Annotated in this window: 79 protein-coding genes and 2 tRNA genes; 35 read left to right on the top strand and 46 right to left on the bottom strand. The window is 62.5% G+C overall.

The features are described from left to right. Positions 1-397 precede the first annotated feature (397 nt). The 6 genes from cyoE to JF616_15010 form a co-directional block, all read right to left on the bottom strand. Entirely contained in the window at positions 398-1318 is a 921-nt protein-coding gene (gene cyoE, locus JF616_15035) for a protoheme IX farnesyltransferase (GenBank protein ID MBW8889066.1), read from the bottom strand. Continuing rightward, positions 1315-2310, bottom strand: a complete 996-nt coding sequence (locus JF616_15030) for a COX15/CtaA family protein (GenBank protein MBW8889065.1) — start codon at positions 2308-2310, stop codon at positions 1315-1317. The genes cyoE and JF616_15030 overlap by 4 nt, the downstream gene beginning before the upstream one ends. A gap of 98 nt (positions 2311-2408) precedes the next feature. Beyond that, complete coding sequence (locus JF616_15025; protein ID MBW8889064.1) at positions 2409-2930, bottom strand: DUF420 domain-containing protein; 522 nt, start codon at positions 2928-2930, stop codon at positions 2409-2411. Between the two features lie 1235 nt (positions 2931-4165). Next, positions 4166-5236, bottom strand: a complete 1071-nt coding sequence (nadA, locus tag JF616_15020; protein MBW8889063.1) for a quinolinate synthase NadA — start codon at positions 5234-5236, stop codon at positions 4166-4168. Positions 5237-5302: 66 nt separating this feature from the next. Further along, positions 5303-5812: a hypothetical protein gene (locus JF616_15015; protein ID MBW8889062.1), complete on the bottom strand. Its 510-nt coding sequence runs from the start codon at positions 5810-5812 to the stop codon at positions 5303-5305. Positions 5813-5916: 104 nt separating this feature from the next. Further along, positions 5917-7080 (bottom strand): hypothetical protein, encoded by a 1164-nt coding sequence (locus JF616_15010; GenBank protein MBW8889061.1) that lies wholly within the window; start codon positions 7078-7080, stop codon positions 5917-5919. 75 nt (positions 7081-7155) lie between these two features. Between JF616_15010 and JF616_15005 the strand changes: the two genes are divergently transcribed. After that, complete coding sequence (locus JF616_15005) at positions 7156-7980, top strand: aldo/keto reductase (GenBank protein ID MBW8889060.1); 825 nt, start codon at positions 7156-7158, stop codon at positions 7978-7980. A 38-nt stretch (positions 7981-8018) separates the two neighbouring features. Beyond that, a complete protein-coding gene (locus tag JF616_15000) occupies positions 8019-8393 on the top strand; it encodes a hypothetical protein (protein ID MBW8889059.1) in 375 nt (124 codons plus the stop codon). On the opposite strand, the gene JF616_14995 is transcribed toward JF616_15000, so the two are convergent. Next, a complete protein-coding gene (locus JF616_14995) occupies positions 8380-9120 on the bottom strand; it encodes a DUF2334 domain-containing protein (GenBank protein MBW8889058.1) in 741 nt (246 codons plus the stop codon). The genes JF616_15000 and JF616_14995 overlap by 14 nt on opposite strands. A 42-nt stretch (positions 9121-9162) precedes the next feature. Here JF616_14995 and JF616_14990 point away from each other — a divergent pair, with 42 nt between their 5' ends. The 4 genes from JF616_14990 to JF616_14975 are packed head-to-tail and all read left to right on the top strand — an operon-like array spanning position 9163 to position 12819. Continuing rightward, complete coding sequence (locus JF616_14990; protein MBW8889057.1) at positions 9163-9876, top strand: HAD-IA family hydrolase; 714 nt, start codon at positions 9163-9165, stop codon at positions 9874-9876. Next, positions 9873-11207 (top strand): tRNA (N6-isopentenyl adenosine(37)-C2)-methylthiotransferase MiaB, encoded by a 1335-nt coding sequence (miaB, locus tag JF616_14985; GenBank protein ID MBW8889056.1) that lies wholly within the window; start codon positions 9873-9875, stop codon positions 11205-11207. The genes JF616_14990 and miaB overlap by 4 nt, the downstream gene beginning before the upstream one ends. Positions 11208-11218: 11 nt before the next feature. After that, entirely contained in the window at positions 11219-11524 is a 306-nt protein-coding gene (locus JF616_14980) for a LapA family protein (GenBank protein ID MBW8889055.1), read from the top strand. Then, positions 11521-12819, top strand: a complete 1299-nt coding sequence (locus JF616_14975) for an SPOR domain-containing protein (protein ID MBW8889054.1) — start codon at positions 11521-11523, stop codon at positions 12817-12819. Before JF616_14980 ends, JF616_14975 begins: the two co-directional genes overlap by 4 nt. A gap of 32 nt (positions 12820-12851) precedes the next feature. Here the strand turns inward: JF616_14975 and JF616_14970 are convergent, their stop codons facing one another. Then, positions 12852-15020: an Rne/Rng family ribonuclease gene (locus JF616_14970; GenBank protein MBW8889053.1), complete on the bottom strand. Its 2169-nt coding sequence runs from the start codon at positions 15018-15020 to the stop codon at positions 12852-12854. Positions 15021-15145: 125 nt separating this feature from the next. Here JF616_14970 and JF616_14965 point away from each other — a divergent pair. From JF616_14965 to JF616_14930, 8 genes are all read left to right on the top strand, one after another. Next, positions 15146-15229 (top strand) — tRNA-Leu (locus JF616_14965). 84 nt (positions 15230-15313) lie between these two features. After that, entirely contained in the window at positions 15314-15937 is a 624-nt protein-coding gene (locus JF616_14960) for a hypothetical protein (GenBank protein MBW8889052.1), read from the top strand. Between the two features lie 14 nt (positions 15938-15951). Further along, positions 15952-16302, top strand: coding sequence for an aspartate 1-decarboxylase (locus JF616_14955; GenBank protein MBW8889051.1), 351 nt, complete (start codon positions 15952-15954; stop codon positions 16300-16302). A 45-nt stretch (positions 16303-16347) separates the two neighbouring features. Beyond that, positions 16348-16923 (top strand): hypothetical protein, encoded by a 576-nt coding sequence (locus tag JF616_14950; protein MBW8889050.1) that lies wholly within the window; start codon positions 16348-16350, stop codon positions 16921-16923. A gap of 7 nt (positions 16924-16930) precedes the next feature. Continuing rightward, entirely contained in the window at positions 16931-17446 is a 516-nt protein-coding gene (locus JF616_14945) for a LytR C-terminal domain-containing protein (GenBank protein ID MBW8889049.1), read from the top strand. Next, entirely contained in the window at positions 17425-17844 is a 420-nt protein-coding gene (gene rsfS, locus JF616_14940) for a ribosome silencing factor (protein MBW8889048.1), read from the top strand. The genes JF616_14945 and rsfS overlap by 22 nt, the downstream gene beginning before the upstream one ends. After that, positions 17831-19591 carry an arginine--tRNA ligase gene (gene argS / locus JF616_14935; protein ID MBW8889047.1) on the top strand — a complete coding sequence of 587 codons (1761 nt, stop codon included), beginning with the start codon at positions 17831-17833 and terminating at the stop codon, positions 19589-19591. The genes rsfS and argS overlap by 14 nt, the downstream gene beginning before the upstream one ends. Before the next feature lie 111 nt (positions 19592-19702). After that, entirely contained in the window at positions 19703-20005 is a 303-nt protein-coding gene (locus JF616_14930) for a hypothetical protein (GenBank protein ID MBW8889046.1), read from the top strand. Between the two features lie 280 nt (positions 20006-20285). On the opposite strand, the gene glnD is transcribed toward JF616_14930, so the two are convergent. The 15 genes from glnD to lptC all read right to left on the bottom strand — a co-directional run bounded on the left by glnD (position 20286) and on the right by lptC (position 43372). Then, a complete protein-coding gene (gene glnD / locus JF616_14925) occupies positions 20286-22958 on the bottom strand; it encodes a [protein-PII] uridylyltransferase (protein MBW8889045.1) in 2673 nt (890 codons plus the stop codon). A 175-nt stretch (positions 22959-23133) separates the two neighbouring features. Next, the gene (locus JF616_14920; protein MBW8889044.1) at positions 23134-23931 is read right to left on the bottom strand and encodes an ABC transporter permease; all 798 of its coding nucleotides are present in this window, start codon (positions 23929-23931) and stop codon (positions 23134-23136) included. Between the two features lie 5 nt (positions 23932-23936). Then, on the bottom strand, positions 23937-26735 hold the full coding sequence (locus JF616_14915; protein MBW8889043.1) for a hypothetical protein: 2799 nt from the start codon (positions 26733-26735) through the stop codon (positions 23937-23939). A gap of 1053 nt (positions 26736-27788) precedes the next feature. Further along, positions 27789-28418, bottom strand: a complete 630-nt coding sequence (locus JF616_14910) for a DUF4159 domain-containing protein (protein MBW8889042.1) — start codon at positions 28416-28418, stop codon at positions 27789-27791. A 325-nt stretch (positions 28419-28743) separates the two neighbouring features. Beyond that, on the bottom strand, positions 28744-31440 hold the full coding sequence (locus JF616_14905) for a transglycosylase SLT domain-containing protein (protein ID MBW8889041.1): 2697 nt from the start codon (positions 31438-31440) through the stop codon (positions 28744-28746). Positions 31441-31539: 99 nt separating this feature from the next. Beyond that, a complete protein-coding gene (gene ptsP, locus JF616_14900; GenBank protein MBW8889040.1) occupies positions 31540-33342 on the bottom strand; it encodes a phosphoenolpyruvate--protein phosphotransferase in 1803 nt (600 codons plus the stop codon). A gap of 15 nt (positions 33343-33357) precedes the next feature. Further along, complete coding sequence (locus JF616_14895; GenBank protein MBW8889039.1) at positions 33358-33624, bottom strand: HPr family phosphocarrier protein; 267 nt, start codon at positions 33622-33624, stop codon at positions 33358-33360. 4 nt (positions 33625-33628) lie between these two features. Beyond that, positions 33629-35743 carry a DUF1926 domain-containing protein gene (locus tag JF616_14890; protein MBW8889038.1) on the bottom strand — a complete coding sequence of 705 codons (2115 nt, stop codon included), beginning with the start codon at positions 35741-35743 and terminating at the stop codon, positions 33629-33631. Between the two features lie 40 nt (positions 35744-35783). Continuing rightward, positions 35784-36689 (bottom strand): MCE family protein, encoded by a 906-nt coding sequence (locus JF616_14885; GenBank protein ID MBW8889037.1) that lies wholly within the window; start codon positions 36687-36689, stop codon positions 35784-35786. Positions 36690-36824: 135 nt separating this feature from the next. After that, positions 36825-37841 carry an HPr(Ser) kinase/phosphatase gene (hprK, locus tag JF616_14880; protein MBW8889036.1) on the bottom strand — a complete coding sequence of 339 codons (1017 nt, stop codon included), beginning with the start codon at positions 37839-37841 and terminating at the stop codon, positions 36825-36827. Between the two features lie 11 nt (positions 37842-37852). After that, on the bottom strand, positions 37853-38173 hold the full coding sequence (gene raiA / locus JF616_14875) for a ribosome-associated translation inhibitor RaiA (protein MBW8889035.1): 321 nt from the start codon (positions 38171-38173) through the stop codon (positions 37853-37855). A gap of 349 nt (positions 38174-38522) precedes the next feature. After that, positions 38523-40268 carry an RNA polymerase factor sigma-54 gene (gene rpoN, locus JF616_14870; GenBank protein MBW8889034.1) on the bottom strand — a complete coding sequence of 582 codons (1746 nt, stop codon included), beginning with the start codon at positions 40266-40268 and terminating at the stop codon, positions 38523-38525. Positions 40269-40437: 169 nt separating this feature from the next. Next, positions 40438-41160, bottom strand: coding sequence for an LPS export ABC transporter ATP-binding protein (lptB, locus tag JF616_14865; protein ID MBW8889033.1), 723 nt, complete (start codon positions 41158-41160; stop codon positions 40438-40440). Next, a complete protein-coding gene (locus tag JF616_14860; protein ID MBW8889032.1) occupies positions 41160-42575 on the bottom strand; it encodes a hypothetical protein in 1416 nt (471 codons plus the stop codon). Before JF616_14860 ends, lptB begins: the two co-directional genes overlap by 1 nt. Further along, entirely contained in the window at positions 42572-43372 is an 801-nt protein-coding gene (lptC, locus tag JF616_14855; protein MBW8889031.1) for an LPS export ABC transporter periplasmic protein LptC, read from the bottom strand. The genes JF616_14860 and lptC overlap by 4 nt, the downstream gene beginning before the upstream one ends. Positions 43373-43444: 72 nt before the next feature. On the opposite strand from lptC, the gene JF616_14850 reads away from it, so the two are divergent. Together JF616_14850 and JF616_14845 are read left to right on the top strand one after the other, a co-directional pair. After that, positions 43445-44788: an MATE family efflux transporter gene (locus JF616_14850; GenBank protein MBW8889030.1), complete on the top strand. Its 1344-nt coding sequence runs from the start codon at positions 43445-43447 to the stop codon at positions 44786-44788. Next, positions 44785-45204, top strand: a complete 420-nt coding sequence (locus tag JF616_14845; GenBank protein MBW8889029.1) for an acyl-CoA thioesterase — start codon at positions 44785-44787, stop codon at positions 45202-45204. Before JF616_14850 ends, JF616_14845 begins: the two co-directional genes overlap by 4 nt. 39 nt (positions 45205-45243) lie before the next feature. Here JF616_14845 and pyrF read toward each other — a convergent pair whose 3' ends face one another. After that, positions 45244-46116 carry an orotidine-5'-phosphate decarboxylase gene (pyrF, locus tag JF616_14840; GenBank protein MBW8889028.1) on the bottom strand — a complete coding sequence of 291 codons (873 nt, stop codon included), beginning with the start codon at positions 46114-46116 and terminating at the stop codon, positions 45244-45246. A gap of 185 nt (positions 46117-46301) precedes the next feature. Here pyrF and JF616_14835 point away from each other — a divergent pair, with 185 nt between their 5' ends. Then, complete coding sequence (locus JF616_14835) at positions 46302-46496, top strand: hypothetical protein (GenBank protein ID MBW8889027.1); 195 nt, start codon at positions 46302-46304, stop codon at positions 46494-46496. A gap of 19 nt (positions 46497-46515) precedes the next feature. Here JF616_14835 and JF616_14830 read toward each other — a convergent pair whose 3' ends face one another. Continuing rightward, positions 46516-46869 carry a hypothetical protein gene (locus JF616_14830; protein MBW8889026.1) on the bottom strand — a complete coding sequence of 118 codons (354 nt, stop codon included), beginning with the start codon at positions 46867-46869 and terminating at the stop codon, positions 46516-46518. Positions 46870-46958: 89 nt separating this feature from the next. On the opposite strand from JF616_14830, the gene JF616_14825 reads away from it, so the two are divergent. Continuing rightward, positions 46959-47777, top strand: a complete 819-nt coding sequence (locus JF616_14825; protein MBW8889025.1) for a ferredoxin--NADP reductase — start codon at positions 46959-46961, stop codon at positions 47775-47777. A gap of 62 nt (positions 47778-47839) precedes the next feature. Here JF616_14825 and JF616_14820 read toward each other — a convergent pair whose 3' ends face one another. Continuing rightward, positions 47840-48886: a transglutaminase family protein gene (locus JF616_14820; GenBank protein ID MBW8889024.1), complete on the bottom strand. Its 1047-nt coding sequence runs from the start codon at positions 48884-48886 to the stop codon at positions 47840-47842. 58 nt (positions 48887-48944) lie between these two features. Here JF616_14820 and JF616_14815 point away from each other — a divergent pair, with 58 nt between their 5' ends. Beyond that, positions 48945-49619 (top strand): metallophosphoesterase, encoded by a 675-nt coding sequence (locus tag JF616_14815; protein ID MBW8889023.1) that lies wholly within the window; start codon positions 48945-48947, stop codon positions 49617-49619. A 34-nt stretch (positions 49620-49653) separates the two neighbouring features. Here the strand turns inward: JF616_14815 and pyk are convergent, their stop codons facing one another. After that, the gene (pyk, locus tag JF616_14810) at positions 49654-51075 is read right to left on the bottom strand and encodes a pyruvate kinase (GenBank protein MBW8889022.1); all 1422 of its coding nucleotides are present in this window, start codon (positions 51073-51075) and stop codon (positions 49654-49656) included. 99 nt (positions 51076-51174) lie between these two features. Between pyk and JF616_14805 the strand changes: the two genes are divergently transcribed. The 7 genes from JF616_14805 (at position 51175) to JF616_14775 (ending at position 59457) form a co-directional block, all read left to right on the top strand. Continuing rightward, positions 51175-52383 (top strand): glycosyltransferase, encoded by a 1209-nt coding sequence (locus JF616_14805; protein ID MBW8889021.1) that lies wholly within the window; start codon positions 51175-51177, stop codon positions 52381-52383. 43 nt (positions 52384-52426) lie between these two features. After that, positions 52427-52891, top strand: a complete 465-nt coding sequence (locus JF616_14800) for a hypothetical protein (protein ID MBW8889020.1) — start codon at positions 52427-52429, stop codon at positions 52889-52891. Then, the gene (locus JF616_14795) at positions 52892-54598 is read left to right on the top strand and encodes a hypothetical protein (protein ID MBW8889019.1); all 1707 of its coding nucleotides are present in this window, start codon (positions 52892-52894) and stop codon (positions 54596-54598) included. Between the two features lie 9 nt (positions 54599-54607). Beyond that, positions 54608-54853 (top strand): hypothetical protein, encoded by a 246-nt coding sequence (locus JF616_14790; GenBank protein ID MBW8889018.1) that lies wholly within the window; start codon positions 54608-54610, stop codon positions 54851-54853. Between the two features lie 62 nt (positions 54854-54915). After that, entirely contained in the window at positions 54916-57399 is a 2484-nt protein-coding gene (locus JF616_14785; protein ID MBW8889017.1) for a DUF3536 domain-containing protein, read from the top strand. Further along, on the top strand, positions 57396-57656 hold the full coding sequence (locus JF616_14780; GenBank protein ID MBW8889016.1) for a hypothetical protein: 261 nt from the start codon (positions 57396-57398) through the stop codon (positions 57654-57656). Before JF616_14785 ends, JF616_14780 begins: the two co-directional genes overlap by 4 nt. Before the next feature lie 121 nt (positions 57657-57777). After that, positions 57778-59457, top strand: coding sequence for an NAD(P)H-hydrate dehydratase (locus JF616_14775; protein ID MBW8889015.1), 1680 nt, complete (start codon positions 57778-57780; stop codon positions 59455-59457). A 10-nt stretch (positions 59458-59467) separates the two neighbouring features. On the opposite strand, the gene JF616_14770 is transcribed toward JF616_14775, so the two are convergent. Then, positions 59468-60250, bottom strand: coding sequence for an inositol monophosphatase family protein (locus tag JF616_14770; GenBank protein ID MBW8889014.1), 783 nt, complete (start codon positions 60248-60250; stop codon positions 59468-59470). A gap of 100 nt (positions 60251-60350) precedes the next feature. Here JF616_14770 and JF616_14765 point away from each other — a divergent pair, with 100 nt between their 5' ends. After that, on the top strand, positions 60351-60845 hold the full coding sequence (locus JF616_14765) for a phage holin family protein (GenBank protein MBW8889013.1): 495 nt from the start codon (positions 60351-60353) through the stop codon (positions 60843-60845). A 3-nt stretch (positions 60846-60848) separates the two neighbouring features. Further along, positions 60849-61208 carry a DUF3618 domain-containing protein gene (locus JF616_14760; GenBank protein ID MBW8889012.1) on the top strand — a complete coding sequence of 120 codons (360 nt, stop codon included), beginning with the start codon at positions 60849-60851 and terminating at the stop codon, positions 61206-61208. Between the two features lie 4 nt (positions 61209-61212). Here JF616_14760 and JF616_14755 read toward each other — a convergent pair whose 3' ends face one another. From JF616_14755 to dinB, 3 genes are all read right to left on the bottom strand, one after another. Next, positions 61213-63228, bottom strand: a complete 2016-nt coding sequence (locus JF616_14755; protein ID MBW8889011.1) for a hypothetical protein — start codon at positions 63226-63228, stop codon at positions 61213-61215. Between the two features lie 81 nt (positions 63229-63309). Then, positions 63310-64596, bottom strand: a complete 1287-nt coding sequence (locus tag JF616_14750; GenBank protein ID MBW8889010.1) for an MFS transporter — start codon at positions 64594-64596, stop codon at positions 63310-63312. A 223-nt stretch (positions 64597-64819) separates the two neighbouring features. Then, entirely contained in the window at positions 64820-66061 is a 1242-nt protein-coding gene (gene dinB, locus JF616_14745; protein ID MBW8889009.1) for a DNA polymerase IV, read from the bottom strand. 127 nt (positions 66062-66188) lie between these two features. Between dinB and JF616_14740 the strand changes: the two genes are divergently transcribed. After that, on the top strand, positions 66189-66953 hold the full coding sequence (locus JF616_14740; GenBank protein MBW8889008.1) for a metallophosphoesterase: 765 nt from the start codon (positions 66189-66191) through the stop codon (positions 66951-66953). A gap of 50 nt (positions 66954-67003) precedes the next feature. Here JF616_14740 and hemW read toward each other — a convergent pair whose 3' ends face one another. Further along, a complete protein-coding gene (gene hemW / locus JF616_14735; GenBank protein MBW8889007.1) occupies positions 67004-68140 on the bottom strand; it encodes a radical SAM family heme chaperone HemW in 1137 nt (378 codons plus the stop codon). 70 nt (positions 68141-68210) lie between these two features. Between hemW and JF616_14730 the strand changes: the two genes are divergently transcribed. Beyond that, entirely contained in the window at positions 68211-69311 is a 1101-nt protein-coding gene (locus JF616_14730) for a hypothetical protein (protein MBW8889006.1), read from the top strand. A gap of 201 nt (positions 69312-69512) precedes the next feature. Here the strand turns inward: JF616_14730 and ftsZ are convergent, their stop codons facing one another. The 13 genes from ftsZ to nadB all read right to left on the bottom strand — a co-directional run bounded on the left by ftsZ (position 69513) and on the right by nadB (position 86665). Continuing rightward, the gene (gene ftsZ, locus JF616_14725; GenBank protein MBW8889005.1) at positions 69513-71033 is read right to left on the bottom strand and encodes a cell division protein FtsZ; all 1521 of its coding nucleotides are present in this window, start codon (positions 71031-71033) and stop codon (positions 69513-69515) included. 63 nt (positions 71034-71096) lie between these two features. Next, positions 71097-72332 (bottom strand): cell division protein FtsA, encoded by a 1236-nt coding sequence (gene ftsA / locus JF616_14720; GenBank protein ID MBW8889004.1) that lies wholly within the window; start codon positions 72330-72332, stop codon positions 71097-71099. 160 nt (positions 72333-72492) lie between these two features. After that, positions 72493-73407 (bottom strand): FtsQ-type POTRA domain-containing protein, encoded by a 915-nt coding sequence (locus JF616_14715; GenBank protein ID MBW8889003.1) that lies wholly within the window; start codon positions 73405-73407, stop codon positions 72493-72495. After that, positions 73404-74798 carry a UDP-N-acetylmuramate--L-alanine ligase gene (locus tag JF616_14710; protein MBW8889002.1) on the bottom strand — a complete coding sequence of 465 codons (1395 nt, stop codon included), beginning with the start codon at positions 74796-74798 and terminating at the stop codon, positions 73404-73406. The genes JF616_14715 and JF616_14710 overlap by 4 nt, the downstream gene beginning before the upstream one ends. Then, positions 74795-76021: a putative lipid II flippase FtsW gene (gene ftsW / locus JF616_14705; protein ID MBW8889001.1), complete on the bottom strand. Its 1227-nt coding sequence runs from the start codon at positions 76019-76021 to the stop codon at positions 74795-74797. The genes JF616_14710 and ftsW overlap by 4 nt, the downstream gene beginning before the upstream one ends. A 36-nt stretch (positions 76022-76057) precedes the next feature. Then, positions 76058-77461, bottom strand: coding sequence for a UDP-N-acetylmuramoyl-tripeptide--D-alanyl-D-alanine ligase (locus JF616_14700; protein MBW8889000.1), 1404 nt, complete (start codon positions 77459-77461; stop codon positions 76058-76060). Continuing rightward, positions 77451-79052, bottom strand: a complete 1602-nt coding sequence (locus tag JF616_14695; protein ID MBW8888999.1) for a UDP-N-acetylmuramoyl-L-alanyl-D-glutamate--2,6-diaminopimelate ligase — start codon at positions 79050-79052, stop codon at positions 77451-77453. The genes JF616_14700 and JF616_14695 overlap by 11 nt, the downstream gene beginning before the upstream one ends. A gap of 24 nt (positions 79053-79076) precedes the next feature. Further along, the gene (locus JF616_14690; protein ID MBW8888998.1) at positions 79077-80855 is read right to left on the bottom strand and encodes a transpeptidase family protein; all 1779 of its coding nucleotides are present in this window, start codon (positions 80853-80855) and stop codon (positions 79077-79079) included. After that, positions 80834-81244, bottom strand: coding sequence for a hypothetical protein (locus JF616_14685; protein MBW8888997.1), 411 nt, complete (start codon positions 81242-81244; stop codon positions 80834-80836). Before JF616_14685 ends, JF616_14690 begins: the two co-directional genes overlap by 22 nt. Next, entirely contained in the window at positions 81241-82257 is a 1017-nt protein-coding gene (rsmH, locus tag JF616_14680) for a 16S rRNA (cytosine(1402)-N(4))-methyltransferase RsmH (GenBank protein ID MBW8888996.1), read from the bottom strand. Before rsmH ends, JF616_14685 begins: the two co-directional genes overlap by 4 nt. Beyond that, positions 82257-82736: a hypothetical protein gene (locus tag JF616_14675; GenBank protein ID MBW8888995.1), complete on the bottom strand. Its 480-nt coding sequence runs from the start codon at positions 82734-82736 to the stop codon at positions 82257-82259. The genes rsmH and JF616_14675 overlap by 1 nt, the downstream gene beginning before the upstream one ends. A 233-nt stretch (positions 82737-82969) precedes the next feature. Further along, positions 82970-85048, bottom strand: coding sequence for a hypothetical protein (locus JF616_14670; protein MBW8888994.1), 2079 nt, complete (start codon positions 85046-85048; stop codon positions 82970-82972). Between the two features lie 6 nt (positions 85049-85054). Continuing rightward, a complete protein-coding gene (gene nadB, locus JF616_14665; GenBank protein ID MBW8888993.1) occupies positions 85055-86665 on the bottom strand; it encodes an L-aspartate oxidase in 1611 nt (536 codons plus the stop codon). 127 nt (positions 86666-86792) lie between these two features. On the opposite strand from nadB, the gene JF616_14660 reads away from it, so the two are divergent. The 3 genes from JF616_14660 to JF616_14650 all read left to right on the top strand — a co-directional run bounded on the left by JF616_14660 (position 86793) and on the right by JF616_14650 (position 90189). Next, positions 86793-88646: a peptidylprolyl isomerase gene (locus JF616_14660; GenBank protein ID MBW8888992.1), complete on the top strand. Its 1854-nt coding sequence runs from the start codon at positions 86793-86795 to the stop codon at positions 88644-88646. Positions 88647-88768: 122 nt separating this feature from the next. After that, a complete protein-coding gene (locus JF616_14655) occupies positions 88769-88912 on the top strand; it encodes a hypothetical protein (GenBank protein ID MBW8888991.1) in 144 nt (47 codons plus the stop codon). A gap of 215 nt (positions 88913-89127) precedes the next feature. Then, positions 89128-90189, top strand: a complete 1062-nt coding sequence (locus tag JF616_14650) for a response regulator (GenBank protein ID MBW8888990.1) — start codon at positions 89128-89130, stop codon at positions 90187-90189. A gap of 19 nt (positions 90190-90208) precedes the next feature. Here JF616_14650 and JF616_14645 read toward each other — a convergent pair whose 3' ends face one another. Beyond that, the gene (locus JF616_14645) at positions 90209-95983 is read right to left on the bottom strand and encodes a hypothetical protein (protein MBW8888989.1); all 5775 of its coding nucleotides are present in this window, start codon (positions 95981-95983) and stop codon (positions 90209-90211) included. A gap of 195 nt (positions 95984-96178) precedes the next feature. Here JF616_14645 and JF616_14640 point away from each other — a divergent pair. Both JF616_14640 and glgC read left to right on the top strand, forming a co-directional pair. Then, positions 96179-96253: transfer RNA gene (locus JF616_14640), tRNA-Glu, on the top strand. A 218-nt stretch (positions 96254-96471) separates the two neighbouring features. Next, the coding region (gene glgC / locus JF616_14635) for a glucose-1-phosphate adenylyltransferase (GenBank protein MBW8888988.1) at positions 96472-96820 on the top strand (349 nt) is incomplete at its 3' end.

The following is a 96820-nucleotide window of genomic DNA, read 5'->3' as shown; positions in this document are numbered from 1 at the left end:
AAGCCCAGTCGCGGGCGCGCCTCGCAGGGACACGTAGCGTCGCTGCGACGGGGGCCTTGTGCTCGCGTTTAAGCGATTGACTTCGCTCCGGTTACGAACCGAATCGGTACCAAGCTTCGCTGGCGCCGCGCGCGATCGATTCGTTTAATTGGGAAGTGTTGTCAGGCCGCGCGCGGCGCCAGCGAAGCTTGGTACCGATTCGGTTCGTAACCGGAGCGAAGTCAATCGCTTAAACGCGAGCACAAGGCCCCCGTCGCAGCGACGCTACGTGTCCCTGCGAGGCGCGCCCGCGACTGGGCTTACCTTTCGCAGACCCGCGCGCGCGACGGATGCGGTCCGTCGAAGCTGTCGCGATGACCTCCGCTCTATGGACCAGGAGGTCCGCTAAGCGAAAGCGCTAGATGAAAACGATCGCTTTGTCCCAGGCCATCGCCAGCAAGAGCGCGGGCAGGTAAGCGAGCGAAGCGAAGAATAGCGTGCGCGCGGCCGCCCGATCGCGGCGGCGCCAAAGCGAAAAGGCGGCGAGGAGGAAATAACCCCCGCCGAGCAAGGCCACCATGAGATACCAGGTGCCGGAAAGATGGAACACGAAGGGGAAAAGCGATACCAGCACCAAGGTGAAGGTTTGGGAAAGGATGTGCCGGAAGCAAGCCTCGCCGGTGGGATCGGTGACGCTCAGCATCTTGAAGCCGCCCAGGCGGTAGTCATCCTTGTACATCAAGGCGAGCGCGAGGAAGTGGGGCAATTGCCAGAAGAAGAGGAATGCGAAAAGCAGGATACCGCCCAAGCCGATGGAACCCTGGGCAGCCGTCCATCCCATCAAGGGCGGCAAGGCACCAGGCACCGCGCCTACCAAGGTGTTCAGGCTGGAGAGCCGTTTCATTGGCGTATACACGGCAGCATACAGGATCACGGTCAGCGCGCCCAACACGGCCGTAAGCGGATTCACGGCCAGCCACAAATAAGCGGTTCCGCCCACGGTGCATAGGCCGCCGAAAATCAGGGCCGCGGTCTTCCCCACCCGTCCCGTGGGCAAAGGGCGCTCGCGCGTGCGCTCCATGAGCTTGTCGTATTCCTTCTCGATGGCCTGGTTGAGGGCGAAGGCGCCGATGGCCAGGATGCCCGTGCCGAGCAGGGTATGCCACATGCGCGGCAGATCCAAATCGAGTTTTCCCCCGAGGTAATAACCCGCGAAGGTGGTGATCAGGATGTGGAAGACCATCTTCAGCTTCATCAATTCGACGAAAGAGGAAACCGGTCCGGCATCGACCCGATGCTTGCGGCGCTTGGCGGGCGCGGTCGCCGAAAGGGTGCTCATGCGGTCGCGACTCCTTTGGCGGACATGGCGCGGGAGACGGGAACGGCCCTAGCCGATTCGCCTCGGGCCGGCAGGCGGCAGAGGGCCAGGAAAAGCAACCATCCGGTCGCGAACACCAGTGCGCCTCCGGAAAGATGCAAGGTGGCGGGCACCGGGGCCTTCCCGGACCAGATGGTGAAGATGCCCAGCATGATTTGCGCGGCCAACGCGAATACGAGGAAAACCGCGAGGCGGCGCGCCATGGCCGGGGCTTCACGGGAAGCGAGTACGCTCGCGATCAAGGAACTTGCGAGGATCACCAGCAACCCCGCTCCGACGCGCGAATGCAGGAAGTGGACGGCGATGGGGAAATTCCAGAAGGGCGGGATCCATTCCCCGTAGGCCCGCGGGAAGGTGGGAATGGCGAGGCCGGCATAGCTATGCCGCATGACGGCGCCGATGGCGATCTGCGCGAAGGCGGCGAGGCAGAAAGCCAAGGCCAGCATCGGTTCGCGCCGGGCCCACGGCCGCGCCGCCCCGGCCCGCATCCAGGAGCGCGAGGTCGCGAAGGCCATCAGCACGGTGAGCGCGAAGAACAGCTCGGCGGTACAAGCATGGGCCGCGGAAACCGCCATGGGCAACTTGAATTTCACGGTCAGCCCGCCCAACACCCCTTGTACGATCACCAGCAGCAAACCGAAGGTGCCCGTCCATTTCAACCAGGCGCGGTCTTCCTTGAACCAGAACGCGAGGCAATTGACCACGGCGAGCAATCCCACCAAGGAAGCGAAGAGGCGATGGCCATGCTCGTAGAAGATGCCGCCCTTCATCATGGAAGGCGGGAACAAGAACATGTTGCGGCCGAAAGTGGTGGGCCAATCGGGAACGGATAATCCGGAATTGGTGCTGGTAACCATGCCGCCCGCGAAGAGCAGGAGGAAGGTGCAGGCCGCCAAGGCGATTCCGTAAGAATGGAGCCAGGGCCGGTAGCGCGGACCATCGAAGGATTTCATAACACGCTTACTATGTCCATGGACGGGTGAAGACTAGGAAATTCGGGGGGCGATGGCTATGCCGCGAGACCGGGCCTAAGTGCCTAGGATTAGGGAATCTAGGCGCGCGCCAACTTCAAAAACGCGAAAACCAGGACCCCGGTCAGGGAAACGTAAAGCCAAATCGGAAAGGTGATGCGGGCCAGCTTGCGATGCGTCCCGAATTGCCGCGTGAGGGCGAAGAAGAAAGTCGCCAGGACCATAGGTAATGCCGCCATGGAGAGGAGGATGTGGGAGATGAGGATGAAGAAATAGACGCCGCGCAGTAAACCATGGCCCGGATAATGGCTGTCGCCGTGGACGCTATGGTAGAGGATATAGCAGACCAGGAAGAGCGAAGAAAAGACGAAGGCGGTTTTCTGGCAGAAGGCATGCAGTTCGCGATCGCCGGCCTTGATGGCGAACCAACCCCGGATGAGGAAAACGGAGGTGGTGGCGTTGAGCCCGGCATTTACGGCGGGAAGGAAGGATAATGCCGAGGCATCCCCCGCGCCCCGGCGCAGGTAAAGGAGCCAGAACAGGAAGGCGACCGCCAAAAAGCTGGTGATGGCGTTTATGATCATGAAGGCGCGCGTGGTCATGCAGGTCCTTTTCACCAAGGCCGGCCGGCCGGCGCGGCCTTGGGCTGGTAAGCGCGGATGCGGCTTAGGTTCTCCCCGAGCGCCGCTTCCAGGCGCAGGCCGCCCCTTTGCTGGCAGGCCAGTCCCCCGGCGATGCAGGCGATCGCCCGGGTTACGGGGATCCCGCGCCGCCGCGATCAGGTCCGGATGGGGCCGCGCCCATCCCCGGCATTCGCCGAAAGGGCCGCCCAAGGATCGGTAATAGACCGGCCCCTCGCCTTGTGTCACAACGGCCGCGCCCAAGCCCCGATCGAAGAGCGCTTGCACTGAAGCTTCTATGGAACCCGCGGCGGCGTTGGTAGCCGCGGCAGCTACGGAAGCCCCGCCATCAAAGGGCGCGGCAAGCAGTCCCGCCAGCCCGCGGATCTCTTCGGCATCGGCGACCAGAAGATCGATATGGTGCCAAGCCTCGAGCGCGCTTCCCAAGCCCCCGCTGCGTTCATCCCCGCTCTGGTCCCCCATCGGCCAAGGGCGGCCGGGCGCGGACTTCTCCGCGGCATGATCGTAAACCGCTCCCACCACGGTCAGCGCGCCGCGCCGCCGGCTCTTCTCGAGCAGCGACGGCAACTCGCGATGCAATGCGGGCACCTGCACCGTGCCCGCGTATACGTTGAACACGGCCTGGAAGAACGACTCCCCGTTGAAGACGTCCTCCATCGGCGCATCCGCGCCTTGGCAATGCACGAAAAAACGATCCCCCGCTCCCCCTCCCGCCTTCGGATCGGAAAAGACGTGGGCCGCCGTGGTGCGGCCCGGCCGTCGACGGAAGCATGTCATGTCCAAAGGCGTTTGCGCCAAGGCAAGCCGGATGCGCGCCCCTTCCGCATCGTCCCCGGATGCGCCATAGTAGGTGACCGGGACCCGGGCGGGCCGAAGCAGTTGGGCCGCCAAGGTCAAGGAAGCCAGGGCGGGGCCGCCCACGTTGAATGCGGGAGGAGGAGCCTCCGGTCCGAGTATGTCCGACAGGATATCTTCCCAGGCCAAGCGGGCCGGCTCGCCCTCCGCGCGACGTCGCGCGGCGAGCTCCAACAAGTCTTCCCGGAAAGTGACCTTGCCCATGGCCAAGCCGCCATCCCCGGGCGCGCGGGATCGGTAGGGGTTGAGCCGAGGCGAAGCGAAGTCGACAGGCCCATGGATCCAATCGGCGAGGCCGGAGCCGGCGCCATGGACGCGGAACGCGTGGCTGGGCATCGGGATCAGGCGCGCCGGGGGATGGCGCCGGTCGCCGAGGCAGCGCCGGACGCAAAAGCTGCGCCTTCGGTATACCGGAACATCGCCTCGATGGAGCCCAAGGCGCGCTTACGCAAGCCTTCTTCGAGGACGATGCGATCTTCGGGGCGGGGCTGGATCAGCACGCGCAGGATGTCCTGCAGGGTATTCGACTTCATGTATTTGCACATGGTGCAGGAGCCCACGAAGTTCTTATCAGGATGCTCCGCCTGTAAGCGCGAGACCAGGCCGCATTCGGTCAGCACCAGGAAATCCTTCTTCTTGGACTGCGCCACGTGCTTGAGCATCTGCGAGGTGCTGCCCACGTAGTCGGAAGACTTCACCACGCCCGAGCCGCATTCGGGATGCGTCACGACTTCCACGCCGGGGAATTTCATACGCAGGAAGGTCACCATTTCGGGATCGTATTCTTCGTGGACGTAGCAAGTGCCCTCGTAGAGGAGAACTTCTTTGCGTACGCCGCGGCGGGCCATTTCGTCCTGGATGTTCTTCCCCATCAGCTTGTCTGGCAGGAAATAGATCTTGTCGTTGGGGATGGCCTCGACGATGTCGTACACGTTGGACGAGGTCACGCAGACGTCGCACTCGGCTTTCACGTCCGCCGTGGTGTTGATGTAGCAGACGAAGCTATGCGCGGGGAATTTCGCGCGCAAGGCTCGCACGTCCGCGCCGGTCACCGCGTCCGCCAAGGTGCAGCCCGGATCGCGCCCGGGAATCAGAACTTCCTTGTCCGGATTCAATATCTTCGCGGTTTCCCCCATGAATTTCACCGCGGCGAACACGATGGTCTTGGCCGACGTCCCCATGGCGTCCTTGCTCAAGCCGTAGGAATCGCCCGTGAAATCGGCCACGCCGTAGACGATCTCCGGGGCCACGTAGGAATGGGCCAGGATGACCGCGTTCTTCTGCTTCTTGATCTCGTTGATGGCGTTGATCAAGGGGACCAGGGATTCGCATTTCTCGAGGGTATAGGTACAGGCGGCGCCGTTGATTTTGACGTTGGCGAGGCGGTCCTGGAGTTGTTCTGCGGTCATCATGGGCGATCTTCCCTGCCCCGGCGGCGTTCGCGCAACCGTCGGAAGCCGATGTAAACAATCTAGAAATTAGCGAAGGGAAGATAGCGCCAGGGTCAGCCGCGCGCCCATGGCGATGCCGCCCGCGCCGTCGGGCGCGCCCATCAACGCGGCATCCCATTGCGGTTCCGCTTCGGCCCGGGCCTTGGCCCGATGCACGTAATAGAAATAGGATCCGGCGGCGAGCAAGGCGCTGATTCCCGCGACCGAAACCACGGCCTTCAACTGCGACCGATCGGCCGACGCGTTGGCGGAGCGCGAACCATCGGCCCCATGCCCGATGGCGTAGAATGCGCCTCCGACGGCCAGCGAACCGAGAGAGAACAACGCCAAAGGCGCATGTTCCCGATAAGCCGCCGCGATCTTCTCGTTGATCTTCTCGTCCATGTCCACGCGATGGGCGGCAACCCGCTGGGAGTCCATCACCGCCGGAACGGGTTGCAGCAAAGCAGCTTCGCCCGCCGGGGAAGGCGCGGGATCGCACCAGGCGCGGCCCGGCGCTAGGAGCCCTAGTAAGATTAGGGAGAGGAAGGATCGCATGCCCATCGATCCGAAAACTACTCTAACCCCTACCCGCGTCAAGTTCCGCCGCGACCCCCGGAGCGCAGAGTCCCCAAAGTCCCCAAGGCCCGAAAGCGGCGCGGCTATCGGAGCGGCAGGATTAGCCGTTCCGCGGGTCCGGACTCGGGAAGCATGGACAGGATGCGTACGGGGGCATCGGGCATTTGGTTCCAGGCCAGCAAACCGCCATCGCGCCCGAATGCGCCCGCGGCGAGCCGTCTCCCGCGGGGATCCAGGATCTCCCAGCGCGCGGCCAGGCCGGAAGGAAAGCGGACGCCCTCCCCTTGCAGTAACATCCGGGTTACCGGACTGGTCCGTGCCAGGATCGGGGCCAGGATACGGGCCTTGATGTAATCGACCGAGCCAAGCGCCAAGGCAGTCCCGGTCGAATCGTATCCGCCCGCGTCCAGGCAATCGGATCCGGCCTGTGTCAGGGTATTCTTGTCCTCATAAGTGAGCGCGAGGACCTTATCGCCGTGGTTCACCCACCAGAACCCTTCCGGGTAATGGGTTACCGTGCCGGTGGCCCAGCTCTCCACGAAATCCCAATCCTTGAGCCCGCCCGGGTAATGGGCCTGTACCCCGGCGATATATGCCTTTTCCAAATCGGCATAGTGGGCGGAGGTCCCGGCGGCGTAATGGAAGAAGAAGAAACGCGCGCAATTGTACGAGTCCGCGTGCAGGTTCAGCGCGACTTCGATGGGTATGGGGCCATCCATGAAAGCCATGAAGGTCTTCTTCAGGGCGGTGGGTTCGGGCTCCATCGGATTCTCGTCCCAATTGCTTTCCAGATCCACGTCATGGGCGTTCTGGCGCGCCTTTCCAAGCTCCACGCCGTCGGGATTATACATGGGGATGACGTTGAATATGTAATCGCGGCGTAGCTCTTTGGCCTTCGCGTCGTCGGAAAGCAGGAAGCGGATGGATTCGCGGGCCACCCACAGGGCCTGGACCTCGGCAGGATGCGTCCGCGCATGGATGAATACGCGATGTTTGCGGTCCGTGAGTTCACCATGGCGATCCAGGCTGTCCCCGGGCGCGGTGATGGAGACCATCCACAGGGCGCGTCCCTGGACGCTGGCGCCGACGGAATCGATGCGGACATTGGAGTCCTGGCGCCAGACCCCGAGATCGTGCAGGAGCGAATCGTACCCGTAACCCCAACCATTGGTGCTGTCTTTCACCCCCGCATCGGCGTGCGCCGACGCGCATACCAAGGCAACCGCCAAGCCCATCCATTTAATCATATTTCTCCCGCGGTCCGCTCCGGGCGGCGGACCAGGCTGAAAATTATATTCTCCCACCTTAGCCGGGGGGATTTCATGACGTTACCGATCCGAACCCTCTCAAGCGGTGAATCCCTGCCCGTCTATGGAATGGGCAGTTGGAAAACCTTCGACGCGGCTCCCGGTCCCGAGCGAAACCGATTACAACCGATCCTGAACGCCTTTTTCGCCGGCGGCGGCCGGGTCATCGATACTTCGCCGATGTACGGGCAGGCCGAAGCCGCTTTGGGCCAATTACTGCCCGCCCCCGGCGCCGCCCCCGGCGCGATTCCCGCCTTCGTAGCCACCAAGGTTTGGACCCAAGGCCGGTCCCAAGGCATCGCGCAAATGGAAAATTCCTTCCGGTTGCTGCGGCGGACGACCTTGGATCTGATGCAAGTGCATAACCTGGTCGACTGGCGTTCCCACGTCCCGACTTTGAGGGAATGGAAGGCCGCGGGCCGTATCCGTTATTGGGGCCTGACCCATTACCAAGCGGGAGCCCATGCGGAACTGGAAAGGGTGGCTTCGGAGACCCGGCCCGACTTCATCCAGATCAATTACTCTTTGGAAGAGCCGGAAGCGGAAGACCGCTTATTGCCCTTCGCCCTGGACCAGAAGATCGCGGTATTGATCAACCGGCCCTTCGGGGAAGGCGCCCTCTTCCGCAAGGTCCGCGGCCGTAAAGTACCTGAAAGCGCCCGCGCCGCCGGCCTGGAAAGCTGGAGCGCGATCTTTCTGGATTTCGTCTTGGCCCATCCGGCCGTCACCTGCGTCATCCCCGCGACCGGGGATCCCGCCCATCTGGCCGAGAACATGGCGGCCGCGGCCCATGCTCCCGTCGCCGAGGAACTCCGCCGTGACTGGCGGAACTCGATTTGATAGATTCAGAAGGCGCTAAACCGGAAACTGGAGACTCTATGCGGAAACGCCATTCCCTCTTCGCCGCTTTCCTTCTCGGTGGTTTGACCGCTCTGGCGGGATGCGGAACCGAACCCCAAAAGGGCGATAGCCTCGACATCGAATCCTCGCCCCTTCCCGCACCCTTCCGCGTCGGCGACACCAGCTCATTCTGGATCGTCTCCAAGACCGTCATCCTCGCCAACGGAAAGACGAGTAAAACCGCGGATTATTCCGCCTACCGGCTGGTCAGCTCGGATACGACCGTGGTCGGGGTGTTCGAAGACAAGCGTTTGGTGGGACGGAAAGCGGGGACCGCGGAAGTGAAGGCCACGGATACCAAGAGCAACCTGGTATCGCAAACCTCGGTCAACGTCACCGTCACGGCGCCGTGACCTTGAAAACCTCACCATAGCCCGCGTTTTCGCCCGCGGCGAATACGCGCTCCAATACCGGCTCGGCGTTGCCCCCTTCCAGATCGCCGGGATGCAATGCCACCTTGATGAGCGGGACCCGCAAGAGGGCCGCGAGCCAAGCCGAACCGCCGGCCAACTTGGGGTTTCCCCCGGAACCGGATTTGCCCCAGGCCAGCGGCGGAACGAAGCGCGCCCGCGCCGTGGGCAGATGATGCAGACGAAAGCGCGTCTCCCAGAGCATGAGGCCTTCCGCGCGCATGCGGGATGCTTCGGGAGCGCCATGCCAGGTCGGCGCGACGAACCCGGCCAAGGGGAGGGCGGTGCGACGCCAGGAAGCCAACCCCTCCGAAAGAATGCCGGCCTGGGCCGTCCTCGGCAGCCCGGAAAACTCCGCTTCGCTTTCCACCATATGGCGGTTTACCCAGCGGCCCCAGGCGTTGCGCCGCGCCCCGAAGGCTCCCCGTCGCGCGAGCTCTCCCATCCAATGATGATAACCATGCAGGAACAATTCGGTGCCGCGGCCGCTCTCCTCGCGCAGCCAGGCGACGAACTCCGCGCTGGCGTCCATGGGCGGAGCGCCATGGTAGGCCGGAACCACGAGCAGGGCGATGCGCCGCGCGCCCAAGGATCGCAAGCGCTCCAAGTAGCCCGCCGCCAGGTGAAAGTTCCCGGGCCAAACATCGTGAAGGGCGAGGAGGAAGCGCATCGCGTCCTAGTCGGGAGAAAGGGGCGAAAGTATCTTTCTAGGGTGCTAAAACTACTCGTTTTCGATTTGGACGGCACCTTGGCGGACACGCGTCGCGATCTCGCGGCCTCGGTGAACGCGGCCTTGGCCGCGATCGGGCTCGCGCCCTTGCCCGTCGAGACCGTCGTCGGCTTCGTGGGGGACGGCGCCCGCAACCTGATCACCCGCAGCCTGGCTGCCGCGCGCGAAGCGGAAGGCGACCCGCCCGCGTCCGCAACCGCGCCTGCCACCATCGACGCGGCCCTTAACGCCTTCCTCGCGCATTACCGCGAGCATTGCCTGATAGAGACGCGGGCCTATCCAGGCATGGCTCAGGCCTTGGATCGTTTGTCCGGCTACCGCAAAGCGGTGCTGACCAATAAGCCCGGGGCGCCGGCGGCGCGCATCCTAAAAGGCTTAGGCATGTCGGGGCATTTCGGGCACGTGTTCGGCGGGGATAACCCCTTCGGGCAAAAGCCGGATCCCGCCGCCCTGCGCAAGTTGATGGAATTGGAAAGCGCGCGGCCCGAAGAGACCGTCATGATCGGGGACGGCGTGCAGGACCTGCGCGCGGCCCGCCGGGCGGGGGCCCGTTTCCTGGGCTATCTGGACGGCATGGGGCCGGCGGCAGCCCTATTGGCGGAAGGAGCCGACGCGACCTTTACCTCCATGGCCGATTTGCCCGCGGCGGTGGCGGCCATGGAAGCCAAGGGCCCAACGGCGGGAGGGCGGCCATGAGCGAACTGCCAAAACCGTCCGGAGCGGGGAAATATTTCCTGGCCACCTTCGGCTGCCAGATGAACGTGTACGATTCGAACCTGGTCGGCGGCATGCTGGAGAAGCGTGGCATGCTGCAGACGGGCGAAGCGGAAGAAGCCGACGTGCTCATCGTCAACACTTGCTCCATCCGCGGCGGCGCGGAGGATCGCGCCTACGCGCGCATCGCGGCCATGCGTCATTACAAGCGCCGCAACCCGGCGGTGCGCATCGCCGTCATCGGTTGCATGGCGCAGAACCACGGGGAAAAGATCCCGGTGGAATTGGACCACGTCGATTACGTCGTAGGCCCGGACAATTACCGCCAGCTGGAAGGCATGATCTTTTCCGGACGGCCCGCCGCTGCGGAGGTTCTGACCGAGCAGAACGCTTTCGAGAACTACGACGGCATCATGGCGAAGCTGGATTCGGCCGTAACCTGCCACATCACCATCATGCGGGGCTGCAACAAGCGTTGCACCTACTGCATCGTGCCTACGGTGCGCGGGGTGGAACGGAGCCGCGAAGCGGAATCGATCCTTTCGGAAGTGGAACGCGCGGTTTCCGAAGGCGTCAAGGAAGTCTGCCTGTTGGGCCAGACCGTCAATTCGTATCGCACCGAGTCCGACGATTTCGCCTCGCTCTTGCGCAAGCTTAATGAAATCGAAGGCCTGGAACGCATTCGTTTCACTTCCCCCCATCCCCGCCATTTCGATTCCGAAACCATCCGCGCCATGGCGGAATCCCCCAAGGTCTGCCGCCACGTGCATATGCCTTTGCAATCGGGCTCCAACGCCATGCTCAAGAAGATGCGGCGGCAATACACCCGCGAACGCTTCCTGGAAATCGTATGCGAACTGCGGGAAAATCTTCCCGGCGTCGCCCTCTCCACCGACATCATCGCGGGGTTCGTGGGCGAGACGGAGCGGGACTTCGAGGACACCCTTTCGATGGTGGAGGAAGTCGGCTTCGACAGCGCCTTCATGTTCGCCTACTCGCCGCGGGAGGGCACGCCCGCCTTCGACGAGCCCGAGACGCTTACTGCCGCGCAGAAGCAGGCGCGCCTGGAGCGCCTCATCGCCTTGCAGATGGGCATCACCGAGCGCAAGCTCGAGGCCATGGCCGGCCGGGTGGAGGAGATCTTGATCGAGGATCGGTCCTCGCGGGACAAGGGCGAATGGGTGGGGAAAACCAGTTGCTTCAAGAAGGTCATCGTTCCGGACGCGCCCGGCGTGGGCAAGGGGACCCTGGCCCGCGTACGCATCCTGGGCCGGAGCGGCATCGTGCTGCGCGGCGAAATCATACCGGCTTGAGAGGCGGTCGCATGGTCTACTTCAAACGCTTCGCCTTCCTGATCGTCCTGGTGATCATCGGCGTCTTCGTGGCCCTCAACCAAAGCGAATTGGGTCGCACCGTTCCCATTCATTTCTTCAAGCTGGAAGCCAGCCTCATCCTCGGTTTCTGGCTGGTGATCGCGTTCGCCGCGGGAGTGGCCTTGTTCCTGGCCATCGATTTGCCGCGCACCATCGCCTTGCAACGGGAGGTGCGCCGTAAGAACGGGGAGATCGCCCGTTTGCGGGCCGAACTCGATCGCGCCGCCACCCGTTCCGGGGAGCGTCCCGCTCCGTGATCCGCGCCTGGTTCCCCTTGCTCGCGGTCTGCGCCCTTCCATTGTCCGCGTCCCTCTCCGTACCCAAGGATCCTCCGCCCCAGGTCCGCTACGCCTCCTTGCCCGAGGGGTCTTCGCCCGGAGAAGCGCCTTCGGCCGTTGCCGCGGCCGCCGCTGCCAATCCCTCGGGACGCGAAGCCATCTTGGATTTGGCCCGCAAGGGCTTATTGGATTCGGCGCGCGCCATGGCGCTGAAGTCCCTGGCCGCGCACCCGGACGATGCCTTCCTGCTGCTTCTCATCGGGAAGCTGTCGCCCGCGGGACAGGAATCGGCGGACTACCTCCAGAAAGCCATCAAGGCGGGCGGGAGTTCCGCGGAGGCGGAAGAGGCGCTGTTCCGGTTGGGGCAATACACCTACGCCACCGGCAAATATTATCTGGCCATCCCCTACTTCCGCGATTACCTGCGCCGTTATCCCCAAGGGGGATGGAGGGACCCGGCGACCTATTGGATGGGCAATGCCTGCCTGGCGCTCGTGCGTTCGCGCGCGGATAAGGCGAGCTACCTGGATTCCGGCGAAACCTGGTTCGCGAAACTCTTGGAGGAGACCAAGCCGGGCGATTACTACCGCCCGCTGGCCCTCGAGGGCTTGGCCAAAGCCAAGGCCGGCAAAGGGGATCGGGAAGGGGCCTGGCAAGCGACGATGCAAGCCATGGACAAGGCGCCCGACGAGGAGAGGCCGTCCTTGCTGCTGTTGGGCGCGCAGACGCGGCAAGGCGTCGATCGCGGCGCGGAAAAATCCCTCTTGTCGCAATTGATCGCGAAATACCCCCAGTCGCCGGAAGCCCGTTATTTACGCAAGCTGAATGCGGGGGCCGATACCGCGCGCTGGAGATCCGGATCCGGATTCTCGCGCACGCCGGTTCCGACCTCGACTCGGGACAGCCTGGCCGCGGCCGGCGCGATCCCGGACAACGCCAAGGAAGCGCCGGCGCCCGTATCCGAGGCCGAGCATGCCACGGTCTCCCCCGCCCCTTCGGCCCCTCCCGCGCATCCTTCCGCTTCGGCACCATCAGGAAAGCCCTACACCTTGCAATGCGGGGCCTTCACGCAGGCCTCCAACGCCCAGGCCATGATGGCGACCTTATCCAAGTTGGGACTGACCCCGGAAACCTTGGAGCGGGAACGGGGAGGAAAACGGATCTACCAGGTTTGGGTCGGGCGATTCGCGACCCCGGAAGAGGCAGAGGCTTTCGCCCGCGATCATCTCAAGCCCGAACGGATCCTGTCCGAGGCGATACCCGTCAATCCTTGACCCGGCCCAACGGTCCGGCGACCGGCGCGGATTCAGGCCGCGGGTTTAGCCGATCGGGCTGGACCCGCCGACCCCGGGCCCCTGCGACGCGGCCGGGCGCCGCTCTTCACGGGCTTGGTTTTCCCTTCGCCTGCATTCCCTTCGATTGGTCGCGCTTGGCTCCGGCCCCGGGCCGGGGCCTTCGCGGTTCCCGCCCTGGGGAGATCCTCCGGTGGCGCATTCGGCATAGCAGGTAGAACCGGCCCCGACACGCCGCCTTCGCCCCGGCCCCTACCACGGCCCCTTCCGCCGCGCCGTCTCCGGTGTCCCTTGGCCGCCGGACCGGCGGAGGCTGCCTCTCCGAGGGTAACTTCGGTGTTAACGATCTCCGCGACACCGGCCGCCATGGTCCCGGGAGCGGCTTCGAGGTCGGCTTCTATTTCACCGTTCGGCCCAGGCATCGGTTCCCTTTGGTTATCGGGCTCGGAAGCTACCGCAGGGACCCTGCGGCCCGCTTGCGGTTGCCTATTCCCCTGACCCCGTCCGTCCCTTGGGATTGATCCGTTGGAGTTCCCCGGGCCGCGCTCTTCGACGCGCCCCTGGGCGCGTCCGGCGTTCCTGCCCTGGCCTCGCCCCTCGGCCCGCCGCTGCACGGGTTCCTCGGCGCGCCGTTGCGCGGGTTGGCTGTTCCGTACCGCCGTCCCGTCCCGTTCCGGCGGCCGGCCTTCGCGAACGCCCGCATCGCTCCCGCCCAATACGGCCACCACGGCCTCGCCCGAAGCCGCGGGCAGGGCCTGCAGCCGCACCGTGCCCCCGTAGCGCTTTTCCATCGCGATCACGTGATCGCGGAATTCGTTCATCAGTTTATTGGCGACCGGGTAAGGCACCGAAACCGCCAGGCTTTGCCCGGCTTTTTTCCCGTGCAGTCGTTCCTCGAGCTTACGCAAAGCCGCCAAGGCCCCCGCCGAGGGAGAAGCATGCCAGCCCCGGCCCTGGCAGGCATCGCAGGCCAGATGGGTGAACTGGTGCCCGGCCTTTCGCAAGCGCTGCCGGCTGATTTGCATGATGCCCAACGGGCTGATCTCGAACACCTTGACCTTGGCCTTGTCGCGGGACAGGGCCTTGCGCATCACTTCCTCGATCTGGCGCCGGTGCTTTTCCTCCTCCATGTCGATGAAGTCCACGATGATGATCCCGCCCAGGTCCCGCAAGCGCAATTGTCGCGCGATCTCCACGGCCGCGTCCCTGTTCACCGCGAAGACGGTTTCCTCCAAATCGCCGCCGCCCCGGTTGGACCGGCCCCTTCCCTTTGCCTTTCCCTTCGGTTCCTCGGCGCGGCCGCCGGCCTTGGCCGAATTCACGTCGATGGCCACCAGGGCCTCGGCCTGGTCGATCACGATGTTGGCGCCGGAAGGAAGGGTGACCTTGCGGGAAGACAGCATTTCGACTTCGGATTCCAGGCCTAGCCGATGGAAAAGCAAGGGGCCGTCCTGGGAGAGCACGACCTTGGAAGCCGATTTGGGCTCGTATAAGTAGAAGAACTGCCGGCACTGGTCCTGCACCTCTTCCTGGTTCACCCAGATGCGCTCCACGTCCTCGGTGTAATATTCGCGCAGGTAGCGCAGGGCCGGAGGGGCTTCGCGGAAAAGCAACCCGGGATCCTTGCCCTTGCCGAACTTGTCCACGATATCCCGATGGCTTTCGATCAAGCGGTCGAGATCGGCCTGGAGTTCGGCGACGCTCTTGTCCGTGGCGGCGGTACGCAAGATGACCGAGGCGCCGTCAGGAAAGCGTAACTCTTCGAGGACCTTTTTCAGGGCGGCGCGCTCCTCGTCGGTGATCTTGCTGGAAATGCCGCCCTCCCCGTCGCGCTCGGGGATATAGACCAGATAGCGTCCGGAAAGGGACAGCTTGGCGGTGAGGGCCGCGCCTTTATCCCCCACTTCGTCCTTCACCACTTGCACCAGCACCGCATCTCCCGGCTTGGGGGCCTTGCCCGCGGAGGCGTCCCGTAAGGGCAGGAAACCGTCCCGGCCCCCCGCGAATTTCACGAAGGCGGCTTGGATGGGGGCATCCACTTTCTTGACCACCCCCCGGTAAATGTTCCCTTTGTTGCGGCCCTGTTCGGGCGACTCCTCGTAATAGTCCACGAGTTCGTTGTCTTCGGCGATGGCGGTCCGGACCATCCCGAAATAGGAGTCGATAAGAATCTGCTTCGCCATTTAGCGCATCCGTTTCATTTTTTGAAGCCTTTAAGTTATATTCTTGGCGCTCGAGCGGGGGCGATGCGCGGATCCGGCCAACCGGACCGGCGCATCGCCTTTGTTTTGAACGGGCAAAATCCATCGCCGAGGTGGTGAAATTGGTAGACGCGCCGGACTCAAAATCCGGTAGGGGCAACTCTGTGGGGGTTCGATTCCCCCCCTCGGCATCGGAATCCTCTTCGACGAGGCCATGCATTTTCGGACTGATGGCCTTATTTTAGTCCAGCACCTTTTCGACGGGACCCTCGCCTATGCCCTTGCTTAAGAAAATCTTTCTGCTGGCCCTGTTCCTGAATCTCATGGCCTTGAAGGTCTACGCGGATGAATGGGAAAACACATCCGCCGAGGACATGGGCATCAGCCAAGAAGAGTTCCAGAAGGTGAAGGAAAGCGGCATGTCCAAGGCCAAGTTCCTGAAACTGCTCGAGGTGGGCATTTCCCCCAACGAGTATTTTTCCGAACCCTGGAAAAAGCTGGGCGTGACCGAAGAGCATTGGCTGACCGAAAAGAAAGCGGGCATGGCCGATGATGACATCGACCGCAGCTACCGCAAGCAGGACGCCAATAACCTGACTCCGTTCGTCTCCTTCATCCTTCCCGGCTTTTACGAGTATAAGACGAAGAAAACCTATTTGGGATTGGGCCTTACCTCCGCCGCGGTCGCCGGCATCGCCCTGACCTTCCTTGTCCAGAACCAGGAAACCCATTCCATCTATCCGGTCTTCCCTATCATCACCCTCCTTGCCATGGTCACCAGCGCCGGGGATGCGTACTTAGGCACCCGCTACGTGGACAACCAGGAGGCGGGCCGCTTCAGCTGGAACCTCGGGCTATTGCCTGGGGGCGCCGCGGCCGTAGTGGCCGTCGGTTTTTAGTAGTTTAGGGGCAAATGCTCCGAGAAATCCTCAAGTCCAAGATCCATCGCGCCACCGTCACCGATGCGAACCTGAATTACACCGGATCGATTACCATCGATCCGGTTCTGATGCGCTTGGCGGACATCCGGGAATACGAAAAAGTCCACGTCGTCAACATCAACAACGGGGCCCGTTTCGAAACCTATGCCATCCTGGGGAAACCCGAATCCGGCGAAGTTTGCGTGAATGGGGCCGCGGCCCGATTGGTGCACATAGGGGACATCGTCATCATCATGACCTTCGCGCACCTGGATGAGAAGGAACTGGAGTCCCACAGCCCAAAGGTCCTCAAGGTGGACGGCAAAAACGTTCCCGCCGGCTGACCGCCTATTTATATTATAATGGGATTCGTCCAAACAGAACCTTCCATGCGGAAATCTTCGAAATCGACCGGAATCAAGGGCTTTTCCCGAGCCCTTCTGGCGGTCTGCGGATTGGCTGCGACGGTTCCGGTCTTTTCCGCGGAGCCACCGAAAGCGTTCGGAAACGGGACCCATGAAACCGTTCTCACCCAGCCCGGGGAGTTCGATCGGGGTACCCTGATGGCGCCCCAATGGCGAGAGGGCGGCGGATCGGTCTCCGGTTTTTCGCTTCTCAATCCCAATCGCTTTTCCATGCACCAGAGTTATGCGGTCAACTTCGCTTCGGGCTCCTTCGGCTCTTCCTCGGCGGGGCTCTACCTCAACACCTTGACTTATCGTTTGGCCGATCCGCTCACTCTTTCCGCGGACGTAGGATTCTACACCCCCCTCTACGCAAGCTCGTCGGTCGGTTTATCCAAAGGCGGTTTCCAAGATCCGCGGCTCGGCTCTTCCCTGGTCTTCCCGCACGTAAGCCTGGAGTACAAGCCCACCGACAATTCGAGCATCTCCCTCCATCTCTTCAACGGCCGGGACGCCTACAAGGCGTATGGGGGCGATCCCTTCATGAGCCCGTTCCGCTAGTTGCCTATTGCGCCTCGCCGCCCCCCGCAACGAATCCCGACAGCATCGCTTCCGAGTCCGGTCCTGGAACGGCCCGAGTCGCCGGCTGCCGGCCCTAAGGACCCCGAACGGAACGGCCGCTCGGCTGCGATCGGCCGCCTGGGGAAGCCTCGCCCTCTCTACGGTTCTGCTCTTCCCCGCATGCAGGCAAGAGGAGAAACCCGTTCCCTTCATCCCGAACACCGGTCAGATCCAAATCCTGAACGGATGCGGCAAACCGGGAGCGGCCGAACAATTCCGCAACTACCTGACCGAGCGCGGATTCGACATCATCGAGTTCGGCAACGCGGGCAGTTGGAACTACGCGCATACCCTGGTCATCGCCCGCACCGGCAACGAACCGGTGGCGCGCGATCTCGCCAAGGTGCTGGAGACCGATAACCTGATCCATCTTTCCGATCCCCTGGCCCTCGTGGACGCCACGGTCATCATCGGGAAGGATTACGAGGAGCTGAGCAAGCGATGGCAAAGAGTAAAACCGTAGTAGAAGCCCAGGCCCTGGCCGGCAAGGCCGCAGCGCTTCTTTTCGCCAAGAAGGCGGACGAGCTGGTGATGCTGGACCTGCGAGGCCTGAGCTCGCTGACCGACTTCTACCTGATCTGCACCTGCCAGAACGAGGCGCAGATGCGCGTCGCCATGCACAACACCTCGAAGGCGCTTTCCAAGGAAGGCATCAAGCCCTTACGGTCCGAATACCATAGCGGCGTGCGCTGGGCCGTGCTCGATTACGGGGACCTGATCATCCACCTGTTCGAGAAGGATACCCGTAGCTATTATTCCCTGGAACGCCTGTGGGCGGACGCCAAGGCCACCAAGCTGAAGGCCGAAGACTACATCACCCAAGACGAAAAAGCCGCCGAAGACGAGGATGAAGACTTATAAAGAGGAGATCGCCGAGCTCCTCGCGCCCCTGACCGGACTTCCCGCCCAGGACATCGTTCACGCCATCACCCTGCCGCAACATCTGGGGCAGGGCGATTTCGCGTTCCCCTGCTTCCCCCTGGCCAAGAAACTGCGCAAGGCCCCGCCGGCGATCGCCATCGAGTTGGCCGGGCAGATCAAACCCACGGCCTCCATCGTGAAGGTCGAGGCCCTCAACGGGTACCTGAATTTCTTCGTCGACGCCGCCGAGTTCGCGCGCCGCACCTTGGGACCCATCGCCGAGGAGGGCGCCGCCTATGGGACATCGCGCCGCGGCGATGGCGAAACCGTTTGCATCGATTTCTCCTCGCCCAACATGGGGAAGGAATTGGTCTTCCATCATCTACGCGGGACCATGATCGGAAATTCCCTTTCCAAGCTTTACGCGCGGGCGGGATATCGGGTGGTGCGCATCAACCACTTGGGGGACTGGGGCACGTCCTACGGCAAGTTGATCGTGATGTTCCTGCGCGAGGGGCTTCACGAAAGCGACCTGGCGGGCATGACCATAGAGCGGCTGAACGCGCTGTATACCGCATTCGCGAAGGCCGCCGAGGCCGATCCTTCCATGGAGGACCAGGCCCGGGCGGCTTTCCAGAAATTGGAAAGCGGCGATGCGATGTATCGCCGGCTGTGGCAGTCCTTCAAGGACATCACCCTGGCGGAGCTCCGGCGGATTTACGGTTTCCTGGAAGTCGGTTTCGATAGCTATATCGGCGAAGCCTACTTCATCGATCACATGCCCAAGACGCTGGACTTGCTGGCCGCGAAGGGGCTGGTACAGAGGAGCCAAGGCGCCGACATCGTGGATCTCTCCGCGCATAACCTTCCTCCCGCGCTTTTGCGGAAGTCGGATGGGGCCACCCTTTACGTTACGCGTGACATCGCCGCCGCCATCTACCGCTCCGAGACCTACGGCTTTTCCAAGTGCCTCTACGTGGTGGACAACGGCCAAAGCCTGCATTTCCAGCAACTGATAAAGGTGCTGGAATTGGCGGGCTACCCTTGGGCGAAGGGCATGGAGCATGTTCCCTTCGGCCTGGTGCTGATCAAGAGCGAAGAAGGCGGGTGGGAGAAGGGCAAGACGCGTTCGGGCCAAGCCAGCTTGTTGAAGGACGTGATCGAGGCGGCCCAAGAGAAGATCCTGGGCATCATCAAGGAAAAGAATCCCGATGCCGAGGGCAAGGAAGAGCTGGCGCTGCGCATCGGAGTGGGCGCCCTCGTCTTCAGCGAATTGAAGAACCGGCGCCTCAACGATATCCGCTTCGAGTGGGATCAGGCCTTGAGCTTCGAAGGCGACTCGGGTCCTTACGTGCAGAACGCGCATGTGCGCCTATGCAGCATCTTGCGGAAAAGCATCGAGCGATCAGGGGTCGCCTCGGATGAACGCGCCGGCCTCAAGGGCCCGGCCGAAAACGGAACCGACGGTCTCGATTTCACGCGTTACCCCGAGCCTCAGGCCCAAGCCCTCATCCGGGCCTTAAGCCTATTACCCGATAAGATCCGGGTCGCGCTCGACGCCAACGATCCCTGTCCCATGGCGCAATACGCTCTGGAGATAGCCGAAACCTCCCATAGCTTCATCCATAGCTGCCGCGTGCTCGGCTCGCCCGAAGAGAAGGAACGCCTGTTCCTCATCGACTGCGCCCGCATCGTCCTGGGGTCGACCTTGGACCTGATCGGCGTTCCCCCCATCGAATACATGTAGCCTTACGAGTCCCTAGCGGACCGGGGGCTCGGCTGCGACCGTCTGCGCGGCCCGGACCGGGCCCTGATCCGGTCGATCCGCTTCGAGCCCATTTGGGGATAAGAAGCCGCCATGCGAGAGCGCACGTCCATCGGCTGCGCGGCTTTTCCTATGCAAATCAACGACTTAGGGATATATGCGGGGCGGAAAAAAATCCGGGAAAAGAAAAAGGAGGTCAAGGAAACCCTGACCTCCCTTAAAGCTCTGACGCCTATCCGTGAAGAGAGGCATCATCCAGAGGAAGTAGTACTACTTCTTCTTGGATGCTTTCTTAGCTGCCTTCTTGGTAGCCTTCTTGGCTACTTTCTTCGTCGCTTTCTTCTTGGCGGCCATTTGATCACCTCCCTTCGTGCTTTAGATTTTTATTGGTTCTGACGTTGTAAAGCTTGTAACGGGATTCTGCAGGATCTCGTTTCAGGCCGATGATTATTGACCGAGAAGCGAGGCGGGATCCGGAGAGGATCTCGCGTTGTCCATTTTGCTGCTTGCTATTTGGAATCAATCTATCCTGCATCTGCTTGACTGATGATCAAATGATAAAGTTGTTGACTTGATTAGTCAAGCAGTTATTAAGCGAATTGAAAAAAAAATTTCGAGTCGCATCGCTCGCATGATCGATCGCGCGCTCGATCATGCGCGCGATCTTCGACTCATCTTATGCGGCGCTGATCTCTTTGATCAACGTAGCCACAATGAGATCAATGAGTTCCGCGTCCTCCACCTTCTTGTCATCGCGGGTCGTGATGAAGAAAGCGTCCATCGCCTTGTCGGCTTCGGTGGTGAGGATGGCTCCGTGCACGTCGAGCTTGAGGTCGCTGAAGACCTTGGTAACCTGGAACAACAGCCCGATGCGGTCGTTGCAGGTGAGGTCCACGGTGCTGAAGTTCTCCGAGATGGCGTTGGAGAAGGCCACTTCGGGCTTCATGGGCAGATCGCGAACCCTTCCGAAGGCGATCTTGGGCTGGATGCGGGCCTGCAATTCGTGCAGCTCTTCCTTCGAGAGCCGGTAATTCTTGCCTAGTTCCTTGATGAGGCGCTGCTCCAAGGACGCGCTGCTGGGCCCGTTCTCGGGCACGCTGACCCAGAACTTATCGATGGCCTTTCCGTCCACCCGCGTAAAGATGCGGGCGCTCAGGATGGACAGCTCCAGATGGGCTAGCGTGCCCGCGATGCGGCTGAGCAAGGCGTCGTCATCGTTAGCGACCACGGTGACCTCCCAATGGGTCTGGCGCTCCACGATGCGGGCGCTGAAGGGTTGGGACTGCAAGGCGGCGATCATCTGGATATGGCTCGCCACGTCTTCGGCGGAGGTTGAGGAGGCGTATTGCCGCGGAAGGAGTTCCAGATGGCGGCGTACTTCGGCCTCGGACACGCGCTTGGAGACGATCTCGATGAGTTGATCCTCCAGGTTGCGGGATTCCAAGGTGGCCTGGAAGGGCCGCTGCATCTCCTCCAGGGCCAGCTCATAGAGGCGCCGGAGCAAGGAGGCCTTCCAGCTGGACCAGGCGTCGGGATGCACGGAAGAGACGTCGCAATAGGTAAGTACGTAGAGCTTGTGGAGGGTGGCGGGCGTCTCCACCTTGGTGATGAAATCCCGTATGGTCTTGGGATCGTCCAGGTCGCGCCGCTGGATGACCTCGTTCATCAGGAGATGGTAGAGCACCAGGCTGGAAGCCTCCTTGCAACGGGAGTCGGACATGCCCATGCGCCGCATATACTCGAGGATCATCTTGGCGCCGCTGACGCTATGGCCCGAGCCCACGCCCTTGCCGATGTCGTGGTAGAAGCAGGCCAGGATCAGCACGTCCATATCGTTGACCTGGGACAGGGCGGCCTGGAGGGAGACCAGATCCTTGTCCTGCTGCTTGGCCAGGTAGGCCAGCTGGCGGATGACGGTGATGGTATGCTCGTCCGTCGTATAGATGTGGTAGATGTCGTGCTGGCTGTGGCAGTAGATGTAGTTGAAGTCCGGGATCAACAGCCCGATGAGGCGCACGTCGTTCATGGTGCGCAGCATCCGCCCGACCCGATCCTTGGATCGGCATAATTTGAGGAATTCGGGCAGATGGCTCTTGAGATCGATTTCCGGGTTGGTGGATAAGATGCTGATGGCTTGCTTCATGCGCAAAATGGCATGGTGCGCATGCGAGAGATCGCGCCGGTTGGCGATCTCGAAGTATTCCAGCATGAGCCCCACGTTGTCCAGGAAGGGGTTCCCCACCCGCGCCTTGAGATCCAAGGCCCCATCGATGGTCTGGAAATGCGGATGGTCCTTCACCACGGCCGGCTTGGCCGTCTTCTCCTTCGTCTTCACCCACCGGGAGATGACGCCTTCGGTGACGCGCAGGATGGTCTTGGTGTGGTGGTAGAAGATCTTCAGGAAGATCTCCACAGCCTTTTGGTTCTCGTCGTCGATGAAGCCCAGCTCGCCCGCCACCTCGGGTTGGATCCCGAAGCCGAGGCGATCGTCCTTCTGATTGGTCATGAAATGGAGGCAGCAGCGGACCTGGAGGAGGAAATCGTACCCGACCCGGATATCCTCCAGCTCCTGGGGGGTGATCAGGCCTTCGCGCACCAGGTCCTGGAAGTTATCGCAATCATGCTTCACCTTGGCGATCCACATCATGGAATGGACGTCCCGCAGGCAGCCCAAGCCCTCCTTGAGGTTAGGCTCCAGCATCTGGACCAGCACGCCCACCTGGGTCTTACGCTGTTCGCGCTCCTGGATCTTGGCCTCGATAAGGGCCGTGGTGCGCCAGGGGAACAGGCGTTTCTTCATCAGGCGGACGAACTTGCGGTACAGCTCGTGGTTCCCGGACACGAAGCGTTCGTTCAAGAAGGAGGTCCAGGTCTCCGGGTCCTTGGTGGAGGCCTCTTCGCATTGCGACAGGCTGCGGACCGACTGCCCGAGCACGAATCCGAAATCCCATAGGTTGCGCACCAGGGCCTCGGCCTGCTCCCGCTCGTGCTTGGTGGGCTTCTCCGAGGTGAGGATAAGCAAATCGATGTCCGACTGCGGACAGAGTTCCTGGCGCCCATAGCCGCCCACGGCGACCACCGCCACCAGGTTGGCATCGTCGGGCTGGGCCATCTCGATCTGGTCCCACATGACGCGCAGGAGGGTATCCACCATCTCGCTGATGAAGCGCACGGTGTCGGTCCCCGAGGCGCCGCTGCGGTTGATTGAGCGGATGCGCTCCCGGTGCCTGGCCAATACCGCTTTCACCGACGAAATGCGATCGCCGGGATCGCGGCGGTTGTAGCACTCGCGGAGGGAGTCGACGAAATCGCCTTGCATGCCGAGGTTGGTGAGATAGCGCTGGATCATATGACTCCCTGCGGTCTTGGCTGAGTGAGGGTCTAAGGACTGGGTTAAGGGTACAGGGTAAAGGGTAAAGGGTTAGGTGACGCTACGCGCCGGTGGGTCTATCGTCGGGTGGTCCGAAATACCACCCTCTCTTATCTCTACCCTGTACCCTTAACCCTGTACCCTGTACCCTTTTCTATCGAAGCAAAAAGTTAGATATCAAAAACCCCGAAATCAGGACGGAAACGTTACTGGCTACCACCGACGCCATGGTATTCCGGCCCACCCCCTCGGCGCCCCGGGTGCTGGTATAGCCGTAATAGCAGCCGAACAGGGAGATGATGATCCCGAAGACGAAGGACTTCAGGATCCCGACGAACATGTCCCAATTCGTATAGAACAGGCGCACGCCGTACCAGAAGGATTCGGGAGACAGGTCCTTGAAGAGGGTGACCACGGCCAAGGCCCCCAGGATGGCGACGAAGGACGAGAAGATGGTCAGCATGGGCAGCATGATCATGCCCGCCACCAGGCGCGGGGCCATAAGGAAGCGGAAAGGATTGAGGTCCAGGACCTTCATGGCGTCGAGTTGCTCGGTCACCGCCATGGTCCCGAGTTCGGCCGTCATGGCCGCCCCCACGCGCCCGGCCACCACCAAGGCGGTGAGCACCGGTCCCACCTCGAGCATCACCGACTTGCCCACCGCCGTGCCCACGTACCTTAAGGGCACGTAGTCGGCGAAGTTATAGGCGGCCTGCCAGGCGGCCACCGCGCCCGTGAAGATGGACGTGAGGCCCACCAGCGGGATGCTGGTGATGCCAATCTGGTACATCTGCTCGATGGTGAAATGGAAGTTCGTGAATATCGAAGGGATGGCCAGGAACATATCCACGCAAAAGCGGAGGAAGGCGGCCACTCCCGCGAACATGTTGAGGGTAGCCATGCCCAGCCGTACGACCCGCGCGTCGACCCATGCCCAAAGCCTAATCGCCATGCATCCTACCGCGTTAACAAGGTTTCGTAGTACTCGTCCAAGCGCTTACGCTGGCCTTCGGACAATTTCAGGGATTTGGATTCGCGGCGGGCCTCGCGCAGCAGTTCCAGGAGACGCGCCTCGGCGGCGGCCTTCTCGGCCGGCGGGGGCGGGCCCCCGTTGCCCCGGCTGGTCTCGGCCTGGCGTTCCTGGCTCTGGCCCCGCTCCTGCATGGCGTTCGAGGCTTCCAGAAGGCGCGATTGGAACCGGTCCTGCCGGCGTTTGATTTCCTCCGGGTTGACGCGGCCCATGCGCAGGTCTTCTTCCAGGCGGCGGGCCTCATCCGCGAGGGCGCGTAGCTTTTGCGCCGCACCTCCGCCTTCCTTGTCGGACTCGGCCATGGACTCCAGTTTCTCCCCCAACTCGCCTTGCTGGTTGGCCATGCTGCCCATGGTCCCGCCCTCCCCATTCTGTCCTTGGCCTTGGCCCTCTTGCCCCTGACCTCCTTGGCCTTGCCCTTCCTGACCCTGTCCTTGGCCTTCCTGCCCTTGGCCTTGCTGGCCACCCCCTTGGGCGCCCGGGGCGGGCGCGCGGCTTTCCATCATCGCCTTCAGCAATTGGTAGGTCGCCTGATTGATGGCCATCTGCTTGCCGCTCATCCCCTTCAGGGCCGAGGACAGGTCACCGCCCCCTTGGCCTCCGCCTTGGCCTTCCCCCTGCCCCTCGCCTTGGCCCTGCCCTTGCCCTTGTCCCGATCCGGATCCACTTTGGGCCATCTTCATCAGCTTGAGGAGTTCGCGCGACAAGTTCTGGTTGGCGCGCAGAGCCTTCTCGGAGCTTTCCCAGGTGTACAGGCTCGCGGCTTCGCGCGCGCTTAGCGCGAGGGCCCGCGCCTGGGAGTTGAGTCCGTCGCCCAGGAAGGGCACTTGCGCGGAGAGGGCCTTCACGCGCTCTTGGATCCAGGCGCCGGTCTGGGCCACGCTGGCGTAAAGAGAGGTTTCATCGGACTGCCAGCCCTCGGACTGGCGGCGGGCCGCGCCGCTGCGGATCAGGAGCTGGAGGCGCGAGAGCGCGAGGGACTCTTGCAGGATCTCGGAGACCTCGCCCAGGTCGACGGAATTCCCGCCCATGGAGGCCATGGCCTGTCCGAGCATCTGGCCCATCTGCCCCAGCTTGGAGGCCGCCGCCGCGGCCGATTGCGAAGCTTGGGCGGCGGAGGAAGCCTTGGCCGCGCCGGATTTCCCCTTCGCATCGGCCAGGGAGCGGCGCACCTCTCGCATATCCTTCTGGGCGGCCTCGGGGTTGAGGGACTTGTTCACGTCCCGCAAACCCTTGCGGGCCGCGGCCTGGGCGGAGAAATCGGAAAGGGCCTTCTGGGTTTCCTGCGCGATGGCCTTTTGTTCCGAGTCCTGGGCTTCGCCCGCCTTCCCGGAATCCAATTGCTGCTTCAGGCCCTGCTCGCGCGCCTGCAAATCGCCTATGGCCTGGCGCAACTCCTGCAAGCGCTTGCGATCCTTCATCTGCTCCAGCATGGCCAAGGCGCGGTTCAGGTTCTCCGCCAGCTCGGCCTGCTTCGCCAACATCTCCTGCAAGCGTTGCTTGAGCTCCTTCTCGTCCACCTCCTGGCCTTTCAACTTGCTCTCCATCATGTTCCGCAAGCTATCCGGCAAAACCTCGCGCAGCAGGTCCTGGACCTGCTTCATCTTCTCAATCAGCTCGGGGGAAAGCAACCCGTTCTTGGCCTGGGATTCGGCCGCCTGCTTCAGGTTATCCCCCGCCGACTTCATATCCTCCGCCATCTTCATCTGTTCCTGGATGGCTTGGTCCATCAGATCGCTCTTGGCTTTGGCCTCGTCCTGCTGTTCCTGGAGCAGCTTGGCCAGATCGGCTTGGTTCTGCCGGTTCTTCTCCAACTCCTTGGCCAGCTCGGCGATTTGCATCTTGGCCATGTCCCGGCGGGCCTGGGCCTGGTCGGGTTTCCCGGCGGGGGCCTTCTCCAGCTTGTCCCGGAGGCCGGCCAATTTGGCGGCCTCCTCCTTCTGCGCCGCCATCAAACGATCCAGGTTCTTGCGCCGCTCATCGATGGGCAGCATGCCCTGGTTCCCCTTGGGAAGGACGGGCTCGTTCCGCTGCAAGAACTCCTGCGCCTCGCGGACGGCGGACTGGACCTGGGCCATGTCCCGGCCGGCCTGTTGGGAGCCTTCGCCGCCGGAGGCGCGCGCTTGCGCCCCCAAGGATTGCTGCAATTGCCCCAGCGTGGCCGCGGCGCGCTGGTGGTGGTCATGCGGATCTTCCACCATGATGCGATTGATTTCGTATTCGGCCAGCATGGGCGGCCCCTCTTCCCTGGGGGTTTCCTTCTCGCGTTCCAGCTTCCGCTCTAATTGCTTCTCGCGCTCCAATGCGCTCTTCAGGCTGGATTCGGCGCTCCGCTCCTGTTGATGGGCCGCTGCCGCCACCTCTTGCAAGGTGGGCATGCGCGCGATGCGCTTCGCCGAGCGCCCGAGCTTGGGGCCGTTCACGGTATCGTTATCCGCCGCCACCAGTTGGAACTCCAAGGCTTCTTCCGGCCGCAGATGCAGGCCGGAGGCATCCCATACCGCCTGGGCGATGCCGGCGCTGGCACCCTTCAACCAATCGCGGATGTCCCGCTTCCCTTCCGCGCGGGCCTTACCATTCGCGATCACCTTCCAATGCAACTGGAAGGAAGAGATGCCGAAGTCGTCCTTGGCGCGGAAGGAAAGCGCCAGCCGTCCATCCCGATCGAGGACCGTATCGGCGGCAGGCGATATCAGGTCGACTTCGGGCGGGAGATCGGGAGCCATTTCGATCCGGAACGGCACGGATGGACGCGAGCGGATACCGGCTTCGTCTTCCAGCCAATAGGCGTAATCGACGGCCTGGCGGATTTCGCGGGTGAGGACGTAAGACCGTCCGGGGCCTAGCGTGTCGATGACAGAGGGGGAACGCGCGCTTTGTCCGGCATGATTGGCGACGCAAGGTATCGTCGCGCAGGCGCGTGTATCCGGGAGGATGGAGGATGGCCTGGATGCGGGCCAGGAAGGGCGGGGCCACCACGCGGAAAGGCAGGGCCGCGCTACGGCCGTTCTCGCCCGCCAGGGTCAGGACGAAATCGGAATCGACCGGGCCGTGCCTGAAAGCGAAGCGGCCATCGGGCCCGGGCGTAACCGGATAACGTGTCTCGCCTAAGGCGGTGCGTAGATAGGCGAAGAGGGATTGGCCGGGAAGCAAGTTGCGGACCGAGCCCGTCACCAGGGCGGTATCCCCCGCGGCCAGGGTCTGGTTGGCCGGATCGAAGGCGAAGCGCAAGGTGGGCAAGCGCGCGAGCGCGCGCCAAGGCGAGGCCGCGCGGGCGAAGTATTCGGCGGGGCGCTTGGAACCCAAGGCGCATCCCGCGAAGACGATGACCGCCGCCAGGAATGCCAAACGTAATGCCTTCGGAAAGGCCGACGGCCGCGGGAGGACCATCCGCCCCAAATGCGGGGCGATGAGAAGGTCGAGTTGGCTTAAGGTTTCGCCTTCATGGTTGGCCAGGGACAGCGCGGTCCGGAAAGGATCGGGGGCGGCGGGATTGGCATGATCCAGATCGCGGGCGACCGCTTCCAGGCGGTTGCGGGGAGATGCCATGGCGAGGATGAAGGCGGCGGGAACGCCCAGGTAAATCAGAAAGGTCCAGCCCATGGCCAGGAGCCATGCGGGAGCGAGCGGGTTGCGGACGGAGAGCGATGCGAGAACGGCCAGAAGTATGAGATGGATGGATAGCAGGAGAAAGAAAGCGCTCATCGCGGCGGCCAAAGCGCGGCGGCGGCGTTGCGCGGCCAAAAGGCGCGGCAGCCGATCCAGGTTCGGGAAGGCGGTCATGAACCGGTCTGGGCCCGATCCCCGCGGGGCGGGACGCCGCCGGGAGCCCCTTGCAGGAACCAGGCCACCACGTTCACGCCCATGCGCAGGGCCGCTTCATGCAGTTCCAGGGGATCGTTATAAACCTCATGATCCTCCCAACCGTTCCCCAGATCGCTCTCATGGCTGTAGAATACCACCGCCCTGCCTTCTATCGCCACGACGTAGGCCGTGGCGCGCTTGCCGTCATGCTCATGGATCTTGGGCAGGCCTTGGGGGAATTTCCAATGGGATGAGAAGACGGGATGACGATTGTCCAAGGCGACGAGCGGATGGTTGGGGAATAGGATCTTCATTTCACGGCGGAAGGAAGTATCCAAGCCGTAATTGTCGTCCGCGAAAAGCAGGCCTCCGCGCAAGAGGTATTCGCGCAGCACTTTCCGTTCCTCTTCCGAAAAGGCCACATTGCCGTGCCCGGTCATGAACAGGATGGGGTAATCGTAGAGGTTGCCGTCCAGCAAGCCCACCTGGCGCTCATCGGGACAGGCGGGAAGGCCCAAATCCGATTTCAACCGCTTGGAAAGATTGACCAACATGGTTGGTCCCGCGTACCAATCGCCCCCGCCCCCGTACTTGAGGCGGGCCACCGCCCAGCATTTTCCGGTCGATGCTACGGCCGATCCGTTTCCCGGTTCCTCCGCCCTGCCGGTCGCAGGCAGGCTTGCCGCAGCGGCGCTTAGAACCCCTAACAGAATAAGGGCTAAGAGCGAGGCCGGCGATCCCTTGCGGGGGCCGGCGCCAGCGGCCCGCGGCCCGATTGGTTTCGGGGCCCGAATCGACGCGCGCCGTGCGCGCGGGAGGCCAATGCGGAACATGCGGGATAAACTAGAAATTAGGGGGTAGGCGCGCCCTTAAAGCCCTGGCGCGATACGGGCGAAGAGCGGGGCCGAGCCACGGCCGATCGGACGGCTTTTAAGGCGCGGCGGAAGCGTGGGCGCGGTTATTCCAAAGGACGCGGTAAGTCCAATAATTCCCCATGACCTTCTTCACGTAATCGCGGGTCTCCCAATAGGAAATGTCTTCCAGCACCGCATCCAGCGGGCGTTCGCCCCCGGTGGCCCAAGTCCCGGGAGTGGGAGCGATGGAGGGTCCCAGGCCGAAGCCCGGCGCGGTCATCCCGAGGGCGGCCACCGCCGGTCCCGAAGGCGCGGGCAAAGCCGCGGCGGCGATCCAACGGCGGGTGGCTTCCGGTCCCGCATTGTAATTGGCGAGCACCCAATGGATCCCTCCCCGGTATTCCTTTTTAAGATCGCGCAGGTAAGCGGTGCCCAGGCCGATGTTGACCTCCGGTTCCACGAGGCTGTAGGGATCGAACCGGGGCCATTTCTCCTTCTTCGCGACCGCCTTGCCGGTGGCCGGCATCAATTGCATGAGCCCGATGGCCCCCGCGCCGGACTTGATCTCGTGATCGAATCCCGATTCCTGGCGCATGAGCGCGTACACGAAGGCGGGATCGAGACCGCGCTTGGCCGAATACTTTTGCACCAACCCCTCGAAGGGCCGGGGATAGATCAGGCGCAGCACCTCCTTGGGCGCGCTGCCCCATCGATCGGGCGGGATCTTGTAGCTCAACTGGAGGCCGATGCGGTAGGCCTCCCGCCAAAGGTCGCGCTCCTGGAACCTGCGCGCGTGCACGTAAAGGAACCAAGGATTGTTCTTGGTCTTGGCCGGGATGGTGCGCCAGGTGAGGATGGCCAGGGTATCCAGCTTGAACTGAAGCAACTTGCCCAGGGGCAGATACTCGCTCTCGTACCCGTCCTCCAGCCGTTCCTTGAACCCCGACATTTCCGTCTTCATCCATCCCTTGATGGACTGCGGGGTCGAGGCGGCGAAGCGCTTCCAAGGTTCGAGGCTATCCGGCCAGGCATGACGGGCTTGCAGGCTCTGGCGCGCCAGGTGCCCGTAGAAGGTGAACGGGTATTTCCTCGCCAGCTCGATCAGCGAGTTGGTTGAGCCCGCTGAGTCGCGCAAGGAATCCAGGGCGCGGGACTCCCAGAATAAGCCGGCGGGATACGCGTTGGAATTGACCTGCTCGCGGATGGCCTTGAAAGCCTGCAGGGAGGCGGCGGCATTGCCGGCCTTGTATTGGCAGAGCCCTACCCGGAAGTTGGCCCAATCGCCCCGCTTATTGGCGCTGAAGTCGGCCAATTGCCGGTAATAGAATTCGATGGCTTCCTCATAGTCCCCGGCCGCTTCCAGATCCCAGGCGCGCATCCAGTAGATCTCCGAAGTCTTCTCATGCTTGGGATATTTCTCCAGCAATTTGTCGTACCAGAAAATGGCCTTCTTGGGATCCTGCTGGCGATCGTAGCAACGCGCCACCTGCATGATTGCCTCGGGAGTTTCGCCGTAACGTTCCATCCATTTCGAATAGGCGGTGACCGCCTTGGGGTATTCCTTCGCCTTATAGAACAGGCTGGCGTAGTCCCAATGCAATTGCTTCTTCTCCGGCACCCCCGGCACCAGCTTGAGGTCCGCCTCGCTGCGGGCGATGGCGGCCGGATAGAACGCCAGCTTGGTTTCCAGATCCAACATCAGATTCTGCCGTTCCCAAGTGCCCGTTCCCGGCGGCAGGTAGGGCGAAAGCATCTGGTATAGCGTATCGAGGCGCCGGTCCGCCGGGGCGGAGACGGTGATGCGCTTCAACAACATATCGAAGCCTTCCGGATTCCCGGTGAAGCCCTGGAGCTTGAGCAGATCGTACAGGAAGTTGATTTTCACGGACGAGGACACGGGAGCCTGGATGACCTTCGCCGAGAACTGCAGGCGCGCGGAATCGTCCGGATGCGTCAAGGGGAAGGCCTGGATGCGCCGGTTGAGCAAATAGCTCTGCCAGGTCGAACCGCCCACCCAATCGAGGGCCGTGCGCAAAACGCTGTCCTCGCGGGGGTAATCCTGGAGACCATGGTAGATGGTGGACATCAGGATGGTCTTATAGACCTGAGCCAGCCGCTCGCTCGGCTGGGTCTTCCCGAGGACCTTGAGGGCCTTGTGGTAATCCTTTCTATCGATGGCGGTTATGGCATTGAGTACCGCCATCTGGAAGGCGGCGACTTCCTTGCGGCCGGGCTTCTTCATCGGAAAAGGCAATCCCGGTTTTCCTCCCGGCAGGGCGGGCGCGGGGCCGGCCTCGGCTTCGGCCATATCGGCGCTGTCTTCGTCCCGGGCATTGATGGTCCCCGTCTTCAGTAGGGAATCCATCCGGTTTTTCTCGGCGGCGGTCGCCGGGGCGGCCGGCGACAAGGCCGGCATAGAAGGAGCGGAAACAGTCGGCGCCGGGGCGGCGGGGATCTGCGGAGGCGGAACGGCGGCCGGGGCCGGCTCAGGGGGCATGGCCCCGTTGGTGGCCGGGGGAGGCAAAGGCGGGAGATCGGAAGATTTGGAAGCCGCTGGAGGGGTTCCAGTCGCGGCTATCGGCTGGACCGGGCCGGTCTTGGATGGGGACGCGATGGCCCCCAAATCGGGAGCGGCGGCCGCTTTTACCGCGCGCGCGCTGTCTTGCTTGGCCTGCGCGGCGTGGAGATGCTTTTGCGAAGGCCGTATCGCTAGGGATGGAATGGCGAAAGCGGCGCATGCCAAAAGCCAAAAGCGTCCGCGCTTGCCGGCCATGGATGGAAAACTAGCAATCGGATGCGATCGGAAACCACTTGCGATCCGGGCGAAGACCGCTCGATAAAGTTCCGGCCGCCTTCGCCTCGGGATAGGCACCTAAAAAGGCGCCGGCCGCTTGGAAGCCGGGAACCGGCCCACGCCCAGATCCTCCAGCTTGGTGGCATAGCGCTCCCGGAGGAAGGCGGAAATCTCGTCGGCGGTGGTCAGGCGGGTCACGTGCTCGGCGCAGAGGCGCGCCTCTTCGAAGGAAATGGAACGAACCAGCTTTTTCATTTCCAAGAGCGCGCCCGGCCCCATGGACAGCTCGTCCAGGCCCATACCGATGAGGACGATGGCCGCCAGGGGATCGCCCGCCATCTCGCCGCATACGCAGACCTGGATCCCGTGGCGCCGCGCCGTTTCGATCACGGATTTGATCTGGCGCCAGACGGCCGGGCTGTTGGGCTCGAAAAGTTCGGCGATGCGTTCATTGGCCCGGTCCACGGCCAGGGTGAACTGGATGAGATCGTTGGTGCCGATGCTGAAGAAATCCACCTCGCGGGCCAGTTCGTCGGCCATCACCACCGCCGATGGCACTTCCACCATGCAACCCACCTCGAGCTGGGGATTGTAGGCGATACCCGCCTGGTCCAGCTCCTTGCGCACCTCGTCGAGCAATTTCCTCGACTCTCGGATTTCCCATAGGTTCGAGATCATGGGGAACATCACGCGGATATTGCTGAAGGCGGTGGCCCTCAGGATGGCCCGCAGCTGGGTCTTGAAGATCTCGCGGTTGTCCAGGCATACGCGGATGGAACGCCAGCCCATATAGGGATTGAGTTCGCCCGCCATGCGCAGGGCCGGCACCAGCTTGTCCCCGCCGGCATCCATGGTGCGGATGGTGACCGCCCTGGGCGACATCCGCTCCCCCATGTACTTGTAGGCCTGGTATTGCTCCTCCTCGCTGGGCATATCCTCGCGGGTGAGGAAGAGGAATTCGGAGCGGTACAGGCCCACCGAATCGCCGCCGTATTGCAATACGCTCTCGACTTCGATGGGCAGTTCTATGTTGGCCGAAATCTCGATGTACTTCCCGTCGGTCGTCACCGGCTCGAGATCCCGCAAGGTGGACAGCTCGCGCTCGTTGGCGAAGAAGGCCGCCTTCTTGATCTCGTATTCCTTGATGTCCCGCAAGGATGGGTTGATGATGACCTGGCCGGCCGTGCCGTCCACGATCACCGTCTGGCCCGGCTCGATTTCGATGCCCGACCAGGAAACCCCCGAGACCGCCGGGATCTCCAGGGAGCGCGCCAGGATGGCGACGTGCGAGGTCTTGCCCCCCACCTCGATGGTCAGCCCCAGGGTGTTCTTCCGGTTGAACTGCGACAGCACCGAAGGCGTCAGGTTGCGGCTCATGACGATGACGGGTTCGGGCACGTCCAGGTACGACTGGCTGTTCTCGCTCAGCATGAGGATGTCGATGACGCGGGTGGCCACGTCCCGCAGGTCGCTCATATGGTCCTTGAGGAAGCCTCCGGACATGCTTTCGAAGCGCTCGGCGAGCGAGTTCACGCGGGCGCTATAGGCGTACTCGGCGTTGTGCAGGTTGTCGCGGATGTCCTTGATGACGGTGTCCACGATTTCGCTGTCCTGCAGCATCATCATGTGGCTGTCGAAGATGCGGGCCTCGTACTCGCCCACGTCCCCGCTGATGCGGGTCTTGATGCCCTGGATTTCCTTATAGGCCTTGTCCAGCGCGCGCTTCAAGCGGGCGACCTCCTGGTCCACCTTTTCCGGGGGGATGATGCGCTTCTTGACCACCCGCTCTTCGGGGTGGAGCAGGTAAGCCGGGCCTATGGCGAAGCCGGGCGAGGCGGGAACGCCTTGCAACAGCACTCGCTTGGGCTTGGGACCGGCCACGCTAGCGCCTCCTGCTCAGTCGTATTTGAATTTGGTCATGAACAGGTTCTCGATGGCCGCCAGGGCCTCGCCCTCGTCCGGGCCGTCCGTCTCGACGCGGATGAGCGCGCCGGGTTCGGCGGCCAAAAGCATGATGTTCATGATGCTCTTGGCGTTGGCGCGCATCCCGTCCTTGATGAAAATCACCGCGCACCTGAACTTGGTGGCGGTCTCCACGATCAACGCGGCCGGCCGGGCATGGATGCCGGAATCGTTGATCACGGTGAGTTCTTTGCTGACCATCTGATCAGGCTCCTTCCCGGAAATGAATGGAAACGGATACCGACTTCTCGTCGCCGGCGGCCAGCCGGATATCCCACAAAGGCAAGAGGACCGTTCCCTGGTAGACGCGCTCGTAGCCGCCTTCGCTCTGGCTCACGGTCTCGATGGCGTCCCGCCAAACTCGCGCGGCCCCGGGAAAACGCGCCTCGCAGCGCAGTTTCAGCCACTCGTCGGCGACGACGACCTTATCGACTTTTCCCATCTCGCCCCGCGAAGCCAGGATATCCCTTCCGGATCCCCAATCCACGTAGCGATCATGGGCATTGCCGGCCAGCAGGCAAAACAGGGCTTCGCTGCCGAAATGGAAGGCCACCGGCGGCTTCCCGGCATTGGTCACCGGATTGGCGAACTTCCATTCCACCCGTAAATCCGCCGACCCCTTGGCCAAGTAAACGGCCTTCTCGACGGAGATCACGATGCCATCGGAAGAACGGGCCAGCCCTAAGAACCGGAGGGCGGTCTCCTTCGCCCGGTTTTCCAGCACGACTTCCCGGGCCGAGAATTCCAGGCTGCGGGGATATCCTTGGGCGGCGTACTCGGCGATCGTGGTATCGGGCCGCAGGTATACGTCCGATAGCGAACGCCTCAGCTTATGATCGTAAACGAGGTAGCCGCGCAAGCCGGCTTCCTTCTCCCCCAAGGTATTCTCGAGCTTGGTCCCGTCCTCGGCCTTGCCGCCCACCTGATCATGGTAGGCTTCGTAGCGGCGCGTCAGGGTGTCGACCAAGTTGATCCCGGTCTTCTTGAGCCAGAATTGATCGATCTCGCCTTGGGCGGTGAAGCTGATGTAGGCCTCGGGCGAGTTCAAGGTATGTTCGGGCTTGCCGTCGCAATTCCAATCCGCCACCTCGTAGACCGGTTTCTCCTGCCCTTTCAGGACGGCCGCATCGAGCCCGGCCTGGGCCTGGATGAGATTACGGTAAAGCCCGAAACGAAGATGCGGCAGATACAACCCGCCGAACACCCCGTGCCAGTAGGCGCAATTGCATTGGGCCTGCCAGATATGGTCCAAAGCCTTGCCCGCGGCTTCGGCAGGCAGCGACCCGTGCACGCGATCGTGCAATGCCGCCAAGCGGATGGCTTGCTTATGGATCTGGTTGCTCTCGGCGTATTTGTTGAAGAAGTTGCGCCAGAATGTGCCGCGCAGGAACTTCGCCGCGTCCGCCCCGTCGCGCTCGATCACGTGCCGCTGCGTCGCGCGGAACTTAGGGATGTCGCGGGCATCCTGGGCCCAGATCATCATCTCCTGGTAGCTGGCGGGCGGCAGGTAAACCAACCCCAAGTTCTTCTCGGGCTTCAGTCCTTCCGCCATCTGCGCGACGCGGATACGGTCCGGCATGGACTCCACCTTCTCGAAGAAGCGGTGCAGCCAGCGATCCTTGTAGACCGTATCGTGGGTGAAGGGCCAATCGCCGAACTTCTCCCCGTCGTCCCCGAACACCACTTGCACGTCGTGCACGTCCTTGGCCCGGGCCTCATCGTCCAAGCGCAACAGGGTATCGATCACCTCTTCCACGGGCCGGAAAGGGATGTAATCCCGCACCACGTCGTGGATGGGGAACAGCTTGAGGGTATGTCCCTGATCCTCGGAAAGGAAGTAGCCGTCCATGTCGGCGTCGGTCTTCCCCACCATCTTGAAATGGCTGCCGTCCAGCAGCACGAACTCCAGGCCCGCCTCGCTGATGGGTTTCACCAAGGTAGGTTCCCAAACGCGTTCGGCCAGCCAGATGCCCCGCGGGGCCTTGCCGAACAGGCGTTCCACCGTTTTGGACAGCTTGCGCAACTGCCCCACCTTATGGGCATCGGAAATGACCGGCAAGATGGGTTCGTAGAAGCCGCCGCCCAGGATCTCCAGTTGGCCCTTCTCGACCAGGGTCCGCAGGGAGGCCAGGTAGGCGGGGCGCTTGGCCTCCAGCCAATCCAACAGGATCCCGGAGAAGTGCATGCTCATGCGGATCTTGGGATGGGCCGCGAGCACTTCGGCGAAGGGCTGGTAGGCCTGCGCGCATGCGCGCTCGAAAATGAAACCGAAATTGCCCACCGGCTGATGGTTATGGATGGCCCAGTGCAGGCTGATCATGCTAGGACCTCGAAAGGGGCATGGTTGGAACGATCCCCCCTCAAAATAAGTTCACGTTGACGTCCAGGCCCTTTTTCTGGATGCGCTGGAAAAGGGAATCCGCGCTCTTGAGGGTTCCCCGCAATTCCAGATAGAACGCCGAATCGTTCAGCATGGCCCCCAAGGTGCTGTTGCTGGAATTCACCTTGATCAAGAGGCGGTTCATTTCGTCGGCGACGTGATCGGCCTTGTCGACCACGTCGCGCAGCTTGCTGGAAACCTCTTCCCCGTTCTGGATGATGGCCTTGACGGGCATCTCCTGATCCTTGAGCAGGATGTGCACCCGGTTGCTGGCGTCCTCGAGGTTGGAAAGGCTGTGCTTGACCTTGGGATCGATTTCGCGGATGAAGACGTTCAGGCGATTGCTCAGGTCCTCGGTCTGGCCGACCACGTTGTTGAAGCTGGCCACGAACTCGGGCTTCCCCACCGTGCTGTCGATGATATTGTGCAGGGAATGCACCAAGGTCTCGGACTCGACGAAAACTTCCCCCGCCACGCCCACCGCCTCGGCGATGCCGGCATCCAGGCGCCCTTCCAGTTCGGACCCGGGCGCCCATGCTTCGCCCGACCTGCCCAAGAGGATGCCCACCTGGCGCTCGCCCATCAGGCCGATGTTCTGGATGCGCACCTCGGTATCCTTGGGCAGCTTCACGCCCCGGTTCATCTTGAGGGTGACACGGACGTTACTCCCCTTCAATTCGATGCCCGACACCTTGCCCATCTTGACGCCGTTGACCTTGATGGGATCGCCGTCCTGCAGGGTGGAAACCTGCGGGAAGATGGCGTAATAGGTGTCGGTCTTTTGGCCGGGCGTGGCTTCTTTCAGGAAGTAGACGCCGAAGAGGAGGATCAAAAGGGAGAGGATGACGAACAGCCCCACCACGATGTTGTTTTTGCGGTTCGTCATGACGAAATACCGGGCGCTGGGGCGCGTCGGCGGAAATCCTCCGTTTTCCGGTAATTATCGCAAATATAGCTTATTGAGGCCATAACTAAGTCCGGCCGCGGCCCCATCCCGGGCCGGAACCGGCCCACGGGACGATTACTCGTAGACTTCGGTGCTTAGCCGCGTCAGCGAGTTGAGCCGGGATTTGTTCTTCATGGTCTCGATCAGCTTCTCGTTGAACAGTTTCGCCGCGTCTATGCCGTTCATTTTGAGCAGCATGTTCATCGCGATGACTTCGGAAATCACGGTGATGTTCTTCCCCGGCGAGATGGGGATAATGACCTTGGACACCGGCACGCCGATGACGTCGGTGGTGAGGGGATCCAGGCCGGTCCGCTCGTAGTTCTCGCCGTCCCGCCATTTCTGCAGCTCCACCACCACTTCCACCTTCTTGGTGTTGCGAATGGCGCGGATGCCGAAGAGCTTCCCGACGTCCACGATGCCGATGCCGCGGATTTCCATGTGGTGGCCGAGGATCTTGTTGCCCTTGCCGATGATGGAATGGCCCTTGCGGATCAGGTGCACGATGTCGTCGGCGACGAGGCGATGGCCGCGCTCCACCAGGTCGAGCACGCATTCCGACTTGCCCACGCCGCTTTCGCCCACGTAGAGCATGCCCACGCCGTATACGTCGACCAAGGATGCGTGCACGGAGCAATAAGGGGCGAACCAATCCTCCAGGATGTCCTGCACCTCGGTGCAGAAGTCCAACGTCTCGCGCGAAGTGGTGATGATGGGAACGTTCTGGCTGAGGCACATCTGCAAGAGCTCCTCGTGGAGCCCGGCGTTATGCGTGAGGACCCAGAGGGGCGAACGGTAATCCTGCAGGCGCGCGAAGATCTCACAGCGCTTTTCGGCGCCCACCGATTCCAGGTAAGACCATTCCGTGGTCCCGATGATCTGGACCCGCTGGTAGGAGTAGACGCCGGTGAAACCCGCCAGGGCCAGGCCCGGGCGGTGCAGATTGGCCTCGATGATCTCGGTGCAGAGGGACGATTCCGGGGTCTTAAGGGCTAATGACAGCTCGTCCCGAAACTGATAATAGAAATCCCTCACTGGGAGGGATCTCTTGCGGTTAATCTCGAGTCTGTTGAATTCGATGCTTTCTGGCATGGACCTCGTGTTCAGCCGGCCAGGGTCGAGGCCGGCACGGACTTATGGACCTTGAGTTTCTCGTTCTCTTTCTTCAACTGTCGTTCCACCTTTTCCAACATCGCGTCGATGGCCTTGTACATGTTGTCCTCTTCCGCGTGGGCGCAGATCGTCTTGTCCAAGACGCGCACGATGATTTCGGCCCGGCGTATGCCGCTTTTCTCGGCGTCCAAAATAACATGCGCTCCGGTTATGGAGTCGTTGAATTTCTCGATCTTGTCCAGGCTTTCCTTCAATCCGGCATGCAATTGGGGGGAGGCATGGAAGTGCCGCGCGGTGATCTGGATCTTCATGTTTTTCTCCTTTGGAAGAAGGGGCCCCATTCCGGTGGACGGAGGAGGGTTACCCACCCTTCAATCTACATAAATGGCTTTCCGTCAGGTGAGCACCCGGTCGCGTCAAGTTGTCCGATGGGGAATGGGTGGGGTGCTCGCATGCGCCTGGTCTTCCTCCTCCTTGTCCATCGAAGCGGGGGAAGGGTCGCCGGGCGCATAAACGTATCTTACGCGCCAGGTCCGAGGATTGTCAAGCCGTACTTCGGCCATCGCTTGGCATTTCCGAACAAGTCCCGCCCGATGGGGGAAAGCCCCGCCCGATTCCGCCGGATTCACGGAAATACGATTGGCAGGGCCTTTGCATCCATCAATATTGCTTGCGCAATCGCGCCGGCAGGATTTCCAATTGGTCCCGGTATTTGGCCACGGTCCGGCGGGCCACGTCCAAACCCTTGGCCTTAAGGATCTCGACGATTTTCTGATCGCTCAGGGGCCGTTTGGTATCCTCCGACTCGATGAGCTTTTTGATTTCATCCTTAGTGGTAACCGAGGAGATTTCCCGCCCGTCGGCTTGGGTTACGCCGGCGGTGAAGAAGTACTTCAGCTCGAAAATGCCGTGGCTGGTCTGGACGTATTTCCCGTTCGTCACCCGGCTGACCGTGGAGATGTGCATCCCGATCTTATCCGCCACGTCCTGCAAGATGAGCGGACGCAGATGCGTGGGCCCTTCCTTGAAGAAATCCGGCTGGCTCTCGATGATGGCTTGCATCACCTTAAGCATGGTGGACTTGCGCTGCTCGATGGCGCGGATGAGCCAGGTGGCGGAGTTGAGCTTCTCGCGTACGTATTTTTTCTCTTCCGTACTGGCCTTACTGCCCTTCTTGAGGAGTTCCGCGTAGGCGCGCGAAACCTTGAGCGAGGGAACCGTCCGATCGTTCAGCATCAGCACCAGTTCGCCATCCACTTCCTCGACGATAAGATCGGGGGTGATGGGATTGGCCATGCTCGCGCTCACCTGGCGGCCGGGATGCGGCTCGAGCCCGCCGATCTCCTTCATGGCGGCCTGGATCAATTCAGGAGGCTGATCGAACTTCTTGGCGATGGCGGCGACCTTCAGCTTCTCCAGGAGTTCGAACTCCTCCTCGACGATGCGCTTGGCCAGCGGGCTCACCCTTCCATAGCGGTAGATCTGGAGCAGAAGGCATTCCCGCAGGTTGCGCGCGCCGATGCCGGCGGGATCGAGGCTTTGCAGGACGTGGAGAGCCTCCCGTACCTCGGGGGAGGCGGCATCCAGATCGAGGGAACCGTCGATGATGGCCTGGATCTCCTTGACGATGGGTTCGGCGATCTCGGGCGCAACCGACTGGGGACGAAGCCTCACCGCTCCTTTCCGGTCGGAAGGGTCGGAGGCATGGTCCAAGGAAGCGGCTAAGGCACGCGCTTCGGAGGCTTTCCGCACCGGGTCGGGCGAAGCCGGATTCGCGGCGGCCGGCTTACCGATGATGTCATCGTCCTCCTCTTCCTCCGGCTCGGGCTCGATCTTGCTTTCGGGCACGAGGTAACCGCGCTCATCCAAGCTGTTGATCAGGTATTCCACCAGGGGCTCCACCTCGGCCGGGATGGTGCGATCCTGCAATTGCCCGAGCAGGTGGTCCTGCAGGGTCTTGGAATAGACGGGAACCTTCTCGAAGCGTTCATCCGGGCTTTCCAGCTCCTCGGTGCGCTTATCGCCCAGATCGAAACCGTCTTCGAGATAGGTCTCCCAATCGATTTCGTTCTTGTCCTTGGTATCCTCGGGGATGACCTTGTCGAGCTCCGCCTCCGCGGGGCTGGTTTGCGACTCCCGCTCCTCGGCGGTCTCGGGGCTCGGGGCCTCGACGATCGGTTCGGCCACGCGCTCTTCGGCCTGCGCCACTTCGTCGTCGGGCGCCGCCTCCTGCTGCGGCTCGTCGTCTTCCGTCGGCTCCAGCAGGGGATTAGTTTCCAGCTCTTGCTTGACCACCAGCTCCAGCTCCATGGAATTCATCTGCAAGAGCTTGAGAGATTGGATCATCTGGGGCGAGAGCTTCTGCTCCAGCCCTACGTTCATGTTCAGATCGAGTCCGAAATTCATGTATGGGTACCTCTAATCGTGGATTCCATAGCCGAGGCCGTGCGAGCGAGCCGCGGGCAAGGAAGGGGAAGGAGCGATATTCGGAGAATATCGCGACTGAGCATGACGCAGCCCCCGGCTCGCGCAGCCGGCCGCAGGCAGGAAGACACGATTAGAGGTACCCATTCGATCATCCCAGGGAAAAGGACTTGCCGAGGTATATGCGGCGCGCTTCTTCGTCGCGCGAGAGGTGTTCCGCCGTGCCTTCCACCAATACCTTGCCTTCGAACATGATGTAAGCCCGGTTGGTGGTGGCCAGGGTTTCCCGAACGCTATGGTCGGTGATAAGGATGCCCATGCCTTTGTCCCGGAGGTTAAATATAACCGATTGGATGTCCTCGACGGCGATGGGGTCGATGCCGGCGAAAGGCTCGTCGAGCAGGAGGAACTTCGGGTTGGTGGTCAGGGCGCGGGCGATCTCCAGGCGGCGGCGTTCGCCGCCCGAAAGGGTGTTGGCGCGGTGCTTCCGCAAATGCGCGATGTGGAATTCCTCCATCAGGCGATCGGTTTCCTGCCGGCATTGGGCCCGCGACAATTTCCGGGTCTGCAGGATGGCGAGGATGTTTTCCTCCACCGTGAGCTTGCGGAACACCGATGTTTCCTGGGCAAGGTAGCCTACGCCCAGGCGGGCGCGCTTGTACATCGGCATATGCGAAACGTCCGCATCGCCGATGCGGATGTTCCCCGCATTGGCGCGGATCATGCCGACGATCATGTAGAAGGAGGTGGTCTTCCCCGCCCCGTTGGGCCCGAGCAATCCCACCACCTCGCCCTGGTTCACGTGGAAACTCACGCCGTCCACTACGCGACGGCCGTTGTAAATCTTGACCAGGGACTCGGCCATGATCTGCATCAGTTCACCTTTCTCGGAGCGCCGTTGCCGGGCGGCTCGTTGCCTCCCGGCGTCGGGCGGATGGGCGCGTGTACGGGAGCCGTCGCCGGTAGGCGGGGGACCGCCCGCAAGCTATCGCGAGGCGGAGCGCTAGGCTTCGCTCCCGGAGAGGCGGTCGAATCCGCGGATCCGGATGCCGTGCCTTGCGCCTTCTGCTTTTCGCCGAAATAGGTTCCCTTGGCGGTACCCTTCACCAGCACCTCATCCACGCGGCCGTTCTTGAAGGCGAAATCGATGGTGTCGCCTTCGGCGTCATTCTTTCCTTTCAACGACTTCCGCTCGAAATGATAATAGGTGCTCTTGGCTGCCCCCGCCGTACCTCCCAGCACGTTGGCGCTGGCCACCTGCTTGCCCGCGAAGCGCAGCACCATGTAGTCGCCGCTCATCTTATTGACGTAATCGGGCTTGTCCACGTCGAAATAGGCCCCGTTGGCGTTCTTGAAAACCTGCACGCTGTCGATGGCCTTCTCCTTGAAGGCCAGGAAAAGGCTATCGCCCTTCACGTCCGATTGGCGGGCGACGCTGGAATCGGTGGCGGGCTCCAAGGAGTGGGCCTGGGCTTTCCCTTTCACGAGCAAGCTCTTGATCTCTTCGCCGTGCATCCCCAGCCGCATGATTTCGCCTTTCACCTGGTTGTCGTCCACGATCACCTGCGGATCGCCGATCAGGAAAAGGGAATCCGCCGTCTCATGGTATTCGGCCTTGCGGCAGGTGATGTGCATCTTGTCCCGATCGATGCGGACATGCCCGTCGGCGACGGCCATGCGCGCGGAATCGTTGTAAGTCATGACATCGCCCTTGATGGACAAGGTATCCGGGCCCTCCGAGTCCGCCGACGCCGGCTTGGCGGCGTCCTTCGTAGGAACGGCCGATCCTTTCGCGGGGGTGGCCGAGGCGGCCTTCGCCGAGTCCTTCTTCGGGTAGAAACGGCGCACTTCGGGATCGCCCGTCAAGGTGGCCAGATGCCGGAAGCGCATATAGACGATGCCCTGTCCGGTAGCGGTAACTTCGCCGCTACTGTCGCGCATGAACACCTTCCCTTGGGCGGTGGCCTGCCCCAGGCTCTTGTCGTAGGTCCCGCGTTCGGCGGTCAGCAAGGCCCCATTGCGCGTGATGCGCATCCCCGATTCGCATAGGACGATGTTTCGGTCCTTCTGCCAGACGGCGCGTTCGGTCTCCAGCCGCAATTCGCCATGCCGGAAACGGACCTTCCCGCTCAGCACGTATTCGCCGCGGCTGCGGTACCCCTCGAAGCGATCCGCGTTCTCCATGATTAAGGGCGCGTTGCGTTCCGGTTCCGGCGCGGTCGGAAGGGCTGAAGCCAGAGCCGTGGCCAGTACGCAAAAAGCCCCCAGGCCTTTAAACCCGGCCTTCATTTGGGAGCCTTCGGATGATCGTTTCCAGGCGAGGGCGAGGGCGCAGACGGGGCCGGGACGGAAGTCGGCGCGGGTGAAGGCGCGGGCGCTAGCGTCGGACTCGGTGAGGTTGATGCCCCTTGCGTCGGGGTCCCGGTGGCGGATGCCGGAAGCCCGGTTCCGATCGGAGTGGCGCCGGTCGCGGGTCCGCCTTTATGCGCCGTATCCGACGGAGCGGCTCGTTTGGCGCTGTCCGCGGGGGGGTTCCCAGTGGAGTCCGCATTTTGGAAACGTTCCTCCACTTTCTGGAAAACGCCTTTCACGTCGGAAAGGATCTGCCAATTGTCCAACTTGGCATCGGAGACGAAGCCTTTCCCGGTAAGGACGTCCCCTTCCTCCGAGACGACGCGTACTTTGGCCTCGGTGCTGATTTGGTTGATGGCCTTGTTCCAGCGCAGGGAATCGGATTGGATGTCCACGCCCTTCTCGGAATGGCCGTGTACGTGGCCGGAGGCGGCAAGGAAGCTGACCGCTTCGTCGACCGAACCCGAATCGGAGGTCACGTGCATCAAGGATTTCCCCAAGCTGTCGTAGAGCACCAAGTCCACCGGCTTCGCGCGCACCAGGTCGGTTCGGGGCCATTTCACCAAGTACTTGGTCTTGAGGATCCAGCTTAAGTGGGCGCCTTCGTACATGCTCAGGATGGTGGTGTCTTTGTACTCGGCGAGGGGCAGTTCCTTTTTCGGACCCTTGGCGGTCGGGGCTTCTTCGATATGCGAGCAAGCCGCTAGAACAAGACCGTCTTTTATCCAAGGCACCCTAAGTTGAGCAAAACCAAAGATTTGACCGAGGGTGCAATTTTCCCGCATATCCTCCGGATGGCGATTCCGATGCTGATCGGAACATCATCCCACATGCTCCTCAATATCATCGACGGGATTTACGTGAGCCGCCTCGGGATGGAATCGAGCCTGGCTGTCCTCAATTATGGCTTCCCCTTCTTCTACCTCATCTTCGCGGTGTTCAACGGTCTCACCAGCGGATCGAGCTCGGTGCTGGCCCGCTACCTGGGCGCGAAGGAAAACGCCAAAGCCGAGAACGCCCTTTCGCAGATCGTATGGGTGGGCCTGGCCCTCTTCGTCTTTTTCCTGGTCCTCTACCCCGTCCTGATTCCCTTTTATCTTGCGGCGCAAAAGGCATCTCCCGAAGCGGCGATCCTCACGCGGCATTACCTGAATAGCTTGTTCCTCGGCGTTCCGTTCCTGGTGCTCTTGCTGCTGTGGGGATCGGGCCTGCGCGCCGAAGGCAACACGCGCACCTTGATGTCGGGCATGATGCTCGGCACCTTGCTCAATATCGGCTTCGCCCCCTTCCTGATCTTCCGCGAATTCCATTTCGCCGGGATCGCATGGCACGGCCTGGGGCTAGGGGTAACCGGCGCGGGACTGGCGGCATCCATCAGCAACGGCCTCTCGCTGATCGTGGTGATCTCCATATTCTTGCGGAAAGCCACCGTGCTGCGGCTGCGCCTATGGCCCGATTGGTCCGATCGCGGCGGGCTCTACGAATCCTTCAAGGTCGGCTTGCCCTCCATCCTTTCGCAATCCCTGATCGGCATCAACGTCTTCATCATGACCAAGTTGGCATCGGACTTCGGCCCGGCGGCGGTATCCGCCATCGGCATCGGCGCGCGCCTGGAAACCTTCGCCGTGTTCCCGTCGCTTTCCATCATGGTGGCCGTGCTCTCCTTGGTGGGGCAGAATTTCGGCGCGGGCAAGTACGAGCGCGTCGCCCAGACGGTGCGGCAAGGGCTGACTTTGGCATTCTTCAGCCTGGCGACCATCGGCCTGATCGTCCACTTCTGCCGCGGTCCGCTGATCGCCAAGTTCCATCCGGATCCGGCGGCCTATCCATCGGCCTACCATTTCCTGGGCATCACGACCTTGGGCTACGCCTTCGCCGGCATGAGCATCGTGTCCAGCGGCGCATTCCAAGGCCTCGGCCGCGGACTCCCGTTCCTCTTCCTCAACACCTTGCGCCTGTTGGGCCTGGCCGCTCCTTTGGGTTGGCTGCTGGCCCGCAGCCACTACGGCGAGTATGGCCTGCATTACGCACCGCTCATCGCCAGCGGCTGCTCCGCCTTGATCGCGGTCTCCTGGATCCTCACGGTGACGGCGCGCCTGCGCCGGCGGGAAGCGCCAAGCCCGGTCCAGGTCGCGGCGGCGACGGCGTGAACGGATCGGAATCCAACCTGAGCGAAATCCGCGTCCAGGTCCGGTATTCCGAGACGGACGCCATGAAGTTCGTGTACTACGCCAACTATCTGGTGTATTTCGAAGTGGCGCGCACGTCCGCGCTGGCGGAACTCGGGCATCCGTATTGGGAGATGGAAAAGCGCGGGGTGCTGATCCCGGTTTTGGAAGCGCATTGCGAATACGTGAAGGCCGGGCGCTACGGGGACAACCTGCGCATCCGTACCTTGCGTTGGCGCAGCGGGGCGGCCCGCATCCGCTTCGAGTATGAGGTGCTGAGGGAAGATGTCCTGATCGCGCGCGGCCACACCGAGCACGCCTTCATGCATCCGGAAGGACGCGCCATCCGGCCCCCGAAGGAAATCCTGGGGTTGTTCCCGGATAAAGCCGCGGCTTAAGTCCCGTACGATCCCGGGGCGCCAATCGATTGGGGCCGCCTAACCTGCCCGGGCGATCTCCTCGCAAAGATCTTCCAGGGCCTGCATCGAAGCTTCCGCCGGCTTCAGGGCCGGGAACTTCTCGTAGGCATAGTTGATTCCCGATGAACTGTTGATGAGATGCAAGGCGGGATCGCTTTCGGCATCGCGGATGGCCTGGTACACTTCGGCTACGCTGCCGGTCTGGCCGCCGGTCACGCCTGCGACGGCGATGCCGGGTATCAGCACCGGCACTTCCCGGCCGCGTCCTTTCCAATAGGACAACAATTCCCGTAACTCCCGGGGCGCGGTCGCGCCTACCACCGCTCCCAGGTTGCCGTCGTTCCAGTCCGCCAGCTTGGCGGCCACGGCGCGGTAGAGCGGCTCCCCTTCTGGCCCGACCTTCAGCTCCTGGAAATCCTTGGCGCTGGGATTGGAGGTGCGAACGAGAACGTAGATGCCTTGTCCTTGGGATTCCTCCTGGAAGGGCTTGATGGTATCGATACCCATGTACGGGGCGGCGGTGACCGCGTCCGCGCCGAAAACCTTGAACGCCGAGCGGGCATAGGCGCCGGAAGTGCTGGCGATGTCCCCGCGCTTCGCGTCCAGGATGACCAGCGCTCCGGCGTCGCGGAAGGCCCGGATCAAATCCTGGAGCACCCGCAGGCAAGCCAGGCTCACGCCTTCGTAGTAGGCCATATTGGGTTTCACCGCCGCGGGCAGGAGATCCCGGGCCAGCATCGCATCCAGTAGATTGGAATAGAAGCGTTTGATGCGCTCCTCCAGGGGGCCATCCCCGGGGATTTTCTTGGCCACCGGATCCAAACCGACGCATACGGGATTTCCCGCTTCGCGCACCCGATCCGCGACCCTTTCCGCGTACGTCTTCACCATGTTTCCGGGCCCTCCGGCGCAGCAATTTAGTCATGCCCGGCCGGGGAGGACAGGCCCGGACCGCACAGCCTGGGCGGGACCGGCATCCCCGGGTTCCCGTGTCCCCCGGGAAAAACCTTGGCCTGGGTCCGAGAAGCGGTTATTTCAAGGATCACGGACTTACCCTTTTCCCCAAGGAGCCCGACATGAAGCCAACGCCGCCCGATCCGAACGCCTCGCGCCTGGAGGAAATCGAATTCAAACTCGCATTCTTGGAGAAAGAGCTGGAAGAGTACAAGGAAGCGAGCCGAGGCTTCTACAAGCGGCTGGCCGAGATGGATGAGGAGATCCAGACCTTGAAGCGGGACGTGCCCGAATCCTCCGTTGCCGAGGCCGGATAGGCGACCGCGGCGAGGCCGGCTAGGCGCCGGCTTCCTTGGCCTCCGCGTCGGCCCAGGCGATTTCCGGCACCCGTAACCGCGCGTAACGCAAGAAGTCGCCCCATTCCGATAGCGGGGCCGCGCCGGCGTCCGCGCACCAGGCGGCGAAATCCCCGGGCCGGGAATCTTCCATGGTCCGGTGCGCATCCCCCATCCAGACCGCGAAGTCGTATACCTGCGAACAGACCTTGCGGCGGGCCAGGTTGGAGATGAACCGTTCCTTAAGCCACACTTGGAAAGCATCCTCGAGGCGCTTCTGCAAGGATGGGAGATCCGGGTACGCGTTCCGGATCGGGAATCGTGGGATGCGGTTGTTGATGACGTAGGTGGACAAGGGCGGATCGGGACGGGGTTATTCCGTAAAAGTTACACGAATCGTGCCTGCCTGAACAGTTCGCCATGCTACATTTAGGGCTAGTAGCCATGGATGCCGTCGCCGAAAAGTACAATGCCGTAGTGGTGGCGCGCATGGCGCTGACCCCGGACCTTTTCATCATCAAGGTTAAGCCCGACAAGGCCCCCGCCGAGTTCATCTCGGGGCAGTACGTCCTTCTAGGGCTTAGCTCGAACGTCCCGCGCCGCGAAGGCAGCGAACCGGAGTTCAAGGAAAGCAAAGCCGATCGCATGGTCCTGCGGGCCTATTCCATCGCATCCGCCGGGCATGAGCCCGGCCTCCTGGAGTTCTACATCTCGGTGGTCGCCAACGGATCGCTCACTCCGCGGCTGGTCAACTTGAAGCCAGGCGATCGGATCATGGTCGGCGATAAGATCCGCGGGTTTTTTACCCTGGATACCGTCCCCAAGGAGCATACCACGGTGGTGCTCGCCGCTACAGGCACGGGCCTGGCTCCGTACGTTTCCATGATGCGGGCCCACGCCCTGCGGCCTTTCCCCTTCCGCTTCGTCATCCTGCACGGCGCTCCCAAGAGTTGGGAACTCGGTTATCTCGAAGAGCTGAGCATGCAAGCCCGTTACCTGCCGCGCGTGGTCTACGTTCCTTCCATCACCCGCACCAAGGAAGATCCCTGGTGGACGGGCGAATCCGGCCGCATCACCCAGTGGTTCCATTCCAATCTCCTTCGCGACAAGCTGGAGGTGGAATTGGATCCGGCCCGGACGTCGGTGTTCCTATGCGGCAATCCAGCGATGATCCATGAAGTGCAGGGCATCCTGGAACCGCTGGGCTATTCGGCCTATTCCACCCAAGCGCCGGGCAGCCTGCATATCGAAGAGTATTGGTGATTTCCGGCGCGCCCGCGAAGCGGGGCTGCCACGAAGTTGCGGACCGCTACGCTAGGCGCGGTCTACTCCAGATCGGGATTCGATCCGTCGGAGCCTTCGTCTTCTTCCTTGTCCGTGCCTTCGCCGAAGGGCCGTTCCGGCCCCGCTTCGTCTTGGGCCTCGCTGACGATATCCGCCACGGCCCCGGCCGCCGGGCGCCCCCCACGCAGATCCTCGGCCAAGGAGAACATGAATTGGCTGGCCTGCCGATCGCCCGCCAAGTGATAGGCGTTGATCAGGTTCCGCAGGACGCGCGCGACGATGGCATCCGGTTCCGCCGGGGTCCTAAGCAAGCGCGCGAAGGCCGGAGCGTATTTGAGCTCAAGTTGGGCGAGGCTTTCCGGGTCGAGGATCTTCCCGCCGTCGAAGCAATCGATGATGATATCGCGGCCCCCTTCGGACGCGCGGGTCAGGAAATGCTCCGGCACGTCGCAGCCGTGGATGGAAAGGCCGAGGCGATGGCCTACCAGGATGAAAACGCAGGCCAGGCTGATGGGGATGCCGCGACGGCGTTCGATGACCAGGACCAGATCGCTGTGCTCCGGATCGTAGTAATCGCCTTCGGCGCCCTTGAAACCTTGGCCGGCGAAGAGGAATGCCGCGAGGCCGCTGGCCGAAGGCACGGCCGCCACGGCGCGGTAAGCGGCGGTCAAGCCGTCCAATAACGGCGCCAAGGCGGGGTGCCGCGGAAGTTGCCCCGCGTCCGAGCGCATGGGCGCACGCCTTTCATGGTTCACGGGCGCGTCGCCATCGCCGCCGCGTTTACGCCCGGCGCGATCCTCCGCCAGATACCAGGAGAGGCCGGCCAAAGCGCCTTCGAGCTTTTCCGCGTCCCCGTTGAGATCGCGCCAACGCATCCAGGCGCGGCGGAAGCCGCGGCGGGCGCGGCCCGAAAGCAGATCCTCCAGGCGCCGGCGGGGAGCGTCCGCCAATTGCGGCAGGCGCGCGCGGATGTGGTTTTCCCAGGCGGGGAGGTTGGCCTCGAGCCGTTCCCATACGCTATGCCGCACCTTCGGGCTGTCGTCGTCGAGGAGCTTGAGGATGTGGATGAGGTCTTTGTCTTCGGCCATGGCTTCCGGCCGAGAAGGTACAAATCCCAGCGCCGGATCCAGGATGTATATTCGGGGCATGAATGACCCGTCTCGTCGCCTGTTCGTCGGCGATCTGCACGGATGCCGGGCCGAGCTGGACGCCCTCCTTTCCCGCTTCGCGTTCCGCCCCGGCATCGACCGACTCTTCGCGGTGGGGGACATCGTCGGCAAAGGTCCCGATGTGCCGGGCGCCTTGGCCCGCCTGCATGAGCTCAAAGCCGCCGTCGTACTCGGTAACCACGATGTCGCCTTGCTGGAAGCCGCGCGCGCGATGGCAGCCGGATCGCGGCCGAAACATCAGGATTACGTGGACGCGTTGGGGCCGGACCGGGACAGATGGGCCGCCTGGATCGGATCCTGGCCCTATTGGCTGGACCTGGGGGACATCCTGCTGGTGCATGCCGGGCTACAGCCGGGGAACCCCGATCCGGCCGCTACCGATACGCGCATCCTGACCAACATCCGCACCTGGGACGGCCGCGGCGATAACCTCAATCGCCCGGGCGATCCGCCTTGGTTCGCCTGCGTGGAGCCCGGTCGCGTGGTCGTGTTCGGCCATTGGGCCCAAAGGGGCTTGGTCGATCTGCCGGGTTTCAAAGGCTTGGATACCGGTTGCGTTTACGGGGGGAAGCTCACCGGGTGGTGCCCGGAAGAGGATCGATTCGTCCAGGTCGACGCGTTAAGGGCATACGCCCCTATCCACAAGCATTAGCCCCGCCGGGTAAGCCAGCGGGCGCGAAGGGGCTTTATCTTCCCCGCGGCTTCTCGTTCCGGATCCGGCTGGGTTCCGCCACCACCCAGCGACGGATGCTATTGGTTCCGTGGCGGGTGTGGACGGGATGCCCGAAGGTGAAGACGAGGACGTCCCCCTTCTCCACCAATCCTTCCCGGAGAAGATCGGCTTCCAACTTGCGGAAGACCAGCTCGGGATTCCGCACGGCCTTGATCATGCGGGGATAGACCGAGTAATACAAGGTGCTGCGATGGTAGATCTCCGGCCGCTCGCAGGCCACGACCACGGGGATGTTTCCGCGGTAGGTGGAGAGGATGCGCGGCGTGGTGCCGTGGGTGCTCAATGCCACCAGCGCCTTCGCCTTGCTGTTGGCGCTCAGGTACAATCCCGCCTCGCACACCAGCGCGATGGGATCGGAATGCCGGATATCCACGAAGTCCTTGACCATTCCGCGTTCGGTAGTGGTGATGATGCGGTCCATCATCTCTATCGTCTCCACGGGATATTTGCCCGCCGCGGTTTCGCCTGAAAGCATCAGGGCGTCGACGCGCGCCAGCGCCGCGGTGGAAACGTCGGTGACCTCGGCGCGGGAAGGGCGGGCCGAAGTCATCATGGACTCCAGCATTTGCGTCGCCACTATGGTCAGCTTGCCTTTTTCCCGGGCGATCTTGATGACTTCGCGTTGTACCGCGGGGATCAATTCCAAATCCAATTCCACGCCCAGATCGCCACGGGCCACCATAACGCCCTCGGCCGCGTCCACGATGCCTTCCAGGTTGTCTACCGCTTGGGCGCTTTCCACCTTCGCCACCAGCGGAATGGAAGCGCCGAGACCCGCCATGAATCGCTTGATGGCGCGGATGTCGTCCCCGTGCCCGATGAAGGAGGCCGCCACCCAGTCGAAACCGGCCTTGATGATGAACGCCAGATCATCCTTATCCTTCTTGCTCAGGATCGGCAAGCGGAGGTTGACACCGGGTACGTTCAAGGATTTGTTGGGCCGCAGGATTCCCCCGCGGATGACGCGGCACATGACCTTGGGGCCCTTGCCTTTGGAGCGCCGCGCCTTGCCTTCGGCCCGTATCTCCAGCTTGCCGTCGTCCAACAGGATGCGCTGGCCGGGGCCGATCAAATCGCATAGGCCCGGATAGCTGATCCCGATCTCCCCCGCCCCGGGGTCCCCGGGCCGCGCGACCAGGCCCACCAAGGCGCCGTTTTCCAGATCGTATTCCCGCGCGTCCACCCGCACCTTGGGGCCCATCAGATCCGCGAGCACCCCGACGGGGGCCTTTAGCCGTTTCGCCGCCGCGCGGATGGAAGCCAGGTAACGGGCGTGTTGCCCCTGATCCCCGTGGGAGAAGTTGATGCGGAAGGCGTTGGCCCCGGCTTCGATGGCCCGCGCCAGCACGGCGGGATCTTCGAGGGCGGGGCCCATTGTAGCGAGGATTTTTGCGCGACGCGTATGCATGGCGGAAAGATAGTTCCCCTTCCCGCGGATGATGATTATTTTTCCGACCATGCCCGGGACGATATTTTGGTACTAATTGTCATCGCCGGGGTCTTGATCCTCACCGCCGTTTACTCCGCCTTGCTGCTCTTCTTCACCGTCGGCGCCTTACGCCTGGAGAGCCCTGCCCTTGCGAAGTCCAGTCGTCCCCTGCCTCTCGCGACGGCCACCCGCCCGCTCTCGCGTTCGCGATCCGGCGATGGGGATCGATCACCCGATGGGGATGGGGACGAGAGATTGCCGAGTGTCTCCGTGGTCGTCCCCATGCGCAACGAAGAGGCCAATGCCGAAGCCACCTTACGAGCGCTGGCGGCCCAGGATTACGCGGGCGAATGGGAAGTCATCTGCGTGGACGATCGCTCCGGGGACGCTACCGGAACCATCTTGCGGGAATTCTGCGCGCTCGATCCGCGCTTCACCGCGGCCGAAATCCCCGTCGGTTCCCCTTCCGTGCCCAGCCCCAAGAAACGCGCCTTGGCCGCCGGCTTCGCGGCCGCCAAGGGAGAGATCCTGATGACCACGGACGCCGATTGCCTGGCGCGCCCGGGCTGGCTCTCGAGCATGGCCGCGCGTTTCTCGCCGGGCATCGGGATCGTGCAAGGCCCTAAACGCATCCGCGGTGACGGCAGCCTGCTGTCCAGATATCAGGAGCACGAGGTGTTCGGCCTGGTCAGCATCGAAGCCGCCACCTTCGCCCTGGGTCGGCCCATGATCGCCAGCGCGCCGTCCCTGGCCTACCGCCGCGCGCTCTACGAAGGCGTAGGCGGCTTCCAGGGCCTGGAAGATACGGTTTCCGGGGACGACGATCTGCTGGTGCGCAAGATGCAGAAGGTGCCCGGGTGCAAGGTCGCGTACAATTCCGATCCGGAGGCCTGCGTCTCCACTTCCCCCGCCCCGACTTGGAAGGCGATGCTCATCCAACGCGCGCGCTGGGCCAGCAATGGCGCCCATTACGATGAGAAGGGCTTCGTGGCCTTGCTCTGCTGCATCTACGCCTTTTATTGGTGGCTGGCCCTCGGCCCCGTCCTGGTCTTGGCCGGTTTGGTGCCGGCCTGGCTGTTCCTCGTACCCGCGGCGGTAAAGATCGCGTTCAACGCCGTATTCCTATCCGTGACCTCGCGCCGCCTCGGGCATGCGGGCATCCTGCGCAATCTCCTTTGGTGCGAAATCCTGCATGTTCCCATCATCCTGGTTGCGGTGATCCTCGGGCACCTTGGGCTGTACCGCTGGAAGTAGCTATTTTCCTTGTCCGTCATCCGCCACGCTACCCAGGAGTCCCATGAAGGTTCTTTCCGTATCCGGCCTCCGCGCCGCCGCAGGCCTGGCGGCCGCGGGCGCGGTCATACTCGTTTTCACCGCATCGAAATGCGTGCAGGATACGACCTTTACGAACTATGTCCCGGAGATCTGCACCGACAAGATCGACAACGACGGGGACGGCCTGATCGATTGCGCCGATACCGATTGCGATCCCGCCTGCGCGGTTTCCATCAGTCTCGACGCGTTGCCGGGGACCTTCACGACGGACACCTTGGTCCTGACCGGCATCCAGAGAAATGCCACTTCGGTGGCCGTGGTCTCCATTACTCCCTCGGGCACCCCGGTGTCCGCGGTTATTACCAACGATACCTGGAAAGCAACCATCCCCGGCCTGGTCCAAAAAACCACTTACAACATGACTGTAGTGGGTTCCAACGGCAACCGTGCGGATACCCTCCACCCCGTTTTCATCCGGGGGAACTGAGTGCGTCGCTCGCGGCCGATCCCGGCCGCGCTCTTGGCCTTGATCTGCTTTTCCCTCCCGCGCGCATCCGAACCGGGGGCCTCCGCGGGCACGCCGGCTGCGGTCCTTCCGGCGGCCTGCCGCGAGATGCTGGCCGCGCTCCCTATAGGCATTCCCGATCCGCCTGCGTTCCTGGACGCCGCCGCTTGCCTTCGCCGTTCCGACACTTCCGCCACCGGCCTGCGCATGCCCTTCGAGCGATTCCTAGCCGATCGTTCCCCCAGCCCCGCGGATAAACTCCTGCGCGCCAAACTTCCGTCCGGCGAGGGCTGGCTCCCGGGGTGGCTCGCGCGCATGCGCTCCCGCCGCGATTCTTCGCGCACCTTGGACGTCGCCTGGTTGGCCGAAGCCTGCCTGGTCGCGGACGGCCTGACTTCAGGCCCGTTCGAATCGGAAGCCTGGCGCGAGCTCTTCTCGCTCTATCTATCCGTTCCCGATCCCTTCCACGCGGCCATGAGCCTGCTGCGGCAGGTGGAGATCGATACGGTGCAAGCCGGCCTGGCCCAGTACCAGCTGGATAACGCCTTTCGCACCCCGGGCACGGAAGTTTCCCCGCAAGCATGGCTGGATTCCTTGTCCGTAGCCTACCGGCATCGCGTGCCCCGCACCGCTGAGATCCTGGAAAACCTGGCCTGGTCAGAGCACGCCTACGCGGCCGCTTTCCGGTCCTTCCAGGCTTGGCGCGCTTTGCGGGATCCCGGGCCCGGAGCCGTCCTCGATCGCGTCAATCGCTTTCAGTCGCTGGGCTATTTCGATTATGCCGCGGCCATCCTGGCGGCGATGGATTGGCGTAAGCTGCCTCCGCCATGGCGCGCGCAAGCCCGCAGCGCGGCTTTGCGCATCCGTTTCCAAATGCAGGATTGGGCGGGCTTATTGTCCGAGGCGGGCGGAGCCGACGTAACCGGCAAGCTACCCTCGGCGGAGTACAACGGGGAAGAAGCCTATTTCGTGGCCGCCGCCTTGCTCAAGCTCGCGCGCCCGCAGGAGGCCCTGGAATTGTCCCAGGGCCGGGCGGCCAAGTCGCCTTCGCCCTGGGGCTTCCGCGCCCGGCTGCTGACCGCCCAGGCCCAGATGGCGCTGGGCCGCCCGCAAGACGCCGCACGCACCCTGGAGGCGCTCAAGCGCGATCCCAAGAGGCAGGAAGGCACGGGACCCATCCTTTTCTGGCAGGCTTGCCTGGCCCTCGATCAAGGACGCTTCAACGCGGCGGATTCCCTCTTGGTGCTGGCTTCCGCCTACACCGGCAGCGAAGAAGCGCAACGGGCCTTGGACTATCGCTTCTTCCTGCTTCAGGATACCGCCGCCGCGGCCCGCGGCCCGTTCTTCCACGGGCTGCCCGAGGCGCCCCGCCCTGCCGCCGAGCGTAAGGCCAATCTGGACCACGTTCCGCCGGCCTCCGACCTGTGGCCCTTCGCGCAACTTGAAAAAGCCCAAATCCTTTTGTCCCAAATGGAGCCGGACAGCGCCATAGCCGTATTCGACGCGGTAGCGAAGCGGAGCCCGGTGCGCCTGGCAGGCTATGAAGCCGAAGCGCGCGCCGCCTTCTTGGAGGAAAAGCTGCCCGGCGGCCGGCAAGCGGCCCTTGCCAGATACGAAGACCTCCTCATAAAATACCAACGAGGCGTGGTCCCCGAGTTTTCGCGCGGGAGGATCAAAGCCTTGAGGTGAAATTCCGCCATGAGCATACGCTGGATCCGCAATGTCGTATTGGATGGCCGCCAAGCCACCTTCGAGGTTTTGTTGGGAGATCGCGCCATCGCCGACAAATGCTACGTGCGCGTCAACCAGGACGAGGAATATTGGTTCCGGCCCGGCTCGATTGATCGCCGCGCCATTCTCGAGCAAGGCCTGGAACTCCTGAAGTCCAAGACGCACGGGCGCACCGTGACCGACTCCAACGGTTCGGCCTTCGGCTGGCACTGACAAAAGCAGCCACACTTACCCATCCGAAACCCATGGCCTTCCGGACGGGGAAATAGATACATTTGGTTCTACGCATGGCGCTCCCCAAGACCAACCGCTATTTCTGCATCCACGGGCATTTTTACCAGCCGCCGCGCGAAAATCCCTTGATGGATCAGGTGGAATTGCAGCCCTCGGCCGCGCCCATCCACGATTGGAACGAAAGGGTGTTCCGCGAATGCTACGCGCCCAACGGGGCCTCGCGCATCCTGGACAGCCATGGCCGCATCCGCGACATCGCGAACAATTACGCCTACATGAGCTTCAACATCGGCCCGACCTTGTTCTCGTGGCTGGAAGAGAAGCATGCCTACACCTACTCCCGCATCCTGGAGGCGGACCGCCTCAGTTGCGAGCGCCTGGAAGGCCACGGCAACGCGTTGGCCCAGGTCTATAACCACGTCATCATGCCCTTGGCCACCGCCGAGCAAAAGCGCCTGCAGATCCGTTGGGGCGTCGCCGACTTCGAACGCCGCTACAAACGAAAGCCCGAAGGCATGTGGTGCGCGGAGACGGCCATCAACATGGATACCGTGGTGGCCTTGATCCGGGAGGGAATCAAATTCACCGTCCTGGCGCCCACCCAGGCCTACAAAGTGCGCGCCCTCAGCGAAGAAACCTGGTCCGACGTTTCGCACAACAACGTCGATCCGCGCCGCCCGTACCGCATCTTCCCCGTGGATGCCGAGGGCACGCCCATCGAGAAGGGCTATCTGGACGTCTTCTTTTACGACGGACCGCTTTCCCACGGAGTCGGGTTCGAACATCTCCTGAAGGACGCGGTGCGTTTCGGCGAGCGCATCTCCGGCGCCTTCGATCATCGCGACGCCAACGACCAGTTGGTTTCCGTCTGCACCGATGGCGAGTCTTACGGCCACCACGAACCTTTCGGCGACATGTGCGCCGCCTTCCTCTTCCAGGACGTGGCTCCGAAGCTGGAGATGACCCCGGTCAACTACGCCTGGTTCCTCGCCAAGCATCCCCCGAGCCATGAGGTACGGCTGAAGAACGCCCACGGCGACGGCACGGCCTGGTCGTGCGCCCACGGCGTGGCCCGGTGGAAGGAAGACTGCGGTTGTTCCACCGGAGGGCAGCCGGGCTGGAACCAGAAGTGGCGCGGGCCCTTGCGCCATGCCTTCGATCTCCTGTACCTCGCCGCCGACACCTTCGTGCAGACGGGCGGGCCATTGCTATTCAAGGACTGGGCGCGCGCGCAAGATAGCGCGCTTCTGGCCTGGCAACTCGATGCCAGCGTCCGCAAGGCCTGGTGGGAAGCCAACCTCAAACCGGAAGCGGACAAGACCCGCGCGGCCGATCTAATCGAGATCCTCCGCTTCTCGCACTACATCTTCACCAGTTGCGCCTGGTTCTTTTCCGAACTCACGGGCATCGAAACCGTCCAGAACCTGAAATACGCGCAGCGCGCGCTTTCCCTCCTGGAAGCCTCAGGGGCGGGGCCCGCCGTGCGTCGCGACTTCCTGGCCGCGCTTTCCGAAGCCAAGTCCAATCTCGAGGCCAAACCCGGCGATCAAGTGTTCCTGGAACTCGAGCGGGCGACCTTGCCTTTGCATGCGTACCTCGCCATGGGCCAATGGGCCAAGGACTTCTCGCAAGCGCCGTTCCTCTACTCCGAAAGCCCGGCCTGGCGGGTCGCCGGCGCCACGCGCCGCGCCTTCGGCCTTTGGACGATCCGTGAAACGCGCTTCGTCCACGAGGTCACCGGCGCCAGCGAAGTCGCCTGGCTTATCTTCCATGAGGACGGATTCGATGCGGAAGTCTACGCATACTGCCATCGCCCGCCCGTTCCCCTGGAAGCATGGATGCCGGACACGAGCCCGCACTCCGAAACGGTGAAGGAATGGCTCGCGCCCCTCAACCCGATGGTGCTCTCCGCCCGCGATCTCCCCCTCGACATCAAAGCCGCGATGACCAGGCGCTTGAAGAACGATTTCTGGCGCGAATCGGAGCCGGAAGTGCGCATGCAGGAATGGCGCCTCGCGGTGAAGCAGAGGCAGTTCCATCGCCTGGACTGGAACCTCCCGCGCAGCGTGCGGCAATCCGCGAACCTGATCGAGAACTTCCGCATGGTGGAAGCCCTGCTCGCCGGCATCGCCAAGGACGATATCGCGGAACTCCTGCGAGCCTTGGTACTGGCCACGAATCTGCGGGTGCAGGGATACCCGGCGCACCTGGGTCCGGCCAAGGCCCGTCTCCATGATTACTTATTGGTGATCGGGAAGCGCCTGATCGAATCGGATGTGCGCATGGACCTGAAGCCGTTTTTTGTGCTTTTGGATCTGATGGATACGTTAAAGCTCAACCAGGAGCGCTACCGGATCGAGAATTTGGCGTTTCCCATCCTAAAAGCGCTCAATTCATGGAAAGAGGGCTCTCCCTTCCCCATGAAATTCGATCCGGAAGACGCCATTTTGCTGCTCGATAGACTAAATTTCAACACCGAAGCGGCGAAAAGGTATCTTGATTCCCGAAAAGCGGCGGAAGCATGATCTCCACTGAAATCCTCATTCTCACCATCCTCGCGGCGGTGTTCATCACGGGCGCATCCTTCGGGCAATTGCTGCTGCGCATCCGCTTGGCCAAGATGGAGAAAATGAATCTCGACATGGAGCAGAAGCGGATCGTCGATTTGAAGAAGGCGATCAATCAGCGCGCCATCATCATCGAAAGACGCCGCCCCACCAAGTTCGAGCAGGAAGTCCAGGACGAGATCGACGAGATCCTCGGCGACATCGAGAACTCCTGATCGCTCCCGTCCCTTGCCCTCTTCGACCGCGCGCATGCGCGGTTTTTTATTTTCAAGCCTCGCGGTGCGTTATCGGGCGAGGAACCGCGACAAGCCACCTTCATATATCAAGCGAGGAAGCATGATCCCCATCCTCACCCTGGCGGAAATAAAGGAAGTCGAGCGCAAGACCTCGAGCGAATCCGGTCTCAGCGAATACGACATGATCCAGAGCGCCGGGGAGGCGGTGTTCGAAACCATCAAGACCATGCTCGAGCAAGATGATGCCGGACATGATTTACCCGATGACGATCTCCCGGACGAGGATCTGCCCCCGGATGAACCGCCGCGCGATCTGCGCCGCGATCAGACCATCGCATTCGTATGCGGCCACGGCCACAACGGCGCCGACGGCCTCTCCGCCGCCTTGCTGGCCTCGCAGGCCGGATATCCCGTCGTCATTTACCAGGTGCCGGGAGAGCGTGGTTTTTCCTCGGAGACCCAACGCCTACAACAAGCCCTCTCCGATGCCGATCTCCCCATCCATAGCGTCCGCTCTCCCCTCGATTTGCCGGTGTTCCAGGATATCGCCCTCATCGTCGACGCCTTGCTTGGCAGCGGCATCGATCGCGATCCCGAAGGCCTGATCCAATCCTGCATCTTCGGGATGAACCAGAGCGGAGTATCCATCCTTTCCGTAGACATCCCTTCGGGAGTCCGTTGCGATTCTCCCATCCTGTCCGGCAGCGCCGTCCAAGCCGCCGCCACGGTATGCTTGGGGGCGATGAAGATATCCTCGGCCTTCTACCCCGCCTCCCTGGCATACGGCAAGGTCGGTTACAGCCCGATATGCTTCGACGAAAAAATGCTGATGGGCCAGCCTTCCCGCTTACGTCTCTACACCATGGATGACGCGGTTTCGGATTACCCCGAGCGCGACTACCGCGCCAACAAGTACACCACGGGCAAAGTCCTGGTGATCTCGGGATCGCGCGGCATGCACGGGGCCGCGGCTCTGAGCTCGAATGCGGCTCTGAGGGCCGGGGCGGGCATGGTCAAGATCGCCTACCCCGCAGGCATCCACGCCGAGGTCGCCGTACATATCCTGGAGATCATCGGCATCCCGGTAGGCGCATCGGAAGGCATAGGCCCGCAAGGGCCCGGGCACTTCCGACCCGATCATTTATCCGAGTTGGAAGAATCCCTGGCCTGGGCGGATAGCGTTCTCTTGGGACCCGGCCTGGGAAAGCATCCCGAAACCATGGCCTTCCTGCAGGGCCTCATCCCCAAGCTGAAGGGCCGGCGCGTGGCTTTGGACGGCGACGCACTCTCCTACGTGAATCCCGAGTTCCCCCTCCAGCCCGACCTGCGCGGCTACGAGAATTTCGTGGTTACGCCGCATGCCGGGGAATACAAGCGCATGGGAGGAGAATACGACTACGAGCATCCCCTCGATCTGATGCGGGCCGCGCGGGCATGGTCGCAAAAAACCAACCTGAATCTTCTTCTCAAGGGGGCGACCACCCTTTTCGCGGCCCCGGACGGGCGCCTGGCGGTGTTGCCGGTCGGGAATCCCGGCATGGCTACCGCGGGTTCGGGAGACGTGTTGGCCGGTGTCGTCGCGGCCTTGCTGGCCGTACGCCCGGTGGACCAGGCCGCATCCTTGGCGGCCTTCGCGCACGGGAAAGCCGGCGACTTGGCGAGGAAGGATCGGGGGACTTTGGGTTTGGTTGCTTCGGATCTGCTCCTCTATCTTCCCATGTCGCTGCTCGAAATCGAGGAAGGCGGCGAAGAAGACGATGGAGAGTGGATCACCGACTGATGGGCGGCGTTCAAGCCGGTACATGCCCCAAGCCGCGCAGGATTTCTTCGTGGATATTGCCGTTGGAAGATATCCCTGAGTTTTCCGTAATCGACGCCTTTCCCGATAAGGCGGAAAATCTTCCCCCCGCCTCCGGCAGGATCACCGCCATCGGGGCCACATCCCATATCGAAACGATCGGGTCGAACATGGCTTCGGCCCTGCCGCAGGCGACCAGCATGTGCCCATAGCAATCCCCCCACCCCCGGTGAAGCTTGGCGCGGTTTCGTAGCGAGGCCCAAGCGGGCCCATGACCCAGGCGTTCCATCGTCGTCGTGCTCCCGTCCAAAAGGAGGGAGTCTTCAACGCGATCGACGGAAGAAACGCGGCAAGGTTTTCCGTCCAGGAAACAGCCCCCGCCGGCAGTGGCGTAAAGGACCTGGCCAAGGGCGGGCAGGGAAATGACTCCGACCACCGGCCGGCCCTTCTCGAGCAGAGCCAGCAGGGTACCGAACAAGGGAACGCCGTGGATAAAGGCCTTGGTCCCATCGATGGGATCGATGACCCATTCGCGGTCGGTACGGCCCGCCGACGACCCGAACTCTTCGCCGATTATGCCATACCCCGGAGTGTGCGCTTCCATCAGCTTGCGGAGCGCCTCTTCGGCGGAGCGGTCCGCGATGGTGACGGGGCTGTTATCGGCCTTCGTCTCGACGCGCAGCGATGCGGCGTCGCGGAAATGCGGGAGGATGATCTTTCCCGCTTCGGCAGCCATCATCAATGCCAACTCCATCTCATCGCGATATGCGCCCATGATTTTCCTCGCCGTCGGCATCCTTGCCGGTTTTCCTTCCCAGGAATAATAGCTCCGACCGCATTGGCCGGAACGTATTTTGGGATTAAGGGGGTTCCCCATGGCATTCATGGATACGCATCCGGATACCTCGATATTCCAATTGCTCCGCGAAATGAAGGATGACATCGCCGATCTCATCCGCAAGGAAATCGCCTTGGCCAAGCGCGAAGCCGTCTCCAAGGCGCGCGATCTCGGCAAAAGCGCTGCCTTGTTCGGCGCCGCCATCGGTATCGCCCTTTTCTCGGTCTTCTACATGTGCCTATTCCTCGATCATTTGCTCACGATGGGGCTGATCGCGCTAGGCCTTTCAGCGCTTATGGCCGCTTGGATCGGCCCGCTGATCCTGGGGGCCTTGCTCGGCATCGGCGCGTTGGTGTTGCTCTTGGGCGGATTCCGATCCCTCAAGCATGCCGATCCGAAACCCGGGTCCTGGCGGACGGTCCGTTCTTTCCGCGCCCTACGGGGGCAGCCCGGCGCGCGACCGGAGGAGAAGGGTCGCGCCATGGGGAATTCCGTTTCCAAAAGGAATAGTAGTCCCGCGGGGAAAGGATAAACCATGGCCTCTCGAACCACCCCTGATTGGACCCAAGCCTCCCCCGATGAAATCGAGGAAAGCATCTCCATCACCAGGGCCAGCCTGGATCGGCATTTACGGGAATTGAAAAGGAAATTCGCTCCGCAGGCGCGCCTGCGGCGAATGGCTATGCCTGCGCTCATCGTTACCGGCAGTTTGCTTGCCGGCGGCTTGGTCCTGGCGCTGACCCGACGCAAGCGTCATCCCGTGCAGACCAAGATCAAGCGGCTCAAGCTGAGATCGGCCGGAGTGCGGGATCGCATCCACGCCTTACGGTTGTTGCTCGCCATGATCCGCAAGGGGAAGCCCGCGATATTCATCGTCGAGCCGGGTAAGGGTTAGACCGCTAGCCCGCCGAGAGATCGATGCGGATATACTCGAAGGGACGCAATTCGATGTCCCAACCTTCGGCATGGCCGGGCATGGGTTCGAAGGGCAACTTCCGGTAACTTTCCGGATCGCGCATCGCCTCCCAGGCGTTGCCTTCGTGCAGCCGGCGGACGCCGGCCACGTTGCCCAATTCTTCCAAGCGTAGCGTCGCCCCGGTTTCCTCCAGATTGGCCAGCAAGATGCTGGCTTTATCCCCCGCGTGCAGGAGCACGGCATCGAACTTGAGCGGCGCTTGCGATTCCACGTCGTAAGCGAATCCCCCGACGAAATCGGCGAAGTCGGCGAACACGTGCCACATGGGATAGACCAAGCCTGGCTGCATCGAAAAGTCCATGCCCGCGGGTTTCAGCAAATCGTCCGGAAGGGCCGCGCCCGACATCAGCCCTAACAGGCCGTGGGTCTCGAAGTAAGTAGCGCTGTCCGCGCCGTAAAGCGACATCCGCTTGAGGCTGCCCAAGGCCCAGCCGGCCCCGAAAAGCGAGAACTGCCGGGCATCCACCTTGTTCCGCCACGGGAGAGCGGAAGCCATATCCCCCGCCACCGGAGGGGTTTTCAGCGCGACCGAGAACGGCGAACGTTTCAATGTAATCGGCGTCACGGAAACCTTGCTTCGGGGCCAGGTCTTGGCAGCGGTGATCAGGGTCCAGGCCTGCCCCTCCAGGGACTCGACCAAGGTCCGGTTGTCGATCAAATGCACCTGGGGGCAAAGACCGTAGGCCAGGGCCATGCCGGCCTTCGGTTCCGGTCGATTCCGGTTCAGCAACACGAAGTCCCCCTTCGATCCGCGGGCGAAAGCGGCGAGGGGATCGAGCGGCCCCAAGGCATCCCGCGCGGCTTGCAGGTCGGCGTCGGAGGTGGCGTCGCTCTCCTCCGATAAGACCAGCCATCGCAGGCATTCCCCTTCGGCGGCTTCCCACGCGGCGGCGAATTCGGCCAATGCCGGACCGCTGTCCTTGGACAATACCAATGCGCATTCGAGGGGAACGGACAATGCGCGCGCCTGCGACACGGCGCGTTCCAGTTCCCGCCGCCACCCGGCCTGGGACAGGCGGAAGTCGGCGCGCAGGTGGAAGGGAGACAAGGCCTTGATGCGGGACACGTCCTGGGGCGCCAAGGGCTGGCCGTGGCTGGCCAATCCGAAACCGAAGCCGGGGACGGGCCGCCCATCGTCGGTCCGCGGCTTGAGCACGGGAGGGGCCCCGTCGGCGGGACGGAAGATCCCGGCCGCGGCCAAGGCCGCCGCCAAATCGGAAATGGGTTTCTTGTCCGGGCTTTGGAACAAAAGGGTGGCGATCTGATGGGTCTCGAAGCCGGCTTCGAGGCGCCTGGGCTTGGGTCTGGCCTGGGGAGGGCAATAGGTCTTGAACGAGCCATCGGACCAATTTCGCTGGTCCTCCATCTCGAAATGCTCGCCCTCGAAATAGACCATGGCCAGCCATTCCTTCTCCACCACGTGCAGGATCTCGCTCATGTTGAAAAAGGGCTGATCGGGCTGGATGGTTTCCGGGAATCGTCCTTCGAAAGTCTGCCCGTGGGGATCGCGAACCAGGGCGGGATTTCCCGCGCATTCCCTCAAAGGATGCAGCACGCAGATGCCCACGCGGTTGGTGTCGAAAGCCTGGTTGGCTGTGCCGCGCGCATCGAAGCGGACGACTCCCTCGGGATTGCCCCGCACGGAAACCTGCCAGGTGAAATCCGCATCCCCCTGCTTGCAATCGAGGCGGAACATCATGACGAATGAATCGGGAGAGCTCTCGATTTGCAGATCGGAGAGGACCGGGGGAATGGTGGACCAATCGGGCCCCCGCACGGTCAGGTAGATGCGGCGGAGCACTTCGCGATCCCCCAGACGTATCCGCCGAAGCTCGCCTTGCTCGAAGAGCAGGGACACGGGCCCGGCCCGCAGGGCGATGGATTGGGGCAGATTCGCGGGTCCGCCGCAGCGGAGCAGGGGAACGGGAAGCGGGGCCATGCGGGAAGTTCTCCAAGGCGCGACCGCGCCGGCGCCTAAAAGTAATTATCCCGCGGGCGCCGCGCCCGGTTGCCGGCCCGGTTACTCGGGCAGGGGCCTGCCTTTGGTCTCCGGCGCGAACCAAACGAGGACCAGGCCCAATGCGTAGACCAGGCTGACGATGGAGCACATGCGGGCGATGTCCCCGCCGAAGGACTTGACCAGCGCCCCGCCGGAAACGGCCCCCAAGGCGGCGATGAGGCGGCCGGCGTTGAAGGTGAGGCCCGAGCCCATGGCGCGAACCCGCGTCGGGAACAATTCCGGGAGATAAAGCGGAAGCAACCCGTAGAACCCCGCGGTGATGCCGCCCACGAAGAAGGTCCAGAACCGGAAGGCGAATCCGTAATGCATAGGGACACGGAAGAGGATGGCGCAGGAGATCAGCGAAAGCAGGGAGAGGGCGAAGTAGGTAGATCGGCGGTTGAACCGTTCCGCGAATAGCGCGAAGAAGATGCTGAATACGATGGCCCCCAATGCCGAGGCGATCTGAACGTTGGCGGCCGCATTGGGGACGCCGGTCGCGATCTTGCCGGCCCACGACGGGATCCATTGGACCGAGGCCCAGGTGCCGAGCAGGGCGATGGCCCCCAAGGCGGCGCCTAGGCAAGTGCTTTTGGCGAGGCCGTTCCGGAACAGGTCCCCGATGCGCGGCGCCTTTCCGCCCGCCTGGGACTGGGCCTCCCACATGCCGGACTCCGGGACGAAAACGCGGATCAGGAAGGTCAGGAGCGCGGGGGTGGCGCTCAGGATCATGAGCAGGCGCCAGCTCCCGTTGCGCAGCAGGATGGATACCAGGGAGTCGGGGAGCGCCCCGTGCAGGACCGTCGCGAGGCTGGCGAGCACGGAGTTGAGGCCTATGGACAGGGCCGCGATGAGAAGGAAGCCGACGTTGGCCGATGCGCCGATCACGCCGGCCATGAGTGGGCGCGATTTGGAGGGGAAGATTTCCATGACCAAGGCGACACCCAAGGCCCACTGGCCGCCCATGCCGAGCGCGGCCAGGAAACGCAGGATGGCCAATTGCCAAGGCGCGGTGACGAAAGCCCCCAGTCCCGAGAAAACGGAATAGGCCAAGACGCTCCACACCATGGCGCGGGTGCGTCCGATGCGATCGCCCAGCCATCCGAGCGCGATTCCCCCGAAAGCCGCGCCCACCAGGAAGACGGCCATGATGACGCCGAACCAAGGCCCGATATCCGCGCCCCCCAACATCTCGGTCAGGGCGGGGCGGCCTACCAGCGGGAAGAGGCCCATTTCCAGGCCGTCGAACATCCAGCCCAGCACCGCGGCCGCCAGGGCCAGCCACTTCGCCGCGCCCTCGATGCCCATTTGGCCCGCGCGCAGCGCCGTTTTGCCGTGCTCTATCGAGGTTTCCATCTTCATCATCGTCCTTCCGATCGCGAATCCGCCGGGGAATGCCCAGCCGGAGCCGGCAGTGCATTAAGGTAGCCGTGCGGAGGGGAAATATAAGCCGGAAAATCGCCATCGCTCATGATTGGTTCCACCATCGATCCCGTTTCCGACTTCGGCACCGGGTTTTCTTTCGCCCGCGCTACGGGGATTGCCCCCCGTCCTCCTGGCCTGCCAAGCGGGCGCGCCGGATGGCGTTCTCGCCGAAGCGATCGCGCACCGCGTCCATGGCCCGGTCCAACCCGGATGCGAGCTTGGGTTGCTCGAAGAGGGACGTCTGCTGGCCTTCCCGGGCGAAATTGGAAAGCCTCACGCCCATGAGGCGGAACATGCGCGGACCTTTGCGTAACCGCCCCGCCGCGGCGTCCCCGCCCAGTCCGGCGACCTCCCGGAACAGCCCAAAAGCCGCCTCGTAGATGGCTTGGCTGGAATCGGTGCCGGCGGATAGGGAACGAGCGTGGGACTGGCGGGTAAAGTCCGGGTTACGCCACACGAAGGTTACCGTGCGGCCGGCCCGGCCGTCCTTGCGCGCGCGTCGCGCCACCCTTTCGGAAAGATCGAGCAACACGGCGGAAAGGAATTCCGCGTCCCCGGAATCGCGCTCGAAGGTGCATTCGTGGGAAATGCTCTTTTCCTCCCAGTCCGGCGCCAACTCGCGATCGTCCCGGCCCTGCGCGAGGGCATGGACGTGGACGGCGAAGTTTTCGCCGAAATGGGAGACCAGGGATTCGAGGGGCTGGGCCCGCAGTTGGGCGATGGAATAAAGACCCACCTGGTGCAGTTCCTGCACGGTCTTCTTCCCCACTCCCCACAGGCGATCGACGGGCATGGGGTCGAGGAAGGCCTGCGTCTCGCCGGGAAACACCACCACCAACCCGTCCGGCTTGCGCGCATCCGAGGCCAACTTGGCCAGGAACTTGTTCTCCGCGGCCCCCAGCGAGGCGGTCAGGCCGGTGCGCGCGCGGATGGCTTCCTTGATGGCCCGGCCGGAAACCCCGGGCGGTCCGAACAGCCCCTTGGTTCCGGTCATATCCAGGAAAGCCTCGTCCACGGAAACCTGTTCCAGCACGGGCGAGAAATCCGAAAGCACGTCCATGATGCGACGGGAGTAATCCCCGTAAAGGGCGTGGCGGCCGGCAACGTAGATCCCGTGCGGGCAGCGTTTGCGGGCCTGGGCCACGGGCATGGCGGAATGCACCCCGAAGGCGCGGGCCTCGTACGAGGCCGAGGAGACCACGCCCCGCATGGAGTCGACCCCGCCGACGATCACCGGTTTTCCGCGCAAGGCCGGATTCTCGAGCTGTTCCACCGAGGCGTAGAAGGCGTCCATATCGACGTGGAAAACCAGGCGACCGGGGAAATCGGATGGGCCGGAATGGGCCATGGATGCTCCGCGGCGGCCGGCGCGGCCACCGGGATCAAAGGTATAAAGGGTACCGCCCGAAGGCCGCCCCTCGGGGCCTTAAATAGGGGCCGATAAATGCCGGCCCGGGGATTTTTACCTTTACGTTATGAGGCTGTTCGCGCTTTCCGATCCCCACCTCGCCTTCGGGGTGCCGGGCAAAACCATGGACCGTTTCGGCGCGGAATGGGTGCGTCATCCCGATAAGATCAAGGCCAATTGGGAAAAGGCCGTGGGACCGGACGATGTGGTCGCGGTGCCCGGGGACATCAGCTGGGCCAAGAAATTCGAGGCGGCCCTCGAGGACTTGCGTTGGCTGGGGTCCCTCCCCGGCCGCAAGATCATCCTCCGGGGCAACCATGATATTTGGTGGCCATCCTCATCCCTCCTGGAACGGGAACTGCCGCCTTCCGTCGCCTTCATCCAGAACAACCACGTCAAAATCGGGCCCTTCGTTTTCTTCGGGGCGCGGCTATGGGACACGGTGGAATATTCCGTGTTCGACCTCATCGAATGGGACCCGGCCAAGGGCCCCATCCCGGGTCTCAAGAGCGACGGGGACGTGAAGGAGCAGGAGCGCATTTACGATCGCGATCTGATGCGCCTTAAGCTCTCCATCGATTCCATTCCCGCGGGTATGCCCGGAATCCGGATCGGCCTGGCGCATTATCCCCCCTTGGATCATTTGCTGCGCCCGTCCCGGGCCTCGCGCATGTATGCCGACGCGGGGGCGGAACACGTCATCTTCGGGCATCTGCATTCGGTGAGGAAAGAGCTGGCGGGAAAGGCCTTCGGAAAGCTGGAAGGGACCGAGTACCATCTGGCGAGTTGCGATTACCTGGATTACGCGCCCAAACTGATCTGCGAAGCGTAGTTCAAGGCTTTCCTGCGATCCCCCGGGCGCGCATCCGGGTATACGGCGCGCTAGGACCGCGCGACCAGGTCCGCGCAGATTTCATCCAGGAAAAGCCAACCCGCATCGACGAGCCGGGCCGCGCCGGCCGTCCGCTGCAGCATTCCGGCCCGTACCCATTTATCGAGGGTCGCGTCGCGCGGATCCAGTCCGAGTCCGCGCAGTTTTGCCAAATCCACTCCGTCGTCCTGGCGCAGGCCCAGCATGACCGCTTCCATGCGCCGGTCATCATCGGTCAAGATATCCAGCACGCAGGCCGACTCGGGAAATCCATTCGCGCCCCAAGCCAGATAGTCCTCGAAGGATCGCGGCGATACGCTGCGCCGGCCGTCGATGAAGCCGTGGGCGCCGGGGCCGAAGGCGAGGTATTCCGCGCCGTTCCAATACCCTTGGTTGTGCTTGCTGGCTTTGCCCGGCCTGCAGAAATTGGAGACTTCGTACCGTCGGTACCCCGCTTCGGCCAACAGGGCCACCCCAGCCAGATACATCCCGTTGTAGGCATCGTCTTCCGGCATGATCAGGGTTCCCGCCGCCTTCTGCCGGGAGAACTCCGTGCCTTCTTCGATAGTGAGCCCGTAAAAGGAAACGTGATCGGGCTGATAGGAAAGCAATTGGCGCAGGCTCTCCAGGAAGTTCGCCTCCGTCTGCCCCGGCACTCCGAAGATCAGGTCCCCGCTGAATTGGAAACGGTCGTCCGCCTTCACGGTCGCCAACGCCTGATGGGCGGTTTCCACCGTATGCACCCGGCCCAGGCGGGCCAGTTCATCGGCATGGAAACTCTGGATCCCGATGCTGGCGCGCGTGAATCCCAGGGCATGGTACAGGTCGAGCTTCTCGCGCTTAAGGCTGCTGGGATTGCATTCCAGGGACATCTCCCGGGTCCGGGAGAGATCGAAAAGCGATCGCATGCGCGCGACGATGGCTTCCATGAATTCGGGGGCGAGGAGGGAAGGCGTGCCGCCACCGAAGAAAACGGTATCGATGGGGCGGCCCGCGGCGAACGGGGCCTTGGCCTCCAGCTCCTTCAGAAGGACTTCGGTCCACCGCCGCTGCTGCACGGCCGGCATCTCCCAGCTGGCGAAGTCGCAGTAATGGCACTTCTTTTCGCAGAAGGGAACATGGACGTAAAGCTGGATGGGAGGAACCACATCGGAAAGATAGGAATCGCGGGTAGGCCCATGAACGCGGGGGCCCGGAGGATGGGCTATATTCCGGATTATGCCAATCGCTACCGCCGGCCGCAACCGCTTCGCTTTCCCGTGCCTCTTGGGCATTGCCTTCTTGGCTGCGGCCCTCCCGGCTTCCGCGCGCAGCGCTGCCGATACGGCGCTCGACGCGTTCGGCATTCTCCGCTTCCACCCCACGCGGAAAGGTACCCAGGAATGGAATTCCGCCCATTGGGGGAACGGGGTCGCGCGCCTGGTCAAGTATTCCGGGGACCCGTACGACCCCACCGGCTGGACCGACAACCATAGCTCGGGCAGCGGCGACAGCTTGTACATCGATGGCAAGGGCGCGCTTCTCATCAACGGAGGCGGGCCACGCTTCCATGTCAATTCCACCGAACTCTACGCGGGGACTCCGCCTACGCCCAAGGTCCCGGCGCAGGCTTATCTGAACATCGAAGCGACCGGGTATGCCCGCCGCTTGTCTTCCGGTGGCTCGGCATGGGACGGCATGGAAATCCAAGTCCGGACGGGACCGCTCGCGCATGCGAGCGAGGGCGGCAACGTTTGCGACGCCACCGGATACGCCTCCCGCTTCCGCGACGACGGGAATTGGGATTGGGAGAAAGAACTTAAGCATCCCGACAGCAAGGTCTATTCGACCCGGGCGGGCTATTCGGCGCCCCTGTTCCCGGGCAAGACCGTGCCCATCGGCAAATGGATCGGCATGAAATTCCTGGTTTACAATGTGGACGGCGGCGCGCACGTGCGCCTGGAGACCTATATCGACACCGTCTCCGACGTCGGCTCCGGGCCGCCGGCAGGCGGCGGCCATTGGGAAAAAGTCGGGGAAATGGTGGACGACGGGACCAATTTCCCTGGTGGCGACGTTTCGGGCTGCGCCGGGCTGACCCAGTCCATGGCGATCACGGAAGGGCACGGGACCATGCTCATCCGCACCGACAACGAATCGTGCGAATGGAAGTTCGTTTCGCTACGGGAAATCGATCCTACGGTAACCACGGGGTTACGCCAAGGCCCGCCCCCGTCCCTACGGGCTTCTTCTATGCCGTCCACGCCCGCATGGCTCTGGGAAGGCCGGTTCGACGCCCAGGGGCGCATCCGTCTGGGGCCTTCACTGCTATCCCGCTAGACTTTGTATTGACAATGATTGCCCATACATTGTCTATCTTGGCTTTTTGCGGACCCGGGTACGCCTGTCCCGTACTCAGGAACGCCCGTCCTTCTCCAGACGCTCGCCTCTAAGGCCGAAACCAAATTAAAAGCTGGCCCGCGTGCAAAAAAGGCCGCCCGCTTTCGCGGACGGCCTTTGCAGGGCGGAAGAGAATAACGCCTAGTCGGCTTGATTGCGCAGGAAGGCCGGCGTTTCGTAATCGATATCCGGATCCAAATCCTTATAGCGCCCCTTGATGCTCGGGGGCGTTACGGTCCCGAAGCCGCGCTTGGGATCGTTGGCGTCGTTGAAGAGCACGCGGTTCTCGTCGTCCCGGGGGACCGGCGCGATATGGCCGAAGCCGGCCTTGCCGGGAATCGGCTTCGAGAACGGGACCCGGCTGGGCGGCTCATCCACCGGCTTGGGTTGGGGGGCGGCCTGGAATCCCGGATAGGCGGGCGATACGCGATCGATCCGCTCGGGCCGGGCCGGATCGGCCATGCGTTGCGGGGCGGCCGGCGCGTCGGGCATTTCGTTCATATTCGATTCCGTGTACCGCTCGAAGGTGCTGCGGTCATAGTCGCGATAGGGTTCCACGATGGGAGCCGGCTTGGAGACTTCGCGATTGGGAACCGAAGACCCTTGGATCGAGCCCTGCGGATAAGCCGGGCCGGAGGCCGGGCGGCGGGGCCCTTCCGAGCCGGTCAGCTTGGGGCTGAATTGCTTGGGGGTATGCACCTGGCCGAAGCCGGTGGCGATCACGGTTATGGCGATCTCGTCCTTGAAATCCGGATTGATGACGGTACCGAAGATGATGTTGGTCTGGGTCTCGGGCCCCACGGCCTCGTAGATGAAGTTCATGGCGTCGTTGACTTCCATGATCCCCAGGTCCTCGCCGCCGGTGATGTTCACCAGCACGCCGGTGGCGCCGGCGATGCTGACGTTGTCCAAAAGCGGACTATGGATGGCCCGGTCGGCCGCTATGGTCGCGCGATTCTCGCCCTGGGCCTGGCCCGTTCCCATCAAGGCGTCCCCGCCCTGGGACATGATGGCCCGCACGTCCGCGAAGTCCACCTGGATGTCGCCATGCTTGAGGATTATGTCGGATATGCCGCGCGTGGCCGAGCTCAGGATATCGTCCGCCATCTTGAAGGCTTCGCGCAGCGGCGTAGTCTTGCTGACGACGGAAAGGAGCTTCTGGTTGGGCACCACGATCACGGTGTCCACGTTCTTGCGCAAGCCTTCCAGGCCGTTGGAGGCGTTCTTGTCGCGGACCGGTCCTTCCCACAGGAAAGGCTTGGTCACGACGGCCACGGTCAGGATGCCCATCTCGCGGGCGATCTCGGCGACCACGGGGGCCGCGCCGGTGCCGGTGCCGCCGCCCATGCCGGCCGCGATGAAGACCATATCCGCGCCTTCCAGTTGGGCCCGCACGCGCTCGCGATCCTCCTGCATGGACATGTTGCCCACGGTGGGATTGGCCCCGGCGCCCAGGCCGCCGGTCAGCTTGGTCCCGATCTGGATCTTGACGTCCGCCCGGTTGTGCTCCAACGCCATGGCATCGGTGTTGATCGCGATGAACTCGACGCCCTGCAATCCCGAAGCCACCATGCGGTTGATGGCGTTGCCGCCGGCTCCGCCGACGCCCACCACTTTAAGCTTGGCGACCGTCTTCACGTTGTCGTCGAATGAAAAAACCATCTGCTGCTCCTTGCCCTTAAAGGGTTTCAATCCTGCGCCATTCCCAAGCATGACCGGGACGTACTAGACGTACTGCTTCACCCAATCGGTCATCTTCCGAACGATTTCCTTGAACCGGTCGCTGCCCTGGGCCGCTCCCTGCTCTTCGCGATTCTGGCTCGAACGCATCACGCCGTATTGGACCAATCCCACGCCGGTGGCATGCACCGGGGTGGCGACCGAATCCACCAGCCCGCCGAACCCTTTGGGAACCCCGAGCTTCACGGGCATTCCGAATACCTGCTCGGCCAATTCCACGGCCCCATGCATCAGGGCACCGCCGCCGGTCAGGACCACTCCGGCCCCGAGCATGTCGAGGTAGTGGTTCTTCTGGAGCTCGCGCATGATCAGCGTGAAAATCTCACGCATACGCGGCTCGATGATGGAAGCCAGCACCGCGCGGCTCACCTCGCGCTGCTCGCGGCCGCCCACGCCGGGGACGGCGATGTATTCCGAATTCTCCAGGCCTGAGCGCAGGCAGGTGCCGTGGTTGCGCTTGATCTCCTCGGCCCGTTCCAAAGGGGTGCGGATGCCGATGGCCAAATCGTTGGTCACGTTCTTCCCGCCCAGGCCGATGCTGGCCGTATGCCGCACGCTGTCCTCGATGAAGACGATCAGGTCGGTGGTGCCGCCGCCCATGTCGATGACGGCCGCGCCCAGTTCCCGCTCGTCGTCCTCCAACACGCTGTAGGAAGAGGCCAACGGCTCGAGTACGATATCGGCGACTTTGAGGCCCGCCTTCTCCACGCTCTTGTAGATATTCTGCGCCGAAGTAATGGCGCCCGTGACGATGTGCACGTCGCCTTCCAGGCGCACGCCGCTCATGCCCACGGGATCCTTGATCCCCGGCTGATCGTCCACGATGAATTCCTGCGGGATGACGTGCAGCATCTCGCGATCCATGGGGATGGCCACCGCGCGGGCGGCTTCGATCACACGGGCCACGTCCTGACGGGTAATCTCGTTATCGGTGCGCGATACGGCGATCACGCCGCGGCTGTTGATGGAGCGGATATGATCGCCGGCGATGCCGACGTACACCGATTCCACGTCCACGCCCGCCATCAGCTCGGCTTCTTCCACCGCGCGATGGATGCTCTTAACGGTCTTCTCGATGTTGACCACGACGCCCTTGCGCAGGCCTTCGCTGGGGCTGGTGCCCACGCCTACGATCTTCAATTGGCCGTTCGGATCCACCTCGCCGATGATGACGCCGATCTTGGTGGTGCCGATGTCCAATCCGACTATTGGGTTCGCCATGGGGATCTCCTATCAATTATAGTAATACATCGCGGACGATTTCCGCCAAAAAAAATTTCCGATCGACGCGCGCGCCTTATGGGACGCCGCTCGCGGGGCGGGGGTAACATCCGATGCACCCCCCTCGGGAAGCCCGCGGGCAAAGGGCGCGAACCCGATCTCATCTGACGTACGCATAGCCCTCCACGCGCAGGTCGACCGTCTTGCCGGGCTCGAGCGCGGCGGCCTGCTGCTGTTGCAAGGTTCTCAGGAATTCGAGCGATATCAACGACTTATTGGATCCCGAAGTAGCGAAATTCGATCCCGCGCCGGCGCGTTCCAGGGGCAAGAGCACCTTAAGCTTGCGATCCCTAAGGATGATTTCCACCCCGTCGCCGCCGCGCGGGGACATCTGCGAGAAGTTCGCGTACAAATCGGGATACTCCGCGCGCGCGCGTTCCAGGAAGCCGCCCAACGCGGCCCGCATCGAGCTATCCAAGGTCCCGAACTTGTCGATCACCGGAAGATCGGAGCGGCCCCAATTGACGCCGGGCAAGGCGGTGCCGTCGGACGCGAGACCATACCATCTGCGGGCGTATCCCATCGCCACCGGTTGCTTTTCCTTGATGCGGATCTCTATGCGCGACGGGTACATACGCCGTACCTCGACTTCGCCGATGCCTGGCAAGGATCGCACCGCCGCTTCCGCCGCGGCCAGATGGATGAGGGGCAGTTTCTCGCCGAGTTCGAAGCCCGCCTTCTCCAAGATGGCGGCTTTGTCCACACGGCTGTTCCCCACCACCTCGACCTCCCGCAAAGCCAGGACGTCATGGGTCGCGAAGGCGCGCCAGCCGGCCCAACCCGCGGCGATGATGGCGCCCGTTACCAAGGTCGCGCCTAATCCTAAGCGAAGCGCGTTCCAAGCCCGCCGCAGGCTCCCGGCCCGGCGGGTGCGGGCGAGTTCACGCTTGGCTTGCGCCGATTTCTGGCCATTGCGGCCTGTACGCGGGGCCGTGGGGGGCACATTGCGCATGACATGGCCCGCCGCTTTGCCCGCGCCGCGCCGGCCGGGCCTTCCCGTGCGTGCGCGGCTCATCGCACCGCCTCCATGATGGCGCCGCAGCGATAGCTGATATCCCCCGCCCCCATGGTCAGGACCAAATCCCCGGAACGTACGCGGGCCGCGACGGCCCCCGGAAGGGTTTCGATATCTTCCACGAAATGGACCTTATCGGCGCTCATCCCGTCGGCGCGGGCATCGGCGACGATCAAGTCGCCTTCCACCCCGGGAATGGGCTGCTCGCGGGAAGGATAGACGCGCGTGACGAAAAGCTCATCGCAAGCCGCGAAGGCGGCGGCGAATTCCCGATGCAATTGCCGCGTGCGGCTGTATAGATGGGGCTGGAACACCGCGATTAAACGACCGGCAGCCGGCGTCTTCGGCACGAGACCGCGGGCTGCCTTGAGGGCCGCGGACACTTCGGTCGGATGGTGCGCGTAGTCGTCGTAGAATGCTACGCCCGCCTTTAAGCCGCGCAACTCGAGACGACGTTTGACGCCCGGATAGCCGGCCAGGGCCTTTTGGATTACGGCGAAAGGAATGCCTTCTTCCAGGGAAAGCGCCGCGGCGGCTAAGGCGTTGTAAACGTTATGGATGCCCGGGACCGGCAATCGTATTCCGCCAAGCACGGATCCGTGCTGCTCCAGGTTGAAAATCATGCCTTGGCTCGCGATCCGGGCATCGACGGCGCGGTAGTCGGCGCCGGCTTGCAATCCGTAGGTCGCCACGCGACGGGTCAGGCGCGGAAGCACGGCCTGCACGCCCGCGTCATCGCGATTGGCGACGACTAAACCGTAGAAGGGCATGCCTTCGGCGAATTCGCGGAAGGCGTCCCGGATGGCATCCAGGCTTCCGTAAGTATCCAGATGATCGGAATCGATGTTCCCGATGATGGCGGCGGCCGGGCGCAGGGAAAGGAAGGACCGATCGAATTCATCCGCCTCCACGATCACCGCTTCCCCTTTGCCTGCCAAGGCGGACAGGTTTTCGCCCCGGGCCGTGCCGCCCGCCAGCAAGGTGGGCTCTTTCCCGGCTTCGATCCAGATGCGGCCGAGCATGGTGGTGGTGGTGGTCTTCCCGTGGGTGCCGGCCACGGCCAAGGCGTATTTCCCGCGCAGCGCTTCGCCCAACATCTCGGCGCGCTTGACCAAGGGCAAGCCCCGGCGCCGGGCCTCGGCCAATTCGGGATTGGAGCCCGGGACGGCGGAGGAATAAACGACCGCATCGGGTTCGCCGAGATGGGACGCGGCATGCCCGGCTATCGCTTTCATCCCCAATGCGCGCAGCCGATCCAGGGTTTCGCTTTCCTGCCCATCGCTTCCGGAAACCGTGAAACCCCACGAAGCCAGCACTTCGGCCAGCACGCTCATGCCGGCCCCGCCGATGCCGATGAAATGGAGCCGTTGCAGCCGGGGGGAGGGCTTCATGCCGCCGCCTTTCCGGCCTTGCGCGCCGAACCCAAAGCCCCGTTCGCGCCCAAGCGTTCGCGCGCGCCCGGTTTGGCCCTGGCCGCGCCCGCCAGCATCTGCCACTTTTGCGGATTGGCGCGCCACGATTCCGGTATCGAATCCAGGCTATGCCCCGAGATGTTCAGGAGCACGCCCATGGCGAACAGGCTGGCCACCAGCGAGGTGCCGCCGTACGAGACGAAAGGCAAGGTCTGGCCCGTGGTCGGGAAGAATTTGGCGCATACGCCCACGTGCATGATGACGTTGACCGACAGGGAGACGGTGACGCCCAAAGCGACCAGGCTGCCGAACCGATCGGGACAATGGAATGAGACGCGCAAGCCGCGCCAGATGACCAAGGCGAACAACGACAGGCAAACGGCCGTGCCGATCAGGCCCAACTCTTCCCCGAGGATGGAGAAGATGGTATCCGTGAAGGGCATGGGCAAATAACCAAGCTTTTGGGTGCTGGTCCCGAGGCCGGTTCCGAACAATCCCCCGTTCCCCAGGCTGATGAGGGCCTGCAAGCTTTGATACGAGCTGGCCAGATTGTTTTCCGGATGCAGGAAAGCCATGACGCGTTTCAGGCGATAGGCGCTGCTGACCATGAGCACGCCCAAGGCCGGGACTGCGATCGCCCCTAAGCCGACCATATGCCGGATGCGGGCTCCCCCGGCGAAAACCATGGCGACCGTTATGGCCAGGACCGTGGCGGCCGTGCTGTAATTGGGCTGCTTCAGGATGAGGAGGAAGACCACCATGGGGAAGGCCATGGAAGCGATAAAGCCCTTCCCGAGCCTAGGCATGTCTTCGGCCTTATCCGTCAACAGCTTGGCCAGGAAGAAGACCATGGCCACCTTGGCCAATTCCGAGGGTTGCAGGCCGAAGCTGGCGAAGCTGATCCAGCGGCGCGCGCCGTGGGCGGAAATGCCCATCACCGCCACCACCAGCAAAAGCCCCGCGGCCAGGTACATGACGGGCCGGGAGACGTTTTCCCAGGTCTTATAGGGAACGGAAAGCCCGATCAAGAAGGCGAGAAAACCGATGATGACCTTCTTGATGTGGTTGACGAGATAGAAGGAATCCGGCAAGCCGCGGGATTGCGCGAACGCCGCCGACGACGAATAGATGATGACGATGCCCAGGCCCACCAGGGCCAGCACGCCGAGCAAGAGGAAAATGTCGATGCGCAATCGCTTCATAAACCGTTGATCCCGGGGACTATCCGTCTTCCCGTTTCAGGCCCTTTCTTCTTTGCTGAAGGCGCCGGCCTTGGCCTTCGCTTGGAGGAATTCGAACACGCGTTCCAACTTCATCCCGCGGGATGCCTTCACGAGCAACGCATCGCCAGGGGCCAGATGGCGCAAGAGCTCTTCGGCCATCAAATCGAAATCGGAAAAATGATGGGCGCGCTGGCGCGGCAAGCCTTTCTCGCGGGCGCCGGCGTTGATGTGGCGGCTGAGCTGGCCGAAGGTGAACAATTCATCCACACCCATTTCCACCAGGTATTGGCCCATCTCGGCATGCAGCGCTTCGCCTTCGGGACCGAGCTCGAGCATATCGCCCAACACGGCCACGCGCCGTCCCGCGGCGCGCATGCCTCCCAAGGTGGTCAAGGCCGAGCGCATCGAGGAAGGATTCGCGTTATAGCAATCGTCCAGGACGGTAATGCCCGCCAGCCGCTTGAGCTGCATCCGGTTCTTGCTGGCTGTGAAGGACTTCAAGGCCGAGGCGATATCCCCTTTGGGAATGCGGAGTTGCACGCCTACTGCGATGGCGGCCAAGGCGTTATAGACGTTGTGGCGGCCGGGCACTTGCAATTGGAAGCGTGTGCGCCCGATGCGGAAGGATGCGCAGCCATCGTCGTTGAAGGCCAGGTCGGCCGGGCGGATTTGTCCGCGATCGATGCCGAAGGTCAAAAGCTTCTGGCGGGAATTCGCCTTCACCCGGGCCAAGAGGGGATCGTCCACGTTGAGGATCAAGGTTCCTTTCGGATCGAATCCGGCGGTGATCGTCAGCTTCTCGTCGCGGATCTTTTCCTTGGAACCGAAATGCTCCAGATGGCTGTATCCGATATTGGTGACCACGGCGATGTTGGGCCGGGCGCAAATCGAAAGGGGCGCGATCTCGCCCGGATGGTTGGTGCCCATCTCGATGACGGCGAAGCGGTGGCGGCTCTTCAATTCGAACAGGGTCAACGGCACGCCAACCTGGTTATTGAAATTGCCCTGGGTCGAAAGCGTAGGGCCGACCATCGCCAGCACCCGGGAGATCATATCCTTGGTGGTGGTCTTCCCGTTCGAACCCGTCACCGCCACCTTGGGGATGCGGAACTTGGCGGCGTAGGCGCGCGCCAAATCCAGCAAGGCCTGGTTGGTATCCTTCACGGGGATGTACACGTTGACGGGGATTGCGTTTCCTTGCATCCAGCTTTCATCTACCACGGCCGCATACCCTCCAGACTTGAACGCTTGGTTCGCGAATTGATGCCCATCGAATTTTTCGCCCTTGAGGGCCCAGAAAACCTGGCCTTTTTTCAACGCGCGCGAATCGGTGCATAGGCTGACGGCCTTGCTCCCGCGGGCCTTGCCGACCACTTGGGCGCCCAGCATCTCCGCCATTTCGGACAGCTTAAGCTCCATGGCCGCTTTCCATAGTCCGGCCAGCGCCGGCCTTCCCCGATTCCCCCGCCCAGGCGAGGATTTCCTCTTGGTCGCTGAAATGGCGTTTCGTTTTGCCGACGATCTGGTAATCCTCATGGCCTTTGCCCGCGATCAGCAGGCAATCGTCCCGGCCCAAGGTCGCGAGCGCGGCGCGGATGGCTTCCCGGCGATCGGCAATCAGGGTGGCCTTGGATGCGTCAGGCATGCCTGCCGCCACTTCGGACAGGATGGCCTCGGGATTTTCGCCGCGCGGATTGTCGCTGGTGAGGAAGGCCCGGTCCGCCAAGGTCACAGCGATCTTGCCCATGATTGGCCGCTTGGTGCGATCGCGATCCCCGCCGCAACCGAACAGGCAAGCCAGCTTGCCGGGCGTGAGCGGCCGCAGGCTGATGAGGATGCGCTCCAGCGCGTCCGGGGTATGCGCGTAATCGACCACGGCGAAGCCGCCGGAAGGCAAGGCGAAAACCTGGGCCCGGCCCAATACCGTTACGTCGCGAATGCCCTTGCCGATGGTTCCGGCATCGAAGCCCATAGAAAAGCCGAAGGCGACCGCGGCCAACAGGTTCTCCAGATTCAGGCTGCCGACCAGCTTCGATTGGAACCGAAAGGGAACGCCCTTGAAGGCGATTTCGAACTCGCTTCCCGAAAGGGTCAAGCGGCTCGACTTCAATTCCAGATCGGCTTGGGGCCGCGCCAGCGGGGGCCGGCCGGCGGAAATGCCCGCTTGGTTCGCAGGCTCGGCCTGGCCGGCGGAAGCTTCCAGCGTATGCGCGCCGCGGGAGAAAGTCAGCTTGGCGCAGGGCAACTCCTTGGCGAGGCGCACGCCCTGAGGCGAATCCAGGTTCAGGATGGCGACCCCGTCGGCGCGCAGATAGCGCGTGAACAAGCGCTTCTTGGCCTGATAGTAATCCTCGAAGTCCGGGTGGTAATCCATATGGTCCCGGGTGAGGTTGGTGAAGATGGCCCGGGAGAACAGCACGCCTTTCACCCGGTCCTGGCTCAGGGCATGGGAAGAGACCTCCATGGACAAGGCGGTGCAGCCTTTGTCGGCGCCTTGGCGCAGGAGCCCGAAGAATTGGTCCGGGCCGGGCGTGGTCAAATCGGAAGGCAGCGATTCGCCGTCGATATCGTAGCTGATGGTCCCGAGGGAAATGACCTTGCGGCCCGCGGCCTTGAGGATGGACGAGGTCAGCTTGGTGATGGTGGACTTCCCGTTGGTGCCGGTCACCGCCACGGTATCCATGCCTTCGGCGGGCCGGCCGTACCAGGCATTGAAAAGATCGCCTACCTGCGAGCGGAGGCCCGGGCAGGGAAGGATTTCCGCGCCGGGATGGGGCTCGGGCGCGCCTTCCAGGGCGGGATGGGAATTGCCTTCGGAGAGCACCGCGGCGGCGCCGCGGGAAATGGCATCGGCCACGTAGCGCGAACCATCGTCATGGGCGCCTTTGAGGGCCAGGAACAGATCGCCCTTCCCCACCTTACGGGAATCGATGCGCACCGCGGCCAGTTCGGGATCGCGGGCCGAGGTAAGGGTAATCCCCGCCGCGCGCAGGAGTTCGGATAGCTTCATTGGACGTTCATGGAACGGCGCATATCAGCCCATCCATCCCAAGGTGAGGACGCATTTCTGGCCGCTCTTGATGGCCGCCCCCGCGGGAGGCTCTTGCCGGATGACCCGGCCGGCCCCGTTGTATTCCACTTCCAGGCCGAGATCCTTGATCAGGAAAAGGGCGTCGCGAAGGGTGTGCTCGGAAAGATCGGGCATCGATCCGGCGGGCGTGCGCGAAACGCTTTCCCCGGCCGAAGCGGCGACCGCGACGGGTTCGGTCGCCATGCTGGCGGTCTCCAGGGGACGGGCCGACGGTACCTCATGTGCCATGCGGGCCAACGGATACTCGGGGCTCGCCAGCAACCGGTCCACGATCTCCCTGAAAATGGGGGCCGCGCTTTGCCCGCCGTACTTGAGTTGGGACGGCTCATCCAGGATCACCAGGCATACGTACTCGGGCCGATCCACCGGCACCATGCCCAGGAAGGAGGAATTGAACAGGCCATGCACGTACTTGCCGGTCCCCGCATCGATCTTTTCCGCCGTGCCCGTCTTGCCGGCCAGGTCGATGCGATCGGTCTTGATGTCCGCGGCGGTTCCGTATTGGACCACGGCCCGCATCATGTTCTTCACAAGGACGGTCGTGCTCTCGGACATCACGCGCCGAACGCTCCGGGGCGGGGCCTCTTGCACGACGCGGCCTTCATTGTCGCTCCAAGCCTTCACGATGCGGGGCTTCATCAGCATCCCGCCATTGGCCACCGCCGCGGCCGCCATGGCCATTTGCAACGGCGTCGCCGAGATCTCATGGCCGAAGGCGATGGTGGATTGGGTGCGGCCGCTCCATTCGGACACGGGTTTGAGAACGCCGCTTTCCTCGGCGGGTAGCCCCACGCCGGACTTCATGCCGAATCCGAAGGAACGCACGTACTTGTAGAAGGTCTCGGGCTTGAGCCGGGTCGCCACCTTGGCGTAGCAGATGTTGCTGGAATAGGCCAGCGCGTCGGTGAAGCTGATGCGGCCGCGCGGATGCGTATCCCGGATGATCTGGCCCGCGATCTTGTACTGGCCGTTCTCCCCGTCCAAGGTGTCCTCGGGGGAAATGAGCTTCTCTTCCAGCAGGGCTGCGGTGGTGATGACCTTGAAGGTCGATCCCGGCTCGTACACCTTCTCCACGGCCTGGTTCTTCCAGGCATCCTTCCCGTCGGACTCGCGGGTGTTGGGATCGTAGAAGGGATAATTGGCCATGGCCAGGATATCGCCGGTATAAGGATCCACCACCAAGGCCACGCCCTGCTTGGCGCCCGCCTTTTGCACGCCCCGCTCCAAGGCATGTTCGGTGATCTCCTGCAAGCGGGAATCGAGGGTGAGGACCACGTTGAGGCCGTCCATGGCCTCCTTCTGCCTTTCCTCGAAGCCGGGGTAATAATGGTTCTTCACGTCGTGGCGCAGGTATTTCCAACCGTCGGTGCCGCGCAGGTCGCGGTCCAGGAAATACTCCAGGCCCAATTGCCCGTATCCGTCCTTACCCACCGTGCCCAAAACCTGGCCCGCCAGGGAGCCTTGCGGGCATACGCGGGAGAGCTTGCGGGCCCGCGCGCCCGCGTCCATTTCCACATCCGCATTGACCACCAGCTTGCGCAGATCGCGATCGAGGATTTCGCCGCGCTTGGGCGCGACCACGTCCCGGCGTATGCTTTGCGTCGCGGCCAGTTCGTGGTAATAGCCCGAACGTACCACCTGCACCCAGGCCACGCGCGCGAGCATGCCCAGCCAAACCACGGCCAGGAAGAACCCTAAGGTCACAACCCGTTTGTTCGCCATGCGACCTTCCCGGATTGCAATCCCTTATCGCCGGCCATGATCTTATCGCTAGAGGCCGCCGCCTGCGGCCCCACCGGCTCCCGCGCCGCGTCCGAAGCCCGGGCCTCGTCCCGGTCCAGATAAACCAGCACCGGGGCCTTTACGTATTCCAGGCCAAAGCGGGTTTTGGCCAAACCCTCGATGCGCGAAATCTTCTTCAGGCCGCCCACGGAGACCTCGATCAAGGCGATCTCATTGCGCAACTGGGCTTGTTGCTTTTCCAGCTTCACCACGTCCATGGAAATGCGCACGTAGGCATTCTGCTTCCCGACATGGGCGACCAGGACCCCGGCCAGGATCAGCACCATGCAGAACAACCCGATGACGGAGCGGAGCTTAAGGCCCTTCATAGCTTCTCCACCACTCTCAGCTTGGCGCTGCGGGCCCGGGGATTGGCCGCCATCTCCGCCTTGGTCGGCAAGCCGGGCTTGCGCAAAACCTTCCTCAGCTTGCGATGGGTGCGGCCGCAAACGCATACCGGTAGGCCGGGATCGCAAATGCAATCCCGCTCGAACTCCGCCAATGTCTCCTTGACCTTGCGATCCTCCACCGAGTGGTAGCTGAGCACGCACAGCCGTCCGCCCTTTTTCAAGGAAGCCACCGCCGCCCGCATGCCCGATGCCACCTGGCCCATCTCATCGTTCACTTCCATGCGGATGGCTTGGAATACCCGCGCCAGCAGGGAGTTTCGGTTGTCGCCGCGCACGCCCGGCAGCTTGTCCACCGCCCGGCGAAGCAGATCGCTATCCAGGCCGGCCGTCGCGTCGGAGGTACGGGCGTCCGCTCCGCCCGAGGCCCGCTCGGCCGCGATGGCTTCGATCTCCGCGCGGATATGCCGCGACAAGCGCTTGGCTTCATCGATGTCCGCATTGCGGCGCAGCACGCCGGCCAGTTCCCATTCGTCCCAAGCCTTAAGCAAATCTGCCGCGGTAGCTCCCTGGCTTCCCATTCTCATATCGAGGGCCGTGCCGGGCGCGAAAGAGAAGCCGCGCTCCCGCGAATCCAGTTGGCGCGAGCTCACGCCTAGGTCGAAAAGCGCTCCGGTGAGGGTTTCCGGCGCGCAGTATCGGGCCAGTCCCGCGAACTCGGAGTGCTCCACGCGCATGCGGGGTTCGCCGGCGAAGTTCTTCCGATTACGCTCCACCGCTTCCATATCCCTATCCAAACCGATTACGCGTCCCTGCGGGCCCAGCTCGGCCAGGATGCGCGCGGAATGCCCGCCGCCTCCGAGCGTCGCGTCCAGGTAGGTCCCGCTTTTGTCGATCACCAGATGCTCCACGATCTCATCCGCCATTACGGGTAGGTGGTAGCCATGGCCCGGCTCCCCGCCCTTGCCGTCGCGCCCGCGCGCGTCGGCGCCCATCAGAACCAGTTCTCGAATTGCTTCTCTTCGTCGGGCGAGATCACTTCGATCTGCTGCGAGTATTTTTCCGGAGCCCACAGGCGCACGCGCTTGCCGTCGCCGACGAAGGTCACTTCGCCGGCGATGCCGGCATAACCCATCTGCTCCGCGGTGAGCGAGATGCGGTTCTGCGCGTCCAACACCGACAGCTTCGCCATCGAGGTGATGCGGGTGCGGAATTTCGACATCTCCGCGCCGCGCCCAAGGCTCTCGAGATATTGCACGTATTCGTTCCAGGCATATAAGGGATACAGCGCCAAGGTTTTGCCTTCGGCGATCGTCACCACCACTTGGCCGCCCGCGTCGTCCCGCAGAACCTTACGGAAGTCCTTCGGGAAATTGGTGCGACCAGTCGCGTCGATCGCGACCTTCGCCTTCCCGATGAAGGACTCGAGCTTGATGCGAACCTCAGGTTCGGGGGTGTTTTTCGATTTAACCATGGCTAACCAATTTTACCCAAAATCTACCATAATAACCCTCAAAAATGCAACGAAGTCGCAAAGACGAAAAGCGCCCGCTGCGATCGCAAAAGCCTCTACGATCGCAATTGTTTACGGATCATGGACTTAAGTCATGGAGCCGGGAAGAATCGGCTATCACGCACGGGACGTGCTTCGGTTCGGATGCGAGGGTTAAGCGACGGTTTCGGAAGCGTTAATGCCCGTCCGTGCAGTTAGTCGAAGTCCCACTTTTTCCGCAAAGCCCAGGACGCGGAAAGCAGAATCAGGACAAGCAGGGCGATGGGCAAGGTGTTGTAAAGGCGGATAGCCACGGTGCGATCCATCCGCAATTGCGCGTCGGGAAGCGTGGGTAACAGGGAGGTTACCTCCGATCCCGATGGCCGAAGCAAAGCGCCTCCCGAGCGGGCAGCCAGATCGGCCAGGCTTCCGGCGTCGAAGCCCAGACGCGCCAACTCCAAGGCTTCTTGCGGCGAGGCCGCGAGGGAATCCCGCCACAAGGTATCGGCGCCGATGCGCACCCACAGGCGAAAGCGCCCGGCCGGCAAGACGATGGCCTTGGCCGTCCAGTCCGATGCGTTTCCCGCCGCCGCGGGCCTCAGCCATTCCTTCGATAATCCGGGCCCCGCGGCGCCGAAAGCACAGGCCGCAGCTTGATCGGATTCTCCTGAGGCGCCCTCGGGCAAATCGATTTCCGCATCGAACGGGATCCCGGCGATGGCGCGGCGAGGCAAGGAAACGCGGGCCGCGCTTTCCTCCTGCCCGGCCAGGGCGTAGGCCGCCCGTACGTAAGCTCCGATGTTTTCCCGCGTCGAGAAATCGCCTTGCGGATCGAACAGGTTCCCCCAGATGGCGGGCAGGCAGAAGAAGAAGGCGCGTTTGCCCTGGCCCATCGGGATGCGCCCCATTAGCATGGCCCGCTTGGTTCCCTCCTTGATCTCGATCGAGGTCCCTCGCGCCGGGGCCGCCGGCGCGCGCAGCGGGTCCGGAGACAAGGACTTCAACCGTACCACCTCATCGGGGAAAGCATCGGAAGCGGACTTGCCGGACTTGATTTCGGCGGCGGGCGTGAATTCCGCCCACGGGGCATCGGGCAATCCGGGGAGGGTTCGCGAACCCGCGGTCGCGCGCCCGAAGCCATCCTCGCCGGTACGGGCGTAAATCACCGCCTTCCCGGCCTGGATCCCCAGCCACGCGGCCAACTTCGCGTTCGCCAAGGCTCCCGCTTCCATCCATACCTGATCGCCAGCGGCGGGCGCCAAGCCGGCGGTTTCCTCGGCGGAGAAGAAGGTCACATTCAGGTTACCCTCCGCCCTCAGGGCGTCCACCATCCCCCTTTCGTCGAGGCTGCGGATGGGCTTGAGGATGAAAACGCGCCGCGCGGCAGCGCTTCCGGAGGCGGCCACGGGCACGGTATCGTTCCATCGATCGAAGTTCGCGGCCGGGGTGGCCGGCTCCAAGGTGGCGCGCAAGGTCCCGGCTCCCGGGGGCGGTGACCAGGCGAATCGGGACGATCGGGAACCATCTGCTCCGGCCGGGGCGGAGCCGGGAAGGTTGCGCGTCAGCAGTATGCGTCCGCCCCGCAGCAAGCGGAGTTGGGGATCGCCCGACACCTTGCCGACGGGTTCCCATTTGACCTCCGCGGCGTTTCCATCCAAGGCGACGGATACCGCCTGCACCTCGGCCACGGAGTCCGGCATGAATTCGACGGGATAGACGGGCACGCGCCAAGCGCGCGCCGAGCGGCCCGAGTCGAGCACGGCCCTGCCGTCGGAAAAGAGGAAAACCGCCTGTAGATTGGGGATGGCGGCGGTGTCGGCGAAATCGGCGGCGGCTCCCAGGCTGGTGGGATCGCCGGGAGCGGGCGCCGGAGGGCCGGGCGCATGGGGGAAACCGGAGACGGGCCAGACCGACGCCGCGAAATCCGCCACGCGCACGTCGAATTTCTTCGCGCCATAAGCGGAAGCGAGCCGGGCCTGGAAATCGGAATAGCGCGATCCCAGCCCCAGCACGGCGCCGTCGCGGAAGCTGGCGCTTTGATCGCGCAGGATCAGGATGGCGGGATTGTGGAAGCGGACATTGTGCCGCCGCAGTTCCGGACCGGATAGGGAGAGCGCTAGGAGAACGAGAGCGAGGGCTTGGAGCGCGAACAGAACGCGCCCGCCCCGTCCCGACCCGATTCCACCCGCCCCTCCTCCGCCCGTCCCTCCGCCATAGGCCCGCCACAGGATCCATAGGCCGACGGGGATGAGAAGAAGGAACCATGCCGAACCGGTGAGATGGAGGGAGTACATCGCATCCTAGTCGACGGATCGCAAAGTGGTGTGCCTCGCCGAGCGCGCCATTTTCGGATGATCCAGGTTGTAGTGCAGGCCCCGCGATTCCTTCCGGCGCTGCGCGCTCTCGATGATGAGTTCGGCGCAAAGGGTCAGGTTGCGGAGTTCGATCAATTCGGGCACCATCGAGAAGGACCAATAATCCTTCAGGATCTGGCGGCTGATGACGCGGAGGAATTCCCGCGCCCGCGCCAGGCGATAATCGCTGCGAACGATGCCCACGTAATGCCACATGGTGGACTTGATGGTATCGAGGGAATGCGAATAGAGGATGGTTTCGGGAGCGGGCTTCAGGGCCAGGCTGTTCCAGTCGCGGAAACGCGTCTTGGCGGGACGCGGCAACGGATGATCCGAGAAATGCGCCAAGGCACGCTCGGCGAAGACTACGCCTTCGAGGAGCGAATTGCTCCCCAGCCGGTTCGCGCCATGCACGCCGGTGCATGCCGTCTCCCCCACCGCGTACAGCCCGGCCAATTCCGTGGCGGAATTCACGTCCACTTTCACGCCCCCGCACATGAAATGCGCGGCCGGCACCACGGGAATCCATTCCTTGGCGATGTCCAGGCCGATTTCGCGGCAATGCCGGTAAATGTTCGGGAAATGCTTGAGCAGTTCGGCGCGGCCCAAACCGGTCGCGTCCAGGTAGACGTACGGTTGCCCGGTACGCTTCATCTCCGCGTCGATGGCGCGCGCGACGATATCGCGCGGGGCGAGGGACTTGAGCGGATGCACCTTATCCATGAAGGGCTCGCCGCTTTGGTTCTTAAGCACGCCGCCGTGCCCGCGCAATGCCTCCGTAATCAGATAGGTCGGCTTTCCCGGGTTATACAGCGTGGTCGGATGGAATTGCATGAATTCCATGTCCTCCACGGCGGCGCCGGCCCGGAAAGCCATGGCGATGCCGTCCCCCGTGGACACGGAATCGTTGGTGGAATGCGCATAGACCTGGCCTACGCCTCCGGTGCAAAGCACGGTTGCGGAGCCCAGGAATAGGCCGATCTTGTCGCGCTTAACGTCCAGGGCATAAAGGCCGTAGCAACGCCGCGGCCCCGTCTCCCGTTCCCCTTTCTTAAGGTGCTTGCGGGTGACCAGATCGATAGCCAGGTGATCTTCCAGGATGGTGAGGTTGGGATGCCGCCGGGCCGCCTCGATGAGCGCCCGTTGGATCTCGTGACCCGTCAAATCATCGGCATGGAGGATGCGCGAGCTGGAATGGCCGCCTTCGCGGGCCAAATGGAAAGGCGGGCGTCCCTTGGACTTGCCCTTGGCTTCGCGGGTAAACCGTACGCCCCATTCCACCAAGTCGCGGATGGCCTGGGGGCCCTGATTCACCAGGATGCGGACGCGATCCTCCCGGCACAGGCCCGCTCCCGCCACCATGGTGTCGTGGGCATGGCGCTCGACGGAATCGCTGGGGTCCATCACCGAAGCGATGCCGCCTTGGGCCAGGTTGGTGGAGCCCGACCAGCTCAATTTCTTGGTGAGAACCAGGACCCGGCCCTGGTCGGCCGCTTTCAAGGCGAAGGAGAGGCCGGCGATACCCGACCCGACTACGATGAAATCATATGCCGCCATCGATCTCCACGCCAACCAGGTTCTTGGACCTAGGCATCCCGGGCCGGGGAATTCGACCGGATTCCGCCAAATATATAAATTTAGGCCCCCGCGCCTTTTAGGCCGGGCAGGATTGGAGCGCAAGCGCATGACTTTGGAATGGATGAAAAAGCAGGCCGGCTGGGTGATCGGCATCTTCGGCGTATTCATTTTGGGCGGCTTGGTGATGATGGATCGCGCGGGGAGCTACCGCCAGGATCGGCATCACAACATCGTCGGCAAGGTGGACGGTGAGGAAATCCCTACGGAGCGTTTCCAGACCGAGTTGAAGAACTATTTGCAGGGTCAGCAGGCGCAGACGGGCAAGGCCCCGGAAGGCATCCAGCTCGCTCAGATCCGCGAGGGCCTGTTCAACTTCAAGGTACAGTCCCTGCTGATCCAGAAGGTGTTCCAGAAGTACCAATTCTACGCCTCCCGCGATGAGATGATGGATTACATCGTCAAGCATCCGCAGGAAGTCGCCCAGCATATCTCCCGTTACCATGGCTATGAGGAATTGCCGCCCTTCCTGGCGGACTCCACCGTCGATCAGAACCGCTATGAGAACTGGCTGGCCCAGGACTCGGTCTATGATCGCTACTCCATGCGCGAGCTCGAGGAACAGCTCCGCGTCTCGGTCATTCCCCAGCTGCAACTGCAGCAAATCCTCAAAGCGCAGTCCCATCGGACCCTCCTGGAGGAGTCCTACTCGGTCGCGACGCGCGAAGACAAAGCCAAGGTGAAGTTCTACCACGTCTCCACCGACTCCTTCGCGGTCAACCCGGACAAGTACAAGGACGCGGACCTCAAAGCCTATTACGACGGCCATCCGGACAGCTTCTACTTCCACGAGGACGCCGCCCGCTTGTCCTTCCTGCGCCTGCCGTTGCGCCCCTCGCATGCCGATTCCGCCCTCATGCTCGACTTGGCCAAGCAGCTCAAGGAACGCGCCCAGAACGGCGAGAAGTTCGCCGACTTGGCGAAGGATTATTCCAATGATCCCGGCAGCGCCGAAAAGGGCGGCAAGCTGGAAGGCTTGCGCGGCCGCGAAGGCCTGGACCCCGCCTTCGCCAAGGTGGCGTTCTCCCTCAGCCCCGGCCAAATCTCGGATCCGGTCCTGACCCAATTCGGGTACCACATCATCCTCTTGCACGATAAGAAGAAGGTCGACACCTCGGAGAAGGTCGAAGTGAGCCACATCCTCATCAAGATCAATCCCGGCACCGAAACCGTGGATAGCCTTACCAATCGCGCCGAAGAGCTGCGCGGCATCGCGCAAAAGGACGGGTTGGAAGCGGCGGCCAAGGAAGCGAAGCTTAGCCTCGAGAAGACGCCCATCTTCGAGAAGGGCAATCTGACGCCACTCGGGGGCGTCTATATCCAGGGCGTTAGCTCCTTCGCCTTCGGCCAGTTCGAAGCGAAAGAGAAAGTCTCCGAGCCTTTGCAAGCCGACGACGGCATCTACCTCTTTTCCCGCGACGCCCAATTCGAGAAAGGCCGCAACTTTGATCGCGCCAAGCCTTCGATCGGGGCGATTATGGCGCGCGAGGAAAAAGTCGCCATGGCGAAGAAGGAGTTGGAGGCGCAGAGGTCCGCCATCGCCGCCGCCCCGCAAGACGCATTGCCGCCGCGCCTGGGCAAAGCCGTTCTGGACAGCACTCCCGCCGCCACCTCGGCGGATAGCTGGGTGCCGGGCTTCGGGTATTCCAGCCCGAACCTGTTCGCAATCTTCAGCCTGCCCGTGGGCCAATGGAGCCCCGTGTATGCCGGGGACATGGGCTCGGTCATGGGCAAGGTCACCGAAAAAGCCTTCTTAACGGAAACGGAGATCACGGCCAAGGCCCAGGCCGCCCTGGCGCAGAACAATACCTACGAGTCTTCCGGCATGTACCAGGAGTGGATCGCAAACCTCCCGAAATCCGCCAAGGTCGAGAACAAAATGGACCTCGTGTTCCGGGATTGATTCGGTTTTGTCACGATCCTGTCCGGCCGCGCGCCCCGCGCCTATAAAGAGAGGGCGCGGCTCCCGGAATCCGCCCTATCTCGGGTTGAGCGCCGAATCTATCTTCGTAGGTTAGTGGAACCATGAAAAAGCTCATCTTCCTGACGTTGATCAGCTTCGCCTTAGCGGGTCTCGGGAACATGTTCAGCCGTAGCCTGAGCGCATCCCTGGGCGCCTCCCCCATGCCTGCTTCGGGCTGGGCCATGTTCAAAGAGCTGTTCCAGTAAACCCGTCTCCCGCCCCGTCCAACGGGCAGGTAGATGGGGAATGAGCGGAAGGATCCCTTCCGCTTTGGCGGTTTTCCGACACCCATCCCCTCCCCTTCCGCGATTCTTCCCCTTTTCCGGCTGATTTGCCCGTCGCCCCTCCCTTAGAATCGGGGTTGGCACTCTTGTCGCCCGACCCCTAAGATTAGCGAGGTTATAACCGTTAGAGGCCTCGCGTGGATTCCAAAGGCAACATCCTCATAGTCGACGACGAGCCGTCCATTTGCACGGTCATCTGCGACTATCTCCGCTTGCAGGGCTACAATTGCGCCAGCGCCAACGCCGTCGATTCGGCGCTGAAGATCCTGCAAACGGTGCAAGGGGTGGATTGCATCCTTTCGGACATCAAGATGCCTGGGAAGACGGGCCTTGATCTACTGCGCGAAGTGAAAACCTATTGGCCCGAGATGGCGGTCATCCTTTTCACCGGCAACGCCGAGATCCAGACCGCCGTGGCGTCCATGCAAGAGGGCGCGTACGATTTCATCCTCAAGCCCATACAGCTCAAGCAGGTCATCCACAGCATCACCAATGCCTTGGAAAAGAAGCGGATGAAGCTCGAGCTCAAGAACTACCAGAAGAATCTCGAGAAGCTGGTCGAGCAGCGCACGAACCAGATCAAAGACGCCATGCAGATGCTCGAGGTCTCGCACCTCGATACCATCAACCGCCTCTGCCAGGCGGCCGAATACCGGGATGACGAAACCGGGTACCACGTGTTGCGCATCAGCAAGTATTGCGAAGTGCTGACCCGCGGCGCCGGCCTCTCTCCGGAAGAAACCTGGCTGCTCTCCAAAGCCAGCCCGCTCCACGATATCGGCAAGATAGGCATTCCCGATTCCATCCTCCTCAAGCCCGGCCGGCTCACCGCGGAGGAATTCGAGATCATGAAGAAGCATGCCGAGATCGGCGGCGCCATCCTGAAGAACGCCAATTCGCGCGTGTTGCAAGTGGCGGAAACCGTGGCCATGACGCATCACGAGAAATGGGACGGGAGCGGCTACCCGCGGGGACTGCGGGGCGAGGACATTCCCCTGATGGGCCGCGTAACCGCCGTCGCCGACGTCTTCGACGCCCTGACCATGAAGCGTTGTTACAAGCCGCCCTTTTCCCTGGAGCAATCGGTCGGGATCATCACCGAGGGTAAGGGCCGCCACTTCGACCCGCACATGGTGGAAATCTTCCTGGCCAATCTCAACGAGTTCATCGCTATCCAAGGCGAATACTCGGACAAGTAACGCTCGGACCAATAAAGGCTTACATCCGCAACAAATTGCGTTGGGCGCGATAGGCGGGCTTGCCTTCGGACTTGGTCGTGAGCGACAGGTTATAGATGCCCGCCGGCAACGGCATCCCGGTCCGATCATGGCCGTCCCACATGAAGTTGAGGGCGTTGCCCGACTCGATGGTCTTTTCCCAAACCGTACGGCCGCGGAAATCCCGAACCTTCAAATCAAAGGTGGTCCTGCCGAACGCCGCGGGCAAGGAGTACCGGATGAGGGTGGATCCGGAGAAGGGATTGGGGTAGTTGGACAAGGCCAGCAAATGACCGGGAACCAGGCTTTGCATGATCCGGTCCAAGTAGTCCTTGTCCCCGGCCACGAGATGGTAGTCGTTGGCCTTCAAATCCCCTTCGCTCACGGTTACGGCCTGGTCCTTCGTCAACGGAGTCGCCTTGGCATGCGTGGCATCCAACAACCAGACGGGGATTTCCCGGGTAGCCTCGCTTATGCGCAGGGAAAGGCCGCCCGAGCCTTTGGCGGATACCGCCTGCAGGGCCCAATTGCCCTCCAAGCCTCCGTCCAAGGGTTGGATGTACTGGGAAACCTTATCTTCCCCCTTCAGCAATGAGACCCGGAAGTCCTGGCCGGGTACATTGGGCGCCTCGGGGAAGAGGATTTCCCGAGCGCCGCGCCCGATGCGGAGATCCATAGCCGCGGTGGCATCCCGGGCTTCGACATAAACGGCCCAAGACCCGTCGTTCGCTGCGGCGACCTTGGCGGTAGCCTTCGAGGTCCGGGTGGTGTCCGCTACGGGGAACGTCAAGGTCTGGGCGACCGTCGCCTTGATGGTATACCCTTCCCAAGGATAGAGGACCGCGCCGACGGAAGGCGGGCTGGCAGCCGCCGCTTGGACCGCCACCCATTTGCTCGCCGTGTCGTTATACCGCCACATGGCAGGCGCGTTGGGCCCGGTCAGGCCTGAGGAGTCAAGCACGTCTTGCCATTTCATGGGAAAGTTGAAGGGCAAGGAAACATCGTAATAGCGGTTGGGAGCAAGGGACATCACGAAGGGTTGGAAATCCAGCGACATGCCGGAATCGGATATCGGTATGTAATTACTGGTAGAACCGGACCACACGGCCATACCGGAATCGTACCTGAAGGCGGACGCGTTGGTGCCATCATATGCCGTAAAGGCTCCGGCTCCCTCTCCAGTCCCCAGGTACTGCATTAGCCGCATGTTGTCCTGATCCCACTTATCCTTACCCAGGATCCGGGCCAAACTGGCGCTTTGGGATTCGTCCCATGGGAATCCGAACAGGTTCCAATGGGGATTTTCATTGGTGGAACGACTGTACCGCTTTCCTTGTCCTCTATTGTAAAACTCACTGCTATGGATGTCCCCGTTCCGGAAAAGAGTGCGGATGAATCCCCGGGTTCGGGAGATTTTGCTGCCATCGAATACGGTCATCACCACTTCCACGGAGCGCGTCGACTTGCCGACCTGATCCGGGTATTTGGTATTATCATTGTAAAATTTGCTGAACGGTATCTTGACCGTCATCTCGCCGCCCGAAAGATCCAAATCGCCTGAAAGGGTGTCGACGGCTCCCGGAAAATCCGCCGCCGAGACCGAATCGAGCAGGAACGGCTTCTTTGCTCCAGTCGAAACATCCGCGGCTTCGGCGGCAAAGGCCTTCATATAAAGATCGTGCAGCCGCGTCATCCGCAGGGAGGGATCCAGATTCGAATAACCCGAACTGGCGACGACGGTTTTGATGGGATAGCTCGCGGAAATAACCTTGGGCACCCTGCTCCCGGCCGGGACGTAAACCGTGCCGCCGGCAGGGATGGCGCTGATCAGGACCAATGGATTGGCGGTTTTGAAACCAGCGCCTTTGATATGGATGGTAACGTGAGAGGCCGAATCGCGCATCGTATTGAAATCATAAATCGGCAGTTGAGCATCGCTTTGGGATACCGTTCCCGGCGCGGCTTGCACTTTGCCGAAGGCGTAGACCTGGGGGCCGTTGACGGTGGACTCGAAATTGATGCTGAACTTCCCCCCTCCCAACGGCTTGATGTACCAATCCGGTACCAGGGTCGGCTTTCCGGAGGCGTCGGAGGGCAGAAGGAACAAGTCCAGTCCGGAGAGTTCGGGGTTGAAATACAACTGTACTTCCCAAGTCAGCTTTTGCTTGGAATTCGCGGCGCCCAGGGTTTTGACCGATGCGTCCAAGTAGAACATCGGCAGGGGCGAGGTCAGGTCCAAGCCGTATTGGTTCAGATTCGTCACGGTGATGAATCGCGGTACCTTCACCAGTCCCGAATCCGTCGCCTGCGTGAGCAGCACGGTGGTCTCGAATTTCCCCTTCCAAGCGCCGGAGTCCACGCCGAAGATGCCGGTCTCGCTGGGGCAAGCCGTTTTGGATTCGCTGAAATTGCAGTCCGTATCCTGTACGTTGGGCTTCGAGGTAATGGTATCGGAATACGCATAGCCCATCGCCCGGCCCGAGCTGTACCGGCTCAAGGCCGCATAGAACCAATACTTCTTCAATTCTTGGATGCCATCGGCCGTGTCCGTAATATTGCCCGAAACGAGCTTGGAGATGGGATATTTCTTATGCTGCGCGGAAGGGACGGGGGTCAGGTTCGCGTCTATGCTACCGGTTACGTCGGAAGTTAACCAGAACACCTGAACCGAATCTGTCTCTTGCGGATCGGGATCAAAGCTTTTCCCGCTGACCGTGAAGCCGATTTGCCGGAAAGTACCCTGGACCAGGGTGGGATGGATTTCCACCACCCCCATCACCGCGGATGGGGCCGGCGGATACTCGTAAGCGCCCACGTCCTTTCGGTTCTTGCGAACCTGCGCGAAGGCATCGGTGGTAACGCTGACGCTGTAATCGTTGGCCGAACTGCCGCCGTAAAGAGGATTGCATGGAGCTAGGGAACTGCACTCCACCACGAAGCGCAAGGCTTGGCTGATGGCCGTGGCGTACTTGGTTGTCCAACTGGCCGTAATGTCGCTGGAACGAACGGGGCTAGATGCCCCCAGCCCGCCGCTTTCGGACAAGTTGTGGAGATTCACTCCGGCCGTATAAACGTTGTGGTCCAGGACCGGATGCTTAAGCGCGAGGCTGGCATCTATGGGATCGGTCAAGCCGGAGAAAAAGTTATCGGCCACTACGGCGGCCACGTCATCCGAACTCGAAGTGGATATTCCCGAAGTCGGCGTTTTATTGATGGCGGTATCGGCAACGAAAGAATTGAACATGATTTTCAGGTTGGGAGTGCTCGAGGAGGACAATTGGACGCCTTTGGCGAACCCCCAGACCACGTTATTGATGATGCGCACGTCCGCGGTCGAGCCGACCGCCACCGTGATGGCCGGCGCCTCCACCGAACCTATGGTATGGGCCCGGAAGATGTTGCCGTCGATCAGGCAGCCGCCCGCATTCACCGCCAAGCCGGCCTTGACGCCGGCAGCGGGCTGCTCGATCAAGAATCCGCGCAAGGTGACGTTTCTGCGCGCGATGGTCAAGGCGTCCTTCTTGTCGCCCAGGAAGACGGGGCGATTGTCATCGATGTGGCCTGCGGCGGGGGGCAATGCGGTGATGGTGATATTGGAAGAGCCCGGAGCCAGAACGGAATCGATGGTGATATCCGTCATGGGAATGGTCCCATTGCTGATGATGATGGTACTGGCGCTTTTGGCGGCCACCACCTTGAGGGCGGAGTCGATAAGGCAATAAGGTTTCGCTATGGTCCCGTCGGCGCCGGGGCAGGTAGCCGTATAGGTCACGTAAACCGAATCGCTGGTGGTCAGGCCGATATCCACCCCGGCCGAAGTAAGCGTGGGCGACCCCGCCTTGAAGACCCCCCCGCCGATCGAAGCCACGGGAACCGCCTGGAAGAAATATCGGCCCTTATCGGGCACGGTAATGGTCGGTGAGATGCTCACGCTATTGAGGGGGACAACGAAGCTTTTGCTCAACAGCACTTGACCCCCTTCATTCAGGGTCAAGATGCGGATGCTGTCGATCGCCTCCGTTTGCCTCGTCACCTTCAGGTCAACGGTTTTATTCAGGCTATTGCTGCCGACGATGCTGAGGGTGAGATCGTTGGCCGGGAATCCCGGGAAGTTGGAGAGGGTCGCGATGGCAGCGTTCGATTGTACGGCAGCCATGAAACTCCCCCGGAAATGGAGCATCTTGACGTAAATATCCACGTTGGGACCGTTGCGCACCTCCCTAGGCACGGTGAGGATGTTATCGAATCCGGTCCATTGCTTGCGCTGGGGCTGGCCCACGGAGGCTATCAAGGCAGTCGTATCGTTGGTGGCAGTCAACTTGGCGAGGGTGTTGCTGAAGAAGAAGTACGCATTCTCGGGAAGGAGAAGCTGCTTGTAGTAGTCCTGGTCGAAATCGACCACGGTGATCTTCGCCTTATCGGAGCCGGAAGAGTCCGGTTGGATTTTCAAACTTGCGCCTTGCGCCCCGGCCTTCAGGGGACTGGGGATGGTGATGGTATCCTGATCCACGAAGGCGCCCACCTTGACATTGGCCAGCCAGGTTTTGCCCCCAACGAAGGGCGCGAATGAGGGGACGGTGAAATACATTTTCGTGGCGATGGTGGAGATATCGTTCATCGCAACCGGGCTGCCGGCCCAGGATCCCGTGAGGAACACGCGGTAGATCTTTCCGAAGTCGGGACTCTTGCGGGACAAGGTGGAATCGGTGCGGAGCTCGGTCAGAGGGTAATCCTTCACGTCCCCGGCATTAGGGCCGTAATTGGAAAATCCCCGGGGCAGCGCCACGTTCACGTTCCCGCCTGTGGCCCCCCTGATCGTTACTCCCACGGTAGTGGGTTCCGTTACGGCCAATGCGGGACTGGGCTTCCCTTGCGTCCAGGCATTCCTGAGAATGCTGTCCGTCGCGACCGCGGAAGGAGGGGAATTGAAAACGATGGGTGCGATAGTATCGACCTTCAGCGCGAAAAGATTATGCATGATGACGGCATTGTTGAATGCAGTCCCGATGCTGCCCCCGATGATAATCGGATTGTATTGGTTGCGGGAACCGGCGAAGGTATTGGCGATCACATGGAATGGCCCGTTCGTGTTCAGCAAAAGCCCCGTGCCGAAAAACACGTTGGCGCGGGCTTCCAGCTTGCTGAAGGTCCCGACCCAGCGGATGGCCCGGGCATAACCGTTCACGGTCGGCGGGGCCCGGAATAGCGAGCGTTCCACCAATACCGAACTTGCCCCGATGTTCAAGAGCGCGGCGCGCGGCGAGAGCCCATCCTTATCCGCCATCCAGAAATGGCAACCCGTGACGGTACTGCCATCGGCCATGACATTGACGGTGCTGCTATCCGAGGTCAGGTTTTTCCGGGCGAAGGCCGTACGGGAAAGAACCAGGGTATTTCCCGCGGAATCGAATAAGAGCGAAGCATTGGTAGTGGAGCCCTCGGTGAAAGTGAACATATCGTCCAGGGTCGTGGCGGGAACCGTAGCGGGACGATCCATGTTCAAGGAAGTGGTCTTCCCCACTCGCCCGCCGATCAGGATGGGCCCGGATAGCTTTACGGTGTCCTTCGTCTTACCGGATTCCGTGGCGTCGATGTTGAGATGGACCGTCATGCTCCCCGCGACGCAGCCATGGATCATCGCGTTCAGGGCAGCGGGATTGTAGACTGCGCTTCCGGCAGCCCCAGTTCCAGAAGTGAAATCCGAACTGGATTTCAGGACGATGGTGGTATCGGAGCAATCGGACCATACCGATCGAACGAGAACGGCAAAGGCCAAACCAAAAAACACATTCCGCATAGATGCTGGTCCCCTCACCGCGTGCCCTCCGTCCCGCCCAAAGCATCCCTTTCCGCGCGTCCGAAAAAGCGCGAGTGGATTAAGAACATTGATGCTTGAATTCCCGCAAACGGCTCAAAAAAGTAGTAACCCGATATGGTGATTCGAAACTTATTTATTATCTTTACAACCCTTGGTGTGTTCGTCTAGTGGTTAGGACGCTGCCCTCTCACGGCGGAAGCAGGGGTTCAACTCCCCTACGCACTACCATCTGAATGCCGCAACAGCCAATGTCGCGGCGAAGAGGCGCTTCTACCGGGAAGCGCCTCTTTTTTTCGCTGCCCGCGCCGAACTCCGCCCCGCTTATCCTGGCTTCCATCCTCCTTAATGTATCCAAATGCTTGCGTAAAATCCGCGTAAATCCTATTTTCAGCCGCACTAAAAACGGCTTTTAGCCTCCCCTAACCCACCCCGAGGTCGGAAGGAACATGGAAAACCTATTGGCGATGATTTTGGCCGGGGGCCAAGGCTCCCGGCTCCAGCCCCTTACCAATGATCGCGCCAAACCGGCCGTCCACTTCGCGGGAAAATACCGGGTCATCGACTTCGTCCTCAATAATTTCGTGAATTCGGGATTCTACCAGATCAAGGTCCTGACCCAATTCAAATCCGACTCCCTCAACCGGCACGTCTCCCAGGCCTGGGACCTGAACCGGAACCTCGACCAATACGTCGATCTGGTGCCGGCGCAGATGCGCATCGGCAATTCCTGGTATATGGGCACCGCGGATGCGATCTACCAGAACGTGAACCTCATCCGCGACGTACGCCCGGACC

It is taken from the genome of Fibrobacterota bacterium (assembly GCA_019509785.1).
Taxonomy (GTDB): domain Bacteria; phylum Fibrobacterota; class Fibrobacteria; order UBA11236; family UBA11236; genus Chersky-265.
This window is presented reverse-complemented; position numbering and strand designations above follow the sequence as displayed.

What these genes read in the sequence shown, in the direction of transcription:
- dinB (MBW8889009.1), bottom strand. Translation starts at nt 66,061, where the DNA reads ATGGCCCATTCCGGCCCATCCGATTTCCCCGGTCGCCTGGTTTTCCAC.
- JF616_14755 (MBW8889011.1), bottom strand. Translation starts at nt 63,228, where the DNA reads ATGGCCCCGCTTCCCGTTCCCCTGCTCCGCTGCGGCGGACCCGCGAAT.
- JF616_14930 (MBW8889046.1), top strand. Translation starts at nt 19,703, where the DNA reads ATGCGAGAGCGCACGTCCATCGGCTGCGCGGCTTTTCCTATGCAAATC.
- JF616_14700 (MBW8889000.1), bottom strand. Translation starts at nt 77,461, where the DNA reads ATGGAGCTTAAGCTGTCCGAAATGGCGGAGATGCTGGGCGCCCAAGTG.
- ftsA (MBW8889004.1), bottom strand. Translation starts at nt 72,332, where the DNA reads ATGGCGAACCCAATAGTCGGATTGGACATCGGCACCACCAAGATCGGC.
- JF616_14695 (MBW8888999.1), bottom strand. Translation starts at nt 79,052, where the DNA reads ATGAAGCTATCCGAACTCCTGCGCGCGGCGGGGATTACCCTTACCTCG.
- JF616_15000 (MBW8889059.1), top strand. Translation starts at nt 8,019, where the DNA reads ATGCGGAAACGCCATTCCCTCTTCGCCGCTTTCCTTCTCGGTGGTTTG.
- JF616_14915 (MBW8889043.1), bottom strand. Translation starts at nt 26,735, where the DNA reads ATGGCTCCCGATCTCCCGCCCGAAGTCGACCTGATATCGCCTGCCGCC.
- hprK (MBW8889036.1), bottom strand. Translation starts at nt 37,841, where the DNA reads ATGCCAGAAAGCATCGAATTCAACAGACTCGAGATTAACCGCAAGAGA.
- JF616_14790 (MBW8889018.1), top strand. Translation starts at nt 54,608, where the DNA reads ATGAGCATACGCTGGATCCGCAATGTCGTATTGGATGGCCGCCAAGCC.
- ftsW (MBW8889001.1), bottom strand. Translation starts at nt 76,021, where the DNA reads ATGAAGCGATTGCGCATCGACATTTTCCTCTTGCTCGGCGTGCTGGCC.
- JF616_14960 (MBW8889052.1), top strand. Translation starts at nt 15,314, where the DNA reads ATGCCCTTGCTTAAGAAAATCTTTCTGCTGGCCCTGTTCCTGAATCTC.
- JF616_14780 (MBW8889016.1), top strand. Translation starts at nt 57,396, where the DNA reads ATGATCTCCACTGAAATCCTCATTCTCACCATCCTCGCGGCGGTGTTC.
- rpoN (MBW8889034.1), bottom strand. Translation starts at nt 40,268, where the DNA reads ATGAATTTCGGACTCGATCTGAACATGAACGTAGGGCTGGAGCAGAAG.
- JF616_14895 (MBW8889039.1), bottom strand. Translation starts at nt 33,624, where the DNA reads ATGGTCAGCAAAGAACTCACCGTGATCAACGATTCCGGCATCCATGCC.
- rsmH (MBW8888996.1), bottom strand. Translation starts at nt 82,257, where the DNA reads ATGGGCGCCGACGCGCGCGGGCGCGACGGCAAGGGCGGGGAGCCGGGC.
- raiA (MBW8889035.1), bottom strand. Translation starts at nt 38,173, where the DNA reads ATGAAGATCCAGATCACCGCGCGGCACTTCCATGCCTCCCCCCAATTG.
- JF616_15015 (MBW8889062.1), bottom strand. Translation starts at nt 5,812, where the DNA reads ATGCGATCCTTCCTCTCCCTAATCTTACTAGGGCTCCTAGCGCCGGGC.
- JF616_14775 (MBW8889015.1), top strand. Translation starts at nt 57,778, where the DNA reads ATGATCCCCATCCTCACCCTGGCGGAAATAAAGGAAGTCGAGCGCAAG.
- glnD (MBW8889045.1), bottom strand. Translation starts at nt 22,958, where the DNA reads ATGATCCAGCGCTATCTCACCAACCTCGGCATGCAAGGCGATTTCGTC.
- JF616_14730 (MBW8889006.1), top strand. Translation starts at nt 68,211, where the DNA reads ATGCCAATCGCTACCGCCGGCCGCAACCGCTTCGCTTTCCCGTGCCTC.
- rsfS (MBW8889048.1), top strand. Translation starts at nt 17,425, where the DNA reads ATGGCAAAGAGTAAAACCGTAGTAGAAGCCCAGGCCCTGGCCGGCAAG.
- JF616_14675 (MBW8888995.1), bottom strand. Translation starts at nt 82,736, where the DNA reads ATGGTTAAATCGAAAAACACCCCCGAACCTGAGGTTCGCATCAAGCTC.
- JF616_14920 (MBW8889044.1), bottom strand. Translation starts at nt 23,931, where the DNA reads ATGGCGATTAGGCTTTGGGCATGGGTCGACGCGCGGGTCGTACGGCTG.
- pyk (MBW8889022.1), bottom strand. Translation starts at nt 51,075, where the DNA reads ATGGGCCCCGCCCTCGAAGATCCCGCCGTGCTGGCGCGGGCCATCGAA.
- JF616_15005 (MBW8889060.1), top strand. Translation starts at nt 7,156, where the DNA reads ATGACGTTACCGATCCGAACCCTCTCAAGCGGTGAATCCCTGCCCGTC.
- JF616_15010 (MBW8889061.1), bottom strand. Translation starts at nt 7,080, where the DNA reads ATGATTAAATGGATGGGCTTGGCGGTTGCCTTGGTATGCGCGTCGGCG.
- JF616_14690 (MBW8888998.1), bottom strand. Translation starts at nt 80,855, where the DNA reads ATGGCGAACAAACGGGTTGTGACCTTAGGGTTCTTCCTGGCCGTGGTT.
- JF616_14710 (MBW8889002.1), bottom strand. Translation starts at nt 74,798, where the DNA reads ATGAAGCCCTCCCCCCGGCTGCAACGGCTCCATTTCATCGGCATCGGC.
- JF616_14820 (MBW8889024.1), bottom strand. Translation starts at nt 48,886, where the DNA reads ATGGCCGAAGACAAAGACCTCATCCACATCCTCAAGCTCCTCGACGAC.
- argS (MBW8889047.1), top strand. Translation starts at nt 17,831, where the DNA reads ATGAAGACTTATAAAGAGGAGATCGCCGAGCTCCTCGCGCCCCTGACC.
- JF616_14890 (MBW8889038.1), bottom strand. Translation starts at nt 35,743, where the DNA reads ATGATCAGCCTGCACTGGGCCATCCATAACCATCAGCCGGTGGGCAAT.
- JF616_14670 (MBW8888994.1), bottom strand. Translation starts at nt 85,048, where the DNA reads ATGTACTCCCTCCATCTCACCGGTTCGGCATGGTTCCTTCTTCTCATC.
- JF616_15025 (MBW8889064.1), bottom strand. Translation starts at nt 2,930, where the DNA reads ATGACCACGCGCGCCTTCATGATCATAAACGCCATCACCAGCTTTTTG.
- JF616_14825 (MBW8889025.1), top strand. Translation starts at nt 46,959, where the DNA reads ATGGATGCCGTCGCCGAAAAGTACAATGCCGTAGTGGTGGCGCGCATG.
- JF616_14950 (MBW8889050.1), top strand. Translation starts at nt 16,348, where the DNA reads ATGCGGAAATCTTCGAAATCGACCGGAATCAAGGGCTTTTCCCGAGCC.
- JF616_14685 (MBW8888997.1), bottom strand. Translation starts at nt 81,244, where the DNA reads ATGAAGGGCCTTAAGCTCCGCTCCGTCATCGGGTTGTTCTGCATGGTG.
- JF616_14835 (MBW8889027.1), top strand. Translation starts at nt 46,302, where the DNA reads ATGAAGCCAACGCCGCCCGATCCGAACGCCTCGCGCCTGGAGGAAATC.
- JF616_14760 (MBW8889012.1), top strand. Translation starts at nt 60,849, where the DNA reads ATGGCCTCTCGAACCACCCCTGATTGGACCCAAGCCTCCCCCGATGAA.
- JF616_14770 (MBW8889014.1), bottom strand. Translation starts at nt 60,250, where the DNA reads ATGGGCGCATATCGCGATGAGATGGAGTTGGCATTGATGATGGCTGCC.
- JF616_14860 (MBW8889032.1), bottom strand. Translation starts at nt 42,575, where the DNA reads ATGAAGGCCGGGTTTAAAGGCCTGGGGGCTTTTTGCGTACTGGCCACG.
- JF616_14715 (MBW8889003.1), bottom strand. Translation starts at nt 73,407, where the DNA reads ATGAGCCGCGCACGCACGGGAAGGCCCGGCCGGCGCGGCGCGGGCAAA.
- JF616_14850 (MBW8889030.1), top strand. Translation starts at nt 43,445, where the DNA reads ATGCTGATCGGAACATCATCCCACATGCTCCTCAATATCATCGACGGG.
- JF616_14750 (MBW8889010.1), bottom strand. Translation starts at nt 64,596, where the DNA reads ATGGGCATCGAGGGCGCGGCGAAGTGGCTGGCCCTGGCGGCCGCGGTG.
- nadB (MBW8888993.1), bottom strand. Translation starts at nt 86,665, where the DNA reads ATGGCGGCATATGATTTCATCGTAGTCGGGTCGGGTATCGCCGGCCTC.
- cyoE (MBW8889066.1), bottom strand. Translation starts at nt 1,318, where the DNA reads ATGAGCACCCTTTCGGCGACCGCGCCCGCCAAGCGCCGCAAGCATCGG.
- nadA (MBW8889063.1), bottom strand. Translation starts at nt 5,236, where the DNA reads ATGATGACCGCAGAACAACTCCAGGACCGCCTCGCCAACGTCAAAATC.
- JF616_14905 (MBW8889041.1), bottom strand. Translation starts at nt 31,440, where the DNA reads ATGGCCGGCAAGCGCGGACGCTTTTGGCTTTTGGCATGCGCCGCTTTC.
- JF616_14995 (MBW8889058.1), bottom strand. Translation starts at nt 9,120, where the DNA reads ATGCGCTTCCTCCTCGCCCTTCACGATGTTTGGCCCGGGAACTTTCAC.
- JF616_15030 (MBW8889065.1), bottom strand. Translation starts at nt 2,310, where the DNA reads ATGAAATCCTTCGATGGTCCGCGCTACCGGCCCTGGCTCCATTCTTAC.
- JF616_14970 (MBW8889053.1), bottom strand. Translation starts at nt 15,020, where the DNA reads ATGGCGAAGCAGATTCTTATCGACTCCTATTTCGGGATGGTCCGGACC.
- JF616_14955 (MBW8889051.1), top strand. Translation starts at nt 15,952, where the DNA reads ATGCTCCGAGAAATCCTCAAGTCCAAGATCCATCGCGCCACCGTCACC.
- miaB (MBW8889056.1), top strand. Translation starts at nt 9,873, where the DNA reads ATGAGCGAACTGCCAAAACCGTCCGGAGCGGGGAAATATTTCCTGGCC.
- JF616_14815 (MBW8889023.1), top strand. Translation starts at nt 48,945, where the DNA reads ATGAATGACCCGTCTCGTCGCCTGTTCGTCGGCGATCTGCACGGATGC.
- JF616_14980 (MBW8889055.1), top strand. Translation starts at nt 11,219, where the DNA reads ATGGTCTACTTCAAACGCTTCGCCTTCCTGATCGTCCTGGTGATCATC.
- JF616_14885 (MBW8889037.1), bottom strand. Translation starts at nt 36,689, where the DNA reads ATGACGAACCGCAAAAACAACATCGTGGTGGGGCTGTTCGTCATCCTC.
- JF616_14800 (MBW8889020.1), top strand. Translation starts at nt 52,427, where the DNA reads ATGAAGGTTCTTTCCGTATCCGGCCTCCGCGCCGCCGCAGGCCTGGCG.
- JF616_14765 (MBW8889013.1), top strand. Translation starts at nt 60,351, where the DNA reads ATGGCATTCATGGATACGCATCCGGATACCTCGATATTCCAATTGCTC.
- pyrF (MBW8889028.1), bottom strand. Translation starts at nt 46,116, where the DNA reads ATGGTGAAGACGTACGCGGAAAGGGTCGCGGATCGGGTGCGCGAAGCG.
- JF616_14660 (MBW8888992.1), top strand. Translation starts at nt 86,793, where the DNA reads ATGACTTTGGAATGGATGAAAAAGCAGGCCGGCTGGGTGATCGGCATC.
- lptB (MBW8889033.1), bottom strand. Translation starts at nt 41,160, where the DNA reads ATGCAGATCATGGCCGAGTCCCTGGTCAAGATTTACAACGGCCGTCGC.
- JF616_14655 (MBW8888991.1), top strand. Translation starts at nt 88,769, where the DNA reads ATGAAAAAGCTCATCTTCCTGACGTTGATCAGCTTCGCCTTAGCGGGT.
- JF616_14740 (MBW8889008.1), top strand. Translation starts at nt 66,189, where the DNA reads ATGAGGCTGTTCGCGCTTTCCGATCCCCACCTCGCCTTCGGGGTGCCG.
- ftsZ (MBW8889005.1), bottom strand. Translation starts at nt 71,033, where the DNA reads ATGGTTTTTTCATTCGACGACAACGTGAAGACGGTCGCCAAGCTTAAA.